This is a genomic window from Streptomyces zhaozhouensis (assembly GCF_900230195.1).
GTDB lineage: Bacteria > Actinomycetota > Actinomycetes > Streptomycetales > Streptomycetaceae > Streptomyces > Streptomyces zhaozhouensis.
The window spans coordinates 280,151-392,826 of record NZ_OCNE01000003.1 but is presented as its reverse complement, the minus strand read 5'-3'; the positions used below and the strand labels follow the sequence as shown (position 1 = coordinate 392,826).

The 112,676-nt window shown below is 73.9% G+C and carries 97 protein-coding genes, 2 pseudogenes and 1 CRISPR repeat array (2 of these 100 running past the window's edge); of the genes and pseudogenes, 51 read left to right on the top strand and 48 right to left on the bottom strand.

Annotation, left to right across the window (positions count from 1 at the left end; translation table 11 throughout):
* Nucleotides 1–719, top strand: the end of a protein-coding gene (locus CRP51_RS07620; protein ID WP_097230242.1) for an FAD-binding dehydrogenase. 934 nt of this gene lie to the left of the window's left edge; 719 of the gene's 1,653 nt are visible here — the last part of the coding sequence; the start codon falls outside the window, past its left edge; it ends in the stop codon at nucleotides 717–719.
* Between the two features lie 80 nt (nucleotides 720–799).
* On the opposite strand, the gene CRP51_RS07615 is transcribed toward CRP51_RS07620, so the two are convergent.
* On the bottom strand, nucleotides 800–2,575 hold the full coding sequence (locus CRP51_RS07615) for a BCCT family transporter (RefSeq protein ID WP_245880426.1): 1,776 nt from the start codon (nucleotides 2,573–2,575) through the stop codon (nucleotides 800–802).
* 510 nt (nucleotides 2,576–3,085) lie between these two features.
* On the opposite strand from CRP51_RS07615, the gene CRP51_RS07610 reads away from it, so the two are divergent.
* Nucleotides 3,086–3,880 (top strand): SGNH/GDSL hydrolase family protein, encoded by a 795-nt coding sequence (locus CRP51_RS07610; protein WP_097230240.1) that lies wholly within the window; start codon nucleotides 3,086–3,088, stop codon nucleotides 3,878–3,880.
* A 1,413-nt stretch (nucleotides 3,881–5,293) separates the two neighbouring features.
* Here CRP51_RS07610 and CRP51_RS30165 read toward each other — a convergent pair.
* From CRP51_RS30165 to CRP51_RS07585, 5 genes are all read right to left on the bottom strand, one after another.
* Entirely contained in the window at nucleotides 5,294–5,584 is a 291-nt protein-coding gene (locus CRP51_RS30165; RefSeq protein WP_107500839.1) for a DUF4241 domain-containing protein, read from the bottom strand.
* Nucleotides 5,494–6,063, bottom strand: coding sequence for a replication initiator (locus tag CRP51_RS28295; protein WP_342749021.1), 570 nt, complete (start codon nucleotides 6,061–6,063; stop codon nucleotides 5,494–5,496). Before CRP51_RS28295 ends, CRP51_RS30165 begins: the two co-directional genes overlap by 91 nt.
* Nucleotides 6,064–6,483: 420 nt before the next feature.
* A CRISPR array of direct repeats spans nucleotides 6,484–6,939; the repeat unit is 29 nt; unit sequence CTGCTCCCCGCACGCGCGGGGATGGTCCC.
* A gap of 475 nt (nucleotides 6,940–7,414) precedes the next feature.
* Nucleotides 7,415–8,389, bottom strand: a complete 975-nt coding sequence (locus tag CRP51_RS07595) for a putative T7SS-secreted protein (protein WP_097230238.1) — start codon at nucleotides 8,387–8,389, stop codon at nucleotides 7,415–7,417.
* Nucleotides 8,390–9,156: 767 nt separating this feature from the next.
* Nucleotides 9,157–10,905 carry a VanW family protein gene (locus CRP51_RS07590; protein ID WP_342749018.1) on the bottom strand — a complete coding sequence of 583 codons (1,749 nt, stop codon included), beginning with the start codon at nucleotides 10,903–10,905 and terminating at the stop codon, nucleotides 9,157–9,159.
* Between the two features lie 193 nt (nucleotides 10,906–11,098).
* Nucleotides 11,099–11,623 carry an ATP-binding protein gene (locus tag CRP51_RS07585; RefSeq protein ID WP_170970459.1) on the bottom strand — a complete coding sequence of 175 codons (525 nt, stop codon included), beginning with the start codon at nucleotides 11,621–11,623 and terminating at the stop codon, nucleotides 11,099–11,101.
* A gap of 207 nt (nucleotides 11,624–11,830) precedes the next feature.
* Here CRP51_RS07585 and CRP51_RS07580 point away from each other — a divergent pair, with 207 nt between their 5' ends.
* The 3 genes from CRP51_RS07580 (at nucleotide 11,831) to wrbA (ending at nucleotide 13,846) form a co-directional block, all read left to right on the top strand.
* Nucleotides 11,831–12,694: a Sco1979 family transcriptional regulator gene (locus CRP51_RS07580; RefSeq protein ID WP_097230236.1), complete on the top strand. Its 864-nt coding sequence runs from the start codon at nucleotides 11,831–11,833 to the stop codon at nucleotides 12,692–12,694.
* Nucleotides 12,691–12,930: a DUF397 domain-containing protein gene (locus CRP51_RS07575; protein WP_097230235.1), complete on the top strand. Its 240-nt coding sequence runs from the start codon at nucleotides 12,691–12,693 to the stop codon at nucleotides 12,928–12,930. The genes CRP51_RS07580 and CRP51_RS07575 overlap by 4 nt, the downstream gene beginning before the upstream one ends.
* Before the next feature lie 307 nt (nucleotides 12,931–13,237).
* A complete protein-coding gene (gene wrbA, locus CRP51_RS07570) occupies nucleotides 13,238–13,846 on the top strand; it encodes an NAD(P)H:quinone oxidoreductase (RefSeq protein WP_097230234.1) in 609 nt (202 codons plus the stop codon).
* Between the two features lie 101 nt (nucleotides 13,847–13,947).
* On the opposite strand, the pseudogene CRP51_RS07565 reads toward wrbA, so the two are convergent.
* A pseudogene (locus tag CRP51_RS07565) lies at nucleotides 13,948–15,432 on the bottom strand (MDR family MFS transporter); the annotation flags it as partial.
* A 525-nt stretch (nucleotides 15,433–15,957) separates the two neighbouring features.
* On the opposite strand from CRP51_RS07565, the gene CRP51_RS07560 reads away from it, so the two are divergent.
* Nucleotides 15,958–18,660 carry an alpha/beta fold hydrolase gene (locus tag CRP51_RS07560; protein WP_097230233.1) on the top strand — a complete coding sequence of 901 codons (2,703 nt, stop codon included), beginning with the start codon at nucleotides 15,958–15,960 and terminating at the stop codon, nucleotides 18,658–18,660.
* Between the two features lie 2 nt (nucleotides 18,661–18,662).
* Nucleotides 18,663–19,547, top strand: coding sequence for an ABC transporter permease (locus CRP51_RS07555; protein ID WP_097230232.1), 885 nt, complete (start codon nucleotides 18,663–18,665; stop codon nucleotides 19,545–19,547).
* Between the two features lie 223 nt (nucleotides 19,548–19,770).
* Here the strand turns inward: CRP51_RS07555 and CRP51_RS07550 are convergent, their stop codons facing one another.
* From CRP51_RS07550 to pip, 3 genes are all read right to left on the bottom strand, one after another.
* The gene (locus CRP51_RS07550) at nucleotides 19,771–21,351 is read right to left on the bottom strand and encodes a S8 family peptidase (RefSeq protein WP_097230231.1); all 1,581 of its coding nucleotides are present in this window, start codon (nucleotides 21,349–21,351) and stop codon (nucleotides 19,771–19,773) included.
* A 261-nt stretch (nucleotides 21,352–21,612) separates the two neighbouring features.
* Complete coding sequence (locus CRP51_RS07545) at nucleotides 21,613–22,560, bottom strand: sporulation protein (protein WP_097230230.1); 948 nt, start codon at nucleotides 22,558–22,560, stop codon at nucleotides 21,613–21,615.
* Nucleotides 22,561–22,703: 143 nt separating this feature from the next.
* Nucleotides 22,704–23,675 carry a prolyl aminopeptidase gene (gene pip, locus CRP51_RS07540; protein WP_097230229.1) on the bottom strand — a complete coding sequence of 324 codons (972 nt, stop codon included), beginning with the start codon at nucleotides 23,673–23,675 and terminating at the stop codon, nucleotides 22,704–22,706.
* Nucleotides 23,676–23,764: 89 nt separating this feature from the next.
* Here pip and CRP51_RS07535 point away from each other — a divergent pair, with 89 nt between their 5' ends.
* Both CRP51_RS07535 and CRP51_RS07530 read left to right on the top strand, forming a co-directional pair.
* On the top strand, nucleotides 23,765–24,400 hold the full coding sequence (locus CRP51_RS07535; RefSeq protein ID WP_097230228.1) for a MarR family winged helix-turn-helix transcriptional regulator: 636 nt from the start codon (nucleotides 23,765–23,767) through the stop codon (nucleotides 24,398–24,400).
* Between the two features lie 56 nt (nucleotides 24,401–24,456).
* Nucleotides 24,457–24,744 (top strand): GNAT family N-acetyltransferase, encoded by a 288-nt coding sequence (locus CRP51_RS07530; protein WP_097230227.1) that lies wholly within the window; start codon nucleotides 24,457–24,459, stop codon nucleotides 24,742–24,744.
* 37 nt (nucleotides 24,745–24,781) lie between these two features.
* Here CRP51_RS07530 and CRP51_RS07525 read toward each other — a convergent pair whose 3' ends face one another.
* Nucleotides 24,782–25,159, bottom strand: coding sequence for an RNA-binding S4 domain-containing protein (locus tag CRP51_RS07525; protein WP_097230226.1), 378 nt, complete (start codon nucleotides 25,157–25,159; stop codon nucleotides 24,782–24,784).
* 369 nt (nucleotides 25,160–25,528) lie between these two features.
* Here CRP51_RS07525 and CRP51_RS07520 point away from each other — a divergent pair, with 369 nt between their 5' ends.
* A complete protein-coding gene (locus CRP51_RS07520) occupies nucleotides 25,529–25,942 on the top strand; it encodes a hypothetical protein (protein WP_097230225.1) in 414 nt (137 codons plus the stop codon).
* 163 nt (nucleotides 25,943–26,105) lie between these two features.
* On the opposite strand, the gene CRP51_RS07515 is transcribed toward CRP51_RS07520, so the two are convergent.
* Nucleotides 26,106–27,581, bottom strand: coding sequence for a dihydrolipoyl dehydrogenase family protein (locus CRP51_RS07515; RefSeq protein WP_097230224.1), 1,476 nt, complete (start codon nucleotides 27,579–27,581; stop codon nucleotides 26,106–26,108).
* 193 nt (nucleotides 27,582–27,774) lie between these two features.
* Nucleotides 27,775–28,398, bottom strand: coding sequence for a CGNR zinc finger domain-containing protein (locus CRP51_RS07510; RefSeq protein WP_097230223.1), 624 nt, complete (start codon nucleotides 28,396–28,398; stop codon nucleotides 27,775–27,777).
* A gap of 206 nt (nucleotides 28,399–28,604) precedes the next feature.
* Between CRP51_RS07510 and CRP51_RS07505 the strand changes: the two genes are divergently transcribed.
* From CRP51_RS07505 to CRP51_RS07485, 5 genes are all read left to right on the top strand, one after another.
* On the top strand, nucleotides 28,605–29,348 hold the full coding sequence (locus tag CRP51_RS07505) for a metallophosphoesterase (protein WP_097230222.1): 744 nt from the start codon (nucleotides 28,605–28,607) through the stop codon (nucleotides 29,346–29,348).
* Nucleotides 29,345–29,989: a LysE family translocator gene (locus CRP51_RS07500; RefSeq protein ID WP_097230221.1), complete on the top strand. Its 645-nt coding sequence runs from the start codon at nucleotides 29,345–29,347 to the stop codon at nucleotides 29,987–29,989. Before CRP51_RS07505 ends, CRP51_RS07500 begins: the two co-directional genes overlap by 4 nt.
* A gap of 268 nt (nucleotides 29,990–30,257) precedes the next feature.
* Nucleotides 30,258–31,247 (top strand): L-glyceraldehyde 3-phosphate reductase, encoded by a 990-nt coding sequence (gene mgrA, locus CRP51_RS07495; RefSeq protein WP_097230220.1) that lies wholly within the window; start codon nucleotides 30,258–30,260, stop codon nucleotides 31,245–31,247.
* Nucleotides 31,248–31,397: 150 nt separating this feature from the next.
* Complete coding sequence (locus CRP51_RS07490; protein WP_097230219.1) at nucleotides 31,398–32,066, top strand: DJ-1/PfpI family protein; 669 nt, start codon at nucleotides 31,398–31,400, stop codon at nucleotides 32,064–32,066.
* Between the two features lie 117 nt (nucleotides 32,067–32,183).
* A complete protein-coding gene (locus CRP51_RS07485; protein WP_141514561.1) occupies nucleotides 32,184–32,726 on the top strand; it encodes a snapalysin family zinc-dependent metalloprotease in 543 nt (180 codons plus the stop codon).
* Nucleotides 32,727–32,799: 73 nt separating this feature from the next.
* Here the strand turns inward: CRP51_RS07485 and CRP51_RS07480 are convergent, their stop codons facing one another.
* Complete coding sequence (locus CRP51_RS07480; RefSeq protein ID WP_097230218.1) at nucleotides 32,800–33,357, bottom strand: GNAT family N-acetyltransferase; 558 nt, start codon at nucleotides 33,355–33,357, stop codon at nucleotides 32,800–32,802.
* A 237-nt stretch (nucleotides 33,358–33,594) separates the two neighbouring features.
* Here CRP51_RS07480 and CRP51_RS07475 point away from each other — a divergent pair, with 237 nt between their 5' ends.
* The 5 genes from CRP51_RS07475 to CRP51_RS07455 all read left to right on the top strand — a co-directional run bounded on the left by CRP51_RS07475 (nucleotide 33,595) and on the right by CRP51_RS07455 (nucleotide 39,378).
* Nucleotides 33,595–34,542, top strand: coding sequence for an LLM class flavin-dependent oxidoreductase (locus tag CRP51_RS07475; RefSeq protein ID WP_099459293.1), 948 nt, complete (start codon nucleotides 33,595–33,597; stop codon nucleotides 34,540–34,542).
* 129 nt (nucleotides 34,543–34,671) lie between these two features.
* Nucleotides 34,672–35,499 carry a MerR family transcriptional regulator gene (locus CRP51_RS07470; protein ID WP_097230216.1) on the top strand — a complete coding sequence of 276 codons (828 nt, stop codon included), beginning with the start codon at nucleotides 34,672–34,674 and terminating at the stop codon, nucleotides 35,497–35,499.
* A 55-nt stretch (nucleotides 35,500–35,554) separates the two neighbouring features.
* The gene (locus CRP51_RS07465; protein ID WP_097230215.1) at nucleotides 35,555–35,893 is read left to right on the top strand and encodes a YnfA family protein; all 339 of its coding nucleotides are present in this window, start codon (nucleotides 35,555–35,557) and stop codon (nucleotides 35,891–35,893) included.
* A 256-nt stretch (nucleotides 35,894–36,149) separates the two neighbouring features.
* Complete coding sequence (locus CRP51_RS07460; RefSeq protein WP_097230214.1) at nucleotides 36,150–38,324, top strand: GMC family oxidoreductase; 2,175 nt, start codon at nucleotides 36,150–36,152, stop codon at nucleotides 38,322–38,324.
* A 184-nt stretch (nucleotides 38,325–38,508) separates the two neighbouring features.
* Nucleotides 38,509–39,378 carry an aldo/keto reductase gene (locus CRP51_RS07455; RefSeq protein ID WP_097230213.1) on the top strand — a complete coding sequence of 290 codons (870 nt, stop codon included), beginning with the start codon at nucleotides 38,509–38,511 and terminating at the stop codon, nucleotides 39,376–39,378.
* Between the two features lie 24 nt (nucleotides 39,379–39,402).
* Here the strand turns inward: CRP51_RS07455 and CRP51_RS07450 are convergent, their stop codons facing one another.
* The gene (locus CRP51_RS07450) at nucleotides 39,403–40,437 is read right to left on the bottom strand and encodes a hypothetical protein (protein ID WP_141514560.1); all 1,035 of its coding nucleotides are present in this window, start codon (nucleotides 40,435–40,437) and stop codon (nucleotides 39,403–39,405) included.
* 120 nt (nucleotides 40,438–40,557) lie between these two features.
* Nucleotides 40,558–41,601 carry a lactonase family protein gene (locus CRP51_RS07445; RefSeq protein ID WP_170970458.1) on the bottom strand — a complete coding sequence of 348 codons (1,044 nt, stop codon included), beginning with the start codon at nucleotides 41,599–41,601 and terminating at the stop codon, nucleotides 40,558–40,560.
* Between the two features lie 162 nt (nucleotides 41,602–41,763).
* Between CRP51_RS07445 and CRP51_RS07440 the strand changes: the two genes are divergently transcribed.
* The 4 genes from CRP51_RS07440 (at nucleotide 41,764) to CRP51_RS07425 (ending at nucleotide 46,031) form a co-directional block, all read left to right on the top strand.
* The gene (locus CRP51_RS07440; protein ID WP_097230210.1) at nucleotides 41,764–43,029 is read left to right on the top strand and encodes an FAD-dependent oxidoreductase; all 1,266 of its coding nucleotides are present in this window, start codon (nucleotides 41,764–41,766) and stop codon (nucleotides 43,027–43,029) included.
* A 63-nt stretch (nucleotides 43,030–43,092) separates the two neighbouring features.
* Entirely contained in the window at nucleotides 43,093–44,205 is a 1,113-nt protein-coding gene (locus CRP51_RS07435; protein WP_097230209.1) for a cupin domain-containing protein, read from the top strand.
* A gap of 88 nt (nucleotides 44,206–44,293) precedes the next feature.
* A complete protein-coding gene (locus CRP51_RS07430; protein ID WP_097230208.1) occupies nucleotides 44,294–45,178 on the top strand; it encodes a fumarylacetoacetate hydrolase family protein in 885 nt (294 codons plus the stop codon).
* 76 nt (nucleotides 45,179–45,254) lie between these two features.
* Nucleotides 45,255–46,031: an IclR family transcriptional regulator gene (locus CRP51_RS07425; protein WP_097230207.1), complete on the top strand. Its 777-nt coding sequence runs from the start codon at nucleotides 45,255–45,257 to the stop codon at nucleotides 46,029–46,031.
* A 17-nt stretch (nucleotides 46,032–46,048) separates the two neighbouring features.
* On the opposite strand, the gene CRP51_RS07420 is transcribed toward CRP51_RS07425, so the two are convergent.
* Nucleotides 46,049–47,437, bottom strand: coding sequence for a GntP family permease (locus tag CRP51_RS07420; RefSeq protein ID WP_097230206.1), 1,389 nt, complete (start codon nucleotides 47,435–47,437; stop codon nucleotides 46,049–46,051).
* Nucleotides 47,438–47,614: 177 nt separating this feature from the next.
* Between CRP51_RS07420 and CRP51_RS07415 the strand changes: the two genes are divergently transcribed.
* Nucleotides 47,615–50,485, top strand: coding sequence for an ATP-binding protein (locus CRP51_RS07415; RefSeq protein ID WP_097230205.1), 2,871 nt, complete (start codon nucleotides 47,615–47,617; stop codon nucleotides 50,483–50,485).
* A gap of 51 nt (nucleotides 50,486–50,536) precedes the next feature.
* On the opposite strand, the gene CRP51_RS07410 is transcribed toward CRP51_RS07415, so the two are convergent.
* Nucleotides 50,537–51,430 carry an NADP-dependent oxidoreductase gene (locus CRP51_RS07410; protein WP_170970457.1) on the bottom strand — a complete coding sequence of 298 codons (894 nt, stop codon included), beginning with the start codon at nucleotides 51,428–51,430 and terminating at the stop codon, nucleotides 50,537–50,539.
* 71 nt (nucleotides 51,431–51,501) lie between these two features.
* On the opposite strand from CRP51_RS07410, the gene CRP51_RS07405 reads away from it, so the two are divergent.
* Nucleotides 51,502–52,125, top strand: coding sequence for a TetR/AcrR family transcriptional regulator (locus CRP51_RS07405; RefSeq protein ID WP_097230203.1), 624 nt, complete (start codon nucleotides 51,502–51,504; stop codon nucleotides 52,123–52,125).
* On the opposite strand, the gene CRP51_RS07400 is transcribed toward CRP51_RS07405, so the two are convergent.
* From CRP51_RS07400 to CRP51_RS07380, 5 genes are all read right to left on the bottom strand, one after another.
* Nucleotides 52,101–53,111 carry an ABC transporter substrate-binding protein gene (locus CRP51_RS07400; protein ID WP_097230202.1) on the bottom strand — a complete coding sequence of 337 codons (1,011 nt, stop codon included), beginning with the start codon at nucleotides 53,109–53,111 and terminating at the stop codon, nucleotides 52,101–52,103. The two genes, CRP51_RS07405 and CRP51_RS07400, sit on opposite strands and share 25 nt — an antisense overlap.
* Entirely contained in the window at nucleotides 53,108–53,875 is a 768-nt protein-coding gene (locus CRP51_RS07395; RefSeq protein WP_097230201.1) for an ABC transporter ATP-binding protein, read from the bottom strand. Before CRP51_RS07395 ends, CRP51_RS07400 begins: the two co-directional genes overlap by 4 nt.
* Entirely contained in the window at nucleotides 53,875–54,771 is an 897-nt protein-coding gene (locus CRP51_RS07390; protein ID WP_245880424.1) for an ABC transporter permease, read from the bottom strand. The genes CRP51_RS07395 and CRP51_RS07390 overlap by 1 nt, the downstream gene beginning before the upstream one ends.
* Nucleotides 54,768–55,643, bottom strand: coding sequence for an ABC transporter permease (locus tag CRP51_RS07385; protein ID WP_097230200.1), 876 nt, complete (start codon nucleotides 55,641–55,643; stop codon nucleotides 54,768–54,770). Before CRP51_RS07385 ends, CRP51_RS07390 begins: the two co-directional genes overlap by 4 nt.
* Before the next feature lie 249 nt (nucleotides 55,644–55,892).
* Entirely contained in the window at nucleotides 55,893–57,002 is a 1,110-nt protein-coding gene (locus CRP51_RS07380) for a glycoside hydrolase family 5 protein (protein WP_097230199.1), read from the bottom strand.
* A gap of 281 nt (nucleotides 57,003–57,283) precedes the next feature.
* On the opposite strand from CRP51_RS07380, the gene CRP51_RS07375 reads away from it, so the two are divergent.
* From CRP51_RS07375 to CRP51_RS07365, 3 genes are all read left to right on the top strand, one after another.
* A complete protein-coding gene (locus tag CRP51_RS07375) occupies nucleotides 57,284–57,724 on the top strand; it encodes a cold-shock protein (protein ID WP_097230198.1) in 441 nt (146 codons plus the stop codon).
* A gap of 171 nt (nucleotides 57,725–57,895) precedes the next feature.
* Nucleotides 57,896–59,251 carry an AAA family ATPase gene (locus tag CRP51_RS07370; RefSeq protein ID WP_097230197.1) on the top strand — a complete coding sequence of 452 codons (1,356 nt, stop codon included), beginning with the start codon at nucleotides 57,896–57,898 and terminating at the stop codon, nucleotides 59,249–59,251.
* Nucleotides 59,252–59,253: 2 nt separating this feature from the next.
* The gene (locus tag CRP51_RS07365) at nucleotides 59,254–59,841 is read left to right on the top strand and encodes an RloB family protein (RefSeq protein ID WP_097230196.1); all 588 of its coding nucleotides are present in this window, start codon (nucleotides 59,254–59,256) and stop codon (nucleotides 59,839–59,841) included.
* A gap of 21 nt (nucleotides 59,842–59,862) precedes the next feature.
* Here the strand turns inward: CRP51_RS07365 and CRP51_RS07360 are convergent, their stop codons facing one another.
* Nucleotides 59,863–60,450 carry a TetR/AcrR family transcriptional regulator gene (locus CRP51_RS07360; RefSeq protein WP_097230195.1) on the bottom strand — a complete coding sequence of 196 codons (588 nt, stop codon included), beginning with the start codon at nucleotides 60,448–60,450 and terminating at the stop codon, nucleotides 59,863–59,865.
* 154 nt (nucleotides 60,451–60,604) lie between these two features.
* Between CRP51_RS07360 and CRP51_RS07355 the strand changes: the two genes are divergently transcribed.
* The 5 genes from CRP51_RS07355 to CRP51_RS07335 all read left to right on the top strand — a co-directional run bounded on the left by CRP51_RS07355 (nucleotide 60,605) and on the right by CRP51_RS07335 (nucleotide 66,504).
* Nucleotides 60,605–62,170, top strand: a complete 1,566-nt coding sequence (locus CRP51_RS07355) for an MDR family MFS transporter (protein ID WP_097230330.1) — start codon at nucleotides 60,605–60,607, stop codon at nucleotides 62,168–62,170.
* A gap of 276 nt (nucleotides 62,171–62,446) precedes the next feature.
* Nucleotides 62,447–63,502 carry an iron-siderophore ABC transporter substrate-binding protein gene (locus tag CRP51_RS07350; protein WP_097230194.1) on the top strand — a complete coding sequence of 352 codons (1,056 nt, stop codon included), beginning with the start codon at nucleotides 62,447–62,449 and terminating at the stop codon, nucleotides 63,500–63,502.
* A 31-nt stretch (nucleotides 63,503–63,533) separates the two neighbouring features.
* Entirely contained in the window at nucleotides 63,534–64,577 is a 1,044-nt protein-coding gene (locus tag CRP51_RS07345) for a FecCD family ABC transporter permease (protein WP_097230193.1), read from the top strand.
* A complete protein-coding gene (locus tag CRP51_RS07340; protein WP_097230192.1) occupies nucleotides 64,574–65,641 on the top strand; it encodes a FecCD family ABC transporter permease in 1,068 nt (355 codons plus the stop codon). Before CRP51_RS07345 ends, CRP51_RS07340 begins: the two co-directional genes overlap by 4 nt.
* Complete coding sequence (locus CRP51_RS07335; RefSeq protein WP_097230191.1) at nucleotides 65,620–66,504, top strand: ABC transporter ATP-binding protein; 885 nt, start codon at nucleotides 65,620–65,622, stop codon at nucleotides 66,502–66,504. The genes CRP51_RS07340 and CRP51_RS07335 overlap by 22 nt, the downstream gene beginning before the upstream one ends.
* Nucleotides 66,505–66,644: 140 nt before the next feature.
* Here the strand turns inward: CRP51_RS07335 and CRP51_RS07330 are convergent, their stop codons facing one another.
* On the bottom strand, nucleotides 66,645–67,874 hold the full coding sequence (locus tag CRP51_RS07330; protein WP_097230190.1) for a cytochrome P450 family protein: 1,230 nt from the start codon (nucleotides 67,872–67,874) through the stop codon (nucleotides 66,645–66,647).
* 308 nt (nucleotides 67,875–68,182) lie between these two features.
* On the opposite strand from CRP51_RS07330, the gene CRP51_RS07325 reads away from it, so the two are divergent.
* From CRP51_RS07325 to CRP51_RS07305, 5 genes are read left to right on the top strand one after another with little or no spacing between them, the layout of a single operon-like run.
* Nucleotides 68,183–69,562 carry an extracellular solute-binding protein gene (locus CRP51_RS07325; RefSeq protein WP_097230189.1) on the top strand — a complete coding sequence of 460 codons (1,380 nt, stop codon included), beginning with the start codon at nucleotides 68,183–68,185 and terminating at the stop codon, nucleotides 69,560–69,562.
* Complete coding sequence (locus CRP51_RS07320) at nucleotides 69,543–70,478, top strand: carbohydrate ABC transporter permease (RefSeq protein ID WP_097230188.1); 936 nt, start codon at nucleotides 69,543–69,545, stop codon at nucleotides 70,476–70,478. The genes CRP51_RS07325 and CRP51_RS07320 overlap by 20 nt, the downstream gene beginning before the upstream one ends.
* Nucleotides 70,475–71,359 carry a carbohydrate ABC transporter permease gene (locus tag CRP51_RS07315; RefSeq protein ID WP_097230187.1) on the top strand — a complete coding sequence of 295 codons (885 nt, stop codon included), beginning with the start codon at nucleotides 70,475–70,477 and terminating at the stop codon, nucleotides 71,357–71,359. Before CRP51_RS07320 ends, CRP51_RS07315 begins: the two co-directional genes overlap by 4 nt.
* Nucleotides 71,359–72,462 (top strand): ABC transporter ATP-binding protein, encoded by a 1,104-nt coding sequence (locus tag CRP51_RS07310; protein WP_097230186.1) that lies wholly within the window; start codon nucleotides 71,359–71,361, stop codon nucleotides 72,460–72,462. Before CRP51_RS07315 ends, CRP51_RS07310 begins: the two co-directional genes overlap by 1 nt.
* Entirely contained in the window at nucleotides 72,459–73,676 is a 1,218-nt protein-coding gene (locus tag CRP51_RS07305; protein WP_097230185.1) for a CehA/McbA family metallohydrolase, read from the top strand. Before CRP51_RS07310 ends, CRP51_RS07305 begins: the two co-directional genes overlap by 4 nt.
* A 164-nt stretch (nucleotides 73,677–73,840) precedes the next feature.
* On the opposite strand, the pseudogene CRP51_RS07300 reads toward CRP51_RS07305, so the two are convergent.
* Both CRP51_RS07300 and CRP51_RS07295 read right to left on the bottom strand, forming a co-directional pair.
* Nucleotides 73,841–74,938: pseudogene (locus tag CRP51_RS07300) on the bottom strand (OmpL47-type beta-barrel domain-containing protein); the annotation flags it as partial.
* Nucleotides 74,939–74,972: 34 nt separating this feature from the next.
* Entirely contained in the window at nucleotides 74,973–77,390 is a 2,418-nt protein-coding gene (locus CRP51_RS07295) for a ThuA domain-containing protein (RefSeq protein ID WP_097230183.1), read from the bottom strand.
* Between the two features lie 185 nt (nucleotides 77,391–77,575).
* Here CRP51_RS07295 and CRP51_RS07290 point away from each other — a divergent pair, with 185 nt between their 5' ends.
* On the top strand, nucleotides 77,576–78,574 hold the full coding sequence (locus tag CRP51_RS07290; RefSeq protein WP_097230182.1) for a multicopper oxidase domain-containing protein: 999 nt from the start codon (nucleotides 77,576–77,578) through the stop codon (nucleotides 78,572–78,574).
* A gap of 111 nt (nucleotides 78,575–78,685) precedes the next feature.
* Here CRP51_RS07290 and CRP51_RS07285 read toward each other — a convergent pair whose 3' ends face one another.
* Nucleotides 78,686–79,714, bottom strand: a complete 1,029-nt coding sequence (locus tag CRP51_RS07285) for a sodium:calcium antiporter (RefSeq protein WP_212615857.1) — start codon at nucleotides 79,712–79,714, stop codon at nucleotides 78,686–78,688.
* A 282-nt stretch (nucleotides 79,715–79,996) separates the two neighbouring features.
* On the opposite strand from CRP51_RS07285, the gene kdpF reads away from it, so the two are divergent.
* Genes kdpF through CRP51_RS07255 form a run of 6 tightly spaced genes read left to right on the top strand, consistent with a single transcriptional unit; the run spans nucleotide 79,997 to nucleotide 87,859 of the window.
* Complete coding sequence (gene kdpF, locus CRP51_RS07280; protein ID WP_097230180.1) at nucleotides 79,997–80,086, top strand: K(+)-transporting ATPase subunit F; 90 nt, start codon at nucleotides 79,997–79,999, stop codon at nucleotides 80,084–80,086.
* Nucleotides 80,087–80,095: 9 nt separating this feature from the next.
* Nucleotides 80,096–81,760, top strand: coding sequence for a potassium-transporting ATPase subunit KdpA (kdpA, locus tag CRP51_RS07275; RefSeq protein ID WP_097230179.1), 1,665 nt, complete (start codon nucleotides 80,096–80,098; stop codon nucleotides 81,758–81,760).
* Nucleotides 81,757–83,859: a potassium-transporting ATPase subunit KdpB gene (gene kdpB, locus CRP51_RS07270; RefSeq protein WP_097230178.1), complete on the top strand. Its 2,103-nt coding sequence runs from the start codon at nucleotides 81,757–81,759 to the stop codon at nucleotides 83,857–83,859. Before kdpA ends, kdpB begins: the two co-directional genes overlap by 4 nt.
* Nucleotides 83,860–83,887: 28 nt before the next feature.
* Entirely contained in the window at nucleotides 83,888–84,568 is a 681-nt protein-coding gene (gene kdpC, locus CRP51_RS07265; RefSeq protein WP_097230177.1) for a potassium-transporting ATPase subunit KdpC, read from the top strand.
* Nucleotides 84,569–84,608: 40 nt separating this feature from the next.
* Complete coding sequence (locus CRP51_RS07260; protein WP_097230176.1) at nucleotides 84,609–85,319, top strand: response regulator; 711 nt, start codon at nucleotides 84,609–84,611, stop codon at nucleotides 85,317–85,319.
* A 2-nt stretch (nucleotides 85,320–85,321) separates the two neighbouring features.
* Nucleotides 85,322–87,859 carry a sensor histidine kinase gene (locus tag CRP51_RS07255; protein ID WP_097230329.1) on the top strand — a complete coding sequence of 846 codons (2,538 nt, stop codon included), beginning with the start codon at nucleotides 85,322–85,324 and terminating at the stop codon, nucleotides 87,857–87,859.
* Here CRP51_RS07255 and CRP51_RS07250 read toward each other — a convergent pair.
* From CRP51_RS07250 to CRP51_RS07215, 8 genes are all read right to left on the bottom strand, one after another.
* Nucleotides 87,838–88,368 carry a hypothetical protein gene (locus CRP51_RS07250; protein ID WP_097230175.1) on the bottom strand — a complete coding sequence of 177 codons (531 nt, stop codon included), beginning with the start codon at nucleotides 88,366–88,368 and terminating at the stop codon, nucleotides 87,838–87,840. The genes CRP51_RS07255 and CRP51_RS07250 overlap by 22 nt on opposite strands.
* 212 nt (nucleotides 88,369–88,580) lie before the next feature.
* Nucleotides 88,581–89,141, bottom strand: a complete 561-nt coding sequence (locus tag CRP51_RS07245; RefSeq protein WP_097230174.1) for a GNAT family N-acetyltransferase — start codon at nucleotides 89,139–89,141, stop codon at nucleotides 88,581–88,583.
* 73 nt (nucleotides 89,142–89,214) lie between these two features.
* A complete protein-coding gene (locus CRP51_RS07240; protein WP_097230173.1) occupies nucleotides 89,215–92,352 on the bottom strand; it encodes a ThuA domain-containing protein in 3,138 nt (1,045 codons plus the stop codon).
* 364 nt (nucleotides 92,353–92,716) lie between these two features.
* Nucleotides 92,717–93,583: a sugar phosphate isomerase/epimerase family protein gene (locus tag CRP51_RS07235; protein WP_097230172.1), complete on the bottom strand. Its 867-nt coding sequence runs from the start codon at nucleotides 93,581–93,583 to the stop codon at nucleotides 92,717–92,719.
* Nucleotides 93,583–94,800: a substrate-binding domain-containing protein gene (locus tag CRP51_RS07230; protein WP_097230171.1), complete on the bottom strand. Its 1,218-nt coding sequence runs from the start codon at nucleotides 94,798–94,800 to the stop codon at nucleotides 93,583–93,585. The genes CRP51_RS07235 and CRP51_RS07230 overlap by 1 nt, the downstream gene beginning before the upstream one ends.
* Nucleotides 94,797–95,873 carry an ABC transporter permease gene (locus CRP51_RS07225; RefSeq protein WP_097230170.1) on the bottom strand — a complete coding sequence of 359 codons (1,077 nt, stop codon included), beginning with the start codon at nucleotides 95,871–95,873 and terminating at the stop codon, nucleotides 94,797–94,799. The genes CRP51_RS07230 and CRP51_RS07225 overlap by 4 nt, the downstream gene beginning before the upstream one ends.
* Nucleotides 95,870–96,889, bottom strand: coding sequence for an ABC transporter permease (locus tag CRP51_RS07220; protein ID WP_097230169.1), 1,020 nt, complete (start codon nucleotides 96,887–96,889; stop codon nucleotides 95,870–95,872). Before CRP51_RS07220 ends, CRP51_RS07225 begins: the two co-directional genes overlap by 4 nt.
* Nucleotides 96,889–98,373 carry a sugar ABC transporter ATP-binding protein gene (locus CRP51_RS07215; protein WP_097230168.1) on the bottom strand — a complete coding sequence of 495 codons (1,485 nt, stop codon included), beginning with the start codon at nucleotides 98,371–98,373 and terminating at the stop codon, nucleotides 96,889–96,891. Before CRP51_RS07215 ends, CRP51_RS07220 begins: the two co-directional genes overlap by 1 nt.
* Before the next feature lie 170 nt (nucleotides 98,374–98,543).
* On the opposite strand from CRP51_RS07215, the gene CRP51_RS07210 reads away from it, so the two are divergent.
* Both CRP51_RS07210 and CRP51_RS07205 read left to right on the top strand, forming a co-directional pair.
* Nucleotides 98,544–99,323: a class I SAM-dependent DNA methyltransferase gene (locus CRP51_RS07210; RefSeq protein ID WP_097230167.1), complete on the top strand. Its 780-nt coding sequence runs from the start codon at nucleotides 98,544–98,546 to the stop codon at nucleotides 99,321–99,323.
* Entirely contained in the window at nucleotides 99,320–99,586 is a 267-nt protein-coding gene (locus tag CRP51_RS07205) for a DUF6480 family protein (RefSeq protein WP_097230166.1), read from the top strand. Before CRP51_RS07210 ends, CRP51_RS07205 begins: the two co-directional genes overlap by 4 nt.
* 349 nt (nucleotides 99,587–99,935) lie before the next feature.
* Here the strand turns inward: CRP51_RS07205 and CRP51_RS07200 are convergent, their stop codons facing one another.
* From CRP51_RS07200 to CRP51_RS07190, 3 genes are all read right to left on the bottom strand, one after another.
* Complete coding sequence (locus tag CRP51_RS07200; protein WP_097230165.1) at nucleotides 99,936–100,613, bottom strand: lytic polysaccharide monooxygenase auxiliary activity family 9 protein; 678 nt, start codon at nucleotides 100,611–100,613, stop codon at nucleotides 99,936–99,938.
* A gap of 327 nt (nucleotides 100,614–100,940) precedes the next feature.
* On the bottom strand, nucleotides 100,941–101,399 hold the full coding sequence (locus tag CRP51_RS29355; protein WP_245880440.1) for a carboxymuconolactone decarboxylase family protein: 459 nt from the start codon (nucleotides 101,397–101,399) through the stop codon (nucleotides 100,941–100,943).
* Complete coding sequence (locus tag CRP51_RS07190) at nucleotides 101,291–102,328, bottom strand: SDR family NAD(P)-dependent oxidoreductase (RefSeq protein ID WP_245880423.1); 1,038 nt, start codon at nucleotides 102,326–102,328, stop codon at nucleotides 101,291–101,293. The genes CRP51_RS29355 and CRP51_RS07190 overlap by 109 nt, the downstream gene beginning before the upstream one ends.
* 73 nt (nucleotides 102,329–102,401) lie before the next feature.
* Here CRP51_RS07190 and CRP51_RS07185 point away from each other — a divergent pair, with 73 nt between their 5' ends.
* Complete coding sequence (locus CRP51_RS07185; protein WP_097230163.1) at nucleotides 102,402–102,836, top strand: winged helix-turn-helix transcriptional regulator; 435 nt, start codon at nucleotides 102,402–102,404, stop codon at nucleotides 102,834–102,836.
* Here CRP51_RS07185 and CRP51_RS07180 read toward each other — a convergent pair.
* The gene (locus CRP51_RS07180; protein ID WP_097230162.1) at nucleotides 102,775–103,755 is read right to left on the bottom strand and encodes a sigma-70 family RNA polymerase sigma factor; all 981 of its coding nucleotides are present in this window, start codon (nucleotides 103,753–103,755) and stop codon (nucleotides 102,775–102,777) included. The genes CRP51_RS07185 and CRP51_RS07180 overlap by 62 nt on opposite strands.
* 122 nt (nucleotides 103,756–103,877) lie before the next feature.
* On the opposite strand from CRP51_RS07180, the gene CRP51_RS07175 reads away from it, so the two are divergent.
* Complete coding sequence (locus tag CRP51_RS07175) at nucleotides 103,878–104,750, top strand: glycosyltransferase family 2 protein (protein ID WP_245880422.1); 873 nt, start codon at nucleotides 103,878–103,880, stop codon at nucleotides 104,748–104,750.
* Complete coding sequence (locus CRP51_RS07170; RefSeq protein ID WP_097230160.1) at nucleotides 104,737–105,639, top strand: glycosyltransferase family 2 protein; 903 nt, start codon at nucleotides 104,737–104,739, stop codon at nucleotides 105,637–105,639. The genes CRP51_RS07175 and CRP51_RS07170 overlap by 14 nt, the downstream gene beginning before the upstream one ends.
* On the opposite strand, the gene CRP51_RS07165 is transcribed toward CRP51_RS07170, so the two are convergent.
* The 8 genes from CRP51_RS07165 to CRP51_RS07130 form a co-directional block, all read right to left on the bottom strand.
* The gene (locus tag CRP51_RS07165) at nucleotides 105,627–106,595 is read right to left on the bottom strand and encodes a glycosyltransferase family 9 protein (protein ID WP_097230159.1); all 969 of its coding nucleotides are present in this window, start codon (nucleotides 106,593–106,595) and stop codon (nucleotides 105,627–105,629) included. The genes CRP51_RS07170 and CRP51_RS07165 overlap by 13 nt on opposite strands.
* Before the next feature lie 4 nt (nucleotides 106,596–106,599).
* Nucleotides 106,600–108,033 (bottom strand): D-glycero-beta-D-manno-heptose 1-phosphate adenylyltransferase, encoded by a 1,434-nt coding sequence (gene rfaE2, locus CRP51_RS07160; RefSeq protein WP_097230158.1) that lies wholly within the window; start codon nucleotides 108,031–108,033, stop codon nucleotides 106,600–106,602.
* On the bottom strand, nucleotides 108,030–108,662 hold the full coding sequence (locus tag CRP51_RS07155; RefSeq protein WP_097230157.1) for a D-sedoheptulose-7-phosphate isomerase: 633 nt from the start codon (nucleotides 108,660–108,662) through the stop codon (nucleotides 108,030–108,032). Before CRP51_RS07155 ends, rfaE2 begins: the two co-directional genes overlap by 4 nt.
* A 79-nt stretch (nucleotides 108,663–108,741) precedes the next feature.
* The gene (locus CRP51_RS07150) at nucleotides 108,742–109,983 is read right to left on the bottom strand and encodes a glycosyltransferase (RefSeq protein ID WP_097230156.1); all 1,242 of its coding nucleotides are present in this window, start codon (nucleotides 109,981–109,983) and stop codon (nucleotides 108,742–108,744) included.
* Complete coding sequence (locus tag CRP51_RS07145) at nucleotides 109,983–110,948, bottom strand: glycosyltransferase (RefSeq protein WP_097230155.1); 966 nt, start codon at nucleotides 110,946–110,948, stop codon at nucleotides 109,983–109,985. The genes CRP51_RS07150 and CRP51_RS07145 overlap by 1 nt, the downstream gene beginning before the upstream one ends.
* Nucleotides 110,945–112,009, bottom strand: a complete 1,065-nt coding sequence (locus CRP51_RS07140) for a glycosyltransferase family 9 protein (RefSeq protein WP_097230154.1) — start codon at nucleotides 112,007–112,009, stop codon at nucleotides 110,945–110,947. The genes CRP51_RS07145 and CRP51_RS07140 overlap by 4 nt, the downstream gene beginning before the upstream one ends.
* On the bottom strand, nucleotides 112,006–112,638 hold the full coding sequence (locus CRP51_RS07135; RefSeq protein WP_097230153.1) for a D-glycero-alpha-D-manno-heptose-1,7-bisphosphate 7-phosphatase: 633 nt from the start codon (nucleotides 112,636–112,638) through the stop codon (nucleotides 112,006–112,008). The genes CRP51_RS07140 and CRP51_RS07135 overlap by 4 nt, the downstream gene beginning before the upstream one ends.
* A protein-coding gene (locus CRP51_RS07130; RefSeq protein WP_097230152.1) for a glycosyltransferase family 2 protein crosses the window boundary here: on the bottom strand, nucleotides 112,631–112,676 show its end. The gene runs 992 nt beyond the window's last position; 46 of the gene's 1,038 nt are visible here — the last part of the coding sequence; the start codon falls outside the window, past its right edge — the gene reads right to left on this strand; it ends in the stop codon at nucleotides 112,631–112,633. Before CRP51_RS07130 ends, CRP51_RS07135 begins: the two co-directional genes overlap by 8 nt.

Here is a 112,676-nt window from a genome sequence, read left to right as displayed (position 1 = left end):
GCCGGCTGCCCGTCCCGCTCTACCCGGGGTTCGACACCCTGGGCACTTTGGAACACCTCAGGCGCACCGGCCACGACCACAGCTGGTTCGTGCTGACCCGGAAGATCGTCGAGAAGGAGTTCGCGCTCTCCGGCTCCGAGCAGAACCCGGACCTGACGGAGAAGAGCCTCCGCCAGGTCGCGCAGCGCGTCCGCCCCGGCGCACCGGCACCCGTGCGGGCGTTTCTCGAACGCGGCCCGGACTTCGTCGTGGAGCACGAACTGGGCGCGCTGGTACGGGGAATGAACGCCGTCTCGGGCGAGCGGCTGATCGACGAGGGCGCGCTGCGCCGGACCATCGAGGAGCGTGACCGCGAGATCGGCAACCGTTTCACCAAGGACGCGCAGATCACCGCGATCCGGGGCGCGCGGGGCTATCTCGGGGACCGGCTGGTCCGGGTCGCCTCCCCGCACCGGCTGCTGGACCCGAGGTCCGGCCCGCTGATCGCGGTGCGGCTGCACATCCTGACCCGCAAGACGCTCGGCGGGCTGGAGACCGACCTCTCGGGGCGGGTGCTCACCGAGGGCGGCGAGCCGCTGTCCGGGGTCTACGCGGCGGGCGAGGCGGCGGGCTTCGGCGGCGGCGGGATGCACGGATACCGCTCCCTGGAGGGCACCTTCCTCGGCGGCTGCCTCTTCTCCGGGCGCACGGCGGGCCGCTCCGCCGCCCGCGACCTCTGACCCCGGGGCCGGACGAAGAAGACCCCGGGGCGGCCGGCCGAAGCCGACCGCCCCGGGGTCTCACCCCGTAGGAGGCGCGGCTAGGACTTCGCGGGACCCGTGGGCCCGGTGTCCTCTATGTCCGTGGAGGCGGCGCTCCCGCCGCTTCCGCCGCTCCCGCCGTTCCCCTCGCCGTTGCCCTCGCCCGGGCCGATCCGGATCTCGAAGTCGCCGGCGTACTTCTCGCTGCCCGCGATGACGGCCATCTCGACGACCTCCTCGCCCTTTTCGGCGCGCAGCACCAGGGCGTCCCGCCGCAGGTCCTTCATCAGCGCGAAGCAGAGGCCGATCATGACCACGGTGAACGGGACGGCCGCCAGAATCGTCATGTTCTGCAGGCCGTCCAGCGCCTTGTTCTCCCCGTCCTCGCCCGTGCCGCTGCCGACGAGCAACATGATCGCGGCAACCGCACCGGTCAGGGCGCCCCAGAAGATGACGACCAGGCGGTGCGGCTCCTGCGAGCCGTGCTGCGAGAGGGTGCCCATCACGATGGAGGCCGCGTCGGCGCCCGAGACGAAGAAGATGCCGACCAGGATCATGACCAGCAGCGAGGTGACCGTGGCGATCGGGTACTCGGCGAGCACCGCGAACAACTGCGCCTCCTCGGCGCCCTGGCCGGCGACGTCCACGCCGCTCTCCTGCACCCGCATCCCGGTCCCGCCGAAGATGGCGAACCACAGCAGGCTGACCGCGCTGGGCACCAGGATCACGCCGCCGACGAACTGGCGGATGGTGCGGCCACGGCTGATGCGCGCGATGAACATGCCGACGAAGGGCGTCCAGGAGATCCACCACGCCCAGTAGAAGACCGTCCAGCCGGAGAGCCAGGCGCCGACGCCCTCGCCGCCGCTGGCCTCGGTGCGGGCGGCCATCTGCGGCAGCTGGTCGACGAACGAACCGATCGAGGTGGGGATCAGGTCCATGATGATGACGGTCGGACCCGCCACGAAGACGAACACCGCGAGCAGGCCGGCCAGCACCATGTTGATGTTGGACAGCCACTGGATGCCCTTGGCCACGCCGGAGACGGCGGAGACGATGAACGCCGCGGTCAGCACGGTGATGATGACGACGAGCAGACCCTCGCCGACATCGGTCATCCAGTCCAGTTCCTCTATGCCGCTGCCGATCTGGAGCGCGCCGAGACCGAGGGACGCGGCGGAGCCGAAGAGGGTGGCGACGATGGCCAGGATGTCGATGACCTTGCCGAGGCCGCCCTCGGCGCGACGCTTCCCGATGAGCGGGGTGAAGACGGCGCTGATCGTCTGCCGGCGCCCGCGCCGGTAGGCGCTGTAGGCGATGGCCAGACCGACGACCGCGTAGATGGCCCAGGGGTGCAGCGTCCAGTGGAAGAGCGTGGTCGCCATGGAGGTCGCCATGGCCTCGCCGGAGTCGCCGGGCGTCGTGCCGGGAGGCGCGGTGACGTAGTGGCTGATCGGCTCGGCCACGCCCCAGAACATCAGCCCGATGCCCATGCCGGCGCTGAACATCATCGCCACCCAGGACACGGTCTTGAACTCGGGCTCCTCGCCCTCCTTGCCCAGGGTGATCCGGCCGTAGCGGCTGGCGGCCAGCCAGAGCGCGAAGACCACGAAGCCGGAGGCGGCGAGCACGAAGGCCCACCCGGCGTTCTTGATGATGCTTCCCAGCGCGTCGCTCGCCGCGTCGGCCAGCGAGTCGGTGGCGACGGCGCCCCAGATGACAAAGGCAAGAGTGATCGCGGCGGAGACGCCGAAGACCACGGGGTCGGTCCGTGGCTTGGCGAAGGCGGCCCGCCGGGGCTCTTCCGTTGTCGGTGAGTTCTGATCGCCTGGCACGCGATTCCACCTATCTGTTTCGTTATGTTCCCTGGTCAGGCCGGATACCTGCACAGGGCAAGCGGTTGGTACGCGGTGGCGGCTACCCGGGCTCGGCACCGCCATGCGCGATGGTTATCGACCCGATACCTCACGTTCTTGGCAGAAAGTGATCCTGTCGACGCAAACGGTAGCCGCTGGGTCTGACAAAGCCCTTGATTGGGGTGGAGGTGCGGACGTAACGGCGCCTCTCCCGCCCGCTCTCCGTGTCACCGCGCTCGCCGTGCGTCCCCGTCGCGGGCCGCGCTGAGGGGGTGTCAGGCCGGTGACGTCCCTCCGGATGTGGAGAATCCATGGCCGCGCGCGGCGTCAAGGGCGTTCGCGCGAAGGTCAGTTGATCGAGTGACAGCACAAGGCGATCAGCGGGGTGAAGTGTTCGCCCAATGTCGCTCGTTATTGACATGGGCACTTCCATCAACGCGCGTTGCTTGGTACAAACGGTGCCACAGCGACCCCCCCCATGGAGGTTCCGTGAGACTGACCAGACGCCTGTCCACCGTCGCCGCCCTCGTCCTCGGCTTCGCGCTGGCGATGATGGGCGCGACCCCCGCGCAGGCAGCCGGCCCCGCGTACGTGGCGCTCGGGGACTCGTACTCCTCGGGCAACGGCGCCGGCGACTACATCGACTCCAGCGGTGACTGCCACCGCAGCAACAACGCCTACCCGTCCCTGTGGGCCGAGGCCAACGCCCCCTCGTCGTTCGACTTCGTGGCCTGCTCCGGCGCCGTCACCAGCGATGTGACGGGCTCCCAGGTCAGCGCGCTCGACAGCTCGACCGGACTGGTGAGCATCACCATCGGCGGCAACGACGCGGGCTTCGCCGACGTCATGACCACCTGTGTGATCAGCTCCGACAGCGGCTGCCTGAACCGGATCGCCACCGCGCGCGACTTCGTCAACAGCACGCTCCCCGCCCGCCTCGACAGCGTGTACAACGCCATCAAGGCCAACGCGCCCAACGCGCACGTGGTGGTGCTCGGCTACCCGCGCTTCTACACCGAGCCCTCCGGCATCTGCCTCGGGCTCAGCCAGACCAAGCGGCAGGCCATCAACGACGCGGCCGACCTGCTGAACTCCGTGATCTCCTCGCGCGCCGCCGCCCACGGCTTCACCTACGGCGACGTGGCCGCGGCCTTCGACGGCCACGAGCTCTGCTCGGGCGACGACTGGCTCCACGACCTGGCGCTGCCCGTCTGGGAGGCCTACCACCCGACGGCCCTCGGGCACTCGGGCGGCTACCACCCGGTCCTCTCCGCCAACGACTGACCCGCGCCCGCTCACGGCACGCGGCGGCGTGCCGTGCCGGAACGCGCCGCCGCGGCCGACGGATTCCCCGTCGGCCGCGGTCGTCTCCCGACCCGTCCGCGGCGGGAAGCGCGTGGCCGGAATCGCGTGTGGTGGGAATCGCGTGGTGGGAATCGCGTGTGGTGGGAATCGCGTGGCGGGTATCCCGCGCCGCGGGCGATACTCCCGCACCATGAACGCGTCTCCCTCCCCGTTCCCCGTCCTGTGGCTCTGCGGTCCGCCCGGGGTCGGGAAGTCCACCGCCGGATGGGCCCTGTACCGCCGGCTCGCGGCGGACGGGACACCGGTCGGGTACGTGGACATCGACCAGCTGGGGATCAACTACCCCGAGCCGCCGGGCGACCCCGGCCGCCATCTGCTGAAGGCCGGCAACCTCGCCGCCCTGGTGGTCAACTACCGTGCGGAGGGCGCGCGTTGCCTGGTCGTCTCGGGGGTGGTCGACCCGGCGGCCGGCGTCGACCGGGGGCACCTTCCCGGCGTGGACCTCACCCTGTGCGCGCTGACCGCCGGGCGTGGCGAGCTGAGCCGGCGCTACCTCGGGCGCGGCACCCTGCCCGAGGACCTGGGGAGAGTGCTGGCCGAAGCCGAAGCCGAAGCCGAAGCCGAGGCCGAGACCGAAGCCGAGACCGAAGCCGAGGCCGAGTCCCGGGGAGCGGGACCGAGCGGCCGTCCCGACCTGCGGATCGACACCGACGGCCGGTCGCCCGCCGACGTCGTCGACCGGGTGCTGGCCCACTGGCGCCCGCCCGCCACCGCCCCCGCGCCACCCGGGGAGGCCGCGAGGGGACCGGAACGGAGCGGCGCCCGCCCCGCCGTGCTGCTGCTCTGCGGCGCCGAGGCAGTCGGCAAGTCGACCGTCGGCTGGGAGGTGGGCCAACGCCTCCGACGCGCCGGCGGACCCGCCGCGTTCGTCGACCTCGGGCAGGTCGGCCTCCTGGCGCCCGCGCCCGCCGACGACCCCGGGCGGCACCGGCTGAGCGCGGCCAACCTCGCCGCCCTTCTCGACCGGTACGCGGCGGTCGGCACCCGTCGGCTGGTGGCGGTGGGCCCGGTCCCGGACGGCGCGACCGCCGACCGCTACCGCCGTGCCCTGCGCGGGGCGCCGCTGACCCTCTGCCGGCTGGACGCGGGCCCCGAGGCGCTGCTCGACCGGGTCCGCCGGCGCGGCGCCGGCCAGGCCCCGCCGCTCGCCGGCGACCGGCTGCGCGGCGCGCCCGACGCCGAACTGCGCCGCGTCGCCGCCGAAGCGGCGTGCGAGGCCCGCGCGTTGACGTCGGCCGCCGTCGGCGACCACCGGGTGCGCACGGACGGGCGGAGCGTCGCCGACGTCGCCGGAGCCGTGCTGGGGCTCTGGGAGGACGGCGCACGGGACGCTCAGTCCGGGGCGTCGACCACGAAGAAGGTGGTCACGAACCCGGCCACCCGCCCCGACGCGTCCCGCCCGACCCAGGTCGGGTACGCACCGTCGCCCCAGCCTGACGGGAAGGCGACCACGCCCACCCCCGACTCCGGCTCCACGACTGCCGCCGGCCGGGGCGCGGGGGAGGGCGACGCCGTGCCGTAGACCGCGTCGATCAGCGGGTCACCCTCGCCGTCCTCGCCGAGCAGCGGGCGCAGGCACGGGGTGACCGAGGGGTCGACGAAGCAGGCCGTCCCGGTGTCCACGCCGCAGCCGCACCACGCGCCGTCCGCCAGTTCCGCCGGGTCCTGGGCCCGGCCGTGCGCGCCGACGACCAGCCGGCGGCCGGCCGTTCGCCGATCCGCAGCCAGGCGGCGGCGGCCCGCTCGTGGGCGTACGACGCGTCACCGGGGCGGGCGATCTCCGCGACGGAGAGCACCACCGGGTAGGTGCCGGGCGGCACCTCGTCGGTGAACGGCTCGACGCCCTCGGCCGGCCACTCGGCGTGGGTGAGGTCGCCGGCCGTGTCGTAGGCGTACCGCTCGGTCCACTCCTCCGCGTGGAGGCGGGAGCGGGGTTGGCAGGGGGACGCGCGTCGGGTTCCGCAGCGCACGGCGATGCGTTCACCTGGCTCATCACGGGTGGTGTAGTGCCGCAGGACGCTGCCGTCCGTGTCGAACCAGGTGGTGTGTCCGGTGAGGTGGATCGGGCGTTCGTAACCGCCCGTTCGGTGGAGTTGGTCCAGGCGCCGAAGGAAGTCGGGGTCGGCGGTCAGGCGCAGGAAGTCGCGTTCGGTAGGGGTGAGCCAGCGCCCCGGAGTGTCGAGTCCGGGGCGGAGGACATGAGGCCGTCAATCGGTTCAGGTCTCCTCCAGACTTGGCGCACGCGGGGTACGCAATTACAGGTTGTATTGCGTCCTCTGGGCGTGCGCGGGAGGAGGCGGCCACACAACGGATTAAACGAAGTGGCAAGGGACTTCGCCATCAGCAGGAACCGACGAGGCGGCGGTGTGCCCCCCCCGACAGAAGGAGTTGACGCGCTAGCCTGGCGGGCGTGATTCGCTGCGTCCGTGAGGCGCTGCGAGCGGCCAGGTAGGGGCAGCCAAGGCGTTGGGTAAAGTAAGTAAAATCCGAGCCCGCCGCTAGAAAACCCCTGGTCACGAACTCTGCTCCCCGCACGCGCGGGGATGGTCCCGATTCCTCGTGAGTGTGAAGGCGAGCGAGGATCTGCTCCCCGCACGCGCGGGGATGGTCCCTGGAGTCCATCGCGCGGATGGGCAGGGCGCCGCTGCTCCCCGCACGCGCGGGGATGGTCCCGCGACGAGGTCGTCGCCGTCGCTGATGGGCTGCTGCTCCCCGCACGCGCGGGGATGGTCCCGTCAGCCCCAACTGCTTGGCGTACTCCAAGAACTGCTCCCCGCACGCGCGGGGATGGTCCCGGGCCGCCGGGGCGGGCGGTGATGCGGTGGGCCTGCTCCCCGCACGCGCGGGGATGGTCCCCCGGTCGGCGGCCGACAGCGCGGATCTGCGGTCTGCTCCCCGCACGCGCGGGGATGGTCCTATTTCACCGCTACGTGGCCGGGCAGGGGTTCACTGCTCCCCGCACGCGCGGGGTTGGTCCTTCACTCATGCCCGCCGGACCATGGCGGGGGCAGGCGGTTGACGGCCAGCCGGCCCCGTCACTCACCGTCGTTGATGGCGAGCAGCCCGCGTAAGCGCGCCCCTAATCTGGTACGAGTGGGAGGGCGCGAAGCCTGACGGCGCTTCTGAGGCGGGGCGGGGTTGTTCCAGGCCCGGTAGAGCGGAAGCGCGCGTCCATGTTCGTTTGGGGGCGGTGTGGCCGCCGTTTCGTGGTAGTCCCAGGTCAGGTCATCCAGTTGGACCAGGCAGGGGGCGCCGGCGTAGATCGGGGCGTAGGCGATCTCGGTCGTGACGGTCCCGATCCACAGGACGGCTGTGATCCGGTGGTCGCAGTAGAACCAGCAGGGCCCGACGACCCACTTCGTTGAGTCGGTGCCCGGTGCTGGCGGGACGACGTACCAGTCCGCGTCCAGTTGGGGCATCACAGGAAGGCCGCTTCGGGACGGTCGGCGTTGGTCAGCAGGGGGAGTCGGCGGTGTTGTCCGATGGCCATGATGGCGTATTGGTAGAGCGCGGGGGGTTCGTGGAACTCGCGCATCGGGACCCGACTGGCGCCTTCGGGCGGGTCGTTGCTGTTGTTGGGGGCCCGGGGAGGGCCCCGCCGTCCAGGACGTAGACCAGGCCGTCAAGGGTCCCGTGGTCGTCAGTGGTCGGGGTGATGGCCAGGACATCCGTGGGGGCGCGTTCGTGGCCGGTGGTCTGTTTCAGCAGGTCGCGGGCGGCCTCGATCACGCACTGACCGGGGCCGACTCGACCGTGGGGGAGCACCCAGCCGTGCTCGCCGTTCTCACGCCGGCCGGAGACCATCAGCGCATGGGCGGCTTCTTCGCGCATCTGTCGGGCGTCGAGGGCGAGTTGGCGGGCGGCGGTCAGGCGTTCCTCGGCGTCGGTGACGCGGGTCTGGGCGGCGCCGGCGGCGGCCTGGGCGGCCTGTTGGTCGCGGGTGGCGGCGCGGACGTCGGCTTCGTCGGGGGGTTGGGTGTGCGGGCGTTGGCCTTCGCGTTGGAGGCGGTCGGCTTCCTCGCCGGCGCGGTCGACCCAGTCGGTGGCGTCGCCGAGCGCTCTGTGGGCGGAGGTCAGGTCGGCTTGTGCGGACAGGGCGCGGTCCAGGGCGCGGTCGGCCATGCCCTGGGCGGTCTGGAGTTGGGGCCAGTAGCCGTCGAGTGCCTGGGCGCACAGGCTGTGGTTCTCTTCGAGCTTGGTGAGGTTGCCGGGGACGCCGTCGAACTCGGCGCGGAAGGTGTCGGCCGAGAGCCCGGCCCACTCCAGCATCGCCCGCTCGGAGGACATCGCCCGGATCTTGCCCAGCGCCTCCCCGACATCGTCGGCGAACTCCTGGAGCTCCCGCGCCAACTCCCGCACCTCGTCGGGCTCACCTAGCGTCGGATCGGAATCCATGTCGACGGGCGACCAGTCGGACGGACGCGCCACGGGCTTCCCGGGCGTCGGGGCACCCGGGGCGGGGATGGTGCTGCCGACACGAGCGCGCACTGACGTCGCGTCGGTGTTCCGTAGGCCGCGAATCGAGGGGAATCCCGCACTTCGGCGATGCCCGGCCCGGAGCCGCGTTTCCGGGCGTGGAGCACGCGGGCGGCGCGCGTCGGGGCGCTGTCGCGGGAGTGGCGGCGGCGCGGGCGCCCGAGCCGACCGGAGCTGTCCTCGCGGGCCGAGACCTCGTCGCGGCATCCGTCCTGCGTGGAGACCAAAAAGGCCCGGCCGAGCAGGGAGATGGTGCCGCGCCTCGCGGCGGCGCCGGGCGTCCCGCCGCGCGAGCGCAACGCGCTGCCGCTGGCCGCCGACCACGCCCCGCCTACCGGAAGAGCGCGGGGGAGGACGGCGAACCGGCCCGCGTCCGCGCCGCGTCGGACCAGAGCCGTCAGGTCGACAGCACCGGCGACCCGCGCGCTGCTCGACGAGGTCGGCGCCTGCCCGAGCCCCCGGCGGGCGGCGGGCGGCCGGCCGACGGCGGGACGTTCGGCCCCGGCTCCGGACCCGTCCCGGTGCCGCCGCGGCTGCGCTCCCCGCCGGGCGCGCTGTCGCTCTTGGGCACGAGGGCGACGTTCGCGCGCCCGCCGACGTGACGCTCCCGAAGCCGGCGATCGCGCTGTTCCGCCCCCTGGACGCGGCCACGGCCCACGCGCCGCGTCCGGCGGCCGAACGGGCGCGCGCGGCCGCGCCGGCCGGCTGAGCCGCCCGCGTCACGCGTCGGGGCAGCGCACCTCGTCCCTCGGCACGTAGTGCGTGTCGAAGCTCTGCCGGTCCACCTCGGAGCCGTCGCGCACGAAGATCCGCTCGACCGTGACGTCGAAGCCCTCCAACGGCGGCTGCGGGACGCACTCCTCGCCCTCGCCCTCCCGGCTCTCCGGCTGCTCGACGTTCTCCCGGGAGCCGGTCTCCGAGCGCACCTCGTCGAAGCGCTTGGTGCCGAGGAAGGTGATCGTCACCGAGCTGTCGTCGGCCGAGGCCAGGATGTAGAGCGCGTTCCCGGAGTCGTTGCGGAAGCGCAGGTCGAGACTGCCCCAGGCGACGGTCGCCTCGCGGCCCTCCGGGTAGCGTTCGATGTAGAACGAGTGCGCGCCGTACTCCACCATCTCGACGCCGGCGAAGAACATCGCGTTGAAGACCGTGGTGGCCACCGCCGAGACGCCACCGCCCTGGGCGTTCGTGTACTGGTCGTCGAGGATGATCACGCCCTCGACGAAGCCGTTCTCCGGGGTCCGTTCGCCGACCGTCTCGTTGAAGCTCCAGACCTCGTCCGGCAGGACCAGCGAGCCGTTGATCAGCTCGGCCGCCCGGCCGATGTTGGTGATCCGGTAGGCGGCCGGCTCGAACTCGACGGTGAAGGAGGAGACCTCCTCCACCACGCCGAGCTCGCGGAAGTTCTCCTCGCTCAGGGTCGGCTCGACGGTCTCCAGCGGCAGCACACCGGTGCGCGCGTGCGCGCCCGAGCCGGTCAGCAGCGGCAGCACCGCGGGACCGACCTCCGCGAGGTCGACCTCGCGGCCCTCGCCGCCGCCGGAGGCGACCACCTCGCCGCCGGCCAGGCTGAGCGTCGCGTCGCTCGGCTCGGTCGAGGCGGCCTCCAGCATCGGGACCACCCGCTCGTCGCCGACCAGGCCCTCCTCGTCCAGGCGCGGCTCCAGCCGCCCGGCGTCGTCGGCCTCCAGCGTCAGATGGTCGCCGAGCACCGTGGGGGAGAGGGAGACCTCGGCGCCGCCGTCCTCGGCGCGCAGCAGCACCGGGCCCGACATGGCCGGCTCGGCGAACTCCGCGACGGCCCGCGCCACCTCGGCCTCGTCGACGCGCGGCTCGGCGAGCGAGACCGGCAGCCGCACCGGCTGCGCCTCCTGCCGCAGATAGCCGTCACGCAGCAGCTCGACGGAGGGGCCCACCTCCAGCGCGCTGCCCGCCGTCGGCTCGGTGACGCGCACCGCCCCGTCCTTGAAGGCCACCGCGCCCTCCGTGACGGCGGCGTCCGCCGCCTCGGCGAGGCCGGCCAGCGCCGCCTCCGAGCGCTCCTCGTGCTGCACCACGACGGGGTCGAGCGCGCCGCCGCCGGTGCCGAGCAGCTGACCCAGCACGCCCGGACGGCTGGCGCGTTCGACGGTGGCGGAGACGTCGAGGAGCAGCCCGGCCTCCTCGGGGTCGACCTCGTGGACCTCCTCGTCCCGCTCGCCGAGGACCACCCGGATCGGGGCCGTCCGCTCCTCGCCCAGCTCCTCGTTGAGCCGCTCGGTGGCGGCCTGCTCGGAGAGTCCGCCGATGTCCACGCCCAACACGGTGGTGCCGGAGGCTATCCGCCCGCCCCAGACCATGCCGGCCAGAAGGTAGAGGAGTACGACGACCAGCAGTCCCGCACCGCCCCACAGCGCCCAGCGCTGCCAGTACGGCGGGTCGGGCCGCGGCGTGCGCGGCGGGTGGGCCGGGATCGGCGGGATGACGGCCACGGAACTCCCTTGAGGCGACGGGCGGCGAGCGTGCGACGCGGGAAGTACAGCCTCGAAAGGCTAGCAAAGGCGGGGCCGTCGACAAGGTCCGGGTGACAGAAACGTGCGGCAGCGGAACGTTCCGGTGTGGAAACGTTCAGCGCGCGACGGACAGTGTTCAGCCTGCGGTGGCGGTGGCGGTGGCGGTGGCGCGTCAGCCGGGAAGCAGCGCCTGCGCTGTCCGCGCCCGCGTGTGCGGGGCCGGGGCGGCGGGCGCCGACTGCTGGGCGGCGGCGGTGAGTTCGGCCCAGACGGTGCAACCGGCGCGCTGGTCGGGGGCGACCACACCCCAGCGCAGGGCGAGCGCGTCGAGCAGCAGCAGCCCCCTGCCGTTCTCCGCCTCCGAGTCGGCGGCGCGCGGGCGGACCCGGAACAGCCCGGGGCCCTCGTCGGCGACCTCGATCCGCAGCAGTTGGCCGCTGGACCACAGCAGGCATCTCACCTGGCTACTCTGCGTGTGCAGTATGGCGTTGGTGACCAGCTCGGAGACGATGAGCAGCGCGTTGTCGCAGGTGGTGCTCGGCAGACCCCAGCCGTACAGTTGGTGCCGCACCCGTCGCCGGGCGACGGCGACGGAGGTGTCCCTGGCGGGCAGGGCGAAGCTCTCGCCCGGCGGTTGCGGAGGACGTATCGCGGGTTCTCCGAGGGGGGACGGCGTCGCGCCGTGAGCAGGGGGCACGGGCGGGGTCGCCTTCCGGGGAGCTGGGGCCGTCGTGAGCCGGGTCACGCGTTAACTATGCGGTGGGTGTGGCATCTGCGCAAGGGGAGTTCTGCAATTCGCAGAAAGCGAAGGGATCTCTGTGGATGTCGCTACCCGGTGTGGCAAACTTCTGTGCAGCGTAGGCGAGATGGCGAAGGCGCGGCACGAACGGCAAGAGGAGCCAAGGTGGCAGAGGCGCGGTCGGGGCCGACCGTGGGACAGATCGTCCTGGGGTTGCGGCTGAAGGAGTTGCGCGAACGGGCCAGGTGTTCCTTCGCCGACGCGGCCGCCGCGCTCAGCGTCAACAGCACCACCGTGCGCCGGATGGAGAAGGCCGAGGTCGGCCTGAAGCCGCTCTATGTGAAGGCCCTGCTGGAGCGGTACGGGGTGGCCGCCGAGGAGGCGGAGTCCTTTCTCCGCCTGGTCGAGGAGGCCAACCGCCCCGGCTGGTGGCACGGGTACCGCGACGTGCTGCCTGACTGGTTCAGCCTCTATGTGAGCCTGGAGGGCGAGGCCAGCCTCATCCGCGCCTACGAGCCGCACTGCGTGCCGGGTCTGCTGCAGACCGCGGCCTACGCGCGCACCCTGCTGCGCACCGGGTTTCCCGGCGCCTCCGACGACGAGTTGGAGCGCCGGGTAGCGCTGCGGATGGAACGTCAGGACCTGCTCACCCGGCCGCGCGCCCCGTTGCTGTGGGCCGTGATCGAGGAGCATGTGCTGAGGCGTCGGGTCGGATCCCAGGCCGCGATGCTCCAGCAGGTTGACCGGCTGATCGAGGCGACGCAGTTGCCCAATGTCACGCTTCAGATCATGCCGTTCAGCGCCGGACCCCATCCCGGCATGTTCGGGCCGTTCCAGCTCTTCCGATTCGAGATCCCGGAGCTGCCCGACATCATCTACGCCGAGAGTCTGACCGGAGCGACCTACCTCGACGAGCGGCCCGACACCGTGGCCTATCTGGAGGTTCTGGACCGCATGGGTACACAAGCGGCGTCAGCGCAGGACACCGAGGTCATCCTCGGTGAGATTCGCAAGGAGCTGACCGCATGATCACACACATATACAACGGAATGCCGGCCAGGGAGCTGGGCAGCGAGGGCTGGCGGAAGCCGTGGAGCGGCACCAACGGCGGGAACTGCGTCGAGGCGCTGAAGCTCTCCGACGGACGGGTGGCGATCCGCCAGTCGACCGACCCGGACGGTCCGGCGTTGATCTACACCATGCACGAGATGGAGACGTTCATCAGCGGCGCCAAGCGCGGTGAGGCGGACTTCCTGTTCGCCTGACGCGCGCTCCCGTCATCCGCGCCATGTCACACCGCGCCTGACCGGGCCACCCCTCGTCCCGGCCGAGCCGATACGACCACCAGCGCAGCAAGGACCCCCTTCACCCGTCCGCAGAGGCGGGGTGCATCCTCCGACCCCCGGGCCGCGGCGTGGGGGTCTTTTCCGTGTCCGGGGCCGGCGCCGCGTCGTTGTCACGGGCGGGCCCGCGTGATCCATGTCTCAGGGGGGTACCCGGCGGCACGGCCGCCACAATGGTTTAGAGTTCAACCATTGTATCGGTCCCGCACGATCCGGAGGTCAACTCCCCATGTCCACTCCCGTCAAGGTCGCCATCGTCTACTACTCCTCGACCGGCACCGTCTCCCGGCTCGCCACCGAGCTGGGCGACGCCGCGACCAAGGCCGGCGCCGAGGTGCGGGTGCGCAAGGTGACCGAGCTCGCGCCGGCCGAGGCCATCGCCTCCAACGAGCGCTGGGCCGCGCACGCCGAGGCCACCGCCGACGTGCCGGTCGCCACCCCCGACGACGTCCTCTGGGCGGACGCGGTGATCTTCGGCACCCCGACCCGGTTCGGCAACGTGGCCGCGCAGCTCAAGCAGTTCCTCGACACCCTCGGCGGGCTCTGGGCGGAGGGCAAGCTGGCGGACAAGGTCTACAGCGGCTTCGTCGGCACCGCCACCCTGCACGGCGGCCAGGAGTCCACGCTGCTCGCGCTCTACAACTCGGTGCACCACTTCGGCGGCGTGCTGGTGACCCCCGGCTACACCGACCCGTCCAAGTTCGCCGACGGCAACCCCTACGGCACCTCCCACGTCGACGCCCAGGGCGCCAACCCCGTCGACGAGGTGGCCCTCACCGCCGCCCGCGTCCAGGCCGAGCGCGTGGTCCGTCTCGCCGCCGCGGTCCGCACCGCCTGAGCGACGGCACCCCGCGACGCGTCGAACCCCCGCCGCCCGCCCCGCACTCGGGGACGGGCGACGGGGGTTTACCCGTGCCGCGGGTGGCGTCAGCGGCCGGGGCCGGTGTGGGTGCGCAGCGCGACCTCGCGGATGAAGACCGTCAGCAGCAGCGAGCCCAACGCGATCGGCGCCGTCGTCAGGAACACGTCCGCCACGCCATGGCCGTAGGCGCTCGCGACCACGGTCCGCACCGGCTCCTCCAGCGCGGCCATGTCCGGGATCCGCCCGCCGCCCTCCGGCGCCGCGCCCAGCTCGGCGAGCCCGCTGCTGGAGTACTCCGCCACCCGGTTGGCCAGCAGCGCGCCCAGCACCGCGACGCCGACCGCGCCGCCGAACGTGCGGAAGAACGCCACCATCGAGCTGGCGGCGCCCAGGTCCCCGGGGGCCACCACGTTCTGCGCCGCCAGCACCATGTTCTGCATCGTCATGCCGATGCCGAGCCCCAGCAGCGTCATGGAGACGGCGATCTGCCAGTAGGGCGTGTCGTAGCGCATGACGCCCAGCAGCGCGCAGCCGCCGGTCAGCAGCACCCCGCCGGCCAGCAGCCAGGACTTCCAGCGGCCGGTCCTGGTGATCAGCCGCCCGGAGACCGTCGAGGCGAGGGTCATGCCGGCGATCATGGGGATGGTCATCACGCCGGACATGGTGGCGCTCTCGCCGCGCGCCAGCTGGAAGAACTGGGCGAAGAAGACCGTGCCGGCGAGCATCGCCACGCCGATCAGCAGCGAGGCCGCCGAGGTGAGGGAGATGGTGCGGTCCCGGAAGAGCCGCAGCGGGATGATCGGCTCGGCCGCCCTGGTCTCCACCAGGACGAAGAGGGCCGCCAGCAGCACCGAGCCGCCCACCATGGCGAAGCTCTGCCAGGACGCCCAGTCGTAGGAGTCGCCGGCCAGCGTCACCCAGATCAGCAGCAGCGAGACGGAGGCGCTGACCAGCCCGGCGCCGGTCCAGTCGATGCGCACCCCGGGGCGCCGGGTCACGGGCAGCTTCAGCGTCCGGTGCAGCACCACCAGCGCGGCGAGGGCGAACGGCACGCCGATGTAGAAGCACCAGCGCCAGCCGAGCCAGGAGGTGTCGGTGATCACGCCCCCGATCAGCGGCCCGCTGACCGTGGCGGCGGCGAAGGTGGCGCCCAGGTAGCCGCTGTAGCGGCCGCGCTGCCTCGGCGGGATCATGGCGGCGAGGATGATCTGGGAGAGCCCGATCAGCCCGCCCACGCCCAGGCCCTGGACCACCCGCACGGTGATCAGCATGGCCGGGTTCTGGGAGAGGCCGGCGATCATCGAGCCGATCACATAGATGCTCAACGCGGCCTGGATCAGCAGCTTCTTGTCGAAGAGGTCGGCGAGCTTGCCCCACAGCGGCATGGAGGCGGTCATCGCCAGCAGCGTCGCGGTGACCACCCAGGTGAAGGCGGACTGACCGCCGCCGAGATCCGCGATGATGCGCGGCAGGGCGTTGGTGACGATGGTGGAGGAGAGGATCGCGGCGAACATGCCGAGCAGCAGCCCGGAGAGCGCCCGCATGATCTCGGGGTGGCTCATGTCCGTCGACGCGGGCGCCGGGGTCTCCGGCGGCTGGACGGGGCCGGCGGCGGTGGCCGGCTCAGGTATGGATTCCCTGCTGTGCGTGGTCAAACGATCTCCCCATGAGGTGTCTTCCGCCCGCGACCCTATGACAAGTTGCTTACTACACGTAAACGAATTGGGGAAAGCTTTAGTCGAATCGGGATATCGCCCACGTTCCCCGGCGCCCTCGGGCGCGCCACGGGGCGCCGGGGCCGAACGGAATGCGCTGGTGGGCCTTCCGCCGTCCGCCGCTATTCCCGCGCGCCGCCGCTGACGTGTGTGAACTCCCGCACACCGCGCGGCCGTCGGGCGCGCGAAGGCGTCAGCGGAATAGTCCCGACCGACCCCGGAAAAGAACCCGCGCCCCGGGAAAAGCGGCAAGCGGGAGAAGGCGCACCGGCGTTGACGCGCCGCCGCTCAGGAGCCACCGGGCGAAGGCCCGGTGAACACATTGGGTAGCGTGGGTGGATCATCGCCCGCCCGAAGGGACCCCTGACGGTTATGAGACTCCGCTGGCCCCGGAACACCCGGCGGGCCTGGGCCGGCCTCGGCGCGTTCGCGCTGCTGGTCGGGATCGGCACGGTCGGCCTCGCCGTCGCCGACGACGCGCCGACCGTGCGCCGTGTCGACCGTGTGCTGACGATGCCGGAGGAGCCGGGGTCGGAGCGCACGGTCGGGATCGACACCTCCTACTTCGTCGCCGAGTCCGCCGACGGCGGCGCCCCCCGCCCCGCCGTGCTGCTCGGCCACGGCTTCGGCGGCAGCAAGGACGACACCCGCGAGCAGGCCGAGGCGCTGGCCGCCGACGGCTACGCCGTGCTCACCTGGTCGGCGCGCGGCTTCGGCGCGTCGACCGGCCAGATCGGTCTCAACGACCCCGACCGCGAGGTGGCCGACGTCTCGCGGCTCGTCGACTGGCTGGGCGAACGCGCGGAGGTCGCCCAGGACGGCCCGGGCGACCCCCGGGTCGGCATCGCCGGCGCCTCCTACGGCGGGGCCATCGCGCTGCTGGCCGCGGGTCACGACGACCGGGTCGACGCGATCGCGCCGGCCGTCACCTACTGGGACCTCGGCGAGGCGCTCTTCCCGAACGGGGTCTTCAAGCAACTGTGGGCCGGCATCCTCTTCACCACGGGCGCCGCCGCCCCGATCGGCGGCGAGCTGCCGGCCGAGGCGGGCGTCGACCCCGGGTGCGGCCGGTTCACCGACGAGCTGTGCGCGCTCTACCAGCGGGTGGCGGTCGCCGGCGCGTCCGACCCGGAGGCGCTCGCGCTGCTCGCGGAGCGCAGCCCGGCCGCCGTGGCCGACCGGATCGACGTGCCGACCCTGATCCTCCAGGGGCAGCACGACTCGCTCTTCCCGCTCGACCACGCCGACGCCATGGCCGAGGCGCTGCGGGCCAACGGCGCGCCGGTGCGCGTCGAGTGGCTGTGGGCCGGCCACGACGGCGGTATCTCCGAGTCCGGCCGCACGGAGGAGCGGATCACCGCCTGGTTCGACCGCCATCTGCGCGAGGACGCCTCGGCCGACGTCGGCCCGCCCTTCCGCGTCACCCGGATCACCGGCTTCGACACCACCAACGGCGACACCCTGCTCGCCGGCGCCTCGGGCGACGCCTACCCGGGGCTGGACGGCGAGAAGACCGGGACGGTCGAACTGTCCGGCGAGCCGCAGACGTTCGTCAACCCGCCGGGCGGCGCGCCGGCCGCCGTCTCCACCGTGCCGGGGCTGGGCGGCCTCGGCGGGTTCACCGGGCTGGGTTTCCTGCCGGCGATCGACTTCCCCGGCCAGTTCGCCCGCTTCGACTCCCCGCCGCTGACCGAGGCCACCCGGGTCACCGGCTCCCCGACCGTCCGGCTGCGGGTCTCCTCCGACACGGACGAGGCCGTGCTCTTCGGCAAGCTCTACGACGTGGCCCCGGACGGCGGCAGCGAGTCGCTGCCCGCCCAACTGGTGGCGCCGCTGCGGGTGGAGGACCTCGGCCCCGAGGGCCGGGTGGTCACCTTCCGACTGCCCACCGTCGACTACCCGTTCGAGGCCGGGCACCGGATGCGGCTGGTCGTCTCCAGCACCGACATCGGCTACGCCTCGCCGGCCGGCACCGCCCGTTACACCGTCGCCCTCGACGATCTGCGGCTCACCCTGCCGACCGCCCCCGGCGTCGCCACCGCGGCGACGCCGGTGCCCTGGTGGGTGTGGGGGCTGCCGCTGGGGGCGCTCGCCGTGGCGGTCGCGCTGGTCGCGCCGCGCGTGCGCCGGCGCGCCGCCGTCTCCCACGATCCCGGGCTGGCGGGAACACCGCTGGCGATCACTGGGCTGACCAAGCGCTACGCCAGGCACAGCGACCGCTACGCGGTGCGCGACCTCTCCTTCCGCGTCGAACGCGGCCAGGTCCTCGGCCTGTTGGGACCGAACGGCGCCGGCAAGACCACCACGCTGCGGATGCTGATGGGCCTGATCACCCCCGACGCCGGCGAGATCACGGTCTTCGGCCACCGCGTGGGACCCGGCTCGCCGGTGCTCTCCCGGGTGGGCGCGTTCGTCGAGGGCGCCGGCTTCCTGCCGCACCTGTCCGGCCGCGCCAACCTGGAGCTGTACTGGCGGGCCACCGGCCGCCCGGCCGCCGACGCACGGCTGGAGGAGGCGCTGGAGATCGCCGACCTGGGGCCCGCGCTGGCCCGCCCGGTGCGCACCTACTCCCAGGGGATGCGCCAGCGACTGGCCATCGCCCAGGCGATGTTGGGCCTTCCCGACCTGCTGATCCTGGACGAGCCGACCAACGGCCTCGACCCGCCGCAGATCCGCGCCATGCGGGAGGTCATGGTCCGCTACGCCGAGGGCGGCCGGACCGTGATCGTCTCCAGTCATCTGCTGGCCGAGGTCGAACAGACCTGCACACATCTGGTGGTGATGGACGGCGGTCGGCTGGTCGCCTCGGGGCCGGTGGCGGAGATCGTCGGCACGGGGGACACCGTGCTGGTCAGCACCGCCGAGCCGATGACCGACGCCTGGCTGGCGACCATCCGCGCGCTGCCGGGCGTCGGCGACGCCACCGACACGGAGTCCGGGGTGCTGGTCCGCCTCGACGGCGCGGGACCCGAGACGCTGGTCGCCGCGCTGGTGGCCGCGGGCATCCCGGTGAGCGGCGTCATGCCGCACCGCCGGCTCGAGGACGCCTTCCTGACCCTGATCGGCGGTGCCTGACCATGACCACATCCCCGGCCGACCAGCGCGAACCCGCCGTCGACCCGTTCCCGCCCGCCGCCCCCGGCTATGTTCCGCGCCGTACGCTGCCGCTGCGCGTGGAGGCCGTGCGGCAGTTGCGGCGGCGCCGCACGCTGGTGGTGGGGTTGCTGCTGGCGCTGCTCCCGCCGCTGGTGGCCGTCGCCTTCGCGGTGGGCGGCGCGCCCGACGACTCGGAGTCCGCACTGCTGGACTCCGCCACCGCCTCCGGTCCCAACTTCGCCGCCGTCTGTCTCTATCTCTCGGCCGGCTTCCTGCTGGTGGTGCCGGTGGCGCTGTTCTGCGGCGACACGGTCGCCTCGGAGGCCGGCTGGTCCTCGCTGCGCTATCTGCTGGCCGCGCCGGTGCCGCGCTGGCGGCTGCTGACGGCGAAGCTGCTGGTGGCGCTCGCGTTCTCGGCCGTCGCGATGGTGCTGCTGCCGCTGTCGGCGCTGGGCGTGGGCACCGTCGCCTACGGCTGGGGAGAGCTGCGGCTGCCGACCGGCGGCACCCTGCCGGGCGGCGAGGCGGCGCTCCGGCTGGCCCTCGCGCTCGCGGCGATCTTCGTCGGCCAACTGGTCACCGCCGCCCTGGCGTTCTGGCTCTCCACGGTGACGGACGCGCCGCTGGGCGCGGTGGGCGGCGCGATCGGGCTGACCATCCTCGGCTCCATTCTCGACGCCATCACCGCGCTCGGCGACTGGCGCCAGCTGATCCCGGCCCACTGGCTCTTCGCCTGGTTGGACGCGCTCCAACGCGACGTGGAGTGGAACGGGATGCTGCGCGGTGGCGCGGTCTCGCTCGCCTACGCGCTGCTCCTGGTGGCGCTGGCCTACCGCCACTTCGCCCGCAAGGACATCGTCTCCTGAGCGCGGGAGGGCCGTGCACGCGGGAAGGCCGTGCACGGGGGAGAGCCTGAACGCGGGAGAGCCTGAACGCGGGAGGGCATGAACGCGGGAGACCCCGAGCGTCGAGGGCCCTGGGGAAGGCCCGCGCCGCACGCGCGAGCGGGGCCCCGAGCCGTCGCCGGCCCCGGGCCCCGCCGCCTGCGCGTTCAGCGGGCGCCGTCGGTCGTTCCGATGAACGAAGCGGTCAGAACTGAAGCGCCCACGCGTTGAGGGTGCCCTCGTCCCGGCTCGCGTTGTCCGTGACGGTCAGCACCCACGTGCCGTCCGCCGACACCCCCGCGCCCGGGATCCGGTAGGTCGCCAGCAGGTCCTGCTGGCTGCCGCCCGAACGGTCGCGCAGCACGTCGGTCGTCCCGTCGGGGGCGGTCAGCTCCACGGTGAGGTCGCCGACCCAGGTGTGGCTGATGTCCAGTTCCACCTCGAAGGCGCCGGTCAACGTGCCGACCCCGGCCACGTCGAGCGTGGAGGTCACGGACGTGTTGTCCACGATCCCCACCGGCGCGGTGCTCTCGAACCGCTCGCCGGACGGCGGAGCCCCGGGGCCCGAGCCGTCGCCGCTGACGTTCAGCAGCAGGTTGGCGGTGTCCCCGGGGATGCCGCTGAGCACGTCGCCGAGCGCGGAGCCCACCAGTGCCTCCTCGACCTCGGCCGGGGTGGCGTCCGGGTGCTCGCCCAGGTACAGGGCGGCGGCACCCGCGACGTGCGGGGTGGCCATGGAGGTGCCGGAGATGGTGTTCTCGGCGGTGTCGCCGGTGTTCCACGCGGAGGTGATGGCGCTGCCGGGCGCGAACAGGTCGACCACGGAACCCACGTTGGAGAACGGCGAGATCGCGTCCTGGTCCGTGCTCGACCCGACCGTGATCGCCTCCTCCACGCGCGCCGGGGAGCTGAGGGAGGCGTCCGCGCCGTAGTCGTTGCCGGCGGCCACCGCGTAGGTGATGCCCGCGTCGACGGAGTTGCGCACCGCCGTGTCCAGGGTGCTGTTGGCGCCGCCGCCGAGGCTCACGTTCACCACGGAGGGGCCCGAGGCGTTGCCGGTGATCCAGTCGACGCCGCCGACCACCGCCTCGATGGTGCCCGAGCCGCTGTTGTCCAGCACCCGGACGGAGACCAGGTCGGCGTTCTTGGCGACGCCGTACGCGGTGCCGGCGGCCGTGCCCGCGACATGGCTGCCGTGGCCCTGGCCGTCGCCGCCGTCGCCCCCGTAGGCGTCGAAGCCGAAGGTGGCCCGGCCGCCGAAGTCCTCGTGGCTGTAGCGGACGCCGGTGTCCAGGACGTAGATGGTGACGCCCTCGCCGCCGTGGTCGGGGTAGGTGTACGAGGAGTCGGGCTGCGGCGACGGCTGGTCGATCCGGTCCAGCCCCCAGGACGGCGGATCCTCCTGGGTGGCGGTGGTGCGCACGGTCTGGTTGTGGGTGACCTCCGCGACGGCCGGGTCGGCGGCGAGGGCGAGCGCCTCGGCCTCGGTGGCCTCCACGGCGAAGCCGTCCAGCGCGTGCTGGAAGACGCTGGTGACCTCCGCGCCATGGGTGTCGGCGAGGGACTCGGCGGTCGCCGTGACCCCCTGGGCCGCCACCCCGCCGTGGAGCGTGACGAGGTAGCTGCCGGGCACGACGTCCTCCGCCCCGGCGTTGGCGATCACCCCGGTCGGGGTGTCGTTCGCCTGGGCGCTCGCGGGCAGGGCGATCCCGGCGAGGACCACGCCGGCGGCGGTGGCCAGTCCGGCGCCGCGGCGGAACCGCGTCGACTTGCGCGTCTTGTCCATCAGACAGGTGCTCCTTGTGGGGTACGTGCGGGACGGGCGGGATTACGTGCTCATGTCAATCCATGGCTTTCCATGGGCACGTCACAACTGTCGAACCGTTTGGTCACCTTCGCAAGACCGCCTGGAGATGCTTCACATGAACGACATCGGCGCGTAGCGCGCGGCGATGTGACGTCGCGTCGGTGTCACGGGGCGGAAGCGAGAGGGCCGGCGCCGTCCCCGTGGGGGCGGCGCCGGCCCGGTGCGCGGCGCGGTGCGCGCTCAGTCGTCGCCGCCCAGGGCGTCGCCGATCTCGTCGACGATCTCGGCGGCCACCATGCCGCCGACCACCCCGGCCGCCAGCCCGGCCACCGCGCCGCCGATGCCCATCCCGACGCCGCCGTGGCCGCCGTCGCTCTTGCGCTCGTGTCCGTGGCCGCCGCCGAGGAAGCCGCCGGAGCGGCGCTCGGCGAGCTGCCGCAGCCAGGAGTCGACCAGCGCGGTGAAGTCCGTGCCGTCCACGTCACCGTGGCCGACCGTGAAGATGTTCAACGCGTCGCCGCCGCCCGAGAACACCCCGCCGCGCCGGTCCGCCTCCAGCACCACCGTCAGCCCCGCCGGGTCGGCGAGGAAGCTGATCTCCACCTCGCGCATCGCGTGGGCGTACTCCGGACCCGGCGTCAGCTCGATCTCCTGGTAGAAGGGGAGCGTCTGGCCCGTTCCCCGGATGCGCCCCAGCTCCAGGTCGGTGGAGCGGAAGCCGAAACCCAGCCGCCCGAACGCGTCCAGCACCGCCTCCTGGACCGGCAGCGGACGGATCATCAGCGGGTCGAGGTCGCCCTGGTCCACCGCGCCCGCCACGGCGAGCTGCGTGCGCACCCCGAGCGGCCTGCTCAGCGGCTGCCCGAAGACCTCGGTGATGGGCGTCTCCCACGGCAGTGGGAAGGAGAACGGGAGGGACAGCTCCTGCTCCTCCGCCAGCCGGAACCCGCCGCCGACCACCACCCGGTGGAACCGCGCCGTGCCGTGCCGCTCCTCCTCGCCGGCCTCCGACTCCACGCGGGCCGCCAGCTCCAGGGTGACCTCGGTGATCTCCACGTCCATCGAACCGCCGCGGATCAGCACGTCGCCGGAGACGGTGTCGCCGGGCAACACCGTCCCCCGGTGCAGCACCGTGTCAACCGAGGGGCCACCGACGCCCAGCTTTCCGAGCAACCGCTTGAACACCATGCCGGCGTTCTCCTCCCGTGTCGTCGCGGCGGCCGCCTCCCGGTCGGTCGAGAGGGGGCGCGGCGGCGGGCCGGGGGCGGAACGCGCCCCAACTCCCGCCGCGCGCCGGGCGATACGGGTCCCGCCGCTGTTCTCCGGCCACGCTACCGCGTCGTGGTCGCCCCGTCGGCGAAACGGTCGGTCGCCGCCACCAGCCGCGCGGCCATCCCCTCGCCCGCGGTGGAGTGCCCGGCCGTGCCGACGACCCGCAGCTCGCACGCCGGGCCCCAGCGGTGGGCCAACTCCCAGACGGTGCCCAGCAGATTGCCCGGGTCCAGGCTGCCCTGCACCACCACGCCGGGGATGTCGGCCAGCTCGGACGCGCGGCGCAGCACCTCGCCCTCGGGCAGCCAGCAGCCCCGGCTCCAGTAGTGGGTGACGATCCGTGCGAAGGCCAGCCGGAAGTCCGGGTCCTCGTAACGGGAGGTGCCGGCCGGGCCGCCCACGTCGATCGCCTCCTCCCAGTCGCACCAGGCGCGGGCGGCGGCCTCGCGCACCCGGGGGTCGGGGTCGTGGAGCAGCCGGTCGTAGGCGGACGGCAGGTCGCCGTCGCGCTCGGCGGCCGGCACCGCGTTCCGGAAGGCGCGCCAGGCCTCGGGGAAGTAGACGCCGAGGCCGCGGGTGAGCAGGTCGGTCTCGGCGCGGCGGCCGCTGGCCAGGCCCATCAGCACCAGTTCGCTGACGCGGCCGGGGTGGCGCAGCGCGTAGACCAGCGAGAGCACCGAGCCCCAGGAGCCGCCGAAGAGCTGCCAGCGCTGCACGCCCAGCGCCTCGCGGAGCGCCTCCATGTCGGCGAGCAGGTGCTCGGTGGTGTTGGCGCTCAGGTCCACCTCCGGCTCGGAGGCGTGCGGCGTCGAGCGGCCGGCGTTGCGCTGGTCGAAGAGGATGATCCGGTACCTGGCCGGGTCGAAGAAGCGCCGCACCCTCGGGCCGCAGCCGGACCCGGGGCCGCCGTGCACCACCAGGGCCGGCTTGCCCTCGGGATTGCCGCAGGTCTCCCAGTACACGCGATGGCCGTCGCCGACGGGGAGCCAGCCGTGGTCGTAGGGCTCGATCGGTGGATACAGCTCTGACATGGGTGACCCTCCGGAGGGCTGGTGCGCGATATGACAGCGCTGTTATATCAGGGCTTTCGGAAGCGCGTCGCTCGGTTATCTTGCTGGGCATGTCCACCCAGCGCCCCCTCACCGGCATCGGCACCCGGCTGCGCCACCTGCTCGACCTGCTGGAGGCCGACCTGGCCTCGGTCTATCCCCGGCTCGGGCTCGACGACTACCGCCCCCGGTACAGTCCCGTGATCAGGGCGCTGGTCGCCCACGGGCCCAGCACCATCGGTGAGTTGGCCGAGGCGATGCGGGTGACCCACTCCGCCGCGAGCCAGACCGTGGCGCAGCTCACCCGGCGGGGCCTGGTCGAGCTGAGCGTCGGGCGGGACGCCCGACAGCGCGTGGTGCGCCTCACCGAGCGCGGCCGGGAGCTGCTGCCGGTGCTCGACACCGAGTGGGAGGTGGCCGAGGCGGCGATGGCCGACCTCGACGCCGAACTGAGCGTGCCGCTGTCCCGGCTGCTCACCGAGTTGGAACGGGCGCTGGAGCGCCGCCCCTACCGGGAGCGGGTCGCCGAGGCCGTCCTGGCGGTCGGGCCCGTCGAGCCCGGGGGCGAGGCGGCGGGCGCGCGGGCCGCGGCGGGTGCGGAGGGCGCGCGGGCTGTCGAGTCCGCCGCGGGGGCGGAGGGCGCGCGGGCTGTCGAGTCCGCCGCGGGGGCCGACGAGTCCGTCGGGACCGGCGAGGGCCGGGGGTGAGCCGTTCGGCACCGGCGATGGTGCGACGTGCCCCGAGGCGGGGCACGATGAAGAACATGAGCACAGAGGTGCGAGACAACAGCCAGCTCGGCCGGTTCGAGGCGTGGATGGACGGCGAGTTCGCGGGCTACGCCGACTACGCGCGCGAGGAGGGGCGGGTGGTCTATCCGCACACCGAGGTGCGCGTCGGCTACGAGGGCAGAGGCGTCGGCGGCGCGCTGGCCACGGCGGCGATGGAGGACGCGGAACGCCGCGGGCTGCGCGTCGTGGCCAGTTGCCCGTTCATCGCGGGCTGGCTGACCAAGCACCCGGAGTACCAGCACCTGGAGGAGACCACCCCGTGACGGGTGGCGGCCTTCGGCCCGTGCGCCCGGGGCGTCCTCAGCCCTGACCGCGCAGGCGGTCGAGCTCGCGGCGCTCGCGCTTCGTGGGGCGGCCCGCGCCCCGGTCGCGCACCGGGACGGCGGGCACCTCGACGCGGGGCGGGGGCGGAGGGCTGTTGTCGATCAGGCACTCGGCGGCCGTCGGGGCGCCGACCCGCTTGCGGATCAGCCGGGTGGCCTTCACGACCCGCTCCCGGCCGGCGTGCCAGACCCGCACCTCGTCGCCGACCTTCACCGCCTGCGCCGGCTTGACCCGTTCGCCGTTGACCTTGACGTGACCGGCGCGGCAGGCCGAGGCGGCCATCGACCGGGTCTTGATCAGGCGCACCGCCCAGATCCAGGTGTCCACCCGCACACTTCCCTGCTCACCGGTCATGCTCCCGACTCTAAGCCCTGACGCGGGACTTCGCGGCGGCGAGGCGAGAGGGCGCTCCCGCCGGCGCGAAGGGCGGAGCGACGGGCGGCGGACGGTTGTCGGAACGCACCGGCGGGCGCTTGACGGGTCGGCCGGCGGACGGTTGTCGGAACGAACCGGCGGACGATTGTCGGAACGGCCGGCGGACGGTTGTCGGAACGGCCGGCGCGGGTCGGCCGGCGGGACTGCTCGGACGCCGGAAGGAGCCGGCTTGACGGAATGCTGCTGCAAAGGGGTGAGCCTGCGAGAGCTCGGCGCGCCTGCCGCGTTGAACAGCGTGCGCCGGTCACTCGCCGGCGCGCACCCCGACGCGGAGGGAGCGCCCATCCGATGAACAACACGCTGACCGTCCCGGGCACCACGGGAGGTGCCGCCCGGCTCGCGGGCGGCCTGGCGGCCGTCGCCCTGCTGCTCACGGGATGCTCCGGGGGCGGTGCGCCGGCGGAGGAGGACAGGGCGTCGGTGTCGGAGCCCTCCGCGATGGCGACCGCCCACGGCGTTCCCAGGAGCGAACCGAGCCCCGCCGCCGGGCCCGAGGGACCGGCCGACCCGGATCCCGAGACCGCCGAGCCCACCCCCGAGGCGCCCGCCGACCCCGAGCCGGCCCCCGGGCCCGGACCCGGTCCCGGCCCCGCCCCGACCGTGGGGGCGGCGCCGGAACCGGCCGTCGAACTCCCGGGATCCGTCTGCGACTTCCCGGACCCCACGATGAACGCCGTGTGCCGCTCCGCCCTGGGCCGGTGACCTCGCGGGGCCCTGGTGCGCCTGGGGCGACGGCCTCGCGGGGCGGGGTCGTCGGCGGTCCCCGGGGGCCCGCCGGGACGCCGCCTGGCCGGGGGCCGGCCGGGGCGGCCGGGGCGGCCGGGGCGGCCGGGGCGGGGCCGCGAGGAAGGCGGCCGGCGTCCGCTCACCCCCGATAGGTCTCCAACAGTCGCAGCCAGACCTCGCTCATCGTCGGGAACGAGGGGACCGCGTGCCACAGCCGGGCGATCGGGACCTCGCCGGCCACCGCGATGGTCGCCGAGTGGAGCAGCTCGCCGACGCCCGAGCCGACGAACGTCGCCCCGACCAGCACCTCCCGGTCCAGGTCGACCACCGCTCTGGCCCGCCCCCGGTACCCCTCGGCGTGGAGAGCGGCGCCCGCGACCGAGCCCAGGTCGTAGTCGACGGCCCTGACCCGCAGCCCCGCCTGCCGCGCGTCCTCCAGCGTCAGGCCGACCGAGGCGGCCTCGGGGTCGGTGAACACCACCTGCGGCACCGCCCGCCGGTCGGCGGTGGCGGCGTGCCGGCCCCAGGGCGCGTCGTCCAGCCGCTGGTCGCGTGCCCTGGCCACGATCGCCTCGGCGGCGATCCGGGCCTGGTACTTCCCCTGGTGGGTGAGCATCGCGCGGTGCGTGACGTCGCCCGCGCCGTAGAGCCAGCCGCCGGGGACCCCCTCCACCTGGAGGCTGTCGTCCGTCGACAGCCAGTCGCCCGGTGTGAGTCCGACGGTCTCCAGGCCCAGGTTCTCCGTGCCGGGGCGGCGGCCGGTCGCGAAGAGCACCTCGTCGGCGATCACCGCGTTCCCGCCGGAGACCTCCACCACCACCGGCCCCGACTCCTCCGGCCGGCGCAGCCCGGAGACCGAGGCGCCGGTGCGGACCTCCACCCCGGCGCCGGCCAGTCCCTCGGCGACCAGCTCCCCGACGAACGGCTCCCACCGCGGCAGCAGGCTCCCGCCGCGCGCCAGCAGCGTGACGCGGGAACCAAGGGCGCGCCAGGCCGCCGCCATCTCGACCCCGACCACGCCCCCGCCGACGACGGCCAGCCGCTCGGGGACGTGCCGTGCCGACGTGGCCTCCCTGCTGCTCCAGGGCCTGGCCTCGGCCATGCCCGGCAGGTCGGGAAGCGTGGCGCGGGAGCCCGTGCACAGCGCCACCGCGTGCCGGGCGGCCAGCCGCAGCTCGCCGCCCTCGGGCGTGGTCACCACCACGGACCTGGGACCCGCCAACCGGCCCTGGCCACGGACCAGTTCGACATCGACCGAGCGCAGCCACTCCACCTGCGAGTCGTCCTGCCAGCCGCTGGCGAACGCGTCGCGGTGGGCCAGCACCTCCTCCACGTCCAGGCCGCCGTGCACGGCGGCTCTGGCGCCGGGCACCGCCCTGGCCGCCGCGAGCGCGGCGGGCGGACGGAGCAGCGCCTTGCTCGGCATACAGGCCCAGTAGGAGCACTCGCCCCCCAGCAGCTCGCGCTCCACGACGACCGTGCGCAGCCCGGCGGCCCGCGTGCGCTCCGCGAGGTTCTCCCCGGGAGGGCCGCCGCCGATCACGATCACGTCGTAGGTGTCGACGTCGGCGGCGTCGGGGCCGAACCCCTCGGCGCCGTCTGGGCGGTCCGTCATAGCGGTCAGCTCCTTGTCGTTCGGTGGGGGAGGGCGCCCCCTCGGGAAGGGGGGCCTACCCACTCACCGTAGGACGGCACCCGCCGGTCGTCGGGCCACCGGGCCGTGGCGTCGCCGGGCTCCCCGCCCCGGCCCCCCGACCGGCTGGCAGCTGACCGCGCGCCGGCGCGCGCCCGGCCGGGCCGACGGGGCGTCACGAGCCCGCCCCCGCGTCGGGGGCCGCCCGCCCGGAGCGCTGGCGCCGGTAGTAGCGCGCGGCCCGCGCCCGGTCGGCGCAGCCGGGCTTGCACCACTCCTGGCGGCCGTGGCCCTGCACGAAGTACCGCACGCACCGGGGGGCGGTGCAGGCGCGCAGCCGCTCCCGGAACGGGCCGGTGAGGAAGGAGGTCGTGGACCGGGCCAGCGCCGCCACCAGCCTCGTCCGCTCGTCGTCGGTGCCGGGCTGCGGGCTGGTGCTCGGCGGCTCCCCCTCCGGCCACTCCAGACGGACCGTTATCGGCTCGCGGGCGACGGCGTCGTTGAGCCGGGCCATCGCCTCCTCCAGCGGCAGCAGCCGGTGGGCGTCGGCGGGGCTGGGCGGGCCGGGGCGGACGGCCCGCGCGAAGAGCGCCCGCACCGCCTGACGCAGGGCGACCACCTCGGCCAGCAGCTCCTCGTCGAGGCGCAGCGCCGCGACGTCCAGGCGCGGGGTGAACAGCTCGGCACGCTCGTCGAGCCAGCGGGCGAGGGCGTCGGGGTCGGACAACTCGTCGGCCACCCCGCCCTGTCCGTCGTGCCGGATCGTGGTGGCGAACTCGACCGCCAGAAAGCGCCGCATCGTCGCCGTCCCTCCTTCGCCTCGCTCGTCGACTCCCGTGCGAGCTTCCCTCGTTCGGGTGTGGCGCGTCCGCCCGGACTCCCGTATCGCTGACGTTCGGTGATCCTCGGGAGGCGGGTGGTTGCGCTCGGTGACGATCCTAGTCTAGATTGTTCTCACGGTAAAGCATGGATTTACCGTGAGGGAGTCGAGAGAGGACGTGGGTCATGGCTCTTCTGCTGGCGCAGCTCAGCGACTTGCACCTGGACGGCGGCGAGCGCGCCACCGAGCGGACCGCCAGGGTCATGGAGCATCTGAGGTCGCTTCCCCGCGCCCCGGACGCGCTGCTGGTCACGGGCGACATCGCCGACCACGGGGCCGAGTCGGAGTACGTGGAGGCGGCCGCGCTGCTGAAGGCCCCCTTCCCCGTGCTCTGTTGCCCGGGGAACCACGACGACCGCGCGGCGTACCAGCGGTTCCTGCTGGGCGAGCCGCCCGCGCCCGGCCCGGTCAACCGCTCGTACCGCGTGGGGAGCGCGGTGGTGCTGATGTGCGACGCGACCATCCCCGGCCGGGACGAAGGCCGGCTCGACGACGAGACGCTGGACTGGATCGCCACCACCCTCGGCGGCCTGGGCGAAGAGGTGCCCGCGTTGCTGGCGTTCCATCAGCCGCCGGTCGCGCTGGGGCACGCGCTGCCCGACTCCTCGCGGCTGGAGGCCGGTCAGCGGCTGGTCGAGCTGCTGGCCGACCACCCCCAGGTGGCGGGGCTGCTCACCGGTCACGCGCACACCCCGGCCGCCTCGTCCTTCGCGGGCGTGCCGGTGGTCGTGGCCCCCGCCGTCACCTGGACGTTGCGGATGCCGTGGGAGGGGCCCTCGGTCGCCGACCGCGGGGCCCCGCCCGGGGTGGCCTTCCATCTCCTGGACGGCGAGCACCGGTTGACCACGCATTTCCGGGTGGTGGGGTGACGCCCCCGGCGGCGGCCGGAGGCTTCGCGCTCGCGGTGCTGCCCCTGGTCGCCACCCCGGGCGCCAGCCTGGCGCTGCTCACCCGCCATGTCGCGGAGGCCGGCCGGCGGCGCGCGCTGCCGGTGATCCTCGGTACCGCGAGCGGTCTCTACGCCCACGCGGCGATGGCCATGGCCGGGCTCTCCGCCCTGCTCGTCGGCTCCGAGACGGCCTTCACGATCGTCCGGCTGCTGGGCGCCGCCTATCTGATCGCGCTGGCCGGATGGACCTGGCGCCGCGCCGTGCCCCGCACGTGCGCGTCGGGCGTGCCAAAGGCCGGGGCGGCGCCGAGTCCGAGCCGCCGGTTCGGGACCTCGCCCTGGCTCCAGTCGCTCCTCGGCACGGTGCTCAACCCCAAGGCCGCGGCCGTCTATCTGACCCTCGCGCCCCAGTTCCTCGACCCCGCGCGTCCTCTGGCCGGACAGCTGCTCCTGCTCGCCACGGTGCACGCGGCGCTGGTCGGCGGCTGGTTGGCGCTCTGGACGGCGCTGCTCACCCGCCCCGGCACGGTGCTGACCCGGCCACGGGCGCGCGCCGCGATCGGGAGGGTCAGCGCCCTGGCGCTCCTGGCACTCGGCATAGGCGCGGTCGCGTCGCTCTGACCGGGCGGGACGACGCGGCCGTCCTCGACAACTGCACAGTGGAAGCGGCCCCGGCGCCCGCGGCGGGCGCCGAACTCCCCGGCGGCCGGGGACAGTCGGGGAGGAGGACCCCAGGGCGGCGGGGAAGGCGCAGGTCACCGGCGTGGTCGGAAGGTCTCGGCGGCCGGACGTCGGTTGCCTCTCCCGCGACCCCGTGTGACGATACTCGGCGGCTCGCCCAGAGCCGGATCCCGCGCACGATTCGGACGATTCGAACCGAGGACACACCGTGACCTATGTCGCCGCCGACACCCGCTACCGGGACATGGCCTACCGCCGCTCCGGCCGCAGTGGCCTGAAGCTGCCGGCCGTCTCCCTGGGCCTCTGGCACAACTTCGGCGCGGAGAAGCCGTTCGACGTGCAGACCGCCATCGTCCGTCGTGCGTTCGACCTCGGGGTGACCCACTTCGACCTGGCCAACAACTACGGTCCGCCGCCCGGTTCGGCCGAGGAGAACTTCGGGCGGATCCTCGCCAGGGACCTGCGCCCCTACCGGGACGAGATCATCGTCTCCAGCAAGGCCGGCTACCACATGTGGGACGGCCCCTACGGCGAGTGGGGCTCCCGGAAGAACCTGCTCTCCAGCCTCGACCAGAGCCTCGGCCGGCTCGGCCTCGACTACGTGGACATCTTCTACTCCCACCGTCCCGACCCGGAGACCCCCCTGGAGGAGACCATGGGGGCGCTGGACTCGGCGGTGCGTCAGGGCAAGGCCCTCTACGTCGGCGTGTCCAACTACTCGCCCGAGCAGACCCGCGAGGCCGCCCGCATCCTCGGCGAGCTGGGCACCCCGCTGCTGATCCACCAGCCCTCCTACTCGATGTTCAACCGCTGGGTCGAGGACGGCCTGCTCGACGCGCTGGACGAGCTGGGCGCCGGTTCCATCGCCTTCTCGCCGCTGGCGCAGGGGCTGCTGACCGACCGCTACCTCGACGGCATCCCGGAGGGGTCCAGGGCGGCCAGTGCCAGTCCGTTCCTCACCCCGGAGGGGCTCACGGGCGACACCCTGGACCGGGTGCGCGGCCTGCACGCCCTCGCGGAGCGGCGCGGCCAGACCCTCGCCCAGACGGCCATCGCCTGGGTGCTGCGCCGCGGCCGGGTCACCTCGGCCCTGGTCGGCGCCAGCAGCGTCAAGCAGTTGGAGGACAACGTCGCCGCCGTCCACAACCTGGACTTCACCGACGCCGAACTGGACGAGATCGAGGCACGGCTGAGCTGACCCGGTCCTCCACCCGCCGAGCGGCGCGGCCGGCCTCCCGCGACGGGCCGGTCGCTCCCTCCCTCCGCCGGGCCGTGCGCCCAGGCGGAGGGGCGGCGGGGCGGAGCGAAAAGGTCGGCGGCCGCGAGGACGAGAGGTCGTGTACACGCGATGCGCATCCTGATCCCCCTGTTCCCCGGCGTCACCGCCCTGGACGCCGTCGGCCCCTACGAGGTGCTGCGCCAACTGCCCGACGCCGAGGTCCACTTCCCCGCCGCGGAGCCGGGCGTGGTGCTCGACGGCGCCGGGTCCCTGGGGCTGCGGGCCGACTCGACCTTCGGTGACTTCGACGGCACGGACGTGCTGGTCGTCCCGGGCGGGCCGGGCGCCAGGCCGGCGCAGCGGGACGCGGCGCTGCTGGAGTGGGTCGGGCGGATGCACGCCGGGGCGCGTTGGACGACCTCGGTCTGCACCGGTTCGCTGATCCTGGGCGCGGCCGGGCTGCTGCGCGGCCTGGATGCCACCACCCACTGGGCGGCCATCGCCGACCTGGAGGCCCACGGTGCCCGTTACACCGAGGAGCGGGTGGTCGTCAGGGGTGACGTGGTGACGGCCGCCGGCGTCTCCTCCGGCATCGACATGGCGCTCACCCTGGCCGAGCGACTGGCCGGCCCGGTCCCCGCCCGGGCGGCCCAGCTCGCCATCGAGTACGACCCGCGGCCGCCGTTCGACTCCGGTTCCCCGAGCAAGGCCGGGCCTGAGGTGCGCGCCTACGCGGCGGAGCGGCGACGCCGGCGCGGTGACGCGCGGACCGGGGGTGACGGCGCGGACCGGGGGTGAGGGCCGGGGTTCCGGTCGGTCAAGAGCCGGAAAAGGCGGGTTCGTTCCGCGTCATGCTGGGCAGGGTCAGGCTTGTCATGCACACCTCTCCCCGTTGTCCCCCCACAGGAGGCTGACGTGACCCTGAACAAGGCCACCCGGGTGCTGGTCACCCTGCTGGCGAGCGTGGCACTGCTCTGGACCTCGGGCCAGGCGGTCGCCGACGACCACTCGGCTGCCGCGACCACGGTCACCTACGACGCCAGCGGCGCCGAGGAGTTCGTGGACGCGGTCCACGCCGGCGCCGCGGTCTGGAACGAGACCGTCGTCAACGTACGGCTTGAGCCCGCCGACCCCGGCCAGTCCGCCAACGTCGAGATCGTCGCGGACGACGGCTGGCCCCGCGCGTTGGTCACCAGCCTGGGCAACGGCACCATCTGGATGGGCCGCCAGGCCGTCGACGAGGGCCACGACACGACCCGGATCGCGGCGCACGAGCTGGGCCACATCCTCGGCCTGCCCGACGTCAAGCCCGGCCCGTGCAGCAGCCTGATGTCCGGGGCCTCCGCCGGCCCCGACTGCACCAACCCCTACCCGAACGCGGAGGAGACGGCGGACGTCGAGAGCGCCTTCGGCGGCGCGTCCGACGTTCCGGCGCAGCTCGTTCTCCACCGGGACTGAGCGTCCCGCTCTGCAGGACCGAGCGTCCCGGCCGGCCGGCGCCCCACCCCACAGGGGCGCCGGCCCTGGGCGCTCACCGGCGTGCGCGCCATTCCGCGCGCGTCAACGCGTACTCCACCTCGCCGTGCTCCGCGCCCGGGAGCGGCTCGTCCCACTCCTCGGTGTAGTAGCGCACCGGGCGCAGCCCCACCCGCTCCAGCACGCGGCGCGAACGCGCGTTGACCACCATCGTGTGGGCGGTCACCCGCGTCACCCCCAGCTCGCCGAAGCCCTTCTCCACCAGGGCCGAAGCGCCCTCCGTCGCGAGCCCGCGCCCCCACGCCGACACCGCCAGCCGGTAGCCCAGCTCCACCTCGTCGGCGCTGTCCTCCTCCACCGGCGCCAGTTCGAACCAGCCGAGGAAGTCGCCGGAACCCCGCGCCCGCGCCGCCCAGAAGCCGCGTTCGTCCCAGCAGTCGTAGTGGCGGAGCATCTTCGGCAGGACGTGCGTGCGCAGCGTCTCCGGGCTGGTCGGCCGGCCCGTGAGATAGCGCATCACCTCGGGATCGCCGTCCAGTGCCAGCAGCGCCGCCGCGTCCTCCTCGGTGAGGGGATGAAGCCTGAGCCGGTCGGTCTCCAGAAAGGTCCGCATCCGGGCATCCTCACCGGCGCCGGTTCGCGCCCGCCACTCGTTATCCCCTCGGCTCCTCGGCTCCTCGGCTCCTCGGCTCCTCGGCTCCTCGGCTCCTCGGCTCCTCGGCTCCTCGGCTCCTCGGCTCCTCGACTTCCCGGCGGCACGTGCCGGTCCGGGCGGCGCACGGATGGGAACTCACGCCCGCCCCCGTCGTTGTCACCGGAGGAGTTGCCGACCGATGTGGAGGAGTCCGCCGTGAGTTGTCCCGTAGGAGTGCTGGCGCCCGGCTTTCTGGACCGTTCGACGCTCGTCACGTTCGCCCAGCGAGCGGAACGGCTTGGCTTTGACTCGCTCTGGATCGTCGAGGACTGCTTTCTGAACGGCGGCATCGCCCAGGCGGCCACCGTGCTCGCCTCGACCGAACGCATCACCGTCGGGATCGGCCTGCTGCCCGCCGGGGCGCGCAACCCCGCGTTCGCCGCCATGGAGGTGGCGACCCTGGCCGGCTTCCACCCCGGCCGGCTGGTCGTCTCCGTCGGGCACGGGATGCCCGACTGGATGCGGCAGGTCGGCGCCTGGCCGGCGAGCCCGCTGACCCTGCTCGGTGAGTATCTGGCGGCGCTGCGCGCCCTGTTGGCGGGGGAGCGGGTCACCGTCTCGGGGCGTCATGTGCGGCTGGACGGCGTCCGGTTGGCGGCCCCGCCCGCGCGGCCCCCGCTGGTACTCGGCGGCGTGCGGGGCCCCAGGTCGCTGGCGCTCTCCGGGCGGGAGGCCGACGGCACCCTGCTCGCCGAGCCGGTGAGCGTCGAGTATCTGGCGGCGGCCAGGGAGCGGATCGCCGCCGAGGGCGACCATCCGCTGATCGCCTACACGGTCGCCGCCGTCGACGAGGACCCCGCCGTCGCCCGCGACCACGCCAGGGACGGGCTGAAGCTGGTCGGTCAGCCGGACTGGGCCCCGCACCTCGCCCCGCTGCCGTTCGCCGACGGCATCGCGGCGCTGCGCCGCCGATGCGGCTCCGCCGAGGAGTTCGCCCGCGCCCTGCCCGACGACTGGGTCGACCACCTGTCCGTCTCCGGCACGCCCGAGCACGGCAGGGAACGGGTGCGGGTCCTGCACGAGGCGGGCGCCGACCGGCTGGTGATGATCCCGGCGGGCCCCGACCCGCTGGCCGCGCTGGAGTCGCTGGGCCGGCTGAACTGAGCCCCGCCCCGGCGAGCCCCCCCGCCCCCAGGAGCCCCCGCCTCCCCGGTGCACCCCGCCCCCGCGGTGCGCCCCACCCTTCTCCGGGCGCTTGACCTTCGAGCCGGATCGAAGGTCTAGCGTCGTGCCATGGACACCATGCGGATCTCCCAGCTCGCGACGCGCACGGGCGTTCCGGCGACCACCCTTCGGTACTACGAGTCGGCGGGGCTGCTGCCCGCCGGGCGGACGCCCGGCGGGTACCGGGTCTACGGCCGGGAGGCCGTCGACCGGCTGGCGTTCATCCGTGCCGCCAAGCACCTCGGGCTGCCGCTGGAGGAGATCGCGGAGCTGCTGACCGTCTGGGAGGCGGCGGACTGCCGCGCGGTCAAGGCCGACCTGCGCCCGCGCGTGGAGGCGCGCCTGGCGGCCGCGGAGCGTCGGGTCGCGGAGCTGGCCGCGTTCGCCGACGCCGCGCGTGACGCGCTGGCGCGGCTGGACGCGCTGCCGGACCGCGCCGGCCGCTGCGATCCGCGCTGCGGTTTTCTCGCGCGCCCCGGCGGCGCAGAAGCCGCTTCGCCCGAGGAGTCCCCCGCCGGGGCGGTCGCCTCCTCCTCTGCTGCCACCGGGGCCCCTCACGCCGGGCCGGCCGATACCGGAGCGACGGCCGACCGCCCGCCGTTCGCCTGCGCGCTCGGCGGCGGCGCCGAGGCGGCCGCGCGCGCCGCCGACTGGCGCGCGCTGCTGGACGGCGCCGCCCGCGCGCCGCTTCCCGACGGCGTGCGGCTCACCGTGCCCGCCGCGCGCGCCGGCGCGCTCGCCGCACTCGCGGCGGCCGAGCGGCGCTGCTGCCCGTTCTTCGACTTCCGGCTGAGCTTCGAGGAAGCCGGGGTGTGCCTTGAGGTGCGCGCCCCGGCCGAGGCGGCCGAGCTGCTCGACGGGCTCTTCGGCCCCGCCGAATCCCGGCCGGCACCGTGAGCCGCTCCGACCACCGTCCCACCCGTCCCACCCGACGCCGCCGCAAGGAAGCACCATGCTGGTCACCCGTTCCGTCGCCCTCTTCGTCGTCGCCGCGCTCTTCGAGATCGGCGGTGCCTGGCTCGTCTGGCAGGGGGTGCGCGAGCACAGGGGCTGGGCATGGGTCGGCGCCGGGGTGATCGCCCTGGGGCTCTACGGCGTGGTCGCCACCTTTCAGTCGGACGACAACTTCGGACGCATTCTCGCGGCTTACGGTGGCATCTTCGTCGCCGGTTCGATCGCCTGGGGCATGGTCGCCGACGGTTACCGACCGGATCGTTACGACCTGATCGGCGCGGCCGTCTGCCTCGTCGGCATGGCCGTCATCATGTACGCGCCCCGCGGCGGCCAGTGAACGACCGGTCAGCGAGCGGTGGCCGCCTTGCCGCCGGCGCCTCCCGCCCCGAGCCCGGCGCCGGCGCCGCCCGTCCGGGTCTTCCCGCCCGCGCCGCGCGCCCCGTTGGCGTGACCCCACCGAGCCCGGGGCCACTTTCGGTGGGAAGTCGACCATGGTGGTCCTCCGGACGCCCGGGGTTTGATGTGCTGGGGTGCCGTGTGGCCGCCGGGACGACGGCCCGCCCACCGTTCGGCGTCGAACCGAAGGAGTACCGATGGAGCCGTGGCAACCCACCCCACCGCACCGGTTGGTCACCCTCAGGGCCCTGGTGAACAGGCTGTTCCCGGCCGACGACCACCCGGCGGGCTGGGAGGCCGGGCTCGACACCTTCCTCCCCGGCATCCTCGCCGGGGACGCGGCGGCCCTGGCACCGCTGGTCGAGACCGGGCTCGGGCTGCTGGACCACGAGACCTGCGCGCGTCACGCGGGCGGCCCCAGCTGCGGCGTCTCCTTCCACGACCTGGCCGAGGGCGAACAGGACGTGCTGATCGAGGAGTTGCTGGCCGGTGACGCGCGGGCCGAGTGGGGCGTCACCGACCCCGAGGAGTTCCTGCGCACCGTGGTCAGGCTGGGCGCCCAGGGCTTCTGGGGCGATCCCGGCAACGGCGGCAACCGCGACGGCGTGAGCTGGCGGCTGGTCGGCTACCGCGAACGGCCGGAAGGCGCCCAGTGGCCCGCGCCCGATCCCGCGCCGCCCGCCGTCACCGACTGGGACGCGATGGCCGGCCACTACGACGCCGTGGTCGTCGGCTCGGGCGCGGGCGGCGGGGTCGCCGCCTGCGTGCTCGCCGAGGCGGGCCACCGCGTGCTGCTGGTGGAACGCGGCACCTGGCTCACCCCCGACCGGCTCCGGGCCGACCATCTCCGCAGCCAGCGCCGCGTCGCCGTCCACGGCGACTACGACGCGACGGCCGGTCCGCCCGCCGAGGGCAACCCGAGGGTGGCGGCCGGCCAGGACGGCGAGGAGGTGGTCTGGCCCGAGGACCACCGCTGGGGCAACAACGCGATGACCCTCGGCGGCGGCACCCGCGTCTACGGCGCGCAGGCGTGGCGGTTCTGCCCCGAGGACTTCCGGATGGCCAGCGTCTACGGCGTCCCCGACGGCAGCAGCCTCGCCGACTGGCCCCTGGACTACGAGGAGTTGGCGCCGCACTACGAGCGCGCCGAGTGGGAGATCGGGGTCAGCGGCGACCCGCGCGGCAACGCCTTCGCCGACCCGCGCGCCCGGCCCTACCCCATGCCGCCGGTGCGTCCCAACGCGGTCGCCGCGCCGCTGGCGCGCGGCGCGAAGGAGCTGGGGCTGACCACCTCGCCGGTGCCGCTGCTGATCAACTCCACCGCCTACAACGGGCGTGGCGGCTGCGTGGGGTGCGCGGCCTGCGTCGGCTTCGGCTGTCCCGGCGACTTCAAGAACGACACCAGGAACACCGTCATCCCACGCGCCCTGGCCACCGGCCGCTGCGACGTGGTGACCGGGGTCAGGGCCGAGCACCTGGTCACCGACTCCGGTGGCCGGGTGGTCGCGGTGGCCCTGGCGACGTCGCGCGAGGGGACCGAGAGCGTGGAACGGCGCCAGGTGCGGGCGCGCGCGTTTCTGCTGGGCGCCGGCGCGATCGAGACCGCGCGCCTGTTGCTCAACAGCCCGTCCGCGCGCGAGCCGCACGGCCTGGGCAACAACCACGACCAGGTGGGCCGCCATCTCCAGGGCCACGGCTACGCCGGGGCGCACGCCCTCTTCGACGAGGTGGTCCAGGACTGCGTGGGGCCGGGCCCGAGCATCGCCTGCAACGACTTCCGCCACCACAACCCCGGGGTGGTCGGCGGCGGGATGCTCGCCAACGACTTCGTGCCGACGCCGCTCCAGGCGTACCAGACGCTGCTGTCGCTGGGGCAGATCCCCAGCTGGGGCACGGCCGCGATCCGCGGGCTGCGGGAGCTGTACCCGCGGCTGGCGATGGTGACCGGGCCGGTGCACGAGGTGCCGAGCCCCGAGTCCAGGGTGACGCTGGCGCCGGGGGTGAAGGACGCGTTCGGGGTGCCGGTGGCCCGGCTCAGCGGGCGGCCGCACCCCGCCGACCTGGGCGGGAAGCGGCTGCTCGCGGAGCGGGCGGAGAAGTGGCTGCGGGCCAGCGGCGCGCGGGCGGTCTTCCCGTTCGGCACCGTGCGGTCGACCCACCCGAGCGCCGGCCAACACCAGGCGGGCACCTGCCGGATGGGCGACGACCCGGCCTCCTCGGTCACCGACCCGTGGGGGAGGATCTGGGGGCACGCCAACGTGCGGGTGGTCGACGCCTCGCTCCACGTGACCAACGGCGGCGTCAACCCGGTGCTGACCATCCTCGCGCTCGCCTACCGCGTCGCCGGCCGGGCCGCGGAGGAGCTCGCCTGAGCCGTCGCGGGGTCCGCTCCCGGGCCCTGAGGAACCGGTTCTCCTCGGTGACGCGCTGCCCGCGCTCGGCCGGGCCGAGCCGGCGGGGGTCTACCGTTGACGCCGGGCTGTTCCCCCCCGGGACGTGACGGAGACGCCCCGGAGGGGGCGGACCGTCAGAACGGAACTGCTCACGGAGGACCGCATGACCACAACCGACGGCGCCCCGGTCTCCCGCTCGGGGACGTACCCGCTGGGCGGCGACCTGCCCGTGCACCGGCTCGGCTACGGAACGATGCAGCTCACCGGGCCCGGCGTCTGGGGCGATCCGGCCGACCCGGAGGAGGCGGTGCGGGTGCTGCGGCGCGCGGTCGAGCTGGGCGTCACGCTGATCGACACGGCCGACGCCTACGGCCCCTTCACGGCCGACCTGCTGCTGCGCCGCGCCCTGCACCCCTACCCGGAGGAGCTGGTGATCGCCACCAAGGCGGGTTTCACCCGCACCGGGCCCGACGCGTGGGTGCCCGTGGGGCGCCCGGAGTATCTGCGGCAACAGGTCGAGCTGAGCCTGCGGCACCTGGGCGTGGAGCGGATCGACCTGCTCCAGCTGCACCGCATCGACCCGAAGGTGCCGCTCGCCGACCAGCTCGGCACGCTCGCCGCGCTCCAGGCGGAGGGCAAGATCCGGCACATCGGGCTCAGCGAGGTGAGCGTCGCCGAGATCGAGGAGGCGTCCCGGCACGCCACGGTGGTCTCCGTGCAGAACCGCTACAACCTCGCCGACCGCGCCGCCGAGGACGTGTTGGAGTACGCGGAGGGCAACGGGCTCGGCTTCATCCCGTGGTTTCCCCTGGCCACCGGAGCATTGGCCCAGGGCGACGGGCCGCTGGCCAGGGTGGCGGCCGAGCAGCACGCCTCGCCGTCCCAGCTGGCGCTGGCCTGGCTGCTGCGCCGCTCACCCGTGGTGCTGCCGATCCCCGGCACCTCCCGCGTGGCCCATCTGGAGGACAACGCGGCCGCCGCCGAAGTGGAGCTGACCGACGCGCAGTTCGAGGCGCTGGCCGCGGCTGTCTGAGTCCGCCGGCCCTCCCGCCTCCGCTCAGCGGTCGAGCGCCGCCAGGGCGTCGACGGCCAGCCGGGACGACTCGGCTATCGCCTCCGGCGGCTGCCCGTCCGGCGCCCAGCTGCGGCGGACGACGGTGACCACCACGTTCCCCGCGCGGTGGCTCAACTCCAGGGAGCCCGGGGTGTCCTCCCGCCGCCAGTCGGTGCCGGCGACGTCCTGGGCGCCCTGGTGGTACGGCTGCCAGCCGAACCAGTCGGTGGCCGCCTCCACCGGCGTGGCCTCGGCCGAGCCGCGCCAGGCGAAGACCCGGTAGGCCAGCGTGAACTCGGCCTCCGCGTGCGCCAGTCGGCACTCCTCGACGCGGAAGGACTCGGCCCCGGTGGTCGACGGCTGCCCCTCCTCGGGAGCGCGCGCCAGCCCCAGGTCGGCCAGGCTCTCCTCGGCCACCGCGCACGGGTCGGGCGCACCCGCTTTCGCCTCGCCCCCGGGCCACCACGGCGCCTCCCACGGGTGGTCCCGGCGCAGCGCCCAGCCCGCCGCCATCGCCACCGCCAGCCCGACGGCCGTCCAGCGCAGCGCGAACCGCCGCCGCGTCCAGCCGCCGGCCGGCGGAGCGCTGAACGCCGGCTGCTCCGACCTGGACTCGGGTATCGCCGCCCGCAGCCCCGCGGCCGCCGCCTCGAACGCCCGTGGCCCGTGCGTCAGATGGCCGCGCGGCGCCGGCAGCCGCAGCCGCTCGCCGTCCCGCAGCAGCGCCTCGGAGCCTGCGGCGTCCACCGTGATCAGCCGTATGTGGTGCCAGGGGACCGCCCGTTCCTCGGCCAGCGGACGGCCCACATGGAGCGCCGAGCCGGAGACGACCAGCCGCGCCCGCTCGTGCCACACCAGCCGCCACAGCGCGACGGCGGCCAGCGCCAGCGCGACCAGCCGCAGCGAACGGAGCCCCTCCCGCTGGGCGAGGACCGCGCCGACGAGCAGCGCGAGAAGCACCAGCGCGTACCCGGGCACCGCGCCACGCGCGGCGCCGATCCGCCGCCGTCCTCCTGCCCCTTCATCTCGTGGCGCCATCGCCACCACCCCCCGTGGTCATGCGGTCTCCGACAGTGTGGCACGAGGCTCTGACAACGGGGTCGAGGTGCGGTCACCGCTCCGTACCGGACGTGCGACAGCCGTGCGCGCCGCGAAGGTTCAGCGTGCGGGCACCGCCGCGACGAACGCGGGTGAGGCGACCGCGTGCCGCACGCGTTCCGTCGGCTTCCCGGTGGCCGGGTCCAGGTCGAGGCCGATCACCGCGTCCCCGTGTTGCGAGGCCGCGTACATCCGCGTGCCCGCGGGGCCGCCGGCCGCCAGCGAGAAGTGCCGGGGCCAGGGTGCGCCCAGCGGGTACTCGGCGACCGCCCTCGGCGCGGTCGTGCCGTCGAGCGCCAGGACGGTGACGGTGTCGGGTCCCCGGTTGGAGGCCCAGCCGAGCCGGCCGTCCTCCGAGAGGCACAACTGCGCGCAGTAATTGCGCTCCGGCCCCGCGGAGGTCGGCACGCCGTCGTGCGGCGTGAAGACGCCGGGAGCCGACTCGGTCAGCGGAATGAGCTCGCTGGTCAACTCGGTCAGCACATAGGCCCGTCCGCCGCCCGCCCGCACCAGCTGCCGGGGGCCGCAGCCGGCCGGCAGCCGGGAGGCGATCCGGTCGACCAGCCGGCCCTCGGGGGTCAGCCGGTAGGACCACAGGGTGTCGGTGCCCAGGTCGACCACGGTGGCCAGGGTGCCGGTGGCGTCGAGCGTCACCATGTGGGCGTGCGGCGCCTCCTGCCGTTCCCGGTCCGGCCCCGAGCCCTCCAGCTCGGCCAGCTCCGTGCGCCCGGTGGGCGTCCCGCGCGCGTCGAGGGCGAGCACGGCGACGCTGCCGCTGCCGTAGTGCGCGACCAGCAGTCGCCGCCCGTCGGGCGTGACCGACAGATGGCACGGTGCGGCGCCGCCGCTGTCGAGCGTGGCCAGCACCCCGGGGGTGCCGTCGGCGTCCAGCGTGAACGCGGTGACGCGCCCCATGTCCAGCTCGTTGACCGCGTAGCCGACCGGCAGCGAGGGGTGCCAGGCGATCCACGAGCAGCCGGACACCTCCGTCTCGCCGACGGTGGAAAGCGTCCCGTCCGTGTCCTCCCGCAGCACGGTGAGCCCGGGGCCCGAGCCGCCGCTGTCCCCGGTGTAGGACCCCACACAGACCAGCCGGTCGCCCATCTCGCTCCGTCCGTCGCGCCGTTGTGCCCTCACACGGTAGGCCCAGGAGGTCCGTTTGGGGCCACTGGTGCGGGAGGTTCGGTGTGGACGAGAGATTTTCCGTATGGAAGAAGTTTCTCTAGCTCTATTTCCCATGAGTGGAACCCGTGAGAGATTGACCGCATGGCAGCACAACAGCGTGGACTCAGGGGCGGGCCGGTACTCGTCGTCGGGGGCGGACCGGTCGGGATGGTGGCCGCCGCATGGCTGGCGCGGTTCGACATCCCGGTGGTCCTGATCGAGGCCGAGGCCGAGCCGAAGACCGACTGGCGGGCCTCCACCTTTCACGCGGCGACGCTCGAACTCCTCGACGAGCTGGGCGTCGCCGAACAGATGCACGCCGAGGGTCTGCGCGTGCCGATCTACCACTTCAGGGACCGGACCGCGGGGCTGGTCGCCGAGTTCGACTTCGGGCTGCTCGCCGACGAGACGCCGTTCCCCTACCGGCTCCAGCTCAACCAGCAGCACCTGGTGCGGATGCTGCACGAGCGGCTGCGCGCCACCCCCGGCGTGGAGCTGCGCTTCGGCTGCCGGGTGACCGCGGTGGACCGCGGGCCGGACGGCGCCGGCGTCGAACTGCGGGCGGCCGACGGGACGACGGAGCGGCTGACCGGCTCCTACGTGATCGGCGCCGACGGCGCGGGCAGCACGGTGCGCCACGCGCTGGGCGTGGAGTTCACCGGCTTCACCTATCCGGAGCGCTTCCTCATCGCCAGCACCTCCGTCGACCTCTCCCGCGCCCTGCCCGGAATCGCCGAGGTCAACTACGTGGCCGACCCCCGGGAGTGGCTGTTCCTGCTGCGCACCCCCGAGTCCTGGCGCGCGGTCTGGCCGGTGCCCCCGGAGCAGGACGAACGGGAGGCGCTCGCCGAGGAGACGCTGCGGCGCCAGTTCCAGGGCGTGGCGCCCTGGCCGGAGGGTTATCCGATCATCGATCGGCAGCTCTACCGGGTCCACCAGCGGGTCGCCGGGACGTTCCGGGTCGGCAACGTGGCGCTGATCGGGGACGCGGCGCACATCAACAGCCCGATGGGGGGCGTCGGTCTCAACAGCGGCATCCACGACGCGGTCGACCTGGCCCGTCGCCTCGGCCGCGTCGCGGAGGGCGGCGCGGACGTGGAGGCGGAGCTGGACGCGTTCGACGAACGGCGGCGGGCCGTCGCCGTCGAGTACGTGCAGGCCGACACCCAGCGCAACACCGAGCGGCTGCGCGAGACCGACGCGACCCGCCGCCGCGCCGCCCACGACGAGATGCGCGCCATCGCCGGCGATCCGGAGCGCGCGCGGGCGTACATGCGCCGGGCATCGCTGCTGGAGAGCGTGCGCCGCTTCGGGATCGGCCTCCCGCCGGGGCGCGCCCCGGAGCCCGCCGTCAGCGCTCCCCACTGACCGCGCGCCCCGCATCCGCGGAACGCGCCGCACCGTCCGCCCGACATCCGACCAGGAGGCCCCATGTCCACCGCCGAGGAGAGCCGCGAGACCGAGGTGACCGACCCCGAACTGGACGCGCTCTACCGGGACATCGAAGCCGCCGAGCTGCGTCCGCTGTGGACCATCACCGAGCAGTTGCTCACCCCGACGCCCCGACCCAGGGCCGTTCCCTGGCTGTGGCGCGGCTCGGTGCTGCGCCCGCTCGCCGAACGCGCCATCCGGTTGGTCCCGGTCGAACGCGGCGGCGAGCGCCGGGTGCTCTCCCTGACCAACCCGGGGCTGGGCGGCCGCCCCTACGCGGCCGGCACCCTGTGGGGCGCCCTCCAGTGCCTCGGCCCCCGCGAGACCGCTCCGGCCCACCGGCACACCCCGGGCGCCATCCGCTTCGTCACCGAGGGCGAGGGCGTGTGGACCACCGTGAACGGCGACGCCTGCGACATGCGTCCGGGGGACCTGGTGCTCACCCCCGGCGGCGCCTGGCACGACCACGCCAACGGCGGCGACGGGCACATGTACTGGTTCGACGGTCTCGACCTGCCGATGATCGAGGCGTTGGACGCGATCTTCTTCGAGCCGCACCCCGAACTGCGCCAGCCGGTGGAGGGCGCGCACAACGCATCCGAGCGCCGGTTCGCCGCCGAGGGGGGCGCGTTCGCCGACACCATGGTCCCGGGCGCGGTGCGCGGGGCGCTGGACCCGGAGCCCTCGGGGCTGCTGGTCTACCGCTGGGAGGAGACCGACCGGCGGCTGACCGAGCTGGCGAACGAGGGCGGGGAGCCGCTGGTCAGCGTCGAGTTCACCAACCCGCGCTCGGGCGCCAGCGTGCTGCCCACCCTCTCCTGCGGGATGCACCGGGTGCGGCCCGGCGGCGCCTCCGCGCCGGTGCGGCGCAGCGGCAACCGGGTCTACGTCGTCTTCCGCGGCTCGGGACACAGCGTGATCGCGGGCCGCCGCTTCGACTGGACGGCGGGCGACATGTTCGTGGTCCCGTCCTGGGCGGCCGAGGAGCACCACGCGACGGGCGCGGGCGCCGACCTGTTCTCGCTCGGCGACGACCCGGTGCTCCGCGCGCTCGGCGTCTTCCGCGAGGAGACCCTGGCGGAGCCGCAGGAGATCACCGACGTCTTCGGCTGAGCCGGGACGGCGCACCGGGCCGCGAGGCCCCACACCGCGAACCACCGGCCGCGCCGAACGGCCGCCGGGAGAGGGAAAGGCAGACGAGATGAAGCTGGCGCTCTTCGACGACCACCGCCTGGGCGTGGTGGACGAGACGGGGGAGACGCCCCTGGTGGTCGACGTCACGGACGCGCTGGGGTGGGAGCACGACCCCGACCCGGTGACGGCGGGCTGGTGGCGGCGGCTGTGCCGGGACTTCGCCGGCGCGCGCGGCCGGCTGGCCGAGGCGGCGGCGCGCGGCACCGGCCGCCCGCTGGCCGAGGTGCGGCTGCGCGCCCCCGCGCTCAACCCGAGCAAGATCGTGGCCTGCGCCTGCAACTACGCCGACCACGTCGCGGAGATGCACGAGGTCCAGGAGCGCACCCTGGGCGGCGTCGAGTCCTGGATGATGAACTTCGACGTCTTCCTCAAGTCCCCGTCCTCGCTGTCGGGCCCGGCCGAGGACATCGTGCTGCCCACCGAGGTCGTCGAGGCCGGGCAGGAGATCCACCACGAGTCCGAGCTGGTCATCGTCGTCGGCACGGGCGGCAGCGACATCCCGCGGGAGCGCGCGCTGGAACACGTGCTGGGGTACACGCTCGGGCTGGACATCACGGTCCGCTCGGCGGCCGACCGTTCGCGCCGCAAGAGCTACGACACCTTCAGCCCGCTCGGCCCGTTCCTCACCACCGCCGACGAGGTGGGCGACGCCGGCGGCCTGGGCATCCGGCTCGACGTCAACGGCGGGGAGCGCCAACGCGTCAACACGGCCGACCTGTTGACGCCGGTGCCGGACATCGTCTCCTACGCCTCCCACATGATGACGCTGCTTCCGGGCGACCTCATCTTCACCGGGGCGCCCCCCGGCGTCGGCGCCATCGTCCCCGGGGACCGGGTGCGCGCCTCGATCGACGGGGTGGGCACGTTGGACCTCGCCGTCCGGCGGGGCTGACGCGGGGGGTTCCCGCGCCGGAGCGCACTACCTCGGGAACCCTTTCAACAGAAAAGAACTGGGCTAGAATTCTGTTATGTCGAATGAAGCGTCAGGGTCCAGCTCGGTGGACAACGCCCTCCGTCTGCTCGAACTCATCGGCGAGCGGCAGGCGTTGCGCGTCTCGGACGCCGCCGGCGAGCTGGGCGTGGCGCCCTCCACCGCGCACCGGCTGCTCAACGCGCTGCGCAAGCGCGGGTTCGTGATCCAGGAGAAGCCCAACACCGCCTACCGGCCCGGCCCGGTGCTCAACGAGATCGGGCTCGCCGCCATCGGCCGCGTCGACATCCGGCAGGTCGCGCGGCCGGTGCTGGAGGAGATCCGCGACCGCACCGAGGAGACGGTCAGCCTCTCCCTGCTTGAGGGGCGCAACGTGCGCTTCATCGACTGCCTGGAGAGCCCCCGCGCGGTCCGCGTCGGCAACCGCACCGGCGTCGTGCTGCCCGCCCACTGCACCGCCGCGGGCAAGGCCATACTGGCCGCCATGCCGGAGCCGGAGCTCTCGCGCCGCTACGACAGCGCCGAACTGGACACCCGCACCTCGGCCTCCGTCGCCGACTGGCCCAGCCTGGCCGCCGAGTTGCACGAGATCCGGCGCCGTGGCTACGCCGTCAACGTCGAGGAGGGCGAACGCGGCATCTCCGCCGTCGCCGCCGTGCTGCGCGACCGCGCGGGCACCCCGTTGGCCTCACTCGCGGTCGTGGTGCCGGCGCACCGGCTGGCCTCCCGGGCGGAGGCCGGCGGGCTGGCCGACCATCTGCTGGCCGCGCGGGACCGCCTCCAGGAGACCCTGCGCGGCCGGTTCACCGCCTGAGACCGGCCCGGCCGCGCTCACGCCACCGCGTAGAGCGCGCAGGCGAAGCCGAAGCCGGTCACGCCGATCAGCGTCTGCATCACCGTCCAGGTCTTCAACGTGGTGCGCACGTCCATGTTCATGAAGCGGCCCACCAGCCAGAACCCCGAGTCGTTGACATGGCTGGCGAGGATCGAGCCGCCCGCCAGCGCCAGCACCAGCGCGGTCAGCGCCAACGACGAGAAGTCCCCGCCCTCGACCACCGGCTGGGTCAGCCCGGCCGCCGTGGTCAGCGCCACCGTCGCCGAACCCTGCGCGATCCGCAGCGCGGCGGCGATCAGGAACGCCGCGACCACCACCGGCAGCCCCAGGTCCGCCAGGGTCCCCGAGAGCGCGTCCCCGATGCCGCTGGCCCGCAGCACCGCGCCGAACATCCCGCCGGCGCCGGTGATCAGGATGATCGAACAGACCGGGCCCAGCGCCGAGTCGGTCAGCTCCTCCACGACCTCACGGCCCCGCCCGCGCCGCGTGCCCAGCACATGCCCGGCCACCAGCACCGCGACCAGCAGCGCCACCGGCGTCGAGCCCAGCGCCCGCACCGGCTCGTACCAGCTCTCCTCACCGGTGAGCCAGCCCGCGGCCCTGGCGGCGTCCAGACCGGTGTTGGCGAAGATCATCACCAGCGGGAGCAGCAGCAGCGCGATCACCGTGCCGGGGCGCGGCGGCTCCTCCTGCTCCTCCGCCCGCGGGCCGCCGGTCAGCAGGTCGGGAAGGGGGAGATCCACCCGCCCGCCGACCCACAGCCCGAAGAGATAGCTGGTCACATACCAGGTCGGCACCGCGATCAGCAGCCCGAAGACCGTCACCAGACCCAGGTCCGCGCCCAGCAGTTCGGTCGCCGCCACCGGGCCCGGGTGCGGCGGCAGGAAGGCGTGCATCACCGAGAACGCGCCGGCCGCCGGCAGCCCGTACCGCAACACCCCGCCGCCCAGCCGCCGTGCCACGGCGAAGATGATCGGCAGCATCACCACGAGGCCGGCGTCGAAGAAGATCGGGAAACCGAAGATCAACGAGGCCACCCCGAGCGCCAACGGCGCCCGTTCCTCGCCGAACCGGCGGATCATCCCGTCGGTCAACGCCTGCGCCCCGCCGCTGACCTCGATCAACCGGCCCAGGATCGCGCCGAGTCCGACCAGCAGCGCGACGTTGGCCAGGGTGTCACCGAAGCCGCCGGTCAGCGTCGGCATCACCTGCTCCGACGGGATGCCGGTGGCGAACGCGGTGCCCAGGCTGACCGTGATCAGCGCCAGGAACGCGTGCATCCGCAGCACGATGATCAAGGCCAGCAGGACGACGACCGCCACCCCGGCGATGGACAGCAGTGGTCCGGTGGAAAGGGTCTGTACCCATTCGTCGTCCGGGGACATCAGCGTCAGCTCCGTCGCTGGTCGGGGCCAGTTGACCCGCCCGAGGGCAGGCGTCGGGGGACCGTACCAGTACCCACACCCGCCCCGGAAGACTTCTGGCGCACCCCCGCCGGGGTCCCGCTGTCAGTGGCCGGCTGTAGTCTCGGGGAGACGGAAAGCGAGGGGGAGGAGCGCGGCATGGCGAGCGGGGGAGTCTCCCGGCGGGAGATGGTCAGGCGCCGGCGGCAGGCGGGGTTCGTGGGCAGGGCGCGGGAGTTGGCGCTCTTCAGGGACAACCTCGCCCGGGGCGTCGCGGACGACGACTACCAGTTCGTCTTCCATGTCTCCGGCCACGCGGGTGTCGGCAAGACGGCGCTGGTCAGGCAGTGGGAGAAGCTCGCGGTCGAGCAGGGCGCCGTGACGACCTATGTCGAGGACGACGTGTACGGGCCCGTCGAGGCGATGGCGGCCCTCGCCCGGCAGTTGACCGCCCTCGGCCGTCCGCTGAAGGACTTCGACAAGCGGCTGGCCCACTACCGCAGGCTCGGTCAGGAGCTGGCGGCCGCCCCCGAGCAGGAGGACCCGCACGCCGAGCCCGGCATGGCCAGCGGCGTCCTCGCCCGCGCCGGCCTCGCCGGCCTCGGGCTGCTGCCGGGCGGCGGCGCGGTCGCCGGCGTCCTCGACGCGGACGAGGTCGCCCGGCGCGCCGAGCGGCTGCGGGCCGCGCTCGGCGCCAGGATCAAGGGCACGGAGGACGCGGCGCTGCTGCTCGACCCGGTCGGCGAGCTGAGCGCCGTCTTCGTCCGCGACCTCCAGGAGTTGGCCGGGCGGGTCCCCTGGGTGGTGCTCTTCTTCGACACCTACGAGCGGACCGTCCCGGCGATCGACGGCTGGCTGCGCGAGCTGGTGCTGGGCGGCCGGCACGGGGAGTTGCCGATCAACGTCATCGCGGTGCTCGCCGGCCAGGGCCGGCTCGACGCCGGGCGCTGGCGCGACGCGCTCGACCTCGTGCGGGAGGTGCCGCTGGACATCTTCACCGAGGAGGAGGTGCGCGCCCTGCTCGCGCGGCGGGGCGTCAGCGAGGAGGGCGCGGTGCGGACCGTGCTGCGCCGTTCCCGGGGCCTGCCCCTGCTGGTGCCGATGGCGGCCGAGCAGGCCGCCGGCGGGGCCGAGGCCGTCGAGGATCCCTCGGACACGGCGGTCGACCTCTTCCTCGCGGGGGTGGGCGACCCCGGCCGCCGCGAGACGCTGCTGGCCTGCGCGCTGCCCGCCCGGCTGGACGAGGACGTCTACCGGGTGGTCGCCGGTGAGGGCGCCGACGACTACGACTGGCTGCGCACCCGGTCGTTCGTGAGCGAGGCCGCCGGCCGCCGCCGCTACCACGACGTCATCCGCGTTCCGATGCTCCAGTTGCTGCGCACCCGCTCGCCCAACCGCTGGCGGGAGACCCATCTCCGGCTCGCGGAGGCGTACCGGGCCTGGCGCGTGACGCTGGAGGAGTCGCTGCCGTCGTCGTACCGCAGATGGGACCACGCCCGGTGGCAGGAGCTGCGGATCGAGGAGAGCTACCACCGGCTCTGTGCGGCACCGCACGAGGCGCTGCCCGAGGCGCTGACGGACGCCGCGCACGCCGGGGCGCACGGCGAGGAGCACCAGTTGCGCTGGGCGCGGCTGGTGGCCAGGGCGGGGGCCGACGCCGAGGAGCCGGAGCTGGCGGCGTTGGGGGAGCGGCTGCTGACGGTCGAGCCGGACGACTGGGAGGGGATGCTGACGGTGCTGCTGGAGGCTCCTCACCTCGACCGGGTGACGCGGGCGGAGATCCGTGCGGAGCGCGGGGAGGCGAGGCTGCGCGCGGGCGACCTCCCCGGCGCGGTGGACGACCTGACGGGCGCGCTGACCCTGCACCCGGAGCACCCCTGGGCCCACGCGAGCCGCGGGGAGGCCCACTGGCGGGAGGACCGGTACACGCTCGCGCTGGCCGACTACACGGAGGCCACGGCGCGCCTGCCCCAGAGGGCCTCGTTCCACGCGCGGCGGGGCGACATCCACCATGCCCTGGGGAGGCGGGAGGAGGCCGTGGCCGACTACGGGCGGGCGCTCGACCTGCGACCGGACCTGGGGTGGGCGCACGCGCACCGGGGCCGGGTCCGCGCCGACCAGGGGCAGTGGGACGCGGCGCTCGCCGACTTCGACCACGCCCTGGCCATCGACGCCGAGGACCCCTGCGCTCTGAGCAGCCGGGCCCGCACCCTGCTGCGGGCAGGTCGTTTCGCGGACGCGCTCGACGCCTACGACCGGACGCTCGCGGTGCGCCCGGACGACCCGGGCGAGCTGTCCGGTCGAGCCCTGGCCCTGCTCGGGCTCGACCGGACGGCGGAGGTGCTTCCCGCGCTGGACCGGGCGATCGAGTCGGCGCCGGAGGACGCCTCGCTGCGCGGGCAGCGGGCCGTCACGCTGCTGGTGCTCGGCCGGGTCGAGGAGGCGCTGGCCGACTTCGACGCGGCGCTCGGGGCCGCGTCCGACGACGCGTCGCTGCTGTCGCAGCGCGCCGAGGCACGGCTCATAGCGGGCGCGCACGCGGCGGCGCTGGCCGACCTGGAGCGGCTGGTGGCGGCGGAGCCGGACCGTCTCTGGCACCTGATCCGCCGCGCCGAGGCGCGGCTGGTGGTCGAGGGCCCCGACGCGCCGGTCGCCGACGACCTCGCGCGGGCGGTGGCGGGCGAGGAGCGCGGCGCCTGGGCCTGCCTGGTGGCCGGGGCGCTCCATCGGGCGTCGGGCCGGCCCGCCGAGGCGGACCTCCTGTGGGAGCGGTCGCTCGCCGTGCTCACCGAGCTGACGGGGGAGGAGGGGGCCGACGAGGCCGCCTGGGGCAATCTCTTCCTGCTGCACTGTGCCAGGAAGGACGCGGAGGCGGCCGACGCGGCGGGAGCGGGGCTGCTGGCCGCCGCCCCGCTCCCGCTGGCCCTGCTGACCTGTTGCGCCGCCCTGGACCGGCTGCGCCGGCTGCTGGGTCTCGACCCGGACTGGGTGGCCGAGCGCACCCGCCCGCTGCGGGCGCGCCTGGGGTGAGGGGCCGCCGGCGAGCGGCGGAGCCGGGCCCGGTCGAGCGCGCGGCCGGGCTCAGGGGATGAGGACCCGTCGGCCGCGCGCGTGACCGGCCTGGCTGTCGCGGTGCGCGGCGGCGGCCTCGGACAGCGGGTAGGACTTCTCGACCGGGATGTGCAGCCGTCCGCGCGTGATCAGGTCGACGGCCTCGGCGAGGGCGTCGGGCATACTCCCGGCCACGCCGGAGAAGCGGACCCCGTGGTCGGGCGCGCCCAGGTCGGCGATGGAGACGACCCGGTCCGGACGGCCGGTCAGCTCGACGAGCGCGGGCACCACCCCCGAGCCCGCCACGTCGAGCGCCGCGTGCACGGGGCCCAGCCCCCGCACCCGTTCGACCCAGCCCTCGCCGTAGGTCGTGGGGACGGCGCCGAGACCGCGCAGGTACTCCTGGTTGGCGGCGCCGGCGGTGCCGATCACCGCGATGCCGCGTTCCCGCGCGATCTGGAGCACCGCCGAGCCGACCCCGCCGGAGGCGCCGCTGACCAGCAGCGTCTGCCCGGGGCGCACGCCGACCTCGCGGAGGATCCGCAGCGCGGTCTCCACCACCGAGGGGTAGCCGGCCGCCTCCTCGAAGGACAGCCCCTCGGGCATCCGCGCCCAGGCGGAGAGCACGGCCGACTCGGCGTAGGTGCTCGCGCCCTCCCCGAACACCCGGTCGCCGACCGCGACCCCCTCGACGCCCGCGCCGATCTCGTCGACGATCCCGGCGGCGTCCAGCCCCACGCCGGAGGGGAGTCGGGTCGGATGGGCGCCGAGGACCTGGCCCTCGCGGACTCTCCAATCGGCGGGGTTGACCCCCGCCGCCTTCACGACGACACGTATCCGGCCGGGGCCCGGGTGGGGCTCCTCGGCGTCCACCAGCCGCAGCACCTCGGGACCGCCGAACTCGGCGAAGCTCACTTTCCTCATGGGCCCGAACGTAGCGCTAACGGTTAGCTTTTCCAAACGGGTTCGATTTCGTGGCTGATAGCGTGCGAGGCATGACCGTCCCGACCGGACGTCGCGCACGCAAGAAGGCCGCGACCCGACAGAAGATCGCCGACGCCGCCCTGCGGCTCTTCCTGGAGCGCGGCTACGAGGAGGTGGGCATCCGGGAGGTGGCCGCCGAGGCCGACGTGGCCGTGACCACGCTCTTCGCGCACTTCCCCGCCAAGGAGGCGCTGGTCTTCGAGCGGGACCAGGACTTCGAGCGCGGCCTGGTCGGCGCGGTCACCGAGCGGGCCCCGCACGAGCCCCTGGTAGCCGCGCTGCGTCGCGAGGTGCTGGCCCGGGTGCGGCACTGCGCCGCGGAGGGCGCCGCCCCGGTGCGGCGTCTGATCGAGGAGTCACCCGCCCTGCGCAGACACGAGGAGTCGATGCTGCTGCGCCACGCGGACGCGCTGGCGGCGGCCCTCGCCGCCGACCTCGGCCTGCCCCGGGCCACCACGGTCTGCCGGACGCTCGCGCGGTTCGTCGTCGACGCCCACACGCTGGCCAGGGAGGCGGACGACCCGGAGGCCGCCGTCGACGAGATCTTCCCGATGATCGAGGCGGCCTGGGCCGTCGCCTTCCCCGGGGCCGGTCCCCCCGGGGCCGCGGATCAGTCCGCGGCCCAGCTCTCGTAGTCCAGATCCGCCTCGGTGAGCCCGATCTCCCGCATCACCCCGTGGATGGTCTCCACCGACTCCCGGTCGGTGGTGCCGCGCCAGACGGGCAGGTTCATCCGCCCGGCCAACTCCGGGGCCAGTTCGCTGATGTCGGGCAGCGCCTCGCGGAACGCGTCCGGGTCCTCGGCGATCGACTCGGCCGTCCGTTCCACCCCCGCCCGGAACGCCGCCACCAGCTCCGGGTCCTCCGCGACCCGGTCCGAGGTCATCAGGAAGGTGCCGATCTGGAGCCCCGGCCGGGTGTGGACATAGGGGCCGGCCAGCGGGCGCAGCCCCTGGGAGATCCCGATGGTGGCGAACGGCTCGATCAGCACGCCCGCGTCCACGTCGCCCCGGCTGATCGCCGCCGGCATGTCCGGCAGCGGCATCTCGACGAAGCGGACGTCGTCGTTGGTGAGCCCGGCCTCGCCAAGCACCGAGTTGACCACCACGTCGTTGATGTTCTGGAGGGAGTTGACCGCGATCCGTGTGCCGTCCAGGTCCTCCGGCGAGGTGATCGGACTCCCCTCGGGGACCACCAGCTGGGCGAAGTCCCGTTCCTCCGTCTCGTCGGTCGAGGTGCCGGCCGCCACCATCTGGATCGGCATCCGCCGGCCCATCGCGATCAGCGCCGAGACCACGTTGGAGCCGGCCACGTCGATGTCGCCGCTGAGCAGTGCCGGGATCACGCTGGCGCCGCCGCTGGACGGGCTGACCTGGAGGTCGACGCCCTCGTCGGCGAAGTATCCCTCGCGCACCCCGTAGGCCAGGAACGAGGAGGGCACGCCCGCCGTCTCGGAGACCACCAGCGTGTCGCCGTCGCCGCCGCCCGAGATGTTGGCGCCCGACAGGTCGCCGCCGTAGTCGGTGCAGGCCGCGGTGGTCAGCACCATCAACCCGGCGAGCCCGCCTGCCAGCGCGCCGGCGCGGCGCCTCCGGCGCGCGGTCGGTCGCCGCGCGCTCATGCCGCCACCGACCCGCCGTCGATCGCGGCGAACAGCTCGCCGCGCAGCCGGGCGAACTCCGGCTCCTGCTTGGTCAGCACCTGGTTCCTCGGGCGCGGCAGGTCCACCGTGACCGCGTGCCCCACCGTCGCCGGCGGGCGCAGCACCAGCACCCGGTCGCCCAGGTAGATCGCCTCGTCGATGTCGTGGGTCACGAAGAGCACGGTGATTCCGTAGCGCTCCTTCACCCTCAGCAGCAGATCCTCAAGACCGGACCTGGTCTGGGCGTCCACGGAAGCGAACGGCTCGTCCATCAGCAGGATGCGCGGCCGGTACGCCAGGGCGCGCGCGATCGCGACGCGCTGCTGCATCCCGCCCGAGAGCTGCCACGGGTAGCGGTCGCCCCGGTCGGCCAGCCCGACGGCCTCCAGCGCCTCCTCGGTCGCCCGCCGCGCGTCGTTCTTCTCGATGCCCTTGTAGCGCAGCGGGAAGGCGATGTTGCGGCGGACCGTCATCCACGGCAGCAGCGAGCGGCTGTAGTCCTGGAAGACGAAGGCCATGTCCTCCGGCGGTCCGGTGACCGGCTTCCCGCGCAGCGTGATCTCGCCGGCGGTGAAAGGGATCAGTCCCGAAAGGCAGCGCAGCATCGTCGTCTTGCCGCAGCCCGAGGAGCCGAGGATGCAGACGAACTCCTGGTCGCCGACCGTGAAGTCGAGGTCGGCGACGGCCGGAGCCGCGGACGGGTCGGGTCCGTAGACCTTCCGCAGGTGGGAAACTTCGAGCATCAGACTTCTCCGTCGGACGAGGCGGACGAACGGGCCGACGAGGCGGCGGGGGCGGGCGGGGCGGGAGCGTGGGGGCGCCGCTTGCCGAAGGGCGACCGCCGGGCGGAGCGGGTGCCCCCGGTCGCCGGGCCGGCCAGCCCCTTGAGGCCGAAGTGCCAGGCCAGAACGCGACGTTCGAGGCGCAGAAAGAGCCAGTTCAGTACGTAACCGAGCACCCCGAGCAGGATGATGCCGGTCCACATCTCCGGGATCGCGAACGAACGCTGCTGCTCCAGCACGAAGTAGCCCAGGCCGTTGCTGCTGGCCACCATCTCGGAGACGACCATCAGGATGATCGCGATCGCCAGCGAGGTGCGCATCCCGGCGAAGATCCGGGGCCCGGCCGCTGGCAGGATGATCCGCCAGACCCGGGCCGCCAGCGGGATGCGGTAGGCGCGCGCCATGTCCAGCTGCTGGGAGTCGACGCCGCGCACGCCGTCGATCGTGTTGAGCAGGATGGGCCAGACCGCGCCGAGCACGATCACGAAGATCTTGGAGCTGTCACCGGAGCCGAAGAGCAGCAGCGAGAACGGGATCAACGCCGGCGCCGGCAGCGCCCGCAGGAACTCGACCACCGGCTCGGCGGCCGTGCGCAGCACCCGCGACATCCCGAGCAGCAGCCCCACCGAGACGCCGACCAGCACCGACGCCAGATAGCCGGCGCTCATCCGGGTCAGCGAGGGCACCAGGTCGCTGCCGACGCGGTCGAAGAGCCACAGCTCACCGAAGTACCGCCCGATCTCGTCCAGCGGCGGGAAGTAGAAGCTCTGCGCCCGGGAGGCCCACAGGGCGTAGCCGACCAACACGGTCACGGGCAGGGCGAGTTCGAGCAGGAACCCGAGGACTCTGCGGTTCACTGGGCGACCTCCTGACGCTGCGAGGGATGCCACTTCAGCAGCCGGCGTTCGATCGCCTGGAACGCCAGGTTGATCACCCAGCCGACGAGTCCGGTCACGATGATCAGCGCGTACATGCGTGGCAGGTTGGCGTTGGACTGGGCGACCACGATCGACTGGCCGAGCCCCGGGGCGCCCACCACCAGCTCGGCCGTGACGGCCAGCACCAGCGCGATGGCCGAGGCGATCCGCAGGCCGGTGGCGATGTAGGGGGCGGCGCTGGGCAGCGTGACCCGCAGGAAGCGGGCGCGGGCCGGCAGGCCGTAGGACCGGGCGGTGTCCCGCACCACCGGGTCCACGTCCTGCACGCCGTAGATCACCTGGAGCAGAATCGGCCAGAAGGTGACGAAGACGATCAGGAAGACCTTCATCTCCAGGCCGACGCCGTAGACCAGCACCGCCAGCGGGATCAGCGCGACCGACGGCACGGGCCGGCAGAACTCGATCACGACGCGGGTCATCCGGTACGCGGTCGCGTTCGAGCCCAGCAGGATGCCGCTGGGCACGGCGAGCAGCGTGGCCAGCGCGATGCCCAGGCCCCAGCCGCTGAGCGTCCTGCCGATCTCGGTCCACAGCGGCTGGCCGGCGGCCAGCTTGAAGAGCTCGACATAGGTGTCGGTCATCGGCGGGAACCAGTCGCGCGAGAGCAGCCCGGTGCGCGAGCACGCCTCCAGGGCCAGCAGCACCGCCAGCACGCCGCTGACCTTCAGGCCGAGGTCACGCAGCCAGCGCTGATCGAGCAGCCGCCGCAGTCTTCCGGAGGTGTCCGCCAGGTTCGCCCGAGCTGTCCCCTGCGGAGCACTTGTGACCGTTGCGGTCCCTTCGAGGCTCATGATGCGACAGAGGTAGTTTCGGACCAGCTCATGGCGACTCCTTCGTGCGTGAAGCGGGTGTCTCGCAAGCTACGACCTGATTCCGCCTACAGCAATACATTCGCTGGAAGTTCCCTCTATAAGAAAAACTGCCGGTCCCGGGCGTGGGAATTACGGGCATGAGCCACGAAAAGCGGCGGTGCCGCGCCCCCCTGCCGGGGAGCGCGGCACCGCCGCGTCGCTGGGTTCTCGGGCGTCGCGCCCGGGGGATCAGCCCCTGATGCGCTCGCTGATCCACGCGCCGGACTCCTTCAGCGAGCCCGGGTCGGACCAGGTGCCCGCGTCGCAGGTACCGGGCTCGAAGACGGCGCCGGTGCGGAAGTCGTCCGAGTAGTTCCAGTTGGTCCAGCTGATGTTCTTCTCGGCCAGCAGGTCCAGGTAGCGCTGGGCGAACGCGAAGTCGGCGCCGCCGTCACCGGTGTACTCCTCGGTGCCGAACTCCGTGACGAAGATCGGCAGTTGGTCGGCGGCGCGGGCCAACGTGTCGATGTAGCCCTCCTGGTGGGAGGCGGCGTAGAAGTGGAACGTGTACATCACGTTCTCCGCGTTCACCGGGTCGGCGACGATCTCCGCCTCGTCCGAGCCGTCCGAGACGCCCAGCGAGGACCAGCCCGGGGTGCCGACGATCACCACGCCGTCCGGGTCGCCGGCCCGCACGACGGGGATGACCTCCTCGGCGTAGCTCCTGATCGAGGACCAGCCGACGCCGTTGGGCTCGTTGGCGATCTCGTAGAGCAGGTTGTCCTGGTCGCCGTGGCGGGCGGTGATGTCGGTGAAGAACTGCTTGGCCAGTTCCGTGTTCGCGTTCGGGTCGCCGGGGGTCAGCATGTGCCAGTCGACGATCACATACATGCCGCGTGCGGTCGCCTGGTCGATGATCCGACTGGCCAGGTCGGTGAAGTAGGCGGGGTCGGTCTCGTAGCCGTCCTCCTGCACATAGGTGGAGACGCGGATCACGTCGGCGCCCCAGTCGCCGGCCAGGACGTCCAGTGACTCGTCGGTCACGCAGTTCTCGTACCACTGGGTGCCGTGCGTGCTCATGCCGCGCAGTTGCACGGGCGTGCCGTTCTCGCCGCAGAGGGTGGTCCCGCAGACCTCCAACGCGCCGTGTTCCGCGAACGGGGTGACGGCCTCGGGCGCCGCGTCGGCGGCCTCGCCCTCCTCGCCGGCGGTCGCCAGCGAGGCCCCGGCGAACGCGGTGCCCGCGGCCAGCGCGCCGGCCAACCACAGCCGCGCCGAGCGGTGTTGACGGGACCGGCGGCCGGCGGCCGAGGCCCGGTCTGCTGAACCCTGGACTTCCGAACGGAAGGATCGCGACATACGCATAACCTGTCTTCTCCGATCGCGCCGGGGCGGGGCGGCCCGAGGCGGTGGGGGATCGCGGGAGCTGGGTCGGCCCTGAAGGTAAGCAGACTTGGGGAAGCCGTCAATAGTCCGTACCAATGCGCCCGTTGGGCTCCGCCGCCGTCCGGAGGTGCTCCGCCGCACGTCGCGCCCGCTCGACCGGTCACGGAGAAGGGGCTCATCGTCACGGGGAGGCTTGGTAGTGTGCCCGGGAGGATTGGCTGTTGAGCTAACTGGCTCGTGTGGTGAGGTGTGTTATGACGCAGGGCAGGGTTGTCCGGTTCGACGACATTCGCGGTTACGGATTCATCATCCCCGACGAGGGTGGCGAGGACGTCTTCATGCACGCGAACGACCTTCTGGACGACAAGCATCTGTACCAGCCGGGCACCGTCGTGGAGTTCGACGTCGCCGAGGGGGAGCGCGGCCCGAAGGCGTCGCTGGTGAGCGTCGTCAAGAAGGGCGCCGCCGCTCCCGCCGAGACCTCGGCGCCCGCCGCGGCCGCGGCCCGCGCGGAGCCGACCGCCGCGGGGGTGGTCGAGGACGGGCTGTGCGACGTGCTCTCCCCGCGCGAGTTCCGGCAGGAGCTGACCGAGACCCTGCTGGAGGGCGTCCCCAGCCTCACCGCCGCGCAGATCCTCCAGGTGCGCCAGGGCGTGGAACGCCTCGCCCGCGGCCACGGCTGGCTCGCCTCCTGAGCGCCCCCGGACCCCGCTGAGGGGTCTCCGTGATCCACCCCGCCCCGCCGGCCACCGCGCCCGGCGGGGCGCGGCCGTTCCGGGGGTTTTTCGCGCGACGCGCCAGGCTAACGGGAGCGATGTGCGCGAAAAACGTTCAGACTGCCGGTCTCAGGTGCTAGTGTCGGCTGTATGCTGCTGCTCAGCTTCACGGTACGGAATCACAAGAGCATCCGTGACGAGCTGGTCCTCGACCTGACCAAGCCGACGCTGCGGACCCTGCGGCCGAGAAGTGGCACCCGTTGGGCGGAGCACGTCTACCCGCTCGCCGGAATCTTCGGGGCGAACGCCTCGGGCAAGTCGGCCCTGCTGGACGCCTTCTCGTACGCGTTCGCCGCTGTCCGGAGGTCGGCGACCTCGTGGCAGGAGAAGCCGGTCATGATGCGGGCCCCGTTCCTGCTGGACGACGAGTCGGCGGATGCTCCCAGCGGCTACGTGTTCGACTTCGTGCACGACGACCGGCGGTACGTCTACGGGTTCGAGGTGGACGCGGAAGGTGTCGCCAGGGAGTGGCTGCGGGACGTCCCCTCGACGCGTTGGCGCACCCTGCTCGACCGCGACCGGGCGGCCGGCCGCACCAAGCTGCACCCTGACCTGCGCCCGATCGGGGACGTGACGGCGCGTGAACTGGTACTGAGCCGGGCCATGCTGCTCCGTCATCCGCAGCTGTCCCCGGTCGCCCTCGGCCTGGTGGACGCCTACGACGCGATGTCCGTGCGCGAGACACACCGGGAGCGTCGGCTGGCCTCCATCACGGACTCCCTGGTCAACGGGTCGATCACCTTCGACGACATCGTCACCCTGCTCCAGGTCGCGGACATCGGTGTCGACCACGTCGATGTCCAGGAGGACGCGCTGCCGGCCCGGGTTCAGGAGGTCGTGCGGAGCATCAAGGAGCTCTTCGAGGGCAACGTGGGCAAGGGGGCCGAGGAGGCTGACACGTCGGAGGCGAAGCCCACGCTGCTCTTCGAGGGGGTGCTCGGGGAGGAGGGATCCGACGCCGTCGTCCGCAACCTGCTCTTCACCCACCGCGGCGGAGGGGCGAATCCGCCACCCCCCTTTCCTCTCCACGCCGAGAGCGACGGGACGATCGCCTGGTTGGCGCTCGTCGTGCCCGCGTTGGAGGCGTTGCGTCGCGGCGGGCTGTACTGCGTCGACGAGATCGACTCCAGCCTCCACCCCCACCTTCTGGAGGTGCTGCTGGGACTCTTCGCCGACCCCGAGCTCAACGGCAGGGGCGCGCAACTGATCTTCACCAGCCACGAGAGCTATGTGCTCTCTCCGTTGAGCGACGTCACCCTCGAACCGGAGCAGGTGTGGTTCACCGACAAGTCGCCCGAGGGGGTCACCCTGCTGACGTGTCTGGCCGACTTCCCCAGGCACAGGGACGCGAACGTCGCGAAGCGCTACCTCACCGGCCGCTACGGGGGCACTCCCCGGCTGGCGCCGAGCGCTCTCGCCCGGGTGCTTGCCCCGGGAGCGGCCTGACCATGGCCGCGCGCCCCCATCGACGCAGGCCCCGCAGGGCGGAGAACGAACGCGGCTTAGTGGTCGCCGAGGGGACCGAGACGGAGAGGCAGTACGTCGAACGGCTCACGCAGCACCTGCGCCGCGCCAACGTCACCGTGCGCACGGTCGGTGTGGGGAAGGATCCCCGCGCGGTGGTCAAGAAGTGCGTGGAGGTGCGGCGGGAAGCGGCTCGACGGGGCAAGGGGTACGACTGGTGCGTCTGCCTCGTGGACCGGGACGAGCACACGACCCTTCCCGCCGCTGCCGCTCTCGCCAGGGCGGAGGGGATCCCGCTTCTGGTGACCAACCTGAAGTTCGAGGTCTGGTTGCTGTGGCACGCCGTCGACGTGGCCGCGCCGAAGACGTCTGATCAGCTGGACGAGCTGGTGCGGCGGCACGGGCTGCTCGACGGCAAGCACATCCCGCCTCGTTTCCCGATCGAGGGGCTCGACGACGCCGTGGCGCGGGCCCGGCGCGCGGATCCGGGGATGGCCCAGGGCAGGGTCGGCCCCGACCCGTCCTCGGCGGTACCCCTGCTCGTCCGTCTGGTGCTCGGGCGGGAGCCGTAGCGCCTCGCGGCGGGTGTCCGCCTACGGGAAGGCCAGGGAGATCTCCTGCTCGATCTCGTCGAGCAGCTCCATCAGGTCCTCCGAGCCGCCCCGCTCCACCCAGCGGCGGGTGGCGATGCGCAGGGACGTGAGGAAGGCACCGGCGTAGACCTCCGGGCGGATGTGCTCGGTGCCGGGGCGGCCGGTGATCGCTTCGACCAGGTCGCGCTCCAGCGCCACGTGGATGCTCATCTGGCGGGCCAGCAGCGACGGGTGGCGCATCGCGAGCTTGCTGCGGGCGGCCCACGCGCGTTCCTCCGGGGTGCCGGTGCGCGGGGACAGGGAGTGGGCGGCGGCCAGGAGGGCCTGCCAGGCGGTCTCCTCGGGCGGGCGCTGGCGCAGCGTCTCGACGAGGGTCCTGGTGCGCCGCTCCTCGTCGAAGAGGAGGGCGTCCTCCTTGGACGAGAAGTAGTTGGAGAACGTCCGCCGCGAGATGTCGGCGGCGTCGGCGATCGCCTCCACGGTCACGTTCTCGATGCCGTGCTCGACGGTCAGACGCAGCGCGGCCTCGTGCACCGCCTGCCGGGTGGCGGCCTTCTTGCGCTCCCGCAGTCCCGTGATGGTCTCCATGTCCGAGATCTTACCTGGTGAGCAAAGTTACCCACTGAGCAATTATGCCCAAAGTGCATGTACAGTGAAACGGTCTTCCGAACACCCGCCTGAACGTCTCCGTTGGAGGTCGCGCGTGAGCGCACAGACCGTCGTGCCGTCCCAGGGCGCGCCGATGGACCACCGTCATGTCCTGCGCGCCATGAGTGGTCTGCTGACCGTTCTCTTTATGGCGATGATCAGTTCGACGATCGTCTCGGTCGCCCTGCCGCAGATCATCGGCTCGCTGAACGGCACCCAGTCCCAGTACACCTGGGTGGTCACCGCCACCCTGCTGACATCCACGGCCTCCACCCCGGTCTGGGGCAAGCTCGCCGACCTCTTCAGCAAGAAGCTGCTGCTCACCATCGGCATCCTGATCTTCAGCCTCTCGTCGCTGGCCTGCGGCTTCGCGCAGAGCGCCGAGCAGTTGATCGCCTTCCGCGCGGTGCAGGGCCTGGGGCTCGGCGCCCTCCAGGTGCTGGTCCAGGTGGTGATCGCGGCCATGGTCAGCCCCAAGGAGCGTGGCCGGTACAACGGCTACCTGGGCGGCGTGATGGCCGTCGCCACCGTCGGCGGCCCGCTGCTGGGCGGGGCCATCACCGACCTGTCGTGGCTGGGCTGGCGCTGGTGCTTCTTCGTCGGGGTGCCGTTCACGCTGCTCGCGCTGGTCATGCTCGCCCGCACGCTCAAGCTGGTCGAGGTGCGCCGCCCGGACGCCACCGTGGACTACCTGGGCGCCTCGCTGATCGCGGTGAGCGTGAGCCTGCTGCTGCTCTGGGTCACCTTCGTCGACGCGGAGTTCGCGTGGATCTCCTGGCAGACCGGCGCCATGGTCGGCTCCGCGCTGGTCCTCGGCCTGGCCGCCGTGCTGGTCGAGGCGCGGGTGCGGGAGCCCGTCGTCCCGCTGCACGTGGTGCGGCGCCGGGACCCGGCGCTGGCGATCGTGGCCAGCCTCTCGGTCGGCATGGCGATGTTCGGTGGCGCGGTCTTCCTCGGCCAGTACTTCCAGGTCGGACGCGGCTACACGCCCACCGAGGCGGGCCTGCTGACCATACCGATGATGGCCGGGGTGCTGCTCAGCGCGGCGGTCTCGGGGCGGCTGGTGTCCCGCACGGGGCACGTGAAGCCGTTCATCGTCGCCGGCGTGGTCTCGCTCACGCTGGGCTTTCTGACCCTGTCCACCATCGACCACGAGACCTCGCTCGGCATCGTCGGCGCCGGGATGTTCCTCGTCGGCGTCGGCGTGGGCATGTCGATGCAGAACCTGCTGCTGGTGGTGCAGAACACCGTCCCGCTGCACGAGATCGGCGCCGCCTCCGGGGTCGTGACCTTCTTCCGTTCGCTCGGCGGCACCATGGGCGTCTCGGTCCTCGGCGCGGTCCTCGCGCACCAGGTGTCGACGAAGATCGCCGAGGGGCTGACCGCCGCCGGCATCCCGGTCTCGGGTGACGCGGGCGACGCCTCCACGCTCAACGTGGAGGCGATGGACCCGGCCGTCCGGGGCATCGTGCGGGCGGCCTACGGGGACGCGACCGGCCACATCTTCCTGATCTCGGCCGGCATCGCGCTGGTCGGCCTGATCGCCACGTTCTTCCTCACGCCGACCACGCTGCGCGACAGCCTCGACCTCGCGCCGGCGCCCGGGGGCGACGCGGAGGAGGCGCACGGGGAGCAGACGCCCGCCGTCGCCAAGCCGTGACGGCGGTGCGGGCGTGCGGACCGGGAGACCCCCGAGGGGCGGGGGCGAACGGCGTTCCGGCCCGCTGAGCCGGAGAACGCGGCGGCGCGCCACGGGGGTTGGCGGTGGTCCGGGGGCGTCGCCGTCCTGGGCGGGGGAGTTGGGGTCCCCGGCGGCCGGCCGACGACCGTAGTCTAAGCTTAGGCTTACCTAAGCTTCGCGTCGTTCAGCTCGTCGGACCCCCGTCCGACACCCGTCAGGTCCCCGACGGGCCAGGACCCAACAGAAGGAACGTCCATGCCGCTCACCCCGCTCAGCGCGCGCCGTCAGCGTCTCGCCCTCGCCGCCGTGGCCACCTCGGCGGCACTGGTGCTCGGCGGCTGCTCGTCCTCCGACGACGACGACTCCGCCGGGTCGTCGTCGGGCGACGGGGAGGGCGGCGGGGCGTTCCCCGTCACCATCGAGAGCGCCCTCGGCGACGCGGAGATCGACGAGCAGCCCGAGCGCGTCGTCACCCTCGGACAGGGCTCGGCCGAGACCGCCATAGCCCTGGGCCACACCCCCGTCGGCATCGAGTCCTACGAGTGGGGCAGCGACGACACCGGCTACCTGCCGTGGATCCACGAGGCGGTGACCGAGCGCGGCGACGAGCTCCCCACGCAGTTCGCCGGCGGCGAGAACATCGACTTCGACGCCATCCTGGAGCTGGAGCCCGACGTCATCCTGGCGCCCTGGTCCGGCATCACCCAGGACCAGTTCGACATCCTCAACGACATCGCGCCCACCGTGGCCTACCCCGACCTGCCCTGGTCCACCAACTGGGACCAGCAGATCGAGCTGGTCGCCACCGCGCTCGGCCAGCCCGACGAGGCGGAGACGCTGATCGGCGACATCCGCGACCAGCTCGCCGAGGCCGCCGCCTCCCGCCCGGAGTACGAGGGCGTCACCTTCTCCTACATCTACACCTCGGGCCCCGGCACCCTCGGCGTCTTCCTGCCGGAGGAGCAGCGGGTGGAGATGGTCTCCTCCCTCGGCCTGACCGTCGACCCGGTCGCCGAGACCTTCGAGGAGCTGGAGGGCACCGACTCCGCGATGATCGGCCTGGAGAACGCCGACCAACTCGCCGACAGCGACCTGGTCTTCACGTTCTACACCGACGAGGAGACGCGCACCGAGATCGAGGGCCAGCCGCTGTACGCGGCCATCCCGGCCGTCGAGCGCGGCGGTATCGTCTCCAGCGACGACAACCCGTTCGTCACCGCCTCCTCGATCATCAACCCGCTGACCGTGCCGTGGAGCATCGACCGCTATCTGCCGCTGATCGACGAGGCGTTGACCACCCTCGACGACTGACCCCGTCCCGACCACCGGCACGCACACCACGATGACCGTCACCACAGCAGCGAAGCCGGCCCCCGGCCGCGCCACGTCCCGGGGGCCGGGCGTCACCAGGATCGCCGGCCTCCTCGTCCTCTGCCTGGCGGCGCTGGCGTCGGCGATGGTGGCCAGCGTCGTCTTCGGCGCCAAGACCACCTCGCTCGGCGACGTGTTCGCCACCCTCGGCGGCGACGCCGACCCCTATGTCGCCACCGTCGTCGAGAGCCGCTACCCGCGCACCGCGCTCGGCGTGCTGGCCGGCCTCAGTCTGGCCGTCGCCGGCACCCTGATGCAGGGCATCACCCGCAACCCGCTCGCCGACCCCGGCCTGCTGGGCGTCAACGCCGGCGCCTCGGCCGGGGTGGTGACCGCGACCGCGTTCCTGGGCGCCGGCGGCCAGTCGGGCGCGGTCTGGTGGGCGCTGCCCGGCGCGTTCCTGGCCGGGCTGCTGGTCTACGCGATCGGCTCGGCGGGCGCCTCGACCGGGCTGGTGCGGCTGGTGCTGGCCGGCGCCGTGGTCTCGGCGGTGCTGGCCGCCTACATCCAGCTGGTGACGCTCAGCAACCCGGACACCTTCGACAGCTACCGCTACTGGGTGGTCGGCGCGCTCGGCGGCCGGCCGATGGAGATCTTCTGGACGGCGCTGCCGTTCGCCGCCGTCGGCCTCCTCCTCGCGCTGCTGCTCTCCGGCGGGCTCAACGCGCTGGCCCTGGGCGACGACTCGGCCCACTCGCTGGGCGCCAACCCCACGCTGATCAGGGCCGGCGGGCTGCTGGCCGCCACCCTGCTGTGCGCCTCCGCCACCGCCGCCGTCGGCCCGATCGCCTTCGTCGGCCTGGCCGTTCCGCACATCGTGCGGGCCGTGGTCGGCATCGACTTCCGGCTCCAACTGGCCTTCTCGGCCGTCGTCGGGCCGACGCTGCTGCTGCTCGCCGACGTGGTGGGACGGGTGGTGATGCGCCCCTCGGAGCTGATGGTCGGCGTCGTCACCGCGTTCGTGGGAGCGCCCGTGCTGCTCTACGCGGTGCGCCGGATGAGGGGGACGGCATGACCGCCACGGAGGAACGCGCGGTGGGGGCGCGCGTCGAACGCCCCCGGGGCATGGTGGTGATCGGGCGCCGGCTGGCGCTGCCGATGAGCCGGGCGGCGCTGCTGGTCGGCGTCGGCATCGTGCTGGCGCTGGTGGCCGCCGCCGTGGCGACCCTGACCATGGGCAGACTCGGCGTGCCGCTCGGCGAGTTGCCCACCGCGCTGACCGGTGGCGCCGAGGGCAAGTCGCTCTTCGTGCTGGACCGGCTGCGCGGCCCCCGGCTGGTGGTGGCGATAGCCGCCGGCGCCGCGCTCGGGCTCTCCGGCGCGCTCTTCCAGTCCGTCACCCGCAACCCGCTGGGCAGCCCCGACGTCATCGGGCTGAGCGGGGGTGCCGGGGCGGGTGCGGCCGTGGTGGCGTTGAAGATGCCGGACGTGCCGGTCTCGCTGGGCGCGCTGGTCGGCGCCGCCGCGGCGATCACGCTGGTCTACTTCTCCACCGGCACCGGCTTTCGCGACCCCGGCCGGCTGATCGTGGCCGGCATCGGGGTCGCCGCCATCGCGCTCGCCCTCACCCAGTACGTGGTCTACGCGGTCGAACGGGAGCGCGCGACCGCGCTGACCGCCTATGTCAACGGCTCGCTGGCCGCCCGTTCCTGGGAGGACGCCCGGGACATCGGGCTGGCGCTGCTGGTGCTGCTGCCCCTGACCCTCGCGCTGTCCAGACGGCTGGAGATCGGCGAGATGGGCGACGAGATCGCCGCCGCGCTGGGCGCCGAGCCCAAGCGGACCCGTACGCAGGCGGTGCTGCTGTCGGTGCTGCTGTCGGCCGCCGCGATCAGCGTCGCCGGGCCGATCGCGTTCATCGCGCTCACCGCGCCGCAGATCGCCCGCCGGCTCACCGGCGGCTCGGGCGCGCACCTGCTGCTCTCCGCGCTGATGGGCTCGCTGCTGCTGGTCCTCGCGGACCTGGCCGCCCAGCAACTGCCCATGGACGACATGCCGGTGGGCATCTACACGATGGCCATCGGCGGCATCTACCTCGGCTATCTGCTGACCAGGGAATGGCGGAAGGGACGACTGTGACCAGCGACGAGGGGACCGGCGCCGCGGCGGCGCCCGCCGAGCCGGCGGTGCCCGCCGCGCCGGCGGGGAAGGGGCTGAGCGTGCGGGGGGTGACGCTCTCCTACGGGGGCACGCCCGTGGTGCGGGAGCTGAGCCTGGACCTGCCGCACGGCGGGCTGACCATGATCATCGGCCCCAACGGCTGCGGGAAGTCCACCCTGATCAAGGCGTTGGCCAGGGCCATCAAGCCGGACGCGGGCGCCGTCCTGCTCAACGGCACCGACCTGCGCGCCTACCGGGGCCGCGCGGTGGCCCGCGAGGTCGCGCTGCTGCCGCAGAGCCCGCTGGCGCCCGAGGGCATCAGCGTGCGCGGCCTGGTGCGGCGCGGCCGGTATCCGCACCACACGCTGCTGCGGCAGTGGTCGCCCGAGGACGACACCGCGATCGCCTTCGCGCTGGAGCGCACCGGTCTCACCGAGCTGGCGGACGCCCGGGTCGGCGAGCTGTCCGGCGGGCAGCGGCAACGGGTCTGGATCGCGATGGTGCTCGCCCAGCAGACCGAACTGCTGCTGCTGGACGAGCCCACCACCTTCCTCGACGTCGCCCACCAGTACGAACTGCTGGAACTCTGCGCCGAGTTGCACCGCGAGGGGCGCACCGTCGTGGCGGTGCTGCACGACCTCAACCAGGCGGCCAGGTTCGCCAGCCACCTGGTGGTGATGCACGAGGGGCGGGTCGTCGCCGAGGGGCCGCCGGCGGAGGTGCTGACCGCGGAACTGGTCGGCGAGGTCTTCGGGCTGCCGTGCGACATCGTTCCCGACCCGCGGACCTCGACGCCGATGGTGGTTCCGCACGCCAAGCTGGTGCCGGGGCGGCCCCTCTAGCCGGAGCGGCCCGCCCCGCCGGCACGGCGGTCGCGCCCCACCCCGAAACCGACACCACCCCGCGACCGTCACCATTCCGCTCGCGACCGCCAAAACCGTCCACACCCGTTCACACCCGCGACCGGCCACACCCGCGACCGTCAACGCCCGTGCGGGAGGACCGGCAGGGCCGCGTGGCCGTTGGAGACGAGGCTGCGCGTGGGGCGCAGCTCGTCCGGGGGGACGGCGAGCCGGATCTCCGGGAAGCGCTCGAAGAGCGCCGGCAGCGCCACCGCCGCCTCCGCCCTGGCCAGCGGCGCGCCCAGGCAGAAGTGCGGGCCGTGGCCGAAGGACAGATGCTCCTTGTTGACCCGCGACACGTCGAAGCCGCCCGCCGTCTCGCCGTGCACCCGCGGATGCCGCCCGGCCGCGCCGTAGGACGCGAGGATCGTCTCGCCCGCCCGGATCACCCCGCCGTCCGGCAGCTCGATGTCGGAGACGGCGTACCGCAGCGGCAGATGGCTCACCGGCGCCTCGTACCGCAGCGCCTCCTCGATGACCTCGCCCCAGGGGACCCCGCCGGAGCGGACCAGCGCCAACTGCCCGGGGTGGGTGAGCAGCGCGGTGATCGCCTGGTCCAGCAGGTTGGTCGTGGTCTCGTAGCCGGCGCTGACCACCAGCATCAGCGTGCCGCGCAGTTCGCCCTCGGAGAGCCGGGAGCCGTCGCCCTCCTCGTCCCTGGCCGCGATCAGCGCCGAGGTCAGGTCGTCGCCCGGCTCGGCCCGCCGGCGCGCCGCCAGCAGGTCGATCAGCCCGAAGTACTCCGCCCGGTTGGCCTTGGCCCGCTCCAGGCTGGCGGAGGTGTCGAAGACGGTGCGCACCACGCGGCGGAAGTCGTCGGCCATCTCCGGCGGCATCCCGAGCAGTTCGCCGATCACCCGCACCGGAACCGGTTCCGCCAGGGCGCGCCGCAGATCGACCGGGACGCCGGGCTCCGCCGCCGCGATCGCGTCCACCAGCCCGGCGGTGATCGCCTCGACGCGCGGCAGCAGCGCGTTGACCCGGCGCGGGCCGAACGCCGGGCTGATCAGCCGCCGCAGCCTGCGGTGCTCGGGGCCGTAGGCGGTGAACATGTTCTGTCCCGACACCCACAGGTCGAGAGGCCAGCGGCCCAGCACCCGCTCGGGGAACCCCGGCCAGTGCCGGTGCGGGTCCTTCGAGACCCGGGGGTCGGTGAGCAACAGCCGTAACAGGTCCGGGTCGTTGACCGCCCAGACGGTGACGCCCAGCAGGTCGGCGCGGACTGCGGGACCGCCGGCGTGCAGGGCGGCCTCCTCGGCGCGGCGCGCGTGCCCCGTGGGGTCGAGGGACAGGGGCTTGGACTCGCTCATCCGACCGCCTTCACGGGACGCCGCGCACCAGTCGCACCGGGACGGGCACGGCACGGCCCCGGCGTCCGGGCCCGCCCCACGCCCACCCGATTCTCCCCGGTGGTCCACGCGGACATACCCGCTCCACGGGGTCCGTTTCGCGCCGTTTCGCGCGCCCCCGCGTGGGCACCGACCGTCACTCCGGCGTGGGTTCGGTGTGGTTGTCGCGCAACTCCCGGGAAGAGGGCGAAAGTTGGGACAACGGACTCTTCTCTTCCCCCGTGCGCTATGTCACTCTCCCGGAGCGAACCTCACGAGGGGATGACTCAATGCGAGTGCTGACCAGAAGGCTCGTCGCACTGACCGGTGCGCTCGCCCTGTCGGGAACGGTCGCGGCCTGCGGCTCCGACGGGGACGGCGACTCGGGCACCATCGAACTCACCATCAGCATGAACGCCATCGCCGGCGGCAAGAACGCCGCCGAGGCCGACTGGGTCGAACAGTGGGTCATCCCGCGGTTCGAGGAGGAGCAGGCGGCGGCCGGCGTCGAGGTCGACGTCACCTTCGAGCCCAGCGGCGTGGACGACGAACAGTACAAGTCGCGGCTGGCCCTCGACCTCCAGTCCGGCGCGGGCCCCGACCTCTACACCCTGGACGGCATCTGGCTGGGCGAGTTCGCCCAGGCCGGCTACGTCGAACCGCTGGAGCGCACCGACCCCGACCACGCGGCCTGGGAGGGCTGGGAGCAGATCCCGGACGCCGTCCAGGCGCTCGCCACCTTCGACGGCGCGCTGCACGGGATACCCGCGGGCACCGACGGCCGGGTCCTCTACTACAACCGCCAGCTCTTCGCCGAGGCCGGGCTGCCCGCCGACTGGCAACCCGCCGACTGGGACGAGATCATCGGGGCCGCCGAGGCCCTGGCCGCCCTGGACGGCGTCACCCCGATCCAGCTCAACGCCGGCACCGCCATGGGCGAGGCCACCACCATGCAGGGCGTGCTGCCGCTGCTGGCCGGCGCCGGCGAGGAGATCCACACCGAGGGCGCCGGCTGGACCGGCGACAGCGCCGGCCTGGAGCGTGTCCTCGACCTCTACGCCGAGATCTACGGGGCCGGCCTCGGCGACCGGCAGCTCCAGCAGGAGACCCAGGGCCGCGACAAGTCCTTCGAGGAGTTCGCCGCCGGCGAGATCGGCATCCTGCTGGAGAGCGACTACTTCTGGCGTTCCGTGGTCAACCCCGACGGCGGTGTCGCGCCCATGCAGGACCGCGACGAGGACGTCGGCTACGCCCTCATCCCCGCCGTCGCGCCCGGCGCGGGGCTCGACGGCGCCGACCACGTCTCCACCTCGGGCGGCAACGTCCGGGTGGTCAACCCGGCGGGTGACCACGCCGACCTCGCCTGGGAGCTGCTGACCTTCATGCACTCGGCCGAGGCGGTCACCGCCCTCGTCGGCGACGACCCCAGGATCACCGCCCGCGCCGACGTCAACGAGGCGCTGCTCGGCGACGATCCGATGCTGACCTTCGTCAACGAGCAGGTGCTTCCGCTCACCTCCTACCGGCCGGCCCTCGACGTCTACCCGCAGGTCTCCGTCCTCCTCCAGGAGGCCACCGCGGCCGTCGTCGACGGCGGGGACCCCGCCGAGGCCGCCGCCGACTACCGGGAAGGGCTTGAGGAGGTCGTGGATGGCGACATCGCCCCCTGAGCCGGGCGGGCGGCGGGCCGGGGCGGGGCCGCGTGAACGTGACGCGGCCGGCCTCGGCCGGCTCGGGGCGACCGCGTTCGTCGTTCCCGCGCTGCTGCTGATCGCCGCCTTCCTGGTCTTCCCCGCGCTGTGGACCGTCTACCTGGGGGCCACCGACTACCGGCTCACCGGCCTGGCGGCCGTCGACCCCCAGGTCGTCGGCCTGGAGAACGTCGAACGCGCCCTGGACGACGACGGCTTCACCCACTCCCTCGGCCTGACGCTCCAGTTCGTCCTCGGCTCCGCCGTCATCGGGCAGGCGGGACTCGGCTTCGCCCTCGCCTGGGTGCTGCGCGACCGGCGCGGCCTCGGCCGCCGGCTGATCGAGGCCATGGTGCTGCTGGCCTGGATCCTGCCCAGCAGCGTGATCGCGTTCCTGTGGATCGCGCTGCTCGACCGCGACGACGGCACCCTCAACGCGCTGCTCTCCACGCCGGGCACCGCCTGGCTGCTGGAGCACCCGATGCTCTCCCTGATCGTCTTCAACATCTGGCGCGGCACCGCGTTCTCGATGATGCTCTACGCGGCCGCCCTCGGGAACGTGCCGCCCTCCCAGCTGGAGACCGCCCGGCTGGCCGGCGCCTCGTCCTGGCAGCAACTGCGGGACGTGGTCTTCCCCCGCATCCGGGGGCATGTGCTGACCAACCTGCTGCTGATCAGCCTGTGGACGTTCAACGACTTCACGCCGTTCCTGCTGACCGGCGGCGGGCCGGAGGACCGCACCGAGATCATGCCGGTCTTCATCTACGAGACCGCGCTCTTCGGCGGCGAACTCGGCTTCGGCGCCGCCCTCTCGGTGCTGATGCTGCTGATCAACCTGGTGATCGCGGTGGTCTACGCCCGGCTGCTGCGCAGGCGGAAGGACCGGGACCGATGACGCCCCCACCGGCCACGCCCCCGGAGGCGACGCGCGAGGACCGGCACGCGGCGGGGCTCGACGGCGCCCGCCGGCTGCTGGCCACCGTCGGCTTCTACACCTTCTGCTCGCTGGTCCTCGCGTTCTTCACCGTGCCGCTGCTCTGGCTCGCCAGCGCCCCCTTCGACGACACCCCTTCCATCACCGCCTCGCTGCCCTCGTTCACCCTCGCCAACTTCGAGACGCTGCTGGACAACCGGTACGCGATGCGCTCCCTCGGCAACTCCGCCGTGCTCGCGCTGGGCACCGGCGCCCTGGTGGTGGTCTGCGCGGCGCTCGCCGCCTACGCGCTGAGCCGGGTCCGGCTGCCGGGCCGCGACGCGCTGCTCTACGCCCTGCTGCTGCTCTCCTCCATCGTCACCGGCACCGCCGCCATGGTGCCGCTGTTCAACCTCGCCTTCGAACTCGACCTGATCGACTCACAGTTGGGCGTAATCCTGGTCCTGTCCGGCGGGCTGCTGCCCTCGGCGGTCTTCATCCTCAAGGACTTCATGGACGGCACCCCCCGCTCCTACGAGGAGTCCGCGCAGGTCTTCGGGGCCTCCCCGCTCCAGGTGCTGCGGCACGTGGTGGTGCCGCTGGTCAGGCCGGGGCTGGCCACCATCGCCGTCTGGGCCGTCGCGCAGGTCTGGGGCAACTTCCTCATCCCGTTCCTGCTGCTGCGCTCCCCGGAGAAGTCGCCGGCGGCCGTGGTGATGTACACCTTCTACACCGAGGGCGGCCAGCCCGACCTGGCCCTGATCTCCACCTTCTCGCTGCTCTACTCGGTGCCGGTGGTGCTGATGTTCCTGCTGGTCAGCTCCCGCTACGGCTTCCGGTTCCACGGAGGGATCAAACGCTGATGGCCGACCTCACCCTGGCCGCCCTGACCAAGGTCTACCCCGGCGGCGTCCGCGCGCTGGACTCCGTCGAACTGACCGTCGCCGACGGCGAGTTCTTCGCCCTGCTCGGCCCCTCCGGCTGCGGCAAGACCACCCTGCTGCGCACCCTCGCCGGCCTGGAGACGGCCACCTCGGGCGCCGTGCTGCTCGGCGGGAGGGACGTCACCGCCGTGCCGCCGGGGCGGCGGGACGTCGCGATGGTCTTCCAGGACTACGCGCTCTTCCCGCACATGACCGTGACGGACAACATCGCCTACCCCCTGCGGATCCGGAAGGTGCCCGGCAGACAACGCCGCGACCGCGCGGCCCAGACCGCCGCGGAACTGGGCCTCGGCGACCATCTCGAACGCCGCCCCGACCAGCTCTCCGGCGGCCAGCAGCAACGGGTCGCGCTGGCGCGGGCGATGGCCTGCCACCCGCGCGCGTTCCTCTTCGACGAACCGCTCTCCAACCTCGACGCGCGGATGCGCCTGGAGGCCCGCACCTTCCTCAAGCGGCTCCAGCGCGAGCTGGGCGTCACCACGGTCTTCGTCACGCACGACCAGGCCGAGGCGCTGGCGCTGGCCGACCGGATCGCCGTCATGGAGCACGGCCGGATACGCCAACTCGGCACGCCGGCCGATGTCTTCCGCCGTCCCGCCAACACCTTCGTCGCCTCCTTCATCGGCTCCACCCCGATGAACCTGCTGCCGGGCACCGCGGAAGGGGGCGCCGTCCACGTCGCCGGCACCGCGCTGCCCACCCCCGGGGGGCTGGCGCTGGCCGAGGGTGAGGAGCTGACCTACGGCATCCGGCCCGAGTACCTGACCTTCCACCCGCGCCCCGTCCCCGGCGCCCTGGCCGGCGAGGTGCGGGTGGTGGAGAACCTGGGCAGCTCCCAGCTCGTCACCCTGGAGGGGCCGGCCGGGGAGGTGCGCGTCGTCGTCGACGAGGACACCGAGCTCGCGCCGGGAGTGGCGGGGCACGCGCTGCCGCGGGCCGACCGGGCGCTGGTCTACCGGAACGGTGAACTGCTGGGCGCCTCGGGGTACGAGGGGCCGGCGACGGGAACGAGGACACCGTGACACCCGCGACCGACACCGTCCACCGGGGGCGCTGGACCCTCGCCGACCGCCTCGAACAGTCCCTGCGCGAGCTGCCGTTCGAGGTGCCGCCCGGCACGGCCGGCCTCACCGTCGAGCTGTCCTACGAACGCGGGGCCGGGGTCCTCGACCTCGGCTGCCTCGGCCCGGCCGGCTACCGGGGCTGGTCGGGCGGCGCCCGCGACCACTACACCGTCGCCGCCGACTGGGCCACCCCCGGCTATCTGCCGGGCGAGCCGGAGCCGGGGGAGTGGCGGGTGCTGCTGCGGCTGCACCGCGTGCCGCCCACCGGCCTGGAGTACCAGGTGCGGATCACCACCACCGGCCGCCGCCGGGACCCGCCCGCCGCCCCCGCCGATCCGCCGGTGCCGCGACGGCCCGACCGCCGGCCGCTGCCCGGGGTCGACGGGATGCGCTGGCTGGCCGGCGACTGCCACAGCCACACCGTGCACAGCGACGGCGCGCTGACCCCCGCCGAACTGGCGGCGCTGGCCGCCGCCCAGGGCCTGGACTTCCTCGCCGTCACCGACCACAACACCGTCAGCCACCACCCCCAGCTCCCGGGGCTGGGCGCCCGCTACGGCCTCGCCCTGCTGCCGGGGCAGGAGGTCACCACCGACACCGGGCACGCCAACGTCATCGGGGACGTCGGCTGGGTCGACTTCCGGCGCCCCGCCGACCACTGGCTCGCCCACGCCAGGCGCCACGGCGGGCTGTTCTCGGTCAACCACCCGGTGGCCACCGACTGCGCCTGGCGCAACGCGCTCACCGACCGGCCGCGCCATGTCGAGGTGTGGCACAGCGGGTGGGCCGACCGGCGCTTCGGCGCGCCGCTGGCCTGGTCGGCCGCGTGGCGGCCGGACGTGGTGGCGCTCGGCGGCAGCGACTTCCACCGGCTGGGCGCCGACGCGTTGCCGGGGCGGCCCACGACGTGGGTGCTGGCCGAGGACGGGGGGCCGGACGCGGTGCTTGCGGCGCTGGCCGCCGGGCGGGTGGCCGTCTCGGCGGGGCCGAGGGCGCCGCTGCTGCTGCGGCTGGGGGACGAACTGCTCGCCCTCGACGCCGAGGGCACGGCGCTGGTCCGCCCCGACGGCGGGCGCGCCGTCGTCCACGGCGACCGCGTGGTGCTCCCGGCGGAGCCGGGCCCGCACCGGCTGGAGACCCACGAGAACGAGGTCGTCGCGCTGGTCTGCTGACGCGGCGCGGTCGACGACGAGGGCACCGGGCCGTCTCGGCGGGCGGCCGTCCCGCAGCGGTGGTGCGTGGGGGCGGCCGCGGGCGACGACGGTCCCGGTTGTCCGGCACCGTCGTCGCCCGCGCCACCCCCCGGGGGCACTCAGTGGTGGGACGGCATCTCGCCCTCGACGACGGTGAAGGTCGTCGTGGCGTCCTCCGAGACGTTGCCCGCCACGTCGGTGGCGCGGTAGGTCACGGTGGTCTCACCGAGGTCGTGGACCATGAACGGGTCCGTGTAGGCGGTGAACTCGCCGTCGCCCAGCGCGTACTCGATACCCGCCACGCCGGACTCCTCGTCCGTCGCGGTGAGTTCGACCGTGGCCATCGCCACGTACGCGCCGTCCGCGTCCTGTTCGCCGGTCACCTCGGCGGTGACCTCGGGCGCGGTGGTGTCCTCCTCGCCGGGTGGCGCCTCCACCACGTCGACGTAGGTCATCTGGCTGGTGGAGACGTTGCCCGCCACGTCCGTGGCGCGGTAGGTCACCCGGTGGGTGCCCGGCTCGTCGAGGACGAAGGGCTCCTCGTACGGCTGGAACACCGTGGCGCCGACCGCGTAGTCGATGCTCTCCACGCCGGAGTCGTCGTCCGTCGCGGTGAGTTCGACGGTCGCGCTGCCCACGTAGGCGCCGTCCTCGTTCTGCTCGCCGGTGATCTCGTGGGTGACCTCGGGGGCGGTGGTGTCCTCCTCGCCGCCGCCACCGTCGTCGCCCTCGGTCACCACCAGGGTGCCCTGCATGGCGAGATGCCCGGGGATGGTGCAGAAGTAGCGGTAGGTGCCCGGGGTCAGCTCGACGTCGATCTCGTGCTTGCCTCCCTTGGCGTCGTTCGGGTTGGCCAGCAGGTTGACCCGCACGTCGTTGTTGTAGTCCGAGTTGGAGACGTCGAACGTCAACGTGTGCGCCATGCCGGTGGTGTTGCCGGTCGCCTCGCTGTTCTCGAAGACCAGGGTGGCCGGGCCGGCGACCGCCTCGACGGGCGCGGTCTCGTAGCTGTCCAGGTCGTTGTCGGCGGTCCAGGTGAGGATCTGCTCCTCCGTCGGCTCCGGCTCCGGCGCGTCGGCGACCGCGCTCTGGCCGCTCGGCTGGGCCTGCGCCGCCGGCAGCGTCGCGAGGCCGAGACCGGCGAGGGAGACCGTCAGCAGTGCCGCCAGCGGTCGCCACCCCCGGACGCGGGCCCGGCGCGGCTGGGGCGTCGACCCCCCGTCCGTGCTGGTGTGTTTCATCGTTCCCTACCTCCTGCTGGGGAGTTGTCCGCCGTCACCGCTGGGCCAGCTGCTCGGGCGTGGGGGTGGCGGGGCCGCCTTCGTAGGTGACCCGCCAGAGGGCGGACTCCTCGGTGAGGTTGAAGAAGCCGCGCCCGTAGTCCAGGACGTAGAGCGAACCGTCGGGGGCGAACTTCCAGTCCATCAGGTTGCGGATGCCGCCGTCGCCGTCGGGGATGATGGCGTCCAGCGACTCGGCGTGGACGGGGAGCCCGCCGGAGCCGGCGTTCTCCGGGTCCATCACCACGGCGTGGCGCGGCTGTTCGTCGTCGTAGTGGTCACCGACGAACCACTTGCCGTCCCAGTACGCGGGCCAGGCCACGTCGCTCTCGGTGGTCTCGTCGTGGCGGTAGACCGGGCCGTTCATCGTGGCCTGGCCGCCGCCGCGCAGCCACGGGAGCAGCAGCGTCGCCTCGTCGGCCTCGTAGCTGGGCAGGCCGTTCTCGTCCCTGGGGTAGTCCGGCGCGCCGCCCTGCGGCGAGTACCAGATGTTGTTCGGCGTGACCGGCGGCACCTCGACGAGGCCGTCGTTGTGCGGGGACTCGTTCCTGGGCGCGTCGCAGTCGTACCAGTCGAGCGGCAGGGTCGGGTCGGGCAGGTTCCGGTCCCGGTAGGGCTGGTTGTTGCCCATGCAGTACGGCCAACCCCGGTTGCCCGCCTCGGTGATGACGGCGAACGTGTCGTACTTGGCGGGGCCCCAGGTGGTGCTGGGCTCGCCGGCGTCGGGGCCGACCCAGCCGGCGTAGAGCCAGTCGGTGGCCGGGTCGATCGCGATGCGGGAGGGGTTGCGGACGCCCATCACGTAGATCTCCGCGCGGGTCTTGCCGCCGCCCTCCTCGTCGCCGGTGAAGAGGTTGCCCTCGGGGATGGTGTACGTCCCGTCCGGTTCGGGGTGGATGCGCAGGATCTTGCCGTTGAGGTTGTTGGTGTTGCCCGAGGTCCGGCGCGCGTCCGCGAAGGCGACGCCCTCGTACTGGGGCTCGGGGTTGTTGCCCGAGTACCCGTCGGTGAAGCCCGAGGAGTTGTTGTCGCCGGTGGCGATGTACAGGTTGCCCTCGGAGTCGAAGTCCATGCCGCCGCCGGCGTGGCAGCAGCTGTGGATCTGCGCGTCCCAGTTGAGCAGCGTCACCTCGGAGGCGGTGTCCAGGGTGCCGCTGGCCTCGTCGAACGTGAAGCGGCTGACGCGCCGTTCACCGATCCTGGCCTCCCGGTCGATGGTGGCGTGCGGCATCCAGTACAGGTAGACGTACGCGTTCTCCGAGAAGGCCGGGTCGAGGGCGATGCCCAGCAGGCCCTCCTCGGTCTTGGTCAGCTCGTCGCCGCCGCCCTTGTTGCCGAAGACCTCCAGGTTCGCGGCGAGGGAGACGGAGTCGTCCGACGGGTCGTAGACGTGGACCGTGCCCTGGCCGAGACCGATCTGCGGGTCCTCCCAGTCGGTGACCAGCGGGTCGTCCGCCCAGCCACCGGCGCGCCCGATGTAGAACACCCGGCCGTCGTCGGCGATGTCCAGGCCGTGCGGCTCCCCGATCTGGTCCAGCTCGCCGGGCTGGTTGGGCTCGGTGACGCGCTCGGCCGTGTAGTTGTCGGTGATGGTGGCCTGGCAGTCGGCCCTGGTCAGGCCGCCGGTCCACAGCAGCGCCCCGCGCAGGTGGGAGCGGAACTCCTCCTCGGCGAAGCTCTCGGCGGTGCCGCCCATGCCGGTGTAGAACGAACGGCCGCCGTCGTAGTCGCGGCACCAGGAGATCGGGTGGTCCCAGCCCTGGGCGCCGGGGCCCGGGGTGTAGGTGTTCTCCCGGACGCGGGCGACGGTGTGCACCTGGCCGCTGGGGTTCTCGGTCCAGTCGTACCAGACGTCCGAACGTTCCCATTCGAGCGGCAGGTCGACGGTGGACGGGTTCTGCCGGTCGCCGACCTCGACGACCGCGTCCTGGGCCTCCGTCGGGCTGCCGTCGTCGGGGCGCGCCCCGACGAGGCCGGTGAACCACTCGGACTCCGGTTGGGCGGTGGCGGCGTCGTGGACGCCGAGGAACCCGCCTCCGGCCTGGACATAGCCCTGGAGCGCGGCCTCCTGGTCGGCGTCGAGGACCGCGCCGTCCGCGGAGAGGAAGACGACCGCGTGGTAGGCCAGCAGCCCGTCGGGCGTGAAGGCGGTCGGGTCGTCGGTGGCCTGGACGTCGAACTGCTCCTCGGCCGGGCCCTCGGCCCCTATGGCCGTGATGGCCTCGACGGCGGCCTCCGTGCGGTCCGCCGGCGCTTCGGCCGCGTGGAAGACGAGCACCTGGGCATCGGCTGCCCCGGGCAGTACGCCTGACTGTTCAGTTCCCTCCTCGTTACCTGAGGCCGTGGGGGAGACCCCCAGCAGCGCGATCGACAGGGTGGCTGCAAGTGCGAAGATCTGCGGCTTGCGGCGCATAGCTCGCCCGCCCCTCTTGGGTTACAGAAGCCAACGCCCAAGGAAGCTAGACCTCTTTTACCGTGTCGCCAATGGCTATAACCGGAATCGAGGAAACTTTGTCCTGAGGGTGGGCAAACTCTTGTCGTGCTCATACCATGAGGCGCCATCAGAGTCGTTGACCACTGAGCGAGGAAGGCTCTGCGATGCGCCGACCAGGCTTCTCCCGGCGAATGTTCACGACGGGCGCGGCGGCCGCCGCGCTGGCCCCGGCGGGTCTGGCCGCGACTGCCGTGGGAGCCACGGCAGGGCGGGCCAGCGGGGAACCCCGCACCAGCGAGGTGAAAACGATCACCCTCTACGCGGAGGAGGTCGGCGACGGGCAGGCGGGCTACGGCCTGGAGCCCGGTCAGGCGACCATTCCCGGCCCGCTGTTGGAGATGTACGAGGGCGACTCCTACGAGATCGAACTCGTCAACAACATGGACGTGGACGTCTCCCTGCACGTCCACGGCGTCGACTACACCATCGAGAACGACGGCACCGCCCACACCGACAGCACGGTGGCGCCGGGCGAGAGCCGCGTCTACACCTGGACCACGCACGCCCCCGGCGTCCGTGAGGACGGCAGCGTGATCGCCGGCAGCGCCGGCTACTGGAACTACCACGACCACATCGTCGGCACCCCGCACGGCACCGGCGGCCTGCAACGGGGGCTCTACGGCGGGCTGATCGTGCGCCGCGAGGGCGACCTGGTCCCGGACAAGACGTTCGTCGTCGTCTTCAACGACATGACCACCAACAACCTCCAGGACGGGCCCGACTTCGAGGCGGTGGTCGGCGAGCGCGTGGAGTTCCTCTCCATCACGCACGGCGAGTACTACCACACCTTCCACCTGCACGGTCACCGTTGGGCCGACAACCGCACCGGGCTGCTGGCCGACGAGAACGACCCGAGCCGGGTCATCGACAACAAGATCTGCGGCCCCGGCGAGTCCTTCGGCTTCCAGGTGATCGCGGGCGAACACGTCGGCCCCGGTCACTGGATGTACCACTGCCATGTGCAGAGCCACTCCGACATGGGCATGGCCGGGATGCTGATCGTCGCCGACGAGGACGGCAACGCCCCCGGCGACCCCGGCCACCACGCCGAACCCTCGGGCGACGCGCCCCGCTCGGAAGAGGACGCGCACGCCCACCACTGACCGTCGTCCCCCCACGGACCGGGTCCCGCGCGCCACCCCCGGCACCGGGTGGCGCGTGCGCGGCCGGAAATCGTCTTCTGACCCGGCGGGGCCCCGCCGGGAACGGCCGGGTCAGAAGGCGAGCACCGCGACCGTCGCCGCGTAGACCAGGATCAGCGTCACCCCGTCGAACCCCAGCCGCAGCCAGCCCCGTTCCTGACGCACCAGCAGGCCGCCCAGCAGCACGGTGGTCATCAGCAGCGCGCTCGCCGTCAGGAACAGCTGGTCCGTCCGCGCCGCGTGGAAGAGCGAGCCGCCCCGGTAGGCGAGGTCGCCCACCACCAGGTTCAACGCGTCCAGGCAGTTGCCGCCCACCACCGCCGCGATCGCCAGCGTCACCGCGCCCCTGCGCACCGCGGCGATCGCCGTCACCGTCTCGGGCAGCGCGTTGACCACGCCCATCAGCACCGCGCCCACGAACCCGGCCGCCAGGCCGGTCACCTGCACAAACGTCTCCGCGGCCCGCGCCACCACCCAGCCGCCGACCAGCACCGCGCCCGCGATGGCCAGGAACTCGCCCCACAGCGTCCGCGTGCGCCGCGCCCGGGTGGCCTCCTCGGCGTGCGGCCGGTCCGGCACGGTGTCACGGGTGCGCACCGCCACCCACATCGGCCGCGCGTGGCCGCCGATCAGCCGCAGCCCGCCCCAGTAGAACGCCACCATCACCGGCGAGACCGGGTGCACGCCCAGCACCGTCACGTCCGGGCTGAAGCTGGCCATCAGCGCCAGCGCCAGCAGGCCGATCAGCAGGCAGCCGAAGAGCAGGTTGGCCAGCGAGGCCGCCGCGTGCTCCAGGTTCACCCTGCGGTAGGCCGCGTCCGCCGCCACCACCGCCAGGGTCTGCGCCGCGATGCCGCCGACGGCGTTGCTGTACGCCAGGTCGGGGTGGCCGTCGGCCGCGCTGACGGCCGTCATCACGATCCCGGACATCGACGCCACCAGGCCGAAGAAGACCGCGCCGAAGAGCGCCTCGCCCTGCCCGGTGCGGTCGGCCAGCACGTCGCCGAGGGTGGCCAGCCGGACGCTGCCGACCACCGTCAGCAGGCCGGCGAGCAGAAAGAGGGCCACGCTCCAGCCCAGCGGCCAGGAGCCGGTCAGGATTTCGGACATACGCCGCATCCTGGCCTCTTCTCCCCGCCTCCGCCGGGAGGCCGACCGGCCCGGTGCGCCGCCCGCGTATGGGTTCCGTCAATGACGGGCCCGGGGCTGTAGGGAAACCGTCAACGAAAGGCCACAAACGGTCGGTAAGTGGAAGTCTCGGGTCTCGTTCGCTCGATTCCGTTCCGTCTCTCAGGAGCCGTCGATGGCCGACCTGGCCTTCGCCCTCACTACGCTCGCCGCCTTCCTCCTGGTGGCCCTCGTGGCGAAGGGGGTGACCCGGCTGTGAGCCCCCACGACGTCGTCGGACTGGTGGTGGCCGCCGCCCTGCTGGTCTATCTCGTGACAGCCCTCCTTCTCGCCGAGAGGTTCTAGGCGCCGCGCATGAACGCCCAACTCGCCGGGGTGCTCCAACTGACCGCGCTGCTCGGCGCGCTCGCCCTGGCCCACCGCCCGCTCGGCGACCACATCGCCGACGTCCACACCTCGCGCCGGCACCTGCGCGTCGAGCGGCTCGTCTACCGGGCCGTCGGCGTGCGGCCCGACGCCGAGGTCGGTTGGACCGGCTATCTGCGGGGCGTGCTGGCCTTCTCCCTGGTCGGCATCGCCCTGCTCTACCTGCTCCAACGACTCCAGGACGTGCTGCCCGGCTCGCTCGGCTTCGCCACGATCCCGCCCGACCAGGCGTTCAACACCGCCGTCTCCTTCGTCACCAACACCAACTGGCAGTCGTACTCCGGCGAACAGACCATGGGACACCTGGTGCAGACGGGCGGCCTGGCCGTGCAGCACTTCCTGTCCGCCGCCGTCGGCATGGCCGTCGCCGTCGCGCTGGTGCGCGGCTTCGCCCGCACCAGCACCGGCGCACTGGGCAACTTCTGGGTCGACCTGGTGCGCGGCACCGTCCGCGTGCTGCTGCCGCTGGCCGCGTGCGCCGCGCTGGTGCTGGTCGCCTGCGGCGTCATCCAGAACCTGTCCGGCATCCACCACGTCGGCCAGTTCCTCGGCGGCACCCAGCAGTGGAACGGCGGCGCCGTCGCCTCCCAGGAGGCCGTCAAGCTGCTGGGCACCAACGGCGGCGGCTACTTCAACGCCAACAGCGCCCACCCGTTCGAGAACCCCACGCCGTTCAGCAACCTCTTCGAGATCTTCCTGATCCTGCTGCTGCCCGTCGCCCTGACCCGCACCTTCGGCCGGATGGTCGGCTCCACCCGGCAGGGCTACGCGGTCCTCGGCGCGATGGGCGTGCTCTGGGTGGCCTTCGCCGGACTGATGCTGCTCACCGAGCACCACGGCGCCGGGCCCGCTCCCGAGCTGGCCGGCGGCGCCATGGAGGGCAAGGAGACGCGCTTCGGCGTCAGCGGCTCGGCGCTCTTCGCCGTCGCCACCACCGGCACCTCGACGGGCGCGGTCAACGCGTTCCACTCCTCGTTCACCGGCCTCGGCGGCGGCATCACCATGGTCATGATGCAGCTCGGCGAGATCGCCCCCGGCGGCGTCGGCACCGGCCTCTACGGCATGTTGATCACGGCCGTGATCGCCGTCTTCCTCGCCGGACTCATGGTCGGCCGCACCCCCGAGTACCTCGGCAAGCGGCTCGGCCCCCGCGAGATCAAGCTCGCCGCCTGCGCTCTGCTGGTCACCCCCGCGCTGGTGCTCCTCGGCACGGCGGCCGCCGTCGCGCTGCCGACCCCGCCGGACGCCATGCTCAACGGCGGCGCCCACGGCTTCTCCGAGATCCTCTACGCCTACACCTCGGCCGCCCAGAACAACGGCTCCGCGTTCGCCGGCCTGTCGGCCGACACCCCCTGGTACAACACCACGCTCGGCCTGGCGATGCTGCTGGGCCGGCTGCTGCCGATCGTCTTCGCGCTGGCGCTGGCCGGCTCGCTGGCCGCCCAGCGCCGGCGGCCCGCCACCGCCGGCACCCTCAGGACCGGCACACCCCTGTTCACCGGCCTGCTGACCGCGACCCCGCTGGTCATCTCAGGACTCACCTTCGTCCCCGCGCTCGCGCTGGGACCGCTCGCCGAGGGACTCGCCGCATGAGCACCCACACCCCCGCCCCCACCGGGACCGCGCCGTCCGCTCCCGCACGCCCCCGGGACGGCGGCGCCCTGCCCGGCCGCGCCACCCTGGCCGCCGCCGTGCCCGGGGCGTTCCGCAAGCTCCACCCGCGCACCATGGCCAGGTCACCCGTCATGTTCGTGGTGCTGGTCGGCTCCGTCGCGACCACCCTGCTGGCCGCGGCCGACCCCGGCGACCGGTTCGGCTGGGCCGTGACCGCCTGGCTGTGGCTGACCGTGCTCTTCGCCAACCTCGCCGAGGCGGTCGCCGAGGGCCGGGGCCGCGCCCAGGCCGAGAGCCTGCGCCGCACCAGGACCGACACCGTCGCCCGCCGGCTGACCGCCGACCGCGCGGCGGAGGAACGCGTCCCCGGCACCGCGCTGACCGTCGGCGACCTCGTCGTCTGCGAGGCGGGGGACGTGATCCCCGGAGACGGGGACGTGGTCGAGGGCGTCGCCTCCGTCGACGAGTCCGCGATCACCGGCGAGTCCGCGCCCGTGATCCGGGAGTCCGGTGGCGACCGCTCGGCCGTCACCGGCGGCACCCGGGTCCTCTCCGACCGGATCGTCGTCCGGATCACGGCCCGACCGGGCGAGACCTTCATCGACCGGATGATCGGCCTTGTCGAGGGAGCCGCCCGGCAGAAGACCCCCAACGAGGTCGCCCTCACCATCCTGCTGGCCTCGCTGACCGTGGTCTTCCTGCTGGCCGTCGTCACCCTCCGCCCGTTCGCGCTCTTCGCCGGCGCGGGCGCCCAGGCCACGCCGCTGGTGCTGACCGCGCTGCTGGTCTGCCTCATCCCCACCACCATCGGCGCGCTGCTCTCCGCGATCGGCATCGCCGGCATGGACCGGCTGGTCAGGCGGAACGTGCTGGCCGTGTCCGGACGCGCCGTCGAGGCCGCGGGCGACGTCTCGACGCTGCTGCTCGACAAGACCGGCACCATCACCCACGGCAACCGGATGGCCCACGCCTTTCTGCCGGTGCGCGGGGTCACCGTCGCGGAGCTGGCCGCCGCCGCCCAGCTCTCCTCCCTCGCCGACGAGACGCCCGAGGGCCGCTCCGTGCTGCGCCTGGCCGAGGACGGCCACGGCCTGCCGGCCCGGGACCTGGACGCCGTGCCAGGCGCCGACTGGATCCCGTTCTCCGCCACCACCCGGCTCTCCGGGGTGGACGTCACCGACGGCGGGACGGTCCGCCGGATCCGCAAGGGCGCCGCCGGCTCCGTCGCCCGCTGGGTGCGCGACCACGGCGGCGTCGAGCCGGTCGAGGCCGACCGGATCGCCGACCGCGTCGCCGCACAGGGCGGCACCCCGCTCCAGGTCGCGGTCAGCGACACCGAGGGAGCCCGGGTCCTCGGCGTCGTCCACCTGAAGGACACCGTCAAGGACGGGATGCGGGAACGCTTCGAGGAACTGCGCCGGATGGGCATCCGCACCGTCATGATCACCGGCGACAACCCGCTGACCGCGCGCGTCGTCGCCGAGGAGGCCGGCGTCGACGACTTCCTCGCCGAGGCCACCCCCGAGGACAAGATGGCGCTGATCAGGCGGGAACAGGCCGAGGGCCGGCTGGTCGCCATGGCCGGCGACGGCACCAACGACGCCCCCGCCCTGGCCCAGGCCGACGTCGGCGTCGCCATGAACACCGGAACGGCCGCCGCCAAGGAGGCCGGGAACATGGTCGACCTCGACTCCGACCCGACCAAGCTGATCGAGATCGTCGAGATCGGCAAGCAACTGCTGATCACGCGGGGCGCGTTGACCACGTTCTCGCTCGCCAACGACGTGGCCAAGTACTTCGCGATCATCCCGGCGCTGTTCGCCGCGACCCACCCGTCGCTGGACCGGCTCAACATCATGGACCTGGCCGGGCCCCAGACCGCGATCCTCGCCGCGGTGATCTTCAACGCGCTGGTCATCGTCGCCCTGGTGCCGCTCGCCCTGCGCGGCGTGCGCTACCGCCCGGCCGGCGCCGACGCGCTGCTCCGCCGCAACCTCGCGGTCTACGGGCTCGGCGGGCTGGTCGTCCCCTTCCTGGGGATCAAGGCCGTCGACTGGCTGCTCGCCCTCTTCCTCTGACCCTCCACCCCTCCCGGACGGTTCGACCATGCGACACACCCTCACCGCCCTCGCCCGCAACTGCGGCGCCGCACTCCGCGCCCTGCTGGCGCTGACCCTGCTCACCGGCGTGCTCTATCCGCTGGCCGTCACCGGGGTCGCCCAGACGTTCCTCCGCGACCAGGCCAACGGCTCCCCCGTCACCGTGGACGGGCGCGAGGTCGGCTCCGCGCTCGTCGGCCAGCGCTACACCCTGCCGCCGGAGGACCAGGACGACCCCGGGGAACAGCCGCGCCCCGACCCGCGCTGGTTCCAGCCCCGCCCCTCCGACGGGCTCGGCACCAACAGCGTCAACACCCGGTACGACCTGCTGGTCTCCGGCGCCACCAACCTGGCGGCCGACAGCCCGGAACTGACCCGGGACATCGCCGCCGCCCGCGAACGGGTCGTCGCGTTCAACTCCGTCCCCGGACACGCCGTCGACCCCGAGGAGGTGCCCGCCGACGCGGTCACCTCCTCCGGCTCAGGACTCGACCCGCACGTCTCGCCCGAGTACGCCCGCCTCCAGGCCCCGCGCGTCGCCGCCGCCAACGGCCTGACCACCGAACGGGTCAACGCGCTGGTCGAGGAGCACACGGAGGGACGCACCCTCGGGTTCATCGGTGAACCGCGCGTCAACGTGCTGGCGCTTAACGTCGCACTGGACGCGCTGCGCCCGGACGCGCGGTAGCCCGACAGAAGCGGCAGACGGAGAGAAGAGGTCACACGAGATGACTCGGGTCCTGGTGGTCGAGGACGACGCCCAGCTCGTCCGCGCCCTGGTGATCAACATGCGGGTCCGCGAGTACACCGTGGACGCCGCCCCCGACGGGGCCGCCGCGCTGCGGCTGGCCGCCGCCCGCAAACCGGACATCGTGGTGCTCGACCTGGGCCTGCCCGACATGGACGGCATCGAGGTGATCACCGGGCTGCGCGGCTGGACCCGGGTCCCGATCATCGTGCTCTCCGCCCGGCAGACCTCGGAGGAGAAGGTCCGCGCCCTGGACGCCGGCGCCGACGACTACATCACCAAGCCCTACAGCATGGACGAGCTGCTCGCCCGGCTGCGCGCCGCCGTCCGCCGCGCCGACCCCGGCACCGCCGCGGAACGCGGGGTGGTCACCACGGTCGACTTCGAGATCGACCTGCTCGCCAAGAAGGTGCGCCGCGCCGGGCACGACGTGCGGCTGACACCCACCGAATGGCACCTGTTGGAGATCCTGATCAACCACCCGGGACGGCTGGTCACCCAGAACCAGTTGCTCTCCGAGGTCTGGGGTAGTTGGTCCGGCGGCCGGACCAACTACCTGCGGGTCTACATGGCCCAGCTGCGGCGGAAGTTGGAGCCCGACCCGTCGCGGCCCCGTTACCTGGTCACCGAGGCCGGCATGGGCTACCGCTTCGAACCGGGGCCGGCCGCCGGCGCCGCGCCGGAGGCGTGACCGTGCGGCGCGGCCGGCTGCGCGTCTACCTCGGCGCCGCCCCCGGCGTCGGCAAGACCTACGCGATGCTCTCCGAGGCCCACCGGCGCCTGGGGCGCGGGACGGACGTCGTCGTGGCCCTCGTCGAGACCCACGACCGGCCCCGCACCCGTACCCTGCTGCACGGTCTCGAGGAGATCCCCCGCGCGTCCCTCACCCACCGGGGCGCCACCTTCCACGAGATGGACCTGGCCGCCGTCCTCGCCCGGCGCCCCGCCGTCGCGCTGGTCGACGAGCTGGCCCACACCAACGTGCCGGGCTCCCGCAACGCCAGGCGCTGGCAGGACGTCGACGAACTGCTGGACGCCGGGATCGACGTGGTCTCCACCGTCAACATCCAGCACCTGGAGTCCCTCGGCGACGTGGTGGAGTCCATCACCGGCGTCCGCCAGCGGGAGACCGTCCCCGACGCCGTGGTGCGCAGGGCCGACCAGATCGAGCTCGTCGACATGGCGCCCGAGGCGCTGCGCCGCCGCATGGCGCACGGCAACGTCTACCCGCCCGACCGGGTGGACGCCGCCCTCGCCCACTACTTCCGGCCCGGAAACCTCACCGCGCTGCGGGAGTTGGCGCTGCTGTGGGTGGCCGACCGGGTCGACGAGTATCTGCGCCGCTACCGCGTCGAGCACGGCATCCGCTCCACCTGGCAGGCGCGGGAGCGGATCGTCGTCGGCCTGACCGGCGGCCCCGAGGGACGCGCCCTGATCCGCCGCGCCGCCCGGCTCGCCGAGAAGGGCGCCGGCGGCGAGGTGATGGCCGTCTACGTGGCCAGGGGCGACGGGCTGCGCGCCGCCTCGCCCCGGGAGCTGGCCGTCCAGCGCGACCTGGTCGAGGGCCTGGGCGGCACCTACCACCACGTCAGGGGGGAGGAGATCCCGTCCGCGCTGCTGGCGTTCGCGCGCAGCGCCAACGCCACCCAGATCGTGCTCGGCGTCTCCCGCCGCCGCCCCTGGGAGTACGTGCTGGGGCCCGGCATCTCCACCCAGGTCGCGCGCGAGGCGGGCCCCGACCTCGACGTGCACCTGGTCACCCACGAGCGGATGGGCAAGGGCCGGGGCCTGCCCGCCGCGCGCGGCGCCCGGCTGGGCCGGGCCAGGCTCGCCGCCGGCTGGGCGGTCGGCGTGCTCGGCCCGGCGGCGCTGACCTCGGCGCTGCGCGGCCTCGGCCCCGACGTCGGACTCGCCAACGACGTGCTGCTCTTCCTCGCGCTGGTGGTGGCCGCCGCGCTGCTCGGCGGGCTCTGGCCGGCGCTGGCGTCGGCGGCGCTCGGCTCGCTGCTGCTCAACTGGTTCTTCACCGCGCCCGCCCACACCCTCGACGTCGCCGGCTCGCACCATCTGCTGGCACTGGTGATCTTCTTCGGCGTCGCCGTCTCCGTCGCCTCCGTCGTGGACCTCGCCGCCCGCCGCACCCACCAGGCGGCCCGGCTGCGGGCCGAGTCGGAGATCCTGGCGTTCCTCGCCGGCGGGGTGCTGCGCGGCGAGACCGGGCTGCGCGAGCTGCTGACCAGGGTCGGCCAGACCTTCGCGGCCGAGTCCGTCGCGCTGTGGGAACGCGACGCGGAGCAGGGCAGGTTCGTCCGCGTCGAGGCCGTCGGCGGCGACCATCCGGAACGGCCCGAGGACGCCGACGTGGACGTGCCGGTCGGCGAACGGCTCGCGCTCACCCTCGGCGGCCGGGTGCTGCCGGCCGAGGACCGCAGGGTGCTGGCCGCGTTCGCCGCGCAGGCCGCCAGCGTGCTGGACCACCAGCGGCTGCGGGCCGACGCGCGCGCCGCCCGCGCGCTGGCCGAGGGCAACCGCATCCGCACCGCGCTGCTCGCGGCCGTCTCCCACGACCTGCGCACCCCGCTGGCCGCGATCAAGGCCAGCGTCTCCTCGCTGCGCGCGCCCGACGTGGACTGGCCGGAGGAGGACCGGGCCGAGCTGCTGGCCTCCGTCGAGGACGGCGCCGATCGGCTCAACCAGCTCGTCGGCAACCTCCTGGACGCCTCCCGGCTCCAGACCGACACCGTCCGCCCGGTGGTGCGCGCCACCGACCTGGACGAGGTGGTGCCCGTCGCGCTCGCCCAGGTCCCCGCCGGCCGGGTGACCACCCACATCCCCGAGTCCCTGCCGATCGTCCCGCTCGACGCGGGGCTGCTGGAGCGCGCGCTGGCCAACCTGGTGGAGAACGCCGTGAAGTACAGCCCGCCCGACCGGCCCGTGCTGGTCTCCGCCAGCTCGTTGCCCGGCTGGGTGGAGCTGCGGGTCGCCGACCGGGGGCCCGGGGTGCCGGACGAGGCGAAGGAGCGGATCTTCGAACCGTTCCAGCGCCACGGCGACGCCCCGCGCGGCGGCGGGGTGGGGCTCGGGCTGGCCGTCGCGCGGGGCTTCGTCGAGGCGATGGGCGGCACGCTGGCCGCCGAGGACACCCCGGGGGGCGGGCTCACCATGGTCCTGCGGCTCGCCACCGCCCCGCCGGGGGAGACGCCGCCGGGTCAGCAGCCGCCGCAGTTGTAGTAGGTCACGTCCCAGTGGTTGCCCTCGCGGGCGTAGATGTTGCCGGAGCCGGACTCGTACAGCGCGGCGCCGTCACCGCGCTCGCCGATGTAGGTGAACGCGCTGGTCACATACGAGTTGAGGCAGCTGCTCAGGCTGAAGTCCAGCTTGTAGCCGTTCCAGTGGCTATAGGTGCCGCCGGCGTGCCCGGTCTCCGTGCCACCGGTGACGTTCAACGCGCAGCCGCTGGCCGACTTCAGCGTCTGCGCGCCCTGGGCCGACGCGAGGTTCAGCTGCTCGAACGAGGTGCAGGTCGGGGTGTTGCGGTCCGAACACCCGCCGGACGACGACCAGGTGATGCCCGAGGAGCTGAACCGGGCGGTGGCCTGCGAGTGCGTGATCTTGGTGACCGCCGGGGTGACGGTCTCGACCTCGGCGGCCGGTGCCTCGGCGGCGGCGCTGACGGAGGGGGCGGCCAGGAACGACGCACCGGCGAGGGCGAGCACGCCGAGCACGGAACGAATGCGCATGGGGGACCCTTCTGCGTGGGGGACTGCCGAGGAGTAACCGGCAGCGGAGAACGGGGACTTGGTGTCACGAAAACGTCGTGCGAGCAGGATCGTGCCCGAGATCTACGCGCGTTGGCCAGAGGGCGGGACACTCTTTCTCACCCGGCCCTGCCGGGCAGCGGGGGTTGGTCGACCACGGAGCCTCAGGGCCGGGTGGGTTGTCGTCCACCCGCTCACCCGGGACGAGCGGCGCGCCACTCCGGGGCCAGGACGGACCACACCTCCATGTCGTGGCGGACACCACCCCGCGCATAGCTCTCGCGCAGCACCCCGTCCCGCACCATCCCCAGGCGCCGCGCGACCGCGATGCTCGGCTCGTTGGCCGCCGCGACCAGCCACTCCACGCGGTGGACGCCGCGTTCCTCCACGGCCCAGTCGATGATCACCCGCGCGGCCCTGGTCACCAACCCCCGCCCGACGGCCGCCGGTTCCAGCCAGCAGCCGGCCTCGGCCGTGCCCTGGGCGATGTCCATGGTCCGGAAGAGCACCCCGCCGACCAGCGTGCCCTCCGCCGTCCAGATGCCGTAGATCCGGCCGGTGTCCGAGGCGGCCTTCTCCGCGTAGGACTGGAGGAACGCGCGGCCGGAGGCGACGTCCCGCACCGCGTCGGCGAGCCCGATGTGGCGGCCGACGAACTCCCGCCCCCGGTCCATGTGCGCCACGAACTCCTCGGCCCGCCACGGCTCCAGAGGCCGCAGCACCGCGCCGTCCTCGCCCAGTGCTCTCTCGAACATCCCCACGCTCCCGTGCTCGTGCCGGCGCGGGGCCCGCGTGGGCCCCGCGCCGTCCGATCCTCGCACGGGAGTGTCAGCCCCCGGTGGTGAAGAGGAGCGAGTCCACGTCGAAGTTGTTCCCCGTCGGTGTGGTGAAGACGAGGAACAGCTTGTGGGTACCGGCCAGTTCGGCCACCGGGACCGCTTCGGTCGGCTCGTAGACGTCCCAGTCGCCGGTCGCGTGCACCGGCGTCGTCGCCAGCAGCTCGCCGTCCGGGGCGCCGGCGCGCAGCTCGATCGCGCCGCCGCCGTCGGGCGAGGAGATCCGGTAGCTGACGGTCTCCGCTCCCTCGACGCTCATCGGTTCGAAGGCGATCCAGTCGCCGTCGCTGATGTCGCCGATCCGCTGCCCGTTCTCCGCGTCCGGCTGGGAGACGATCCGGGTGCCGGACTGGTCGTGGTGGTACTCGGCCTGCTTGTGCTCCGGCTGGAGCACCGCCCGGCCGTAGCCGGTCAGCGCGCCGGTGCCCTCGGCGCCGCCGTCGGTGTAGCGGGCGTTGAGCACGTACCACAGGTCGGCGCCCTCCGGATGGCCGCCGAGGTCGCCGGTGTCCACCGTGCCGGAGCAGCCGCGCAGGTCGGTGGTGGGGTGCTCGTGGTCGTCGTGGCCCAACGCGGGGTTGACGAGGACCTGTTCGCAGTCGATCTCGCCGTCCTCCGGGTCGGTGACCGTCACCTGGTACGGGATCTGGTCGCCGAACTCGATGAGCCGGCCGCTGGTCGGGAAGTCGATGGAGACGGTCGGGGCCGTGTTGCCCACCGTCACGGGGATGTTGGCGTGGCCGGTGGCGCCGGCCGCGTTGGTCACCCGCAGCTGGGCGGTGAACTGGCCGACCTCCTCGTAGGTGTGGGTGACCTCGGACTCCTCGCTGTCGAAGGTGCCGTCGCCGTCGAGGTCCCAGGCGAACTCCAGCTCACCGCCGGCCGGGTCGGTCGAGTCGGCGCCGGAGAACTCGACGGTCAGCGGCGCGGGCCCGCTGGTCACCGAGGCCGTCGCCACGGCCTCCGGCCGCTGGCCGTCCGGCGCGTAGTCGATCCGGTAGAGCCCGGAGTCCGCGTTGCCGCCGCCGAACGCGCTGCCCCACTCCAGGACGTAGAGCGAGCCGTCCGGGCCGAAGGTCAGATCCATCGGCTTGACGAAGTCCTCCGTCGGCAGGAAGTCGTTGATCTTCAACACCCCGCTGTCGGAGTCCAGTTGGATCTCCTTGACGTAGTCGCGTGTCCACTCGTAGAGGAACTGCGCCCCGTCGTAGTACTCGGGGAACTTCGTCGGCGACGGGTTGTCGGGGTCGTAGCGGTAGACCGGCCCGGCCATCGGGCCCGAGCCGCCCTCGCCCATCTCCGGGAACTCCTCGGAGGGACCGTAGCCGTACCAGATCTCCGGCTGCTGGTTGGGCGGCAGCTCGACGAGACCGGTGTTGTTGGGGGAGGGGTTGGTCGGGTTGGCGCAGTCGAACTTCTCGCCCACCTCGCCGGTGTCCGGGTCGTACGGCGCGTAGGGCTGGTTGTTCCCGTGGCAGAACGGCCAGCCGTAGTTGCCGGGCTCCTTGAGGATGTTGTACTCCACCAGCCCCTCGGGTCCGCGCTCGGTCGTCGGGCCGCCCCGGTCGGGGCCGTAGTCCGCGACGTGCACATAGCCGGTCTCGGGGTCCACGCTGAACCGGAACGGGTTGCGGAAGCCCATCGCGTAGATCTCGGGCAGCGTGTCCTCGGTGCCCTCGGCGAACAGGTTGCCCTCGGGGACGGTGTAGCCGCCCTCGTCCGACGGCAGCACCCGGAGGATCTTGCCGCGCAGGTCGTTGGTGTTGCCCGAGGTGCGGGCCGCGTCCAGCATCTCCTCGCCCTCGCGCCAGTCGATCGGCGCCCAACCCTGCCAGTGCGAGGACAGGTTGGGCGGCACGTCGTCGCCGGTGGAGAGGTAGAGGCTGCCGTCGGGGCCGAAGTCCAGGCTGCCGCCGGTGTGCCCCGGCTCCGGGTAGGTGCGGTCGCGGTAGGCCGGGACGTCCAGCAGCGGCTCCTCGCTCGCCGGGTCCAGGGTGTCCCCCTCGACGGTGAACCGCGAGAGCCGGTTGACGTCTTCCTCGGCGTCGGCCGGCGCGTGGTAGAGGTAGACCCAGCCGTTCTCCGTGAAGTCCGGGTCCAGGGCCAGGCCGACCAGCCCGTCCTCGCCGCCGGTGTACACGTCCAACGTGCCGGCCGTGGAGGTGGAGTTGGTCTCCGGGTCGAAGACCTTCAGCTCGCCGCCGCGCTGGACGTAGAAGACCCGGCCGTCGTCGGCGACGTCCAGCTCCATCGGGTCGGCGGTGTTGGCGTCGAGCGTGACCTTGTCGAACTTGCTCCACACCGTGCCGCCGCAGTCGCCCGGCAGGTCGCCGGCGGCCCAGCGGACGCCGCCGATCACATGGTCGCGGAACGCCTCCTCCGCGTAGGAGGCCGCGTCGTGGCCCATCGCGGTGGCCCAGACCTGGCCGCCCTGGTCCTCCCGGCACCAGGAGATCGGGTGGTCGTGGCCCATCGCGTCGCCGCCCGGGTCATAGGTCGACTCGTCGGCGGTGACCAGGACATGCACCTCGCCACGCGGGTTGGGGTCGAAGTTGTACCACTCCTCGGGGCGTTCCCAGATCTCCGGAAGCGAGGACGTCGACGGGTGCACGTCGTCCGCCACATGCGCGGTGCCCTGGAGCACGCCGGGGGAGTGCGAGGGCATGTGCGCGCCCCCGTTGACCAGGTCGTCCCACCAGGGGAACTCCTCCTCGATGCCCATGTCGAGGGTGTTGTGGATGGCGGCGATCCCGCCGCCGCCCTGCACATAGCCCTGGATCGCGGCGCGCTGTTCGTCGGTCTCCCAGACCATGCCGGAGTTCTGGAGCATCACGACGACGTCGAAGCCGGCCAGCTCCTCGTCGTTGAAGACGGCCGGGTCGTCGGTCTCGACCAACTCGAAGCCGTGCTCGGCGGCCTCCTCCTCCATCATCCGGATGCCGTCGGGGATGGAGTCGTGGACATAGCCGACGGCCCGGGTGAACAGCAGGGCGCGGAAGTCGGCGTCGGCGTCGGCGTCGTCGGCCTGGGCGAGCGCGGGCAGCGCGCCCAACGCGAGCAGCGGGGCGGCGGCCAGGGCCACCAGTCGTCTGCGGCGGGAGGGTGAGGATCTCGCGGTGGAACGTTTCATGCGGCGGGTGCCTTCCTCGGTGCGGTGTTTCTTCGGCGGGGGTCGGTCGACAGCGCACGTGCGTGGTTCGGGTGGGTGCGGGTTCACGTTCGGCAGGTGGCGGCCTTGGGGGCGCGGGGAACTGCGCGAATGCTGTGTGGCGGGGGTTGGTCGACAGCGCACGTGCGTGGCTGGGTGGGTTGTCGGGTGCGGCTCGGTGGCGGGTTACTCGCGCAGTTCCCCGCGCCCCTCGTGGGGTTGGCGTGGTCGGTTGGGTGCGGGCGCAGTTCCCCGCGCCCTGGTGGGGGTTGGCGTGGTCGGTCAGGCGAGGTGCGCCCCTTCTCGCCGCCGGTGGCGGGTTCGGCCGCCGGGCTTCCCGGCCTGGTCAGGCCGCGTCGCGGAGGGACTGGCGCAGAAACGCCAGGCCCGCCGTCGCGATCGTGTCCTGGGTGTCGGCCAGCGGACGCCACACCGAGGCGGCGACCGCGATCGTGTCGTTGTGCGCCGTGAAGGACTCCACACACAGCGGACCGTGGTAGCCGGCCTCGGGCAGCGCCCGCAGGAAGCCGGGCCAGTCCAGGTGGTCGGCGCCCGGCGCGCCCCGGTCGTTGGCGCAGACCTGGACGTGGACGATCCGCCCGGCGGCCCGCCGGACCGCGCCCGGCAGGGAGGGCTCCTCGATGTTCTGGTGGTAGGTGTCCAGTGCCAGGCCGACGCCCTCGGCCGGCAGTCCCTCCAGCGCGGTGAGCGTCTGCCCGACGGTGTTCAACAGGCTGGTCTCGTAGCGGTTGAGCGGTTCGACCGCCAGCCGCACCCCCGCCGCGATCGCCTGCTCCACCACGGGCGCCAGGTACTCGCGCCACTCGGCGTAGGCGGCCTCCCGTTCCGCCGGGGTCATCCGCCAGGTGCGGCCGACCGCGCTGTAGACCGGCCCCGCGACGACGGGCGCGCCGGTGGCCTGCGCGGCGTCCACACAGTGCAGCAGGTAGTCCTGGGTGGCGCGGACCGCCGCCGGCTCGGTCCGCACCAGGTCGCGGCCCGGCGACATCACCGCGACGACCGCCGCCGGCGCCAGCTCGTGGCGCCTCAGCAGCGCCGCCACCGTCCGCGGCGACCAGTCGCCGGGCGACTCCAGCGGCAACTCCACCGCGTCGAAGCCCCACTCGGCCAGCCTCGGCACGGTCTCGGCGACCGCCGCCTCGTCGACGGGGGCGTGCCAGATCCACGGGTTGGCGCCGACCGTCAGCCCCATCAGCGGCCACCCCAGTCCTGGGGGTAGCCCGGCAGGTCCTCGCAGCCGCACAGCCCGTAGTGCAGCGGCGGCATGTCGGCGGCCAGGTAGTCGTCCCGGGTCTCCTCGGTGATCACCGGCTGGGGCAGCACCCACTCGCCGGGCACCTCCTCGCCGCGCAGCACCTTCAGCGCCGCGATGACCGGGGTGCGCCACTGGAACGTGGGGTAGCCGGGGGCGATCGCCGTCAGGTCGCGGTCGGCCCACGCCTGGAGGAAGTCCTGCTGGTCCTCGCCGCTGATCGGCGGCACCGGGAGGCCCGCGTCCTCGAACGCCTCGACGGCGGCCACCGCCGTCGCGCCCGAGTCCATCCACACGCCGTCGATGGAGCCGTGGCGCTGGATCGCGTCCGTCACGATCGACTTGGCGACCGCGGGGTCGCCCTCGGTGAACTCGACGTCGGCGACCTCCAGTTCACTGTCCTCGAACGCCAACTCCGCCGCCGACCAGCGGTTCTCCAGCACGTCGACGCCGGGTGAGATCCGCAGCGCGAGGATCTTGCCGCCGGGCTCGACGTTCTCCACCAGGAAGTCGGCCGCCGCCGCGCCGTACGCGTAGCCGCCGACCGGGTGGACGAAGGTGACCGGGCAGTCCGTGTTGACGCCGCGGTCGAAGACGATCACCGGCAGCTCGCGGCACGCCTCCTCGACGGCAGGGGTGAGCGTCGCCGTGGTGTTGGGGGAGACGATCAGCAGGTCGCAGTCCTGCCGGCTGAGGTTCTGGATGTCGGAGATCTGCTTGTCGTCCTTGCCCTCCGCGTCCAGCACGGTGAACTCGGCGATCTCCTCGTGCTCGGCGACCTCCGCCTCCATGGTGGTCAGTCCGACCTGCCGCCACGGGTTGAAGACCCCGGCGTTGGAGAAGCACAGGTGGACCTGTTCCTCGTCCAGCGCGTACTCCCCGGTGTCGACCATCTCGGGGCGCAGCATCTGCTCCCAGGGGCGACCCTCGGGGCCCTCCGGGGTCTCCCCGGCCAGCGCCAACTGCCGCTGGTACTCGTCCTCCTCGAAGAACTCCGCCTCCTCGGCCGCACCGCCCCCGTCCTCCGCCGGGGCCGAGCCCGACGGGTCGGGCGGGCCCTCCGGCGGCGCGTCGGAGGAACAGGAGGCGAGCAGGCCGGCCGCGCACACGGCGGCGAGCGACGCGGCCAGCCGGCGGCCGGCGGGAAGGGATCTCATGAGGTGGGTCCTCCAGTCGACGGATGGGTGGGTCCCTCGCCGGCCGGTGCGGCCGGCGGCGGTGCCGGGGGCGCGGGGGAACGGCGGCGCCGGCGCGAGAGGTCGGCGGCGCCCAGCGCCACCGCGGCGATGACGATCACGCCCTGGACGGTGGGCTCCAGGGCGCCGGAGACGCCCCGCAGATTGAGCAGGGTGAACAGCGCGGTCAGCGCGAAGGCCCCGGCCATGGCGCCCAGCACCGAGCCCCGCCCGCCGCCCAGCAGCACGCCGCCGAGCACGACGGCGGTGATCGCCTCGAACTCCATCCCGGAGCCGGCCTGAGCCGACACCCCGGAGAAGCCGCCGACCAGCACGGCGGCCAGCGCCGCCGCCGCGCCGGAGAGCACGAACGCGACCGTCCGCACCCGCGCGGTGGCCACGCCCGACAGCTCGGCGGCCCGCTCGCTGTCACCGGTCGCCATCAGCGTCCGGCCCCAGGACGAGCGCGTCAGCCACCACACGCCGGCGCCGACGGCCACGCACACCAGCACGGCCCACGGCAGCCAGCCGAAGGCGTCCTGGCGGCCCAACGCCCGGAAGTCGTCCGGGAGATAGCCGGTCGGCGAGCCGCCGGTCCAGTAGAAGACGCCGCCCTCCAGGATCAGCATCATCCCCAGCGTGGTGATGAACGACGGCACGCCGAGCCCGGTGGTCACCAGCCCGTTGACCAGTCCCACCAGCGCGCCGGCGGCGACCAGGACCACCGTGACCACCAGCCAGTGGGCGCCGGGGAAGGAGTGGTAGATCTCGGCCGCCGCCACCACGCCGGTGGTCACCACCGCGCCGACCGACAGGTCGAAGTGGCCGCTGACGATCACCAGGTACTGGCCCGCGGCCAGCAGCAGCAGCGGCGCGGCCCGCCGCACGAAGGCCAGGAAGCGGTCCGGCTCGTAGAACCCCGCGTCGGTCACCGCCAGCGCCGCCAGCAGCAGCACCAGCAGCGCGCACACCGGCAGCGCGCTGCCCAACGCCCTGGTCAGCGCGGTGCCCCGGCGGACGCGGGCCTGGATCGGGGTGGCGGTCGTGGCGGTCAACGGGACCTCCCGGCGCTGCGGCGGCCTCGGGCGTAGACGGCGACGGCCGCGATGATCACGACGCCGCGCAGCACGTTCTTGAAGAACGGATCGACGGCCAGCTGGTTGAAGACGCTGTCCAGCACCGCCAGCACGGTCACCCCGCCGAGCGTGCCGACGACGCCGCCGCGCCCGCCGGCCAGCAGCGTGCCGCCCAGCACGACGGCGGCGATCGACTCCAGGTCGTAGCGGGCCTCGGTCCCGGCCCAGGGCGACCCCGCGCCGAACCGGGCGGCGAGGAAGAGGGCCGCGATCCCCACGCACAGCGCGCACAGCACGTGCGCGACCAGCACCGTGCGTTCGGTGCGCACCCCGGACAGCCGCGCCGCGTGCTCGTCGCCGCCGGTCGCGTACATGTGGTGGCCCAGCCGGGTGCGCCGCAGCACGAACCAGAGCGCCAGGGCGACGCCGACCAGCAGGAAGACGGAGACCGGCACCGGCCCGATCCGGTCGTAGCCGAGGCGCTGGAAGGAACGCGACACGTCGCCCGCCGGCCCGGTGTAGTTGTCCTCGATCCAGCCGCGCAGGATCAGCGCGACGCCGAGCGTGGCGATGAACGCGTTGACCTTCAGCCGGGTGACGATCAGCCCGTTGGCGAGGCCGACGCCCGCGCACAGCGCGAGGACCGCGACCACCGCCGGGACCATGTTGCCGTCGGAGCCGGCCATGGTCTCGGCGGCGACCAGGGTGCCGAGGCTCGCCAGATAGGCCACGGACAGGTCGAGCGAGCCGGTGAGGATCACCATCGTCTGGCCGAGGGCGATCAGCCCGAGCGCCACGCAGTTCTGGAGGATTCCGGTGATGTTGGGCTGGGTCAGGAACTCGCCGCCCCGGACGGCGACCACCGCCCAGCCCAGCAGGGTGACGCCGAGCGCCGCGAGCCAGATCCCGACGGCCGGGTCGGCGAGTCCGCGCCGCCAGCGGGCGGCCGGCGCGGCGACGGCCGGCAGCGCGGGGGAGGGGGAGGCGGCGGCCATCAGGCGGCCCCCGCCCGGTCGGCGCCGCCCGTGGCGAGCCGCATGATCTCCTCCTCGCTCGGCCCGGCGGGCAGCTCGCCCGCCGGGCGGCCGTCGGCCAGCACCAGCACCCGGTCGCTCATCCCGATCAGCTCGGGCAGCTCGGAGGAGATCAGCAGCACCGCCAGCCCCTCAGCCGCCAACTCCCGCACCAGCGTGTGGATCGCGGCCTTGGCGCCCACGTCGACGCCCCTGGTCGGCTCGTCGAAGAGCAGCACCCGGGGGCGGGCGGCCAGCCACTTCGCGATGACGACCTTCTGCTGGTTGCCGCCGGAGAGGTAACGCACCTCCTGCCCCGGGCCGCCGCTCGTGGCCAGCCGCACCCGGTCCAGCAGCCGGGTCACCGTCGTCTCGCCGGTCCGCTCCCCGACGCCGACGGCCCTGGTCACCAGCAGCGTGTTGTCCCGCACGGACTGGCGCAGCGCGAGCCCCTCGGCCTTCCGGTCCTCGCCGACCAGCGCGATGCCCGCGCGGATCGCCTCCCGGGGCCGGCGCGGGCGCACCTCGCGGCCGGCCAGCGTCATCCGGCCCCTGGTGAACGGGTCCGCGCCGAAGACCGCGCGGGCCAGCGCGCTGCGCCCCGAGCCCTGGAGTCCCGCGACGCCGAGTACCTCGCCGGCCCGCACGGTCAACTCGATGTCCGCGAGCCGGTCGTTGCCGCCGCCGCTGACCGTCAGCACCGGCGCGCCCAGCGTCCCGGGCGCGGCCCGGGGCGGGTAGTAGGCGCTCAGCTCGTGCCCGACCATGGCGCGCACCACGGCGTCCACGTCGGTCTCCGCGGTGTTCAGACAGGTCACGAGGCGGCCGTCCTTCAGCACCGTGACGCGTCGGGAGAGGGCGAAGATCTCCCGCATCCGGTGCGAGACGTAGAGGATGCCCAGGCCCCGTTCGGTGAGCCGGCGCACCAGGTCGAAGAGGGAGGCGACCTCGTGCTCGGCGAGCGCGGCGGTGGGCTCGTCCATGATCAGGATGCGCACGTCGGCGGCGAGGGCCTTGGCCACCTCGACGGTCTGCTGGCGGGCCACCGACAACGCGCGCACCGGGGTGTCCGGCGCGATCCCGTCGGCGTGCAGCTCGGCCAGCAGTTCGGTGGTCCGCCGCGCCATCGCGGCCCGGTCGACCAGGCCGCGCCGGGTGGGCTCGCGTCCGAGGAAGACGTTCTCGGCGACGGTGCGGTCCGGCAGCAGCGCGAGTTCCTGGTGGATGATTCCGACGCCCGCCGCCTGGGCCTGCGCGGGATGGCCGAAGGCCACGGGCGTCCCGTCGATCTCGATCCGGCCGCCGTCGGGTGTGTGCTCCCCGCTGAGCAGCTTCATCAGCGTCGACTTGCCGGCGCCGTTCTCGCCGACCACGGCGTGCACCTCCCCGGGCGCGAGGTCCAGGGAGACGCTGTGGAGGACGCGGATGCCGAGAAAGCTTTTTGTCATGTCCTGCATCAGCAGCATGGGGGCAATGTCGAGGCGGAAGTACCGACTGTCAAGACACAAAGCAACGCCAAAGAACAGAAAACGAGGGTCAGTTGTGTGCGTTCCATGACGCACTTTCGACATCGAGCGGCGAAAGTGGACGGGGCCGGGCCCCGTCGGGTCGCCCGCCCGGCAGTAGGCTCGACGGCGTGTTCTCCCCGCAGGGCCCCACCGCGCGCGAGCTGGCCGCCCAGGCGCTGACCTCGGTCGAACGCGGCTACGACCTTCTCGCGCCCACCTTCGACCACACGCCGTTCCGCACCCCCGACGTGGTGCTGGAGGCGACCGCCCGCGCGCTCGACGGGCTCGGGCCGTTCGACGACGCGCTCGACCTGTGCTGCGGCACCGGCGCCGGGTTCGCGGCGCTGCGCGCCGCCGGGGCGCGGCGGGTGGTCGGCGTCGACCGCAGCGCCGGGATGCTGGCCGTGGCCGCGGGTGCCGACCCCGGGGCGACGCTGGTGCGGGCCGACGCGCGGGTGCTCCCGTTCCGCGCCGGGTTCGACCTGGCGGTCAGCTTCGGCGCGTTCGGGCACTTCCTCGCCGACGACCGCCGGGCGCTGTTCGCCGGGGCGCGGGCCGCGCTGCGGCCCGGCGGGCTGCTGGCGTTCCCGGTGGCGGCGCCGCCCCGGGTGGGCTCGGCCGCCTACTGGCTGACCTGGGGTTTCGACGCGGCGATGCGGGTGCGCAACGCGCTCTGGCACCCGCCGTTCGTCATGTACTACCGGACGTTTCCGCTCTCCGTGGCGCGGGCGGAGGCGGCCGCCGCCGGCTTCTCGGTGGGCACCGTGCCGCTGCCGCTGCCCGGCCTGCCGGGACGCCCCGACGGCGCCCCGCGCTGCCGGCTGCTGCTGGCGCGGCGGCCGCCGGACGCGGACCGGGCGCCGGCCGGAGGTGTGCCGGGCCGCCGCGGTGGTACTCGGGTGCCATGACGCCGAGCAACCCGGACCCCGATCCGTATCTGACCCCCGGCTACCGCCCGGGCGGCGCGGCCCCGCCCCGGGAGACGCCGCCCGGCAAGACCCCGCCGGGGGAGACCCCGCCGGCGGAGGGCGGCACGTCGTTCACCGGCCCCGACGAGTCCCACAACCCCACCGCCGGCTGGGCGGCGGCCCCCCTCACGGCGGTGCTGGTCGTCGCGGCGCTGGTGGTGGCCTTCTTCGTGGCCTACGCGGTGTGGCTGGTGATCGAGTAGCCCCTGGCCCGGGGCGCGCGGACGGCGACGGACGGTCCTCGTTGCCCGGGGTGGGCGGTCGACCTCGCCCCGGTGGTGGGTTGCCCGCGCCGTTCCCCGCGCCCCTTTCCCATGGGGGCGCTCCGGAGTTCGTGGCGCGCGGGCGACAGCGGTGCCGGGCCGCCCCGGCGGGGGCGTCCTCGCCCCGGCGTGCGGGCGGGCGCGCGGTTCCCCGCGCCCCTCACCGCCGGTGGGCGGCTCGGGGACGCGGGGAACGGCGCGGTGCCTGAGGGGCGGGGAGAGGCGACCACGGAGCCGCACCGCCCGGGTGGGCTGCCGTCCTCGCCCCGGCCCCTCAACGGGCAGCGGGTCAGCCGAAGTTGACGTCGCTGCAGATGAAGTACGTCTGGTCCAGGTGCGACGCCTGCCAGATCGTGTAGACGATGTGGTTGCCGGTGCGCCCCGGCGCGCTGACGTCGAACGTGATGTCCGAGGCCGGCGGGTAGCTGCCGGTCGTCTCCACCAGTTCCAGGTCACCCCAGCCCAGCGCGTCCGTCGTCGGGTCGAACCCCTGCTTGGTCACGTAGACCTCGAAGAAGTCCGCGCCGTGGCTGGCCGTGTCGTACAGGTGCACGCTGAAGTCGTTGCTGATGTCGGTCGTGGTCCAGGGGCCGACGGTGTCCAGCGAGCTGGCCAGCCCGCCCTGCGCGTCGCCCGCGCTGCACAGGTTCCCGTCCGAGATGGCGCTCTGCCAGTTGCCGGCCAGGTTCTCCTGGAAGAGGCTCATCCAGTTCCACATGGTGTTCGGGTTCTCCTGGAACGCCTGCCAGCACATGGGGTCTTCCTGCTCCATGGCCGGGTTCATGTGGTCGTCGCCCCAGCGGTCCCAACAGCCGTAGGCGCGGCCCGCCGGGTCCACGATCGAACCGTGGGCGCTGGCCGAGTTGGTCCACGGGCTCAGAAACAGGGCGACGAGGGCGACCACGGCCGCCAGCGCCGGGGTGACCACCCGCAGCGTCCAGCGGCGTGTGGGGGTGTCTGCGTACATCGTGCGATCTCCGTCTTCCGGAAGGGGGTGGGGAGTTGAGACTGTGTTTCCGGTATGGGAGCGCTCCCAAGGTTTACGGGGACCTTACCCGCGCACACCCCCGCGCAACAGTCCCGTGACGCCGCGATTGCCGGAACGTCCCCCGGCGGCTCACCCGCGCGGCGCGAATTGTTCGCCGCCCTCCGCGAGTTGACAGGTCAGCGTCAGCGCCCGCCCGAGGGCGCCCCCGAACTCGGCCGGAAACCGGCGCTCTCCCCGGAGCGGGCGCGCACCGTCCGCCCCCGGCGCACAGCGCGCGCCCCCGCGCCCGGCGCACGACCGCGCGCGTCAGACGAACTGCCCCACCACGTACGCGCCCCCACGCTGTCCGACCAGGACGTTGAGCCGGTTGAACGCGTTGATCGACGCGATCAACGCCACCAGCGCGACCAGTTGTTCCTCGTCGTGGTGGGCGGCGGCCTCGGCCCACACCGCGTCGGGGACGCCCTCGCCGTCGGCGAGCCGGGTGCCGTGCTCGGTCAGCGCCAGCGCCGCGCGCTCCGCCTCTGTGAAGACCGTGGTCTCCCGCCAGGCGCCGACCAGCAGCAGCCGCGTGACGTCCTCGCCGGCGTGCGCGGCCTCCTTGGTGTGCATGTCCAGGCAGCCGCCGCAGCCGTTGAGCTGGGAGGCGCGGATCTTCACGAGCTCCTGGGTGGCCTTCGGCAGCGGCGAGTCGGCGACGAGCCGCCCGGCGCTGGCGAGGTGCCGGGCGAACTTCGGGCCGAGTTCGGTGGCGAAGAGGTCGATCCTGGCGTGCATGGGCGTGCTCCTCGGGTCGGACGGCCATCCCCCGTGGATGGCCCGCGTCTCCTCGACGAAGCGGCGCCGCGCGAGGTAACACCCCGCCGGCGTTCCTCCAGCAGTGCCTCGGTGTACTCGGCCAGCCGGGCGGCTGCCCCGGGGTCGAGCGTGGAGAGCGACCGGTCGACCGGCCTGCCCCGGTCGACCGCGGTGAGCCGTTCCGCCGGCGGCTCGTCGACCCAGCGCACGACCGGGCGCACCGCCTCCTCCACCGGGCGGGCGAAGAGGCGGGCCAGCCCGCGCAGCGCCCCGCGCACCACCGGGTTCGGGTGGCCGTCGACGCCGCTGCGGGTGAAGCCGGGGTGGTACAGCACGTAGCGGGCCCGCCCCTCGGCCCGCTCGGCGAACGCGACGCCGAGCAGGTCGTTGGCCCGCCCGGCCTGGAGCTGCGCCCGCACCTGACCGTAGGAGCCGGTCAGCTGGGGGTCGTTCCAGTGCACCCGCCCGGCGGTGTTCCCGACGCCCGCCACGTTGACGATCAACGGGTCCCGGCCGGCGTCCAGCAGCGGGCGCAGCCGGTGGCCGAGCAGGTAGCGGCTGAGGTAGTAGAGGGCGAAGGTCGACTCCAGCCCGTCGACGGTCTCCCGGCGCTTCGGGTTGACCCGGTTGGCGAACAGCAGCAGGGCGTCCAGCGCGTCGTGCTCCTCGCCGAGACGGGCGACGATCCGCTCGTTCTCGGCGATCGAGGAGAGGTCGGCCCGCAGGAAGTCGAGCCGGGGGCTGTCGGCCGCCTCGCGCAGCGCGCGTCCCCTGGCCTCGTCGCTGCCGATCACCACCACCCGGTCCCCGCGCGCCAGCCGCGCCAGGGCCGTCGCCCGGCCCATTCCGTTCGTTCCGCCGCTGATCACCACGGTCTTCCCCGAGTCGGGCCGCACGATGTCCTCCTAGGCTTGGTTCCGGCCGAACCATCGTCGGCCGCCCGCCCGTTGACCGAAAGAAGGCAGTTTGATGTCCGCTGCGCACACCGGTGTTCCCTCGGTCCTCGCCCACCCACTGCCCCGGCCGGTCCCGGCCGACGAGCTCGCCGCGTGTCCCGCGGGTGAGGTTTTCCGGCGCGTGGGCGACAAGTGGAGCGTGCTGCTGGTGATCATGCTCGGCGGCCGTCCGCACCGGTACAACGAACTGCACCGCGCCGTCGAGGGCATCAGCCAGCGGATGTTGACCCGTACGCTGCGCGGTCTGGAGGCCGACGGGCTGGTGCGGCGCGACGTCCACCCGACGGTGCCGCCCAGCGTCGAGTACAGCCTCACCCCGCTCGGGCGCGGGCTGCTGGAGCCGCTCTCCGCCCTGGCGGACTGGGCGGTGCGCAACGCGCCGGAGATCAACGAGGCGCGCTCCCGCCACCGGGCCCGAGCGGGCGGCGAGACGGCTCCGCCTCCGTGACGCTGCCGTCGCGTGCGGCCCGCCCGTCCGCCGCCTCCAGCGGCGGGATGGCCAGCGCCGCGACCCGCCGCGGATCGCCGAGGGTGTGGACGGCGACGATGGTGCCGTCGGACACCGCGCAGGTCAGCACCCCCATGGCCCGCCCGCGCGCGCCGTAGGCCACGATCCCCCAGCCGCCGTCGACCCGCGCCAGCCGCAGGGCCCGCGCCGCCCGCGCGCCGCGTCCGACCCGGGCGGCGACCTCGGTGCGGCCGAGCCTGACCGTCTGGTCGTGCGCGCCGTGGCCGCGCCAGCTGACCTCGGGGGCCAGCAGCCGCAGCAGCCCGTCGAAGTCCCCCTCCCGCGCGGCGGCCAGAAACGCCTCGACGACCGCCCGCTCCCGCCCGGTCCCGTTCCCCGGCTCGGCGGCGCGCACCTTGCGGCGGGCGCGGCTGGCCAGCATCTTCGTGGCCTCGGGCGAACGTCCGAGGACGCGCCCGACCTCGGCGAACGGCACGCCGAAGGTGTCGTGCAGCACGAACGCCAGCCGCTCGGCCGGGGACAGCGCGTCCAGCACCATCAGCAGCGCCACGCCGACCGACTCGGCGAGCAGCGACTCCTCGACCGGCGCCCCGTCCCCGTCCTGGACCTCGACGCACTCGGGCAGCCGCTCCTCGAACGGCTCCTCCGGCCTCGCCCGGCGGGCCCGCAGCGTGTCCAGGCAGATCCGGCCGACGACGGTGGTCAGCCAGCCGCTGAGGTTGTCGATGCCCTCGACCGTCCCCGCCTCCTGCCGGGCCAGCCGCAGCCACGCCTCCTGCACGGCGTCCTCGGCGTCCGCGCGTGAGCCCAGCATCCGGTAGGCCACGGAGACCAGCCGCCCCCGACGCTCCTCGAAGGCCAGGGCCAGGGCGTCCGCCGCCTCGGAACCGCTCGTCATCCCCGTCGTCCTCCCGCCGCGCGCAGTCGTTCCCGCAGGATGACGGAGTCCGGGGCAGGAAGGTAACGCCGCTCCGCGCGTCGGTCCGTTTCGTCCGGTTCGGCCCCGGGCACTCGGGCGGGGTGCGTCCTGACTCGATCGCGGTGGTCATCGCCACCCGCAACCGCGCCGACCGGCTCGCCGAGACCCTGGAGCGGTTGACCGGCCTGCCCGAGCGGCCCTCGGTCCTGGTGGTGGACAACGCGTCCCACGACGGGACCCGCGCCCTGGTGCGTGCGCGCTTCCCCGGGGTCGGACTGCTGGCGCTGCCCGCCAACCGGGGCGCGTTGGCCCGCACCGACGGGGTCCGGGCGCTCGACCATCCCTATGTGGCCTTCAGCGACGACGACTCCTGGTGGGAGCCGGGCGCGCTGGCCCGCGCGGTGGGGATCCTGGAGGCCGACCCCCGCATCGGGCTGGTCGCCGCCCGCACCCGGGTCTCGCCGGCGGGCGGCCCCGACCCGCTCAACGAGGTGCTGGCCGGCTCGCCGCTCGGCGGCGGGGAGGGGCTGCCGGGCCCCCGGGTGCTCGGCTTCCTCGGCTGCGCGGCCGTGGTGCGGCGCTCCGCGTTCCTCGGCGTCGGCGGCTTCCACCCGCTGCTCTTCTTCGGCGCCGAGGAGACCCTGCTGGCCTACGATCTGGCCGCCGCGGGCTGGCTGGTCTGCCACGCCCCGGCCGTCACCGCCGTGCACCGGCCCGACTCAGGACCCCGACCGGACCGCGCCACCCTGCTGCACCGCAACGAGGCGCTGACCAGCTGGCTGCGGCGCCCGCTGCCGGTGGCCGCCCGCCACACCTGGCGGCTGGCCAGGAACGCGCGGGCCGACCGCGCCGCCCGGCGGGCGCTGGGGCAGCTGCTGCCCCGGCTGCCCGCGGCCCTGGCGGCCAGGCGCCGGCTGCCGGCGGGGGTGGAGGCCGACATCCGCCGGGTGGAGGTGGCCCATGCCGCCGGCTGAGCCGCGGGTCACCGTGCTGGTCATCACGCACAACCGGCGCGACGAGCTGCTGGGCACCCTGGACCGGCTGGCGGCGCTGCCCGAGCGCCCGCCGGTGGTCGTCGTGGACAACGCGAGCACCGACGGCACCGCCGAGGCCGTCGCCCGGCGCCACCCGGACGTGCGGTTGCTGACCCCGGGCGCCAACCTGGGCGCGGTGGGCCGCAACCTGGGCGTGCGCGAGGTCACCACCCCCTACGTCGCGTTCTGCGACGACGACACCTGGTGGGAGCCGGGCGCGCTGGCCACCGCCGTCGCGCTGCTGGACGACCACCCTTCGGTGGCGACGGTCACCGCGCGCATCGTGGTGGAGCCCGACGGGGGCGAGGACCCGATCGTGGCGGAGCTGCGCTCCTCGCCGCTGCCCCGGCCTCCGGGGCTGCCGGGTCCGGCGCTCGGCTCGTTTCTGGCGGGCGCGACCGTGCTGCGCGCGGACGCGTTCCGCGCGGTCGGCGGGTTCTCCCGCCGGCTGTGGCTGGGCGGCGAGGAGGAACTGGTGGCGGCCGACCTGATGGCCGCCGGGTGGTGGCTGGTCTTCGAGGAGCGGATGGTGGTCCACCACCGGCCCTCCGCGCTGCGCGACCCGACCCGCCGCCGCGCGGACGGCATCCGCAACACGCTGTGGTTCACCTGGCTGCGCCGCTCCCCGCGGTCCGCCGCGCGCCGCACCGCGACCGTGCTCCGCGGGGTGCCGAGGGACCGCACGACGGCCGGGGCGCTGCTGCGGGCGGTCGCCGGCCTGCCGTGGGTGCTGCGGGAGCGCCGCGCGGTGCCGCCCGAGGTGGAGCGCCGGCTGTGTCTGCTGGAGGCCGCGCAGCGGGAGTCCACGGCCCGCCGCTACGTGGGCTGACCGCCGTCGCCGGGGGCGGCGCCCGCGGTGACCCGGTCGAACGCGGCGAGCACCTCGGGCACGGTGATCCGCAGCAGCCGCGCGTCGGGCGCCGCCAAGTGCGGGTCGCCGGGGCGGGGCCCGTCGTCCGGGCCCGGGTGCCACAGCGCGCGGTGGCGGAACGAGGGCGGCGGGCCCCACAGTTCGGGTGCGACGGGGCCGAAGAGCACCACCGAGGGGGTGCCGTGGGCGGTCGCCAGATGGGCGACGCCGGTGTCCCCGACCAGCACGGCGCGGGCGTCGGCGACCAGCGCGGAGAGCGCGGCAAGCGGCAGCCCGGTGAGCACCGCCGCGCGCGGCAGGCCGGCGAGCGCGGCGACCCGGCGCCCCAGCCGCTCCTCGCCCGGACCCGCAGTCACCACCACCCGGTGGTCGCCGGCGAGCGTCCTGGCGACGGTGGCGAACCGTTCCGCCGGCCAGCGTCTGGCCCCCGCGTCGGCCCCCGGGTGCACGACTACGGCGCCGGGCGCGGGGGAGGGGACGGCGGGCGGGGCGACGCCGACGCGCGCGGGGTCGGCCGGAACGCCGTGCGCCCGCAGCAGCCGGCACCAGCGGGCGCGTTCGTGTTCCCGCTCCCGCCACGCCGGCGCCGGGGGGCGGGCGTAGCCGATCACGCGCCCGGGGCGCAGCGCCAGCAGGGGGCGCAGGCTGTGCGTGTCCCTGCCGTGCAGGTCGACCGCGACCTCGGGCGGCGGGCCGCGCCAGGCCAGGCGCTCCGGCACGGCCCGCCCCGGCGCCGAGGCCGGCAGCAGCGCGTCGACCGCGCCCACGGCGGCCACCACGTCGGACAGCGCGCCGGGCGCCGCCAGCACCAGCCGGTGGTCGGGGAAGGCGCGCCGCAACGCGTGCAGCGCCGGCACCGCCGTCAGCAGGTCGCCGAGCCCCAGGGCCCGCAGCACCAGCAGCCGGGGTGCCACGGCGTCACGAGGGGACGCGGGCGGCCCGCAGGGCGAGCGCCGTGGTGGAGAGGCCGTCGACGTACGGCAGGACCAGCGCCTGGCCGTTCCACTCGCGCAACTGCGCCGCCTCCGGCAGGTCCTGGACGCGGTAGTCGCCGCCCTTGACCCAGATGTCGGGGCGCAGCCGCCGCAGCAGCTCCTGCGGGGTGTCCTCGCCGAACTCGGCGACCGCGTCGACGCAGCCCAGCGCCTCCAGCACCGCCACCCGGTCGGCGACGCGGTTCAGCGGGCGGCCCTCGCCCTTGAGGCGGCGGACCGAGGCGTCGGAGTTGACGCACACGATCAGCATGTCGCCGGTGCGCCTGGCGTTCTGCAGGAACTGCACGTGCCCGGCGTGCAGCAGGTCGAAGCAGCCGCCGGCCGCCACCACCGTGCCGCCCCGCGCGCGCACCGCGTCGGCCAGCGCCGTGATCTCGGCCGTCCGGCGCGGCTTGGCGCCGGAGGCCGGGGCGCGCGCCGGGCGGCGCGGGTCGGCGCGCCAGTTGGCGCGGTCGGCGCAGTCGGAGGCGACGAAGGCGGCGGCGGCCTCGGTGGCGAGGTCGACGGCCTCCGAGGGCAACCCGCCGTCCGCCAGCACGGCGGTGGCGGTGGCGGCGAAGCAGTCGCCGGCGCCGCAGGGGTCGCCCTCGCTGTCGGCGGTGACCGGGGTGTACTGCGGGTCGTCGCACTCGGCCCGCGCGAGCACCGCGCCGCGCGCCCCCAGCGTGACCGCGACGGAGAGCGCGCGCCAGTGCGCGGCGAGCAGCGCGCCGCGCAGGCCCTGGGCCCGCAGCGAGTCGTCGTCGACGGTGAGCCGCCGCCCGGCGGCCTCGGCGCAGTGCTCCCGCACGAACCAGCGGGCCTCCCGCTCGTTGGGCGTCACCATCCGCACTCCGGGAACGGGCTGGTCGCCGCGCGGGTGCGGGTCCCACACCACGGGCAGCCGGCGGGCGGCCCGCCCCAGCGCGGCGCGCAGCGCGCGGGCCGTGCCCCGGCCGTAGTCGGCGACCAGCACGGAACCGGCCTCCGCCAGCGCCTCCCGGACCCGGGCGCCGGGCGCCCCCGGGGTGCCGCCGCCCCGGTCGAGCCGGATCACGGGCCGCTCCCCGGCCAGCACTCTGGACTTCACCGGCAGGCTGCCGTCCAGCGGCAGTTCGGCCAGCCGCACCCCCGGCGGCAGCAGGGAACGCACGGTCTCGCTCGCCTCGTCGTCGCCGAGCGCGGTGACCAGCACCACCTCGCGGCCGTCCGCCGCGGCCAGCGCGGCGGCCAGCCCGGCGCCGCCGGGCCGGCAGCGTTCGGACGCCACCTCGACGACCGGCACGGGCGCGTCGGGCGCCAGCCGGTCGGCGCGGCCGGTGATGTCCCGGTCGAGGAGGACGTCGCCCACCACGACGAGCGGTCCACGGCCCCTCACGCCGCCTCCCGGGAGAAGAGGACGGCCGGCGCGGGCCGCCGTTCCGCACCGGTCAGCGCCTCGTCGAACGCCTCGCAGACCACGTGCAGCGCCACCAGGTGCAACTCCTGCACGGTGGCCGTCGAGGGGGAGTCGACGGTGACGGCCGCGTCGGCGCGGGCGGCCAGCGGGTTGGGCGGCGGTCCCGTCATGGCCCACACCCGCACGCCGGCGTCGCGCGCGGCGTCGGCGGCGGCCAGCAGGTTGCCGCTGCCGCCCGAGGTGGACAGCAGCAGCAGTACGTCGCCGGCCCGGCCGTGCGCCGCGACCTGCCGGGCGAAGACCTGCTCGAAGCCGTAGTCGTTGCCGATGGCGGTGACGGCCGAGGTCTCCGCGTGCAGCGCGACGGCGGCGAACGGCGGCCGTTCCTCGCGGTAGCGGCCCACGAACTCGGCCGTCAGATGCTGCGCCTGGGCGGCGCTGCCGCCGTTGCCCGCCGCCAGCAGCCGCCCGCCGGCCGGCAGTACGCGCGCCAGCCGCCGCCCCCACTCGGCGGCCTCGGCCAGCCCGGTCCTCCCGTCGTGCTGGAACGAGGTCAGGGCCTCCTGGAGTGACGCGCAGTGCTGCCGCGCGGTGGGTGTCGCGTCCACGGCGAACTCTCCTTCCTGGAACGGCGGATGCGGGGCGGGCGGTGGGGCGCCGGGGGGCCGCGGCGCGGCCCCCCGGCGCTCACCCGGCGCCGCTGACGGGGGCGGGGGAGCGCTGCCGCAGTCCGAGATAGACCTGCTCGGTCGCGGCGGCGACCGAGGCCCAGCGGTAGCGGGTCAGCACCCGCCGACGCCCGGCGGCGCCCCGGGCGGCGCGCTCCGCCGGGTCGGCGAGGAGCGCGGCCACGGCGTCGGCCAGCGCCACCGGGTCGCCCGGCGGCACCAGCCGGCCGGTCGTCGGGTCGGCGACCGTGTCGCGCTGCCCGCCCACCGCGCTGGCCACCACGGGGACCCCGCAGGCCATCGCCTCCAGCGGCACGATCCCGAACGGCTCGTAGTCGGCCGGGCAGAGCACCAGGTCGGCGCTGCGGATCAGGAACGGCACCTCGGTGTGCGGCACGGAGCCGGTGAACCGCACCCGTTCCGCGACGCCCAGCCGTTCCGCGGCCCGCCGCAGCCGGCTGGCCACCGGGTCGGCGGCGAGCCGGTCCGCCGGTGGTCCGCCGGCGATCACCAGCTCGGCGTCGGGCAGCCTGGCCAGCGCGGCCAGCGAGATCTCCGCGCCCTTGCGCGGCACCAGCCGCCCGAGGTGCAGCAGCCGGTGCCGCCAGGGTCCGCGCGGCAGCCGGTCGCCCACGGGCGTGAACAGTTCGGGATCGACCCCGCAGGGCACCACCCGCACCCGCTCCGGCGGCACCCCCAGGGCGGCCAGCTCGGCGACCTCGTCCCGGCAGGTCGCCACCGTCAGGTCGCAGGCGCCGCCCAGGTGCCGCTCCCACTCGACGCGGCTGCCGGGGCTGGTGTCGGCGCTGCCCTGGTGGCGCCGCTTGACATGGCCGAGCGCGTGGAAGGTGTGCACCAGCGGCACCCCGTGCGGTCGGGCCGCCGCCAGGGCGGCCAGCCCGGACATCCAGAAGTGCGAGTGCGCGACGTCGGGCCGCCGCCGGCCCCACGCCCGTTCCAGATGGGTGCCGAACTCGCCCATGAACGGCAGCAGTTCGTCCTTGGGCACCTCGCGCGGCGGGCCGGCCGGCACGTGGCGCACCGCGAGGCCGGGCCGGGGCCGCACGGTCTCCGGCAGGGCGGCGGAGTCGCGCCGGGTGTAGACGGTCACCCGGTGGCCGCGGTCGACGAGCGCGCCGGCCAGCCGCGCCACGTGCACGTTCTGCCCGCCGGCGTCCTCGCCGCCGAGGGCGACGAGGGGGCTGGCGTGCTCGGAGACCAGGGCGATGTCCAGGCCACGCGCGGAGGGGTCGGGCCGCATCAGCGGATCACCTCTTCCAGGAGCCGTTCCCAGTCGGCGAGGAACCGCTTGAGCCCGTAGCGCCGCAGCGCCGCCTGACGCGCGGCGCGCCCGGCCGTCCTGGCCGCCTCAGGTTCGCGCGCGTAGTGGGCCGCCGCACCGGCCAGCACCTCGGGCCGGGTGGAGACCACCCCCGCCTCCGCCGGCACGGCCTCCACCACCTCCGTGGTGGCGAGCGCGACGACGGGCATCCCCAGGTGCATGGCCTCGATCAGGGAGAGCCCCAACGAGGTCCAGCGCACCGGGTGGGCGTAGAGGCGGCGGCGCGCCATCGCGTCGTGCAGCTCCTCCTGCGGCAGGTCCCACGAGCGGCAGCGCTCGGGGGCGAGCCCCAGCTCCGCCGCGAGGTTCTCGGTGCCCATGCCGAACACGTCGAGTCCGAGCGAGGCCGCGAGCCCCGGCAGCAGGTCGGTGCCGGTGGTCCGGCCGCGCCGCAGCGGCTCGTTGACCACCACGGCCGCCCTGGGCAGTTCGCCGGTCCAGCGGTGGCCCGGGTCCACCACGCCGTGCTCGACGACGGCGGTCGGCGCGCGCCCGTTGTCCCAGAACAGTCGGTTGAAGTGGGTGACGTGGACGAGCGTCAGGTCGTCCCGGTCGGCGCAGGGGTGCCGGGTGTCGGGCACGTCGCCGACGGGGGCGTTGTGTTCGACGTAGACGGCCGGGACCTCCCGTCCTGGCCGGCGGCCGCCGAGCCAGCGGGTCGCCAGCTCCGCCTCGTGGGGGCGCTGGAGCACCACCAGGTCCACGGGGGTGTCGCGCAGCCGTTCCGGCTCGACCTCCACCACCGAGTCCGGCCAGTGGTAGGTCAGCGCCCTGCCGCGCCCGTCGGGCCCCCGGTCGGGCAGCACCGGCACCAGGTAGGTGTGGGGACCCTGGACGAACGCCGTCGTCCAGGAACCGTGCACATGCCACAGCAGTATGTTCACGCGCTGGCCTTCCGTCCGATGCTGTCGCAGGGCGGTCCGCCGACGATCAGCCGGTCGACGGCCGCCAGGACCTCCTCGTCCGTGATCGAGTCCAGGCACGGGTGCCCCGCCACCGGGCACTCGCGGGCCCTGGTGCCGGCGCACGGCGCGTCCTGCCTGCCGAGCAGCAGATGCGGCACCCGGTAGGGGAGCCAGCGGTCCACCCGGACCACCGGCGCGAAGAGGCTGATCACCGGGGTGCGCACGGCCGCGGCCAGGTGCGCGGGCCCGGTGTTGCCGGCGATCACCGCGCGGGCGCCGGAGAGCACCCCGGCCAGCTCGGGCAGCGCGGTGCGTCCGCCGAGGTCCAGCGCGTGCCGGCCGGCGACCCGCCGGGTCAGCTCGGCCTCGCCGGGGCCGCCGGTCACCACCACCCGGTGCCCGGCGGCCGCGAGCGCGGCGACGGCGCGGGTGGCCCGCTCCGCGCTCCAGGTCCTGGCGGGCACGGCGGCTCCCGGGTGGACCACCAGATAGGGCTCGGCGCCGGTCAGCGCCGTGGTGTCGGGCGGGCGCCGCACCCGCAGCTCGCCGAAGTCGCCCGGCGGCAGCGCGAACCCGGCCGCGCCCGCCAGGTCGAGCGCGGCGGCGGCCTCGTGGCGGTAGGGCGCGCGCCGGTGGCGGAGTTGGAGCAGCGAGCCCGGGTAGTGCTCGCTGTCGGCGCCGACCCACTCCACACCGGCCAGCTTCAGCAGCAGCGCGGCCGGCAGCGGGCTCTGGTGCTGGGAGGCCAGTACCAGAGCCCGGTCGTAGCGGTCGGCGGCCAGCCGGTCGACCAGCTCCGCCACGTCGGCCGGCTCGACGGCGGGCGCGGCCAGGCTGACCCACGGCGCGTGGTAGACGCGCACCCGGTCCACGCCGGGCAGCAGCCGCGCGGCGGCCTCGCCCGAGGGGCCGCAGAGCACGGTCACCTCGGAGGAACCGGCGGCGACGGCCCGGACGGCGGGGCCGGCCAGCAGCACGTCGCCCGCACTGTCCAGCCGGACGACCAGGGTGCGCGGCGCCCCGCGCGGCGCGGCCGTCACCGCGCCTCCCCCGCCAGCCGGGGCGCGGGCGCCAGCAGCGCGCGCACGGCGGTGAGCAGGTCGGGCGCCACCGCCTCGCCGGCGGCGGCGACCTCGTCGGCCCGGGTGGCGGGCGTCGGCACCAGCACCCCGCGCGCCCCGGCGGCCTCGGCGGCGGCGATGTCGCCGCCGATGTCGCCGACGACGACGGCCCGGTGCGGCGGCACGCCCAGCCGCCGGCAGGCCGCCAGGACCAGTCCGGGCGCCGGCTTGCGGCAGCCGCAGCCGTCGGCGGGCCCGTGCGGGCAGACGGCCCAGACGTCGAACGGGCCGAGCAGCTCCTCGATCCGCGCCCCGACCGCCTCCGTCTCGGCGCGGCCGAAGTGGCCGAGCGCGACGCCCGACTGGTTGCTGACCACGCCGGTGGCCACCCCCCGCTCCCGCAGCAGCGCCAGCGCGGCGCGGGCGCCGGGCAGCACGCTGACCCGGGCGGGGTCGCCGTTGTACGGCACGTCCTCGACCAGGGTGCCGTCGCGGTCGAAGAGCACGGCCCCGGGGCCGTGCCGCTCGTCGGCTCCGCGCCTGGCCGGCGGGGGAGCGGCCGGAAAGAGCCAGGGCCCCCCGGGCAGGCGTGTGGGGCGTTCACTCATGAGACCAGGGGTTGCCAGATTGATCCGATATAAACACT

Excerpts from the sequence above, each read along its gene's own strand:
- CRP51_RS07350 (WP_097230194.1), top strand. The coding sequence starts at position 62,447 with ATGCCGCTCACCCCGCTCAGCGCGCGCCGTCAGCGTCTCGCCCTCGCC.
- CRP51_RS07295 (WP_097230183.1), bottom strand. The coding sequence starts at position 77,390 with ATGCGCCGCAAGCCGCAGATCTTCGCACTTGCAGCCACCCTGTCGATC.
- CRP51_RS07315 (WP_097230187.1), top strand. The coding sequence starts at position 70,475 with ATGACGCCCCCACCGGCCACGCCCCCGGAGGCGACGCGCGAGGACCGG.
- CRP51_RS07455 (WP_097230213.1), top strand. The coding sequence starts at position 38,509 with ATGACCACAACCGACGGCGCCCCGGTCTCCCGCTCGGGGACGTACCCG.
- CRP51_RS07450 (WP_141514560.1), bottom strand. The coding sequence starts at position 40,437 with ATGGCGCCACGAGATGAAGGGGCAGGAGGACGGCGGCGGATCGGCGCC.
- CRP51_RS07560 (WP_097230233.1), top strand. The coding sequence starts at position 15,958 with ATGAGACTCCGCTGGCCCCGGAACACCCGGCGGGCCTGGGCCGGCCTC.
- CRP51_RS07410 (WP_170970457.1), bottom strand. The coding sequence starts at position 51,430 with ATGAGGAAAGTGAGCTTCGCCGAGTTCGGCGGTCCCGAGGTGCTGCGG.
- CRP51_RS07220 (WP_097230169.1), bottom strand. The coding sequence starts at position 96,889 with ATGGCCGCCGCCTCCCCCTCCCCCGCGCTGCCGGCCGTCGCCGCGCCG.
- CRP51_RS07290 (WP_097230182.1), top strand. The coding sequence starts at position 77,576 with ATGCGCCGACCAGGCTTCTCCCGGCGAATGTTCACGACGGGCGCGGCG.
- CRP51_RS07435 (WP_097230209.1), top strand. The coding sequence starts at position 43,093 with ATGTCCACCGCCGAGGAGAGCCGCGAGACCGAGGTGACCGACCCCGAA.
- CRP51_RS07505 (WP_097230222.1), top strand. The coding sequence starts at position 28,605 with ATGGCTCTTCTGCTGGCGCAGCTCAGCGACTTGCACCTGGACGGCGGC.
- kdpA (WP_097230179.1), top strand. The coding sequence starts at position 80,096 with ATGAACGCCCAACTCGCCGGGGTGCTCCAACTGACCGCGCTGCTCGGC.
- CRP51_RS07135 (WP_097230153.1), bottom strand. The coding sequence starts at position 112,638 with ATGAGTGAACGCCCCACACGCCTGCCCGGGGGGCCCTGGCTCTTTCCG.
- CRP51_RS07205 (WP_097230166.1), top strand. The coding sequence starts at position 99,320 with ATGACGCCGAGCAACCCGGACCCCGATCCGTATCTGACCCCCGGCTAC.
- CRP51_RS07555 (WP_097230232.1), top strand. The coding sequence starts at position 18,663 with ATGACCACATCCCCGGCCGACCAGCGCGAACCCGCCGTCGACCCGTTC.
- CRP51_RS07200 (WP_097230165.1), bottom strand. The coding sequence starts at position 100,613 with ATGTACGCAGACACCCCCACACGCCGCTGGACGCTGCGGGTGGTCACC.
- CRP51_RS07430 (WP_097230208.1), top strand. The coding sequence starts at position 44,294 with ATGAAGCTGGCGCTCTTCGACGACCACCGCCTGGGCGTGGTGGACGAG.
- CRP51_RS07535 (WP_097230228.1), top strand. The coding sequence starts at position 23,765 with ATGTCCACCCAGCGCCCCCTCACCGGCATCGGCACCCGGCTGCGCCAC.
- CRP51_RS07400 (WP_097230202.1), bottom strand. The coding sequence starts at position 53,111 with ATGAGCGCGCGGCGACCGACCGCGCGCCGGAGGCGCCGCGCCGGCGCG.
- CRP51_RS07520 (WP_097230225.1), top strand. The coding sequence starts at position 25,529 with ATGAACAACACGCTGACCGTCCCGGGCACCACGGGAGGTGCCGCCCGG.
- CRP51_RS07320 (WP_097230188.1), top strand. The coding sequence starts at position 69,543 with ATGGCGACATCGCCCCCTGAGCCGGGCGGGCGGCGGGCCGGGGCGGGG.
- CRP51_RS07345 (WP_097230193.1), top strand. The coding sequence starts at position 63,534 with ATGACCGTCACCACAGCAGCGAAGCCGGCCCCCGGCCGCGCCACGTCC.
- CRP51_RS07395 (WP_097230201.1), bottom strand. The coding sequence starts at position 53,875 with ATGCTCGAAGTTTCCCACCTGCGGAAGGTCTACGGACCCGACCCGTCC.
- CRP51_RS07460 (WP_097230214.1), top strand. The coding sequence starts at position 36,150 with ATGGAGCCGTGGCAACCCACCCCACCGCACCGGTTGGTCACCCTCAGG.
- CRP51_RS07355 (WP_097230330.1), top strand. The coding sequence starts at position 60,605 with ATGGACCACCGTCATGTCCTGCGCGCCATGAGTGGTCTGCTGACCGTT.
- CRP51_RS07510 (WP_097230223.1), bottom strand. The coding sequence starts at position 28,398 with ATGCGGCGCTTTCTGGCGGTCGAGTTCGCCACCACGATCCGGCACGAC.
- CRP51_RS07425 (WP_097230207.1), top strand. The coding sequence starts at position 45,255 with ATGTCGAATGAAGCGTCAGGGTCCAGCTCGGTGGACAACGCCCTCCGT.
- CRP51_RS07470 (WP_097230216.1), top strand. The coding sequence starts at position 34,672 with ATGGACACCATGCGGATCTCCCAGCTCGCGACGCGCACGGGCGTTCCG.
- CRP51_RS07575 (WP_097230235.1), top strand. The coding sequence starts at position 12,691 with ATGATCACACACATATACAACGGAATGCCGGCCAGGGAGCTGGGCAGC.
- CRP51_RS07180 (WP_097230162.1), bottom strand. The coding sequence starts at position 103,755 with ATGACGAGCGGTTCCGAGGCGGCGGACGCCCTGGCCCTGGCCTTCGAG.
- CRP51_RS07480 (WP_097230218.1), bottom strand. The coding sequence starts at position 33,357 with ATGCGGACCTTTCTGGAGACCGACCGGCTCAGGCTTCATCCCCTCACC.
- CRP51_RS07260 (WP_097230176.1), top strand. The coding sequence starts at position 84,609 with ATGACTCGGGTCCTGGTGGTCGAGGACGACGCCCAGCTCGTCCGCGCC.
- CRP51_RS07515 (WP_097230224.1), bottom strand. The coding sequence starts at position 27,581 with ATGACGGACCGCCCAGACGGCGCCGAGGGGTTCGGCCCCGACGCCGCC.
- CRP51_RS07380 (WP_097230199.1), bottom strand. The coding sequence starts at position 57,002 with ATGTCGCGATCCTTCCGTTCGGAAGTCCAGGGTTCAGCAGACCGGGCC.
- CRP51_RS07445 (WP_170970458.1), bottom strand. The coding sequence starts at position 41,601 with ATGGGCGACCGGCTGGTCTGTGTGGGGTCCTACACCGGGGACAGCGGC.
- CRP51_RS07360 (WP_097230195.1), bottom strand. The coding sequence starts at position 60,450 with ATGGAGACCATCACGGGACTGCGGGAGCGCAAGAAGGCCGCCACCCGG.
- CRP51_RS07385 (WP_097230200.1), bottom strand. The coding sequence starts at position 55,643 with ATGAGCCTCGAAGGGACCGCAACGGTCACAAGTGCTCCGCAGGGGACA.
- CRP51_RS07525 (WP_097230226.1), bottom strand. The coding sequence starts at position 25,159 with ATGACCGGTGAGCAGGGAAGTGTGCGGGTGGACACCTGGATCTGGGCG.
- kdpB (WP_097230178.1), top strand. The coding sequence starts at position 81,757 with ATGAGCACCCACACCCCCGCCCCCACCGGGACCGCGCCGTCCGCTCCC.
- CRP51_RS07240 (WP_097230173.1), bottom strand. The coding sequence starts at position 92,352 with ATGAAACGTTCCACCGCGAGATCCTCACCCTCCCGCCGCAGACGACTG.
- CRP51_RS07310 (WP_097230186.1), top strand. The coding sequence starts at position 71,359 with ATGGCCGACCTCACCCTGGCCGCCCTGACCAAGGTCTACCCCGGCGGC.
- CRP51_RS07550 (WP_097230231.1), bottom strand. The coding sequence starts at position 21,351 with ATGGACAAGACGCGCAAGTCGACGCGGTTCCGCCGCGGCGCCGGACTG.
- wrbA (WP_097230234.1), top strand. The coding sequence starts at position 13,238 with ATGTCCACTCCCGTCAAGGTCGCCATCGTCTACTACTCCTCGACCGGC.
- CRP51_RS07545 (WP_097230230.1), bottom strand. The coding sequence starts at position 22,560 with ATGGTGTTCAAGCGGTTGCTCGGAAAGCTGGGCGTCGGTGGCCCCTCG.
- CRP51_RS07335 (WP_097230191.1), top strand. The coding sequence starts at position 65,620 with ATGGCGGAAGGGACGACTGTGACCAGCGACGAGGGGACCGGCGCCGCG.
- CRP51_RS07530 (WP_097230227.1), top strand. The coding sequence starts at position 24,457 with ATGAGCACAGAGGTGCGAGACAACAGCCAGCTCGGCCGGTTCGAGGCG.
- CRP51_RS07490 (WP_097230219.1), top strand. The coding sequence starts at position 31,398 with ATGCGCATCCTGATCCCCCTGTTCCCCGGCGTCACCGCCCTGGACGCC.
- CRP51_RS07340 (WP_097230192.1), top strand. The coding sequence starts at position 64,574 with ATGACCGCCACGGAGGAACGCGCGGTGGGGGCGCGCGTCGAACGCCCC.
- CRP51_RS07420 (WP_097230206.1), bottom strand. The coding sequence starts at position 47,437 with ATGTCCCCGGACGACGAATGGGTACAGACCCTTTCCACCGGACCACTG.
- pip (WP_097230229.1), bottom strand. The coding sequence starts at position 23,675 with ATGTCAGAGCTGTATCCACCGATCGAGCCCTACGACCACGGCTGGCTC.
- CRP51_RS07245 (WP_097230174.1), bottom strand. The coding sequence starts at position 89,141 with ATGTTCGAGAGAGCACTGGGCGAGGACGGCGCGGTGCTGCGGCCTCTG.
- CRP51_RS07185 (WP_097230163.1), top strand. The coding sequence starts at position 102,402 with ATGTCCGCTGCGCACACCGGTGTTCCCTCGGTCCTCGCCCACCCACTG.
- CRP51_RS07415 (WP_097230205.1), top strand. The coding sequence starts at position 47,615 with ATGGCGAGCGGGGGAGTCTCCCGGCGGGAGATGGTCAGGCGCCGGCGG.
- CRP51_RS07230 (WP_097230171.1), bottom strand. The coding sequence starts at position 94,800 with ATGAGATCCCTTCCCGCCGGCCGCCGGCTGGCCGCGTCGCTCGCCGCC.
- CRP51_RS07375 (WP_097230198.1), top strand. The coding sequence starts at position 57,284 with ATGACGCAGGGCAGGGTTGTCCGGTTCGACGACATTCGCGGTTACGGA.
- CRP51_RS07370 (WP_097230197.1), top strand. The coding sequence starts at position 57,896 with ATGCTGCTGCTCAGCTTCACGGTACGGAATCACAAGAGCATCCGTGAC.
- CRP51_RS07150 (WP_097230156.1), bottom strand. The coding sequence starts at position 109,983 with ATGCGGCCCGACCCCTCCGCGCGTGGCCTGGACATCGCCCTGGTCTCC.
- kdpC (WP_097230177.1), top strand. The coding sequence starts at position 83,888 with ATGCGACACACCCTCACCGCCCTCGCCCGCAACTGCGGCGCCGCACTC.
- CRP51_RS07365 (WP_097230196.1), top strand. The coding sequence starts at position 59,254 with ATGGCCGCGCGCCCCCATCGACGCAGGCCCCGCAGGGCGGAGAACGAA.
- CRP51_RS07405 (WP_097230203.1), top strand. The coding sequence starts at position 51,502 with ATGACCGTCCCGACCGGACGTCGCGCACGCAAGAAGGCCGCGACCCGA.
- CRP51_RS07440 (WP_097230210.1), top strand. The coding sequence starts at position 41,764 with ATGGCAGCACAACAGCGTGGACTCAGGGGCGGGCCGGTACTCGTCGTC.
- CRP51_RS07170 (WP_097230160.1), top strand. The coding sequence starts at position 104,737 with ATGCCGCCGGCTGAGCCGCGGGTCACCGTGCTGGTCATCACGCACAAC.
- CRP51_RS07330 (WP_097230190.1), bottom strand. The coding sequence starts at position 67,874 with ATGAGCGAGTCCAAGCCCCTGTCCCTCGACCCCACGGGGCACGCGCGC.
- CRP51_RS07235 (WP_097230172.1), bottom strand. The coding sequence starts at position 93,583 with ATGGGGCTGACGGTCGGCGCCAACCCGTGGATCTGGCACGCCCCCGTC.
- CRP51_RS07215 (WP_097230168.1), bottom strand. The coding sequence starts at position 98,373 with ATGCTGCTGATGCAGGACATGACAAAAAGCTTTCTCGGCATCCGCGTC.
- CRP51_RS07250 (WP_097230175.1), bottom strand. The coding sequence starts at position 88,368 with ATGCGCATTCGTTCCGTGCTCGGCGTGCTCGCCCTCGCCGGTGCGTCG.
- CRP51_RS07325 (WP_097230189.1), top strand. The coding sequence starts at position 68,183 with ATGCGAGTGCTGACCAGAAGGCTCGTCGCACTGACCGGTGCGCTCGCC.
- CRP51_RS07465 (WP_097230215.1), top strand. The coding sequence starts at position 35,555 with ATGCTGGTCACCCGTTCCGTCGCCCTCTTCGTCGTCGCCGCGCTCTTC.